Raw genomic sequence first — 115343 nt, 5'->3', positions numbered from 1 at the left:
CGAACAGGTCGGACGACTGCGGGGCGAGCGCCGCGACCAGCACCGGCAGGGCGGCGACCACGACCAGGACGGTGCGCGGCGCCCGACGGGCGGCGAGCAGGGCGGCCGACTGGGCCAGCAGGCCGAGGGCGAGCACGGTCCACGCCAGGGTGAACGGTGCGGGGACCCGCATCGCCAGGGCGGGGCCGTCCGGCTCGAGGGCGTCCAGGGGCGGCAGGCCGAGCAGCAGCCCGAGTGCGACGACGGCCGTGCCGAGGGCGACGACGACGTCGACGCGGCGGGCGCGCTGCTCGGGCTGGGCCGATCGCGCGGGCTGCGCTGCCGGCTCGCGCTGCGCTGCCGGCTCGGCCGGTGCGCGCAGCGCGTCGTCCTCAGCGGGTGCCATCGTTGGATCCTACGAGGCGGGCGCGCGTGGGGACCGGTGCGTCGAGGGGCAGGGCGCGTCGGGCGGGGTCGTAGCCCAGGCGGCCACGGGTCACGGCGAGCAGCACCACGGCGGCGATCGTCGACATGATCGTCAGGCCGATCATCAGCGTGCCGGCGGTCATGCTCGGGTACATCTCGGGGAACAGCGTCGAGATCGTGTTGTTCACGCCGACGTGCAGCAGCAGGGCCAGGGGCAGGCTCTCGCGGGTCTTGTTGAAGACCTGGATCATCACGACGTTGAAGGTGATGGTGAACAGGGCGAACACGACGGGCTCGCTCCAGTGCGCGTTCGGCCAGCCGCCCCAGTCGCTGAAGTACAGCGGCATGTGCCAGAGCGCCCAGATCGGGCCGAGGATCGCGGCGGCGCCGAGGCCTCCGAAGCGGTGCTGCAGGCGCGGCAGGGCGAAGTCGCGCCAGCCGGGCTCCTCGCTCAGGCCGGTCGAGAACAGCTGGATGATCAGTCCGGGCACGAGCATGGCGAACGCCAGGGCCGAGGGGGCCCGCACGTCACCGCCGGCGAAGGGCAGCGCGGACACGACGATCAGGGCCGGCACGACGACGAGCGCCAGCGCGTACCAGTACCAGGCGACCCGCCAGCGGAACAGCCGTCCCACCCAGCGGCGGAGCCCCGCGCGACCGTCGGCGACCGCGGTGACGATGAACGCGCTGCCCAGCGGGCCGAGGAGCGCACCGGGCAGGACGCCCGTGAACTGTCCGCTGCCCAGGACCTCGGGGAAGTGGATGTCCCACACGCCCATGCCGTGCGGCGACAGGACGTACGGCACCCACGCGAGCCAGCTCAGGCCGAGTGCCATGGTGAAGAAGGACACGAGCGGGTGCCGGGCGATGAGGCCGCGGACACCCCCTCGGTCGCGGGCTGCGGTGCCGGCGGTGGGCCGGACTTCGGTGGTGTTCGTCATGCACACGACGCTAGGAAACCGGGCGCTCGGGGACGACCGGCTTCGGGATGCACCTGCGGGAGTTCCATCGAAGGATGCAAGTGCGCTGCGGGAGGGTTCGGCACTCCTGAACACGCCGTCGTCGTGCGCAGACGCCGGCGTCTCGCGGATCCGGTCAGGCAGCGCGCTGTGCGGCCACGTGCGCCAGGACGACGGGGTCCTCGCAGCCGCGGGCGAACCCCCGGATGCGCCGGTCGATGTCCCGCTGCAGCACGAGCACGCCGATGCGCTCGGCGATCGGCGCGAGCCACTTCGGCCTGCAGGTGAAGTTGTAGCGCCAGACCGCGAGTGTGTGCCCGGGGTGCCCCTCAGCCGCCTGGAAGCGCCATCCTCCGCCCATCCGCTCGAAGAACCACGAGCCCTTCGTCATCTTCATCCCCACGTTCGAGGGCGGGTGGTACGAGACGTACTCGCTCTCCATCGCCAGCCCGGACCGCTGCACCGTGTACGTCCGGACGCCCTTCGCCGGCACGGTCGCACCGTCCATCAGGTGCTGGCGGCGGATGAAGGGGTCCCACCGCTTCCGGATCGCTCCCTGTGTCTGCGAGACGGCAAACGCCACGTCGGGCTCGACCGGGATGACGCAGCGGGACTCGACGACGGGCATGAGTCATCCTCGCACGTGGCGGTCGCGCGGGCCTCCCCCACGCGGCGGACGTCAGGCCCGGTGCCGACCGGCACCGGGCCTGACGTCCCGCGATCCCGCGGGCCTGCGGTCAGCGCACGCGCCGTCGACGCCGCAGCGCCACCATCGCGGTACCCGCACCGAGCAGGAGCACCGCCGCGATGAGGCCCGGGAGGAGCGAGGCACCGGTGAACGCGAGGTCTCCGCTGCCCGTCCCGATGCCGCTCGTACCGCTCGTGCCGTCCGGCGTCAGGGCACCGGGAGCCGCTTCGTTGCCCGGGCCTCCGGCTGCGCTGCCGCCGCCCTGCCCGCCATTCCCGCCGTTCGCGGGCGGATCGACCTTTGCCGTGGTGACCACCGCTGCCGACACGTCGGCTGCCAACCCGGCGGGGTCGCTCAGGTGCAGCGCGGTGACGGTCCGGTCCCGCCCGCGGGTCCGCTGCTCGTTGAGCACGACCTTCCCCAGCCCGCCGGGCAGGGCGATCCGGGTGTTCGCCCGGATCGTGCCCGCCGGGATGGTGGTGCCCGCGATCCGCCCACCCGCGGTCGTCACGGTGGCACCGCCGTGGGTCACCCGGACACGGACGTCACGGAGCTCGCCGGCGATGCTCGTGCCCGGGTAGAGGACGACCCGTTCGAGTCGGACCTCGCCGCGGTCACTCGCCGACCGCACCGTGACCCCGTCGACACGCAGCTGTCCGGTGGCGCCGTCCCCGACCTGGTCCGCCCGCTCGGTCACGGTGGTGCCGTCGGCGGCGGGCGCAGCGACGGGTTGCGCCGGGACGTCGCTCGGTCCGGATGCCCGCAGCCCGAAGGCATGCCAGCGTGCGATGGCCGGGTCGTGCGGCTCCGGTGTCGGCGTGGTGCCGCCCCCGCCCGGGGTCGGGTCCGGGGCGGGCTGCGCCGCCGCCAACGTCACCTGGCCGAGCAGCACGTCGGGGTGCGTCCCGGTCAGGTCCTCGTAGCGGAGCGCCGTGAGCGTGACGGTCCCGTCCGGTTTCTCGGTCCGTTCGCCGAGGTGGACGCGGACCCGTTCGGTCCCGTCCGGGGCGAGCCCCGTGTACAGGTCGGTGGCGGTGTTGATCCACACCCCGTTCACGAACACGGCGTTCGACTCGTCGTCGAAGGAGACCGTCATCGTGCCGGCCGCCGTCACCTCGGCGTGCAATCCGTTCACGCGGAGTGCCGGCCAGCGGTAGGCGGCGACGGGGTCGGTGGCCTCGTCCGGGATCTGCTCGAAGTGCCCGACCGAGATGGTCGCGGTGTCGCCGTCGTCCCCGACCGCCGCCGTGACGTCGGTTGCCCGGGCGGGGTAGTCGGCGATCGCGTCGATGCGGGCGGCGGAACGGTGTTCCCCGGCACTGGTGACCCGCGGCTGCGGGGCGACCAGCGCCGTACCGCCCGTCCCCCGGACGTCCACCCCGAAGGCGGCGGTGACCCGAGCGTCCGTCGGGCTGCTCGCCCTCGCCGGGATCGTGACCGCGCCGAGCCGCACGTCTGGGTGCGCCCCCGTCAGGTCGCGGTAGTGCAGCGCGGTCAGGGTCGTGCTGCCGTCCGCGTGCACCGTGCGCTCCCCGAAGGTTACGCTGACCCGCTCCTTGCCGTCAGCGTCGACGCCGGTGTACAGGTCGGTGGCGGTGTTGATCCACACCCCGTTGACGAACACCGCGTTCGACTCGTTCGCGAAGTCCACGGTCATCGTCCCCTCTGGCGTGAGGTGGGCGTCGAGGCCGTACACGCGCAGCGCTGGCCAGCGGTACTCCGCGACCGGGTCCGAGGCGCGGTCGGGGATCTGCTCGAACGAGTCGAGGTGCACGTCCGAAGTACCGTCCGCCGCGGTCGAGACGGTGACCCCACGTGCGGTCGACGGGGAACCGTCGGCAGCGTCGACCCGGTCGGCGGTGCGCTTCGCGACGCCGGTCACCGTGGGCTGCCCGTCGATGAGCACGGTTCCGTCCGGGGCAGTCACCTGCACACCGCTGACGCTCCGGGTGGCCAGGGCGTCGCCGTGGGCCGGGGTCGGCTGCGGCGCGGGATCAGGCGTCGGAGCCGGGGTCGGGGTGGGCGTCGGCGTCGGCGTCGGGGTGGGTGCCGGCCAGCGGTCACCCGCCGCGCAGGAGACCGATCCGGCACGGACGCGCCAGATCTCGGAGGCACCGGCTTCGGCGTCGATGCGGAGCGCGACCGTCGTCGTGGTGCCGTCGGCGGCCGTCGTGGTGCTACCGACGACGACCTTGGTGGCGCCGTAACGGGACTCCGGCAGGTCGCGGCTCCACCCGGGCGTCGCGGTGGCCTCGGTGGTGACGTCGTCGCCGTCGATGATCAGGCGGTCGAACGACACCGCGGGGGTGCCGCCGGGAGTGCACGCGGCGCGGAGTCCGGTGAACACGACGGGGGGACGATCGCGCAGGGTGAACTCCCCGCTCGCGATCGTCGAGGTCGCCCCGTCCGGGCCGGCCTCCGAGCGCAGACCGCTCGTGCGGGTGGTGTTGAGCTTCAGGACGTCCTGCGTCGTGTCGACCCGGGCCACCGTCGGGTCGCCCGAGTCCCAGCGCACGGCCGGGGTCGGTGCGGTGAGCGTGCCACCGTCGATGTCGGTCAGTTCGACGCCCGACGCGGCGGCGAGGGTGGCGCCGTCGGCCGCGGTGTCCGCGCTGGCCGGCAGCGCGAGCATGGGCACCACGAGGCCGATGCCGAGCAGCGCCGAGGCCGCGAGCGCGATGACGGAACTGGTGCGTGGACGATCGGTCATCGGCGGGCCTCCTCGGCGAACGCGGTGAAGAAGGCGCGGCCGGCGGGGACGCCGACCCCGGTCACGTCGTCCCAGCCGGGTGCGGACCGGAGTCCCTGCCGACCGGTGTCCCAGAGGAACAGGGTCTCGGGCCACAGCGCTCCGGCATCGGGCCCGCGCGGCGACCAGGTGGCAGCGGAAGCGGGGCGGACGTCGCGGACGGCGTCGGTCCCGAGCATCTCGTAGAGCATCGGCGTGACGAGCCCGATCCGGACCCCCGTGGCGGCCTTGGCCATGGCGACCATCGAGGCGACCATCGGGGTCGCCAGACTCGTGCCGCCGTGCGTGACGTAGCCGGTCACGCCCTTGTGTGGCCCGTACACGACGAAGCCGGTGTTGGGGTCGCCGATCGACGCGACGTCGGGGACGAGTCGCCCGGTCCCCGGTTCGTCGAGCAGCTGGCGCTGCCACGTCGGTCGGTCGTAGACGTCGGACTGGCCGCCGCCTGCGCCGTACGCGAAGCCCGGCGGGATGAGGGCACCGTTGCGCGCGAAGCGGGTCTCGGTCTCCCAACCAGCCTCGACCGCGACGGAACCGTCACGGGCGAGCCCGGTGCTGGTCGCTCCGACCGCGGTCACGTACGGGCTGGACGCCGGCGACGACACGTCGGGGCCGGAGTCGTGGTCACCGACGGCGCTGTTGTCGCCGTCGTTGCCGGAGGACGCGAACACCGAGATGCCCCGGGCCCCCGCCTCGACGAGCACCCGGTTCAGCAGCGTCCGGTCGTCCGCGGTGTCCAGGTCCTCGGTGGACCCGAACGACAGGCTGATGACGTCCGCACTGCCGTGTTCGACGACGTCGAGGATCCGCGAGAACAACGAGGTGGTGCTGCAGTCGTCGGCACCCCAGTACTCGATGTCGGCGTCGGGGGCCATCGCGTGCACCGCCTGCACGTCGAGGTGCTGCTCCTCTGTCCAGCTCTGCGGCCCGCCGCAGCGGGAGGTGTCCGGCGACGCCGGAGCGTGGTGCTGGTACTGCCCCGAGCGGAACGGCTGGGCGCCCGCCGCCCGGAAGTAGGTGTCCGTGTTCGCTTCGACGTCGGGGTCGTCGTAGGCGGCGACGATCGCGATGGTCGCGCCGCGTCCGGTGTACCCGGCCGGCACGTCGTGGACCTCGCGCAACTGGGCCGGCTGGTACCCGCACAGCGCGTTCGATCGGTGCGTGACCGGCACCGATGCGGGCCAGTCCGTCGTGAGGCGCTCGCCCCACCATGCTGCGCACTGTCCGTCGTCGGCCAGGACCGGCGGTCGCGGGACGGTCTCACCCGGTGCCGGGGTGGGTGCCACCGCTGCTGCAGTGGTCGTCTCGGTCGGTCGGACGGCGTCGGAGTCAACGGCTCCGGACACGCCGACGACGGCGGTCAGCCCGCGTGGCACGGCGAGGGCGCGGACCGGTGCCACGGCGCTCTGTCCGGCGACGCCCCACCGCACGAAGGAGGTGTGGAAGGCGTCCGCGATGCGCGCGGCCGTCCCGCGAACGGGCAGGGATGCGATCGAGCGCTCGACGGGGCCGACGTGGAGCCCGGCACCGCGCAACCAGGTCGCCACGGCCGGGGCGCGGTCGAGGTGCACGGGGTCGAGGAGGACGGTGAGGGACAACTCGTCGACGGTCACCGGGTCGCCGCGCTCCGCGTGTGCGGTCCAGGCGGGGACGGAGTCCGCGAGCGGTCGGTCGGGCGAGGGCGGTGCGGGGCGCACGAGGAGCGCGCCGGGGATGATCACGGCGAGCGCGAGCGCACCGATGAGGAAGCGTGGACGCATGGGTTCCTGATCTGCTGAGAGGCGGGGACGCAGCGCTGCGCGCTGCCACAGCGACCTTACATGCAACTGAGAATCGTTATCACTTGCAGGACACGAGCAGTCCAGACAAACGGGAGGCCCGGTGTCAGCTGACACCGGGCCTCCTGTCCGTCAGGGGGTCAGACCACGGCGCGCATTGCGTCCGCGATGCCCGTCAGGGCCACGTCGACCTCGTCGGCCACGCGCTGGTGCGTCGCCATCGAGCGACGGTAGGGGTCGTCCACGTCGTCGTCGGCCGGGTCGGCGGGCGGCGGGACCGTTCCACGCAGCCGCGCGACGCGCTCCACGAGTTCCTGCGGGGTCGTCACGTCGGCCAGGTCACCGGGCTCGAGGCCGGCGAGCACCCGCGCGAACTGCTTGATCGTGAAGGTCCGCTTGGATGCCCGGGGCGCCAGGGAGACAGCGGCTGCACGGTGCGATCGCTCGGCGGTCAGCACCAGGTCGGCGCGCTCGACGATCTCGGCCGTCAGGTACCGCGACCGGTGGGCCGACGGGTCGCCCCCGAGCCGGACGGACTGTTCCGCCGCGGCGGCGTCCATCGCGGCACCGTCGTCGGCGATGGTGCCGGCCGACTCGACCACGAACGCGGGGGCGTCCGGGCCGAGTCGTGCCGTCAGGACCTGCGCGCCGAGCGGCGACCGGCAGATGTTGCCGCTGCAGACGAACAGGATCCGCATCGTCACGCTGCGTCGGTGCGTTCGCCGGCGCGCTGGTCGGCACGCTCGTCGTCGCCGAGCAGGTCGTGCCGCACGACGATGGCGTCACGGCCGGGGCCGACACCGATCGCCGAGATCCGTGCGCCGGACATCGCCTCGATCGCCAGGACGTAGTCCTGCGCGTTCTTCGGCAGGTCATCGAAGGTGCGGGCTCCGGTGATGTCCTCGGTCCAGCCGGGGAACTCCTGGTACACCGGCTTCGCGTGGTGGAAGTCGGACTGGTTGACCGGGACCTCGTCGACGCGGACGCCGTCGACCTCGTACGCGACGCACACCGGGATCGTCTCGAGCCCGGTCAGGACGTCGAGCTTGGTGAGCACGAAGTCGGTCACACCGTTGATGCGTGCCGTGTAGCGGGCGATCGGGGCGTCGTACCAGCCACAGCGCCGCGGGCGGCCGGTGGTGGTGCCGAACTCGAAGCCGTTGGCACGCAGGAACTCGCCCGACTCGTCGAACAGCTCGGTCGGGAACGGACCGGCACCGACGCGGGTCGTGTACGCCTTGACGATGCCGATGATCCGCTCGAGCTTGCCCGGGCCGATACCCGAACCGGTCGCGGCGCCACCGGCGGTCGCGGACGACGAGGTGACGAACGGGTAGGTGCCGTGGTCGACGTCGAGCATCGTGGCCTGGCCGGCTTCGAACAGGACCGTCTCGCCGCGCTCGAGCGCACGGTGGATCTCGAGGGCGGTGTCGGCGACCATCGGGCGCAGGCGCTCGGCGAAGGACAGCAGCGACTCGACGACTTCTTCCGGGTCGATCGCACGGCGGTTGAAGACCTTGACCAGCAGGTGGTTCTTCTGGTCGAGGGCGGCTTCGACCTTCTGGCGCAGGATGTTCTCGTCGAAGATGTCCTGGATCCGGATCCCGACGCGGTTGATCTTGTCCGCGTAGGTCGGGCCGATACCACGACCGGTGGTGCCGATCTGGCGCTTGCCCAGGAACCGCTCGGTCACCTTGTCGACGGTGCGGTGGTAGTGCGTGATGACGTGCGCGTTGGCCGACACAAGGAGCTTCGAGACGTCGACGCCGCGGGCGCGCAGAGCGTCGAGCTCCTGGAACAGCACCTCGAGGTCGACGACGACGCCGTTGCCGATGATCGGGGTCACGCCGGGCGTCAGGATGCCGGAGGGCAGCAGGTGCAGGGCGTACTTCTCGCCGCCGACGACGACGGTGTGGCCGGCGTTGTTGCCGCCGTTGAACTTCACGACGTAGTCGATGCGGGAGCCGAGGAGGTCGGTGGCCTTCCCCTTGCCCTCGTCGCCCCACTGGGCTCCGATGATGACTGCTGCGGGCATCTGGTTCTCCTCACGTTGGCGGAGGACCGCACACGGCCGTCCGGGCCGGTGGTCCACCCGAGTCTATCGGCTGGTCACCTGCGCGTCACCCGCTGTGACGTCCTGTGGACGGCGGGTCGCTTGTCCACATGGAGCGCACCTGGATGTCCGCCCGGATCGGTCGGAGCACGGTCGGACGCGTCCAGATCCACGACGCGAAAGGAGCACGACATGAGCGGCATCGGAGACAAGGCGAAGGACTTCGCCGACAGTGACAAGGGCGAGCAGGCAACGGACGCCGGCCTCGACAAGGCGGGCGACGCGGCCGACAAGGCGACCGGCGGCGGACACGGCGACCAGATCGGCAAGGCCGAGGACGCGGCCGACGGCAAGATCGGCAAGTGACGTCCGAGACGTCACCGGTAGACGGACGGGCGCGTTCCGCTCAGCGGCGACGCGGAGCGTTGCGCGGGGCGCGCCGACCGAGCCTGCGAGGGAGGGGTGCCAGCTGGCACCGCGCCTCCCGTCTGTCCGCCGGTGCGTCCCGAGCCACCCGGCCGACCTCGGATCAGCTCCGGAAGAAGTCCTGGTACGACGGGTCGCCGACGGGCTGGGAGTGCCCCGGCTCGGCCAGGCGCTGCTCGATCATGGCCTGGATGACGTCCGGCGGGGTGAGTCCACGACGGCGCCACTCGACCGGGTTGGACCGGAGCTGGTTCAGCGTGTTCTGCATGGGATTCACACTGGCACCACTTCACTAGTTTGTCTAACTACCTGTCCCGAACACGCGTTCGCGGGGTGGGATGCCCCGCGCTTCGTGAGCAGAAGAGGTCGGATCCCCACTCGGGACCCGACCTCTTCTGCTCACCAGGTGGCGCGTGAACCGCGCGCGCACCCTGTCCTAGCGGCGCGTGACCTTCGCGGTCGCCCCGGACTTGGCCGTGCCGTCCTCGTACCCGGAGGCGTGAGCCGTCACCTGCACGCTGATGCGGTGCCCGACGTCGGACGAGCCGAGCTTGTACTTGGCACCCGTTGCCGACTTGACGACCTTGCCGTCACGCAGCCACTGGTACTTGTAGGTCGCCTTCGTCGTGCTCCACGTACCGTGCTTCGCGGTGAGGGTCGAGCCGACCTTCGCCGTCCCGCTCACCGTGACCTTGCTCCCCTTCGCGAGCGCGAGCTTCGGCGGGACCACGTTGATCGTCGAGGTGTCGGCCTGCTTGCCCGCCGCGTTGTCGAGGTGGAGCAGCAGCACCGTCGCCTTGGTGACACCCGAAGCACGGGTGACCGTGAGCGAGTCGGCGTCGGCGAACAGCACGCCGGAGGTGCCGTCCTGCGAGAACGACAGCTTCGGCGTCGACGGGTCGAACGTGGCCGTCTTCGTCTCGTCCACGACCGAGGAACCGCTGGTGGCAGCACCCGGGGCGTAGGCCGACTCCGTCAGCACGGTGTAGTCGAACTTCTTCGACGAACCGATGGCCTTCGCAGCGACGGTCAGCACCTTCACCGAGCTGTCGAAGGTGTTCACGTCCTGTCCGGGCGCACCGCCGTTGAGCGGCTGGACGTCGACGACGGGGTCGACGTCCGGGTCGTCCAGGGCGGCCTTCGCCAGGTCGACCGTCGTGGCGAACGTGGCGTCCACGGCAGCCGACTTCGCGTTGTACACCAGGAAGTCGGGCTCGCCGTCACGGTCCGTGTCGATGAGGACCTCGACGTTGGTCACGGCGCCCGGGTTCGCGTCCGGACCAGCGGTCTGCACACCGAACGCCAGGGTTCCCGAGGACTTGTCGTACGACGCACCGTAGGAACGGACGTCGGCCGCCTGCAGCGAGCGCGTCGCCGAACCCTCGGGGAACGCCTCGGCCGGGTCGGTGCCGCCGAGCACGAACGGAGCGACGGCGGCGTGGTAGCCGGTCGTCAGTCCGCCCTGGTCGAGCGTGCGGCCCTTGAGCGTGAGCTCGGCCGACTTGCCCGGTCCCGTGAACGAGACCGTGGTCCGGGCCCGGACCGCGCTGACGGGCTTCGGGGCCACGTAGGCCCCGAGGCGCATCGGGTTGAGCGAGCTGTCGGTCGGCGCGAACGCCACGATGCCGGAAGCGGCGGCCACGAACTCGCGCTGGTAGCCCTGCTGGACGGCTTCCTGGGTCGGGTCGATGACCCGGCGGAGCTTCGTCGCGTCGGCGACCGAGAACGTCAGCGTGACCGATGCGGTGCCGTTGGCGGGCACCGTGACCTGCTTCGAGCTGAGCGCGAAGGTCACACCCGGCTGCGACACCTGCGGCTGGTACGACACGTTGTACGTGTGCGCCGTGCTGTCGGTGTTGTCGATCTGCAGGGTGCGGGTCTCGCTCGTCCCGCTCGCGACCTCGACGACGCCGAACGACGCGGTGACGAGCTGGTCGTTCTCGGCGCTGCGGACCGTGGTGCCGGCGGTGACCGCCTGCAGTGCGTCCACGCGACCGGTGCCCTGGCGGAGCAGGGTGGCCGAACGGTTGCCGTCCTTCACGTCGTGCGTCGCCGTGTTCATCAGGGCCGCCTTGACCTGCGGGGCGGACCATGTGGGGTGCGACTGGAACGTCAGCGCCGCGATGCCCGCGACGTCCGGCGTGGCCATGGAGGTACCGCTCATCGACATGCGGCCGTCACCGGTGCCGTTGGCCGCGGAGATCACGTTGACCCCGGGGCCGGCGATGTCCGGCTTGACGATGTCGTCGAACGATCCGTGCACACCACGGCTGGTGAACGACGCGAGCGTGTTCACGGCGTCCGCCTCGATGGCGACCTCGAAGCCCTTGAGCTCGTCCGCGAAGCGCACGTGCAGGGTCCCCGCCTTGGCGGTGGCCTGGAGGCTCGCCACGCTCTTCGCGGTCAGCTCGGCACCCGGGATGGTCGCGTTGCCACCGATGCCGGATTCGAACGTGTCGAGCGTTCCCGCCAGCAGGACGCCGACACCGCCGGCAGCCTGGACGTTGCCGAAGCGCACGGCGGAACCGCACTCGAGCGCGGCGTCCGTCCACTTCAGCCAGACGACCTTGCCCTTGATCTTCGCGGCGTCGGCGGCGCTGAACGCGGCACAGCCGTCGATGTTCGCGGTCGGGACGACGACGTCGCCCTCGACGGGCAGGGTGCCCTTGAAGTTGGACGAGTACTGCGAGCGGTAGGTCTTCGCGACGTCGGCCGGCGCGGTGACCTGGACGCCGTCATACAGCGACTGGCCGGTGGCGCTCGCGGCGACGGTGAGTGCACCCTCGGCGTTGCCCGGCGACCCACCGATGTCGGTGAAGTCGTCGGCGTTTCCCGAGGCGATCACGGGGAGCACGCCGCGAGCGGTCAGTGCGTCGATCTTGGCGTTGTCGGGGTCGTCCGGTGCGCCGTAGTCGGAGCCGAGCGACAGGTTCAGGACGTTGATGTCCTTGCCCTCGGTGAGCGCCTGGCCCACCCAGTCGAGCGCGGCACCGGTGACGTCGGTCGAGCCACCGTTGTCACCGAAGACCTTCAGGGCGTACAGGCCGGCCTCGGGCGCGGTGCCCGGACCGATCCACATGTCCTGCACCTGCTGCGTGGTGAGCTTGGTGTAGTCGCCGTCGAACTGCTGCTTGTCGGCGGTCAGGCCGTAGCCGGCGATCGAGCCGGACACGTGCGTGCCGTGGTCGCCGCCCTTGCCGTCGATCGGGTTGTCGTCGGGAGCCGGCACCGGGTCGTAGGCGTCCGGGTCCGTCGGGTCGGCGTTGTAGGTCGCACCGGCGAAGTCGTACCCGCCGAGGAACTTCGACGCGTCGTACAGGCTGGGGTCCGGGGCGCCGCCGCTCGCGTTCGCCAGGGCCTGCTGGTACGCCTCGGTGGTGCCGGGGCCGCCGAAGTCGGCCTGCGTGTAGTCGAGACCGGTGTCGAGGACGGCGACGTTGACGTCCTTCCCGGTGTGGCCGGTCTGCTGCCAGGCGTTGAGCGAGCGCGTGTAGACGTCGCTCGCGGCGTTCTTCGGCGCGACGCCGTCGGCACCGGGCTGGACCAGGCTGGGGTCGACGCCCGAGGGAGCGGCGTCGGCGTTCTCGTTGACCGTCGGCTCGACGATCTTCTTCGGCGTGAGCGGGATGATGCTCTCGACGTCGGAGCGCTCGGCGATCTGCCGGAACGCGTCGACGTCGGCGACGACCGCGACGCCAGGGACGGTGTACTCGGTCGAGTAGAGCTCGGTCGCGTCGGCGTCGGCGCGCTTGACAGCCGACCGCACCGCGGCGACGGTCGACTGGATCGCCTCGACGCGGTTCTTGGCCGCGGAGGACTGGGTCCGCGACTTCGTCAGGTCCCCGCCCTTCGCCTTGGCGTCCACTTCGAGGGCACCCTGGCCGGTCGTGCGCACGAACGCGGCGACGGTCTTCGTCGGCTTGGCGTCACGGAGCGGGGCGGAGAGCTTGAGGTCGGCCACCGAGATCCCGGCCGGAGCTGCGGAGGCCGCGCCCCCGACTGCGAGACCGCCACACGCGAGGGCCGCGACGGCGATGCCGGCGGTCAGGACGCGGGTGAAGCGATGGGGGGTTGGGTTCGGGTCGGTGTTCGGTGTTGCACGGTTCAAAGAGGGCACTCCTGGCTCAGTCCGTGGTTCGCATGAGATTCCTGTGAAGCTATGCGTTCGTTCTCAGGGAAGACAGTCCGCACTTTGGGGGACTCCCCTCGTCCGGGGGACGGAACCTGTTAAGTTGCACACCCGTGTGCACGTTATTACGATGGGGTGCGTGACCACCACCGAGCAGCCCTCCCGCGCGCCCCGCCGCGACGCCACGGAGAACCGGGCAGCCCTCCTCGACGCGGCGAAGACCTGTCTGCAGCAGGACCCGGACGCCTCGATCGAGACGATCGCCGCGGCTGCGGGACTCTCGCGCCGTGCGGTGTACGGACACTTCCCCTCCCGCGACGACCTGGTGCGCGAGGTCGTGACCGCCGGTGCCGCCCGGATCGCCGCAGCCATGCCCACCGCATCGGACCTGCAGGAGCTCCCGCCGGCCGCACGCCTCGCCGCCATCGCGGTGACGCTCTGGACCGAGGTGTCGCACGTCCGCTCGATGGCCCGGGTCGCCGTCCGCAGCCCGTTCGCCGAACCCGTGGCCGAGGTGTTCGCGCCGCTGCGCTCACAGGTACGCCAGGCGTGCGCGCTCGGGATCGCCGACGGCGCCATGCGGGACGACGTCGACCCCGAGACCCTCGGCCGTCTGGTCGAGGGTGCGTGCATCGCCGTCCTCGACGAGGCCACCCGTTCCGGCACGAGCGACGAGGACGGACGGCGCATGGTGGTGGTGTCGGCGCTGGGCATGGCCGGCATCGACTGGCGCACGGCACTGCTCTCCGAACCCGCTGCTCCCGCTCCCGCTCCCGCTCCCACTCCTGCCCCGAAGGACCACGCATGACGCTCGAACTCGACCACGTCGGCATCGGCGAGGAGCCCGGCGCACCCCTGCCCGTCGTCTCCGCCGTCGCCGCCCCGGGACGCCCCGGGGTCCTCGCCGTCGAGACCGAGCAGGCGCCCGTGCTCGCGTCACTCGTCGCCGGCGGCCGCATGCAGCCCGACACCGGCCGGCTGCTGCTCGACGGCCACGAGGACCCGGCAGCCGTCCGTCGCTCGTTCGCCCTCGTGGACACCCCCGGGGTCGCCGAGCCCTTCCCCGTCATGACCCTCAAGCAGATCGTGCGCGAGGAGCTCGCGTTCGCCGGGCAGCGCCCGAACCGCGAGCACGTCGACACCGTGCTCGACGAGCTCGGACTGCGGGACTACGTCGACACCGCCGTGCAGCGGGTGCCGACCGTCGTGCGCGTCCGGCTGCTGGTCGAACTCGCCCTGCTGCGCGACGGTGTGACCGGGATCGTGATCACCTCGCCCGAGCGGCACGGCGGCGCCGTCGAGGACTGGTTCCAGGTGGTCCGCGACGTCGCACGACGGGGCGTGACCGTGGTCCTCGTGACCTCGAAGGCCGCCGCCACCACGGTCGAGCACCTGCTCGACACGATCGACACGCACGACGGCGTCGAGACGCACGACGACGTCGCGACGCTCGCGACGCCCCAGACCGAGGACCCCGAGGACGTGGCCCGAACCGACGGAACCGAGCCGGGCCTCCCGGCCGCTCCTTCCGTCACCGAAGCATCCGCAACCGTCCCGACGGAGGCACAGAAGTGACCACCACCTCGCTCGTCCGCGCAGAACTCGCGCGGCTCACCGCGACCCCGCTCGCACGCCTGGCGTTCATCGCGCTGATGATCGTGCCGCTGCTCTACGGCGGCGCCTACCTGTGGGCGAACCGCGACCCGTACGCGAAGCTCGACCAGATCCCCGCCGCGATCGTGAACCTCGACGCCGGTGCGACGCTGGACGGCGACCACGTCGACTACGGCAAGGACGTCACGAAGGAGGCCATCGACGGGGCCGACTTCAAGTGGACGAAGACCAGCGCCGCCGACGCCCGCTCCGGCGTCCGCAACGGCACCTACGACTTCGTCGTCACCATCCCGCACGACTTCTCCGAGCACCTGGTGTCCGCGCAGTCCGACGACCCGACGCAGGCCAAGCTCGTCATGACGACGGCCGACACCAACTCGTACCTGGCCTCGACCATCGCCGAGCAGGCGGGCAAGACCATGCGCACCGCCGTCGCCGAGCGCGTCGGCAAGCAGGCGGCGAAGACCCTGCTCGTCGGGCTCGCCGACGTGCGGGACAGCCTCGGCGACGCCGTCGACGGAGCCGATGAACTCGCGTCCGGAACCGCCAAGGCGGACAGGGGTGCGCACCAGCTCGCCGACGGTACCGGCAAGCTGTCGTCCGGTGCGGCGGAGCTCGCGTCCGGCACGGCCGACCTGCCGTCGCAGACCCAGCAGCTGAACAGCGGCGCGCAGCAGGTCGCGTCGGGGGCGTCGACCCTGGCGTCCGGGCTGGCCAGCGCGCAGCAGCAGACGGCGGCGCTGCCGTCGCAGACGCAGCAGTTGGACAGTGGGGCGCAGCAGGTCGCGGCCGGCAACAAGCAGCTCGCCGACACGGTCGACTCGTACAGCGCCGACGTCGATTCGCTCCGACCCCTCGACGCAGAGACCGTGATCTCGGGCATCACCGACAACCTGCCCGAGGGTGTCGAGCTCACCGAGGAACAGCAGGCTGCCCTGCAGTCGACCGTCACCGACGCCGTCACCCGGGTCAACACCGCCGGCGCCTCGGCGAAGAGCACCTACGAAACGACGAAGTCCTCGGTGGACAAGCTCCGTGACGGCTCCGCACAGGTCGCGGCCGGCACGTCGTCGCTCGCCTCCGCGGCGCCGACGCTCGCGTCCGGCATCTCCTCGGCGGCGAACGGGGCATCCACCCTCGCATCGGGGGCCGCCCAGGTGGCGGACGGGACGTCGACGCTGGCCGCGGCCGCTCCGACGCTCTCATCCGGTGCGTCGCAGCTCGCGACCGGTGCGAAGACCGCCGACCAGGGCGCGTCATCGCTCGCGTCAGGGCTCGACAAGCTCACGACCGGGTCGTCGAAGCTCGCGTCGTCGCTCGACGAGGGCCGCACGAAGATCCCGGCGTCGAACGCCTCGGAGCGTGAATCACAGGCCTCGGTCATCTCCGACCCGGTCAAGGTCGGGGACGACAACGTCGCCGCCGCGTCGAACTACGGCGCCGGCCTCGCGCCGTTCTTCATCTCGCTCGCGGCCTGGATCGGCATGTACGCGCTGTTCCTCATCCTGAAGCCGATCTCGAAGCGTGCGATCACGGCGGTCCGGAAGCCCCTCGCGGTGGTGTTCGGCGGCTGGCTGACCCCGGCGCTCCTCGGCCTGGTGCAGGTGGTGGCGCTGTTCTTCATCGTTCGCTTCGCCCTCGACCTGAACGTGGTGCACGTCGGCGGCACGATCGGGATCATGGTGCTGGCCTCGGCGACCTTCGCGGCGATCATCATGGCGCTCAACGTGCTGCTCGGATCGGTGGGGCAGTTCCTCGGCCTGGTGCTCATGCTCGTGCAGCTCGTCACCGCCGGCGGGACGTTCCCGTGGCAGACACTGCCGGGACCGTTGGCGGCGCTGCACTTCGCGCTGCCGATGACGTACTCGGTCGACGCGATCCGGCAGACGATGTACGGCGGGAACCTCGGCGCCGCGTGGTCCGACGCGGGCGTGCTGCTCTGCTGGCTGCTCGGGGCGCTCCTGGTGTCCTTCGTGGTCACGGCGCGGCAGACCCGCTCCCGCACGCTGCGCGACCTGCGCCCGAGCCTGATCGGGTAGCGGGGCGCCGGGCGGGCGCGGGCGCTCGCGCGGGCGCGCCGGGCGCTCGCGCGCACGCTTCGTGAGCAGAAGAGGTCGGGTGACATCAGGTCACCCGACCTCTTCTGCTCACGAAGTGCGTTCGCCGAGCGGCTGGTGCACCATCCCGCCGCCGAGGGTGCTCAGGTCGTCGGTCGGCAGGGCTGCTCGAGCGTCCGCATCGAGCACGGCGGACGCGTCGTCGAGGGGGTGGAACCCGATGCGCTCCCCGGCGGACAGGTCAGCCGGCGACCCGGTGTTCCGCGACAGGGCCCAGACCACGTGGTGCCCGGGGTCGCGGAGTGCCACGGTCGCGAGGACCAGGCGCGTCAGGTCGTCGGGCGAGGTCCAAATGAGCAGCCCCCGGGTCGTCGGCGGCAGCGCACCGAACGCGCCGATCCGCGCCGACACGATCGACATCTCGTACCGGTCGGCGAACAGGCTGCCGAGCAGTTCCATCGCGGCCTTCGTCACGCCGTAGTACGTGTCCGGACGGGGCAGCCGGTCGCCGGGCACGCTCCCCGGCTGGTCGAGGGGTTCGGGCACCAGCCCCACCGCGTGGATCGAGCTGGCCTGCACGACCCGGAGCACCCCGGCGGCGGCCGCCCGTTCGAGCACGTTCTTCGTGCCGGTCAGGTTCGCCGCGATCAGGTCGTCCCAGGCGGCCTCGGTCGGGATGCCCGCCAGGTGCACCACGGTGTCGACCCCGGCGAGCGCATCATCCACCGCCGCCGCGTCGTTCACCGAACCGGGCACGAACCGTTCCCCGGCGACGATCGGATCGTGGGGTCGCTGTTCGTCGAGCAGCACGAGGTCGTGTCCCGCGGACCGCAGTCGAGGACGCAGGGCGCTCCCGATCCGGCCCGCGGCTCCGGTGATGAGCAGCGTCGCCATGCCGCGGACGCTACCCCCGACGAGCGAGCAGCGACCTCAGCTGTCCGACCGCGCCGAACGCCGGGTGGTCCAGGTCGGACTTCGTCCACCGGACCACCGCCCAGCCGAGTCGGTCCATCTCGCGGTAGCGGCGGAGGTCACGGCCCCACTGCTCGGCGTCGTCCGGTGGTGGTCGCCCTCGTACTCGATGACGATGCGGTGCTCCGGGTAGGCCAGGTCGACGCGGCCGACGAACCGACCGGCTTCGTCCAGCACGTCGACCTGCAGTTCGGGCTCGGGCAGCCCCGCGCGGACGATCGCCAGCCGTGCTCGGGTCTCCTGCGGCGACCCGGCCCCCACCCGCACGAGCTCGAGCGCCACGCGCAGTCGTCGGACACCCGATCGCGCTCCGGCCAGGGCGACGGCGGCAGCGAGGTCGTCGATCGTCGTCTCGCACCGCCGTTCCGTGACGATGGCGTCCCCGAGCACGACGAGCTGGTCGACCGAGAGCATCGCACCGCAGTCCACCCACAGCGCCGCGGGTGTGCTCGTCGGCATCCCCCACCGCTCCGTCACCCGGGCACGGTCCGGTGTGATGCGGTGCCCGACGACCCCGTGGCGTCGTGGTTGTGCGATCGGCAGGGGACTCGTGACGTGCACCGGTCCGTCGTCGGCGGCAGGGACCGGCAGCTGCCAGAGGACCGCCGCCGAGACGTGACTGATGAACTGCCCGGGCACCAGGACCGGCCGGATCGCCCGGATCCGGTGGACCGGGTCGGGCGGACGGTCACGTGCCCATCGGACCGACCGGGTCGGCCGGATCAGGTCACGCCGCCGGAGTCGTTGTCGGGAGACGCCCGCGCGGTCGGCGGCACCGACGTCGAACGCGCGCCCACGCAGCGGTGTCGGAAGTGGTCGTGCTCGCATGACCACCACGTTCGCGCCCCGCGCCCACCGCCCGCGCACCGAACGCGACTTCTGTGCACAACGCACCCCGGGCCTCCCGTGTGGAGGACCAGCCACGCGCGGATCGTGAGCAGAAAAGGTCGGGTCGCCGCCCCGCACCCGACCATTTCTGCTCACGAAGCGAAACCGCAACTCCGACACGACCCCGCCGGCCCATGTCACGTCAACCGCTACGATCGACGCACGAGCCAACGGAGGTCGAAGCGCATCATGGGAGACGGCAAGCCCGCGACCATCTACGACGTCGCCGCACGCGCCGGGGTCTCGAAGTCCCTCGTCTCCCTCGTGCTGCAGCGCTCCCCCCGGGTCAGCGACCAGCGCCGGGCCGCCGTGCTCAAGGCCATCCAGGAACTCGACTACCGCCCCTCCACCGCGGCCGTCTCCCTCGCCGGCACGCGCAGCCGCACCATCGGCGTGGTGCTCGACGACTTCCGCAACCAGTGGTTCGTGGACCTGCTCACCGGTCTGCGCGAGAGCCTGCAGGACCAGGGGCACCGGCTCGTGGTCGCCGACCGGTTCCTCAACACGGGGCTCGATGCGTCTCCGGTGGAGGGCTTCCTCTCCATGCGCGTCGAGGGCATCGTGATCGCCGGCGAGCCCACCACCGACCTCGCGATCCCCGCCTCGATGCCGCTCGTCATCGCCGGTGGCCGCGTCGCGATCCCCCGCGCGGACACCGTGGCGAACGACGACCACGCCGGCGGGGGCATCGCAGCGCAGCACCTGCTCGACCTCGGCCACACCCGACTCGGGTTCGTCGGGGCGAGCTCGGCGGCCTCGGCCGAACGCCAGTCCGGTTTCGAGCAGGCCGCAGCAGCACGCGCCTCCGTCGTCGCGACGGTCCTGCCCGGCGAACCCACCGAGGAGGCCGGTTCCCGCGCCCTCGGCATGCTCCTCGACGAGCACCCGGACGTCACCGCCGTCTTCGCCGCGAACGACGTGATGGCCCTCGGCGCGCTGTCCGAACTCGCCGAACGCGGGTTGCGCGTCCCCGAGGACGTCTCCGTCATCGGCTACGACGACACCCCGGTGGCCGCGATGCGGTACGTCGGCCTGACGAGCATCGACGACCGCAGCGTCGAGATCGGCCGCGGCGCCGGCGAGCGCCTGCTGGCCCGCATCGCCAATCCGCGGATCGCCGCCACGGAACTCCTCGTCGAACCCCGCCTGGTCGCGCGCCGCACCACCGCCGCGCGCTGACGCGTCAGCACGGACCCCGGCCGGGAGGCCCGCCCCGCCTCCGCCCCGCCCGCTTCGTGAGCAGAAATGGTCGGGTCCAGGGCCCGTACCCGACCATTTCTGCTCACGAAGTTGCGCCGGGCAACTCCGCGTGTTGGACGACCCACGAGTGCATGACGATCGCGGCCGCCGCCGAGGCGTTGATGCTCCGCGTCGACCCGAACTGCGTGATCTCCAGGTGCCCGGACGCCCCGGCCACCGCTTCGTCGGTGAGCCCGGGGCCCTCCTGCCCGAACAGGAACACGCAGCGCTCCGGGATCGTCGCGGTCTCGATGCGCTCGGCCCCGGGGGTGTTGTCGATGGCGACGACGGGTCGCTGTTCCTCCGCCATCGCGGTGAGGAAGGCCTCGACGTCGGGGTGGTAGCGGACGTGCTGGTACCGGTCGGTGACCATCGCTCCGCGCTTGTTCCACCGGCGTCGTCCGATGATGTGCACGGTGCCGGCCAGGAAGGCGTTGGCGCTCCGCACGATCGACCCGATGTTCAGGTCGTGCTGCCAGTTCTCGATCGCGACGTCGAACGCGTGCCGTCGGGTGTCGAGCTCGGCGACGATCGCGTCCATCGACCAGTACCGGTAGCGGTCGAGCACGTTCCGGGAGTCCCCGGCGGCCAGCAGCTCCGGGTCGAGCCTCGGGTCGTCGGGCCAGGGTTCCGGGTGCGGCCCCACCCCGTTGGTCGTCAGCTCGTGCGACGGTTCGGGCGCAGTGGTCACCCGACCAGCGTACGGCGCACACGGCACCGGCCCGACGGCGGCAGCGCCCGGCGGCGCCGCGGGCTCAAGCGGTGCCGGACCCGTGGGCGATGCGCGACTCGATGCCGGCGATCAGGATGTCGAGGCCGAGCGCGAACCGGTCGTCGTAGGAGTGCTCGCCGAGGATCTCGCCCACCAGCCGGTGCCGCTCGGGGCGGCCGGCCTCGGAATCCCCGCGCCCGACCTGCACCCCGGCGTGCCCGACCACGAAGTCGTAGACGACGAAGAAGGTGTACATCGCCTCGGCCGGCGGCAGCCCGGCGTCCTGCAGGGCACCGACGACCTTCGCCACGACGGCGTCGGACTCGGTCGAGGCGAGCGGGGCGCGCTGGCTGTGCGACTCGAGCACGAGCGGGTGGGTGCGCATCAGGTCACGGAACGTCGTGGCGAAGGTGCGGACGACGGCGTGCCACTCGTCCGGCCAGACGAAGGTGGCGGTGAACTCGTCAACGGTGCGGCGGACGAGTTCCGCGTGCAGGTCGTCCAGCCCGCCGATGGTCCGGTGCACGGTCATCGGGGCGACCCCGAGCCGCACGCCCAGGGCTCGGAAGGACAGCCGGTCGAGGCCGTCCTCGTTCGCGATGGTCGTGGCGGCGTCGATCACCTGCTCGCGGGAGAGCACGTTCGGGCGGCCTCGGCGTCGTCGCGGCGTCACCTCGAGCTCCGTCTCCGACACCGGGGTGGGTCGGGGCGCGGCGGACGGGGTTCCGGGTTCGACGAGCACGAGGGGCCTCCTTGATTCGGTACGTGTCCCGAAAAGCGTAGGGCAAAAGCCGACCGCGGTTCGGTGTCTCGACCTTCTCGGGTCTCGGAGCAGCGCGCAAGAGCCGCCCCGGGCCTCCCGGCCCTTTCCGAGCCGGCCACGAGCCGGGCCTGAACCCCTGCGCAGTAGGGTGAGGGCCATGGCGACCCGAGACGACGTCGAGTGCTGGCTGACCGACATGGACGGCGTGCTCGTCCACGAGAACCAGGCGCTCCCGGGCGCGCCGGAACTCATCCAGCAGTGGCTCGACGACGGCACCGAGTTCCTCGTGCTGACGAACAACTCGATCTTCACGCCGCGCGACCTCAGCGCCCGACTGCGGGGCTCGGGCCTGCACGTGCCCGAGGAGCGGATCTGGACGAGTGCGCTCGCGACCGCTGACTTCTGCAAGTCGCAGATGCCCGGTGGCTCGGCGTTCGTGATCGGTGAGGCCGGCATGACCACCGCCCTGCACGAGGCCGGGTTCATCATGACCGAGACCGCGCCCGACTACGTCGTCGTCGGCGAGACCCGCAACTACTCGTTCGAGGCGATCACCAAGGCCGTCCGGCTCATCCGCGCCGGTGCCCGCTTCATCGTGACGAACCCCGACGCCACCGGCCCGAGCGCCGAGGGGGTCCTGCCGGCCACCGGCGCCATCGCGGCGATGATCGAGAAGGCCACCGGCAAGCAGCCCTACGTGGTCGGCAAGCCGAACCCGATGATGTTCCGCTCCGCGATGAACCGGATCGGCGCGCACTCCGAGAACACCGGCATGATCGGCGACCGCATGGACACCGACGTGCAGGCCGGCATCGAGGCGGGGCTGCACACCGTGCTCGTGATGACGGGCATCAGCGACCAGGCCGAGATCGACCGGTACCCGTTCCGCCCGAGCGAGGTCATCTCCGGCGTGCACGAGCTCGTGCGCACCGAGCCGTTCGAGGTCGAGCTCTAGCCGGTCGCACGCGACCGCGCGCGTCGGCGCGGCCGCTACCGCGCGTCGACCCCCGCACCGGACGCGACCGCGGCACCCGCCGCAGCCGGTTCGTGGGACGCGCCACGGACCTCCAGAGCGAAGGCCGCCATGGGCGGTACCGTCCGCCACCGCTTCGCGAGCCGACGGGGTCGGTCGTCGTACCAGGCGATGACCCCGCCGGCCACGATGCCGAACGCGAGCACCCCGAACGAGAACAGCCCGATCAGGCCGAGCAGCGTCAACTTGCCGAAGTCGCCCGTGTCCGCGGTCGCCGAGAACCCGATCGACCCGAAGTCCCAGAAGCCGTGCAGCAGCACCGGGGCGAGCAGCGACCCGGTCAGCCGACGCGCGACGTACAGCGTCGAACCGAACGACGCCGCGAACACCACCTGGATGAGCGTCGGCCCGATCCCGGCACCGGCGAGCGCGTTGAGCAGGTGCAGCAGCCCGAACAGTGCGCACGACACGGCCCACACCCCCATCTCCGGCAGGCGCCGCCGCAGCCCGACGAGCAGGGTGCCGCGGGCCATCAGCTCCTCGAAGACCCCGACGAACAGCACCCCGACGGCGAGCAGCAGGAAGTAGTGCGCCGGCAGCGCCGTCCAGTCGATCAGGGGCAGCCGGACGACGCACACCACGAGCACGAGGATCGGCGCGAGCATCGTCCACCGCAGCCGCGTCCGGACCGGGTCGACCGTCGCGATCCGCCACCAACCGAGCGCCGTGACGAACAGGGCGAGTGCCACGACGGCGATGCCCTCGGGGATGACCAGGGCGTGCACGACGCTGTCGACCGTCTGCGCAAGGGTCGCGTAGTCGTCGCTCGGTCGTGACCGCCAGGCGCTGATCGCCGCGAAGACCACGATCGGCGCGAGCCCGAGCAGTAGCGACGGGGGCACCGGCCAGCGACGGCGGCGGGCTCGGACGGGGGCGGTGGTGGCCATCTGCTGGTTGTACCAGGCGGGACGTACGATTGACGGTATGCGCCTGCCCTCCCTGTCCACCATGGCAGAGGACTACGTCAAGCTCATCTGGAAGGCCAGCGAGCGCGGCGGGCCCGGCCTGGCGACGCGGGACATCGCGGCGTCGCTGAAGGTGTCGGCGTCGACGGTTTCGGGCAACCTCAAGAAGCTCGACCGCGACGGCCTGATCGAGCACACCCCGTACTACGGCGTCGTGCTCACCCCGCTCGGGCAGCAGGTCGCGGTGGCGATGGTCCGGCGGCACCGGCTGATCGAGACGTTCCTGGTGGAGCGGCTCGGCTACTCGTGGGACGAGGTCCACACCGAGGCCGAGGCCCTGGAGCACGCCGTGTCCGAGCAGTTCCTCGACCGGGTCGACGCCGACCTCGGCCACCCGACGCACGACCCCCACGGCGACCCGATCCCCGGGGCGGACGGCATCGTGCCGGACTCCCCCGGCACCCTGCTCGGCGCGATCGAGCCGGGAGCGTGCGGCACCGTCGACCGGGTCTCGGACGACGACCCCTCGCTGCTGCGGTACTTCGACGAGCTCGGGGTGGGGCTGGGCACGCACCTGCGGGTCGAGCGGGTGCGGGACTACGCCGGCGTCATCGCGGTGTCGCGGCGGGCGATCGACGGCTCGGAGTCCCTCGTCGACCTACCGGCTGCCGCCGCGTCCTCCATCTGGCTCGCACCCGACGGCGACTGACCGCGCGGCGCGCGCGGGCGGGATGGTCGGCTGGCCGGGCGGTCACAACACCCCGCTCACGTCCGCCGAGCGGTCAGGAACCGTCGCCCGGCAGCCCCGCAACCGACGGTTCGCGACCACTCGGCGCCCCGCCCACGGGGTGACGTGACCGCACCACGGCCCGCGAACGCGCGTGACAACGGACGGGAGGCCCGGCGCCCCGCCGCCACGCGCCTCCCGTCCGACGCCCCCACCGGCCACGACACCCCGCTCACCTCCACCGAGCGGTCACGCTCTGTCGCCCGGCAGCCCCGCAACCGACAGTTCGCGACCACTCGGCACCCCACCCACGGGGTGTCGTGACCGCGCGACGCGCCCGCCCCACCGCCGCGACGGCGACGGTTCGCGACCACCCGGCGCTCCCGGCCGGGCGCGCCCGCCGGCCCTAGCCCTTGACGGAGCGCGTCCGGCCGAGGGCGACCTCGCGCCGGGCCCGTTCGAGGGCGAGCGCGGATGCCGCATCCGGGTCGTGCAGCAGCCGTTCGGTCTCGTGCACGTGCTCCCGGACGGCGTCGGTCCCCCGGTCGGCGGCCGCGACGAGGACCGGTCCGACGGTGTCTTCGCCGAGTCCCACCAGAGCACGCGACAGGCTGAGCCGACGCTCGCGGTCTCCGATGCCGAGATGCACGGCGAGGGTCCGCGCGAGCGACGCCCGCTCGTCGTCCGGCACCAGTGCGACGGCCGTGCGCCAGGCTGCGCGGAGCACCTCGTCGTCGCGGTCCTCGAGCAGCGGACGCACTGCGGGCCACGTGTCCGGGTCACCGATCTTCGACAGGGTGTGGAGCGCCTGGCTGCGGGCCTGTGGCTCCGGGCGCTCGAGCTCGGGCAGGACGCGGGCGACGACGACGTCGGCGGGATGCCTGGTGAGTGCCCACGTCAGCATGTCGCGGACGAAGAAGTCCGGCTCGACGGCGCACTGCGCGACCAGCACCTCGAGGTCCGCCGGGTCCGGGGTGCTTCCGGCAGCCATCACGGCCTGCAGCCGGGCAGAGGAGTGCGGGTCGGCGAGGGCATCGGTGAGCACGGTCATCTCCCCATCGAAGCCCCTCGCGCCGGGGCCGTGTCAAGCATCGGGGCATAGCGTCGGGAGACGTGCGGTTCGCTCCCACCGCACCTCCGACCACGAAAGGACCTCCGCATGCCCCGCATCGGTACCAGTGACCTGCACGTGTTCCCCCTCGCCCTCGGCGGCAACGTCTTCGGGTGGACGGCGGACGAGTCGACCTCGCACCAGGTCCTCGACGCCTACACCGCGGCCGGTGGCGACTTCATCGACACCGCGGACGTCTACTCGGCCTGGGCGCCGGGCAACTCGGGCGGCGAGTCCGAGCGGGTCATCGGTTCGTGGCTGCGCGCCTCGGGCAAGCGGGACGACGTCGTCATCGCGACGAAGGGCTCGCAGCACCCGGAGTTCCAGGGCCTCGCCGCGGGCACCGTCGCCGCCGCTGCCCGCGCGAGCCTCGAGCGCCTCGGCACCGACCGGATCGACCTGTACTACGCGCACTTCGACGACCAGTCGACCCCGCTCGAGGAGACCGTCCGCGCCTTCGACCAGCTCGTGCAGGACGGTCTGGTCCGCTACACCGCGATCTCGAACTACTCGAAGGACCGCGCCGCGGAGTGGATCCGCATCGCGACGGAGAACGGCCTCGCCCAGCCCGTCGCCATCCAGCCGCACTACAACCTGGTCACCCGCCAGCCGTACGAGGCCGAGATCGCACCGCTCGCGCACGAGCACGGACTCGGCGTCGTGCCGTACTTCTCGCTCGCCGCGGGGTTCCTGACCGGCAAGTACCGCTCGAAGGACGACTTCGCGGGCAAGGACCGCGAGGGCCAGGTGTCCGGGTACTTCACCGACGAGGGGCTCGCCGTCGTGGACGCGCTGTCCTCGATCGCCGACGCACACGGCTCCGAGATCGCCACCGTCGCACTCGCCTGGCTGCAGGCGCAGCCCGACGTCGTCGCACCGATCGCGAGCGCCCGGAACACCGAGCAGCTGCCGGCGCTGCTGGCCTCGGCGGAGCTCGAGCTCAGCGCCGACGAGCTGCAGACGCTGTCCGACGTGTCAGCGAAGGTGCCCGCGAGCGCCTGACGCCGGCGCATCTCAGCCGATGCGCGTACATGTTCCGACATCCCACTCGTCGTTCGACGGGTGGGATGTCGTTCGTTGCGCATGCAGTCGCTGCGTGTGCATGTTCCGACAGACCACCAGTCGATCACGGGGTGGATCGTCGCAGAACGCGTGCGACCCGGCCGCCGGCCGCGCCTACGCCCCCGGCGCCAACGTCCCGGTCAGCGGCTGCCCCGACGACCGCGTCACGAAGCACGCGATGAACCGGTCACCCTGGTCCCACGTCGCCTGGTCCGGCGCGTAGGAACCCTGCACCTGCACGTCCCCCACGGCAGCGGCGGCCGAGGCGTTCAGCGCCGCGTCGGACTGGCACTGGTCGGCCGCCTGGGTCGCCAGGGCCTCGGCACCGGGGTAGGTGTCACCCTCGACCGCGAGGCGTGCGGTCAGCTGCCCGATGTGCGGCGTCGCGCAGTCCACCACCGTGAAGGTCTGCGACCACGCGTTCGTGAACGGCGACAGGCACTCCCCGCCGGCCAGGTCGGTCCACGGGTGCTCGCCGGGCAGGGCCGGGGTCGTGGCGAACTGCAACGTGGCGGCCGGCGCTGCGGCGTCTCCCGGCTGCGAGGCCGACGCCGACGGCGCAGCGCTCGGGGTCGCCGGCGCCGACGAGGCAGCCACCGGCGACTTCGTCGGCACGGCCTGGTCGGCGATGTTGTTGCCGAGGATCCACTTCGACAGCAGGAACACCAGCACGATGAGCACGAGGATCAGCGCGATCGACCCGTAGATCAGCAGCTGCTTGCCGCGCTTGCCCTCGTTCCGCAGCCGCGCGAAGCCCTCGTTGATGAAGTTGTCGCGATCGCCGGGCTGCCGGTCCGGACCGCCGGCCGGCCGTCCAGCAGCAGCGGGCGCGGGGACAGCAGCAGGAGCGGCAGCAGCCGCTGGCACGGCAGCCGCCGGCATCATCCGCGTCCCAGTGTCCTCCGGGTCGTAGCCGGTCCCGCCGAGCTGCCCGACGGCCTCGGTGCCGAACAGGTCCTTGATGGCACTCGTGTCACTGGTCTCGCGGCCGTCCCACTCGGACTGGTCCAGGTCGTCCGGCGCCGCAGCGGGAAGGGACTCCGGCTGCGGACCGGTGTCGTTCCCACGCAGGCCGAGCACGGCGTCGAGGTCCTGCCCCACCGACGGCGGCAGGTGCGCCGGGTACTCCTGGGCACCCGCAGCCGGCTCGACGAGGGGCGGTGCCGCGGTCGGCGGCACGGTCGCGTCGGGCTCGGACCACCAGGGTGTCCCGGCCGCCGGCATCGCGGTGGTCGGGGCATCGGCCTGGAGGCCCTCGGTCGCGTCCGGCACGTCGTCTCCGGCGGGCTCGCGGGGCACGTCCACGGCCTCGGTCGCCTCCGTCGCAGCACCAGCAGCATCAGCGGCGGGAACGGCAGCCGGAGCAGCCGTGTCCGACACGGGCGCAGCCGGGACCGCCGGGGGCACCACCGGCGGCACGGGGACCGCCGGTGGCACCGGGTAGGTCCGCGGTGCCTGCGGCAGCCCGGAGGCCGGGGTGTCGACCTCGCCGGCGACGACCTCGTCCTCGTCGTCCAACTCGTCGGCGAGCGACCAGGACCCGGCGGACAGCGCGGTGGTGTCGAACGAGTCGGTGGTCAGCGTCGCCGGGACCTCGCCGGGCTCGTCGTCACCGATGGCCCAGTCGAACGGCCGGTCGTGCCCGCCCGTCTGCGTGGGGACCGGCCCGGTGCTGGTGATGCGCAGCAGGTCGGTGAAGGTCGGCGGTTCCTCGGTCGGCGGCAGCACGTTCTCGACGCCGAGGGGCTGCGGCGCAGCGGGAGCAGCAGCAGCGGGCGCCACGGACTCCGGGTGGTTGCCGGTCGCGCGGCCGAGCCAGTCGACGTCGGCGCGGCCCTCGCCGAACGGGTCGACGCGGCGACGCTCGTCCTCGATGGCCTTCGACGCGGCAGCTCGTTCGTCGCGGTGGGTCTGCGCCGTCGGCAGCACGATCGACGACGGGTGCGGTGCAGTGGAGTCCGGCGCGACGTCGGCGGCGGCCGGGATCCGGTCGTGCAGTGTGGCGCGCTCGTGCTCGACGACGGCGTCGGGGTTCTCGGAGGGTGCGAGCAGCTCGGGCGGCATCGAGATGGCCTGGGTCGCGCCGTCTTCGAGCGCCGGAGCCGAAGCGGCCGGCGCAGACGCGGCAGGAGCCGGCGCAGCAGGAGCAGGAGCAGGAGCCGGCGCAGCAGGAGCAGGAGCAGCAGGCTCGGCGCCCTCCGCCTCCCCCTCGGCCACGAACGGCTCCGGCAGCGGCGCGCCCGTCTCGCGGGCGGTTCGCTCGGCCTCGCGGCGCTCCCGCCGCGACGGCCAGTCCTCCTCGCCGCGCGGAGCCCCGAAGATGTCCGCAGCGCTGCGGAGACCGTGGAACGGAGCGTCCGATCCGGACGCACGCCGAGCCTCCAGGCCGTCGTCCCCGTCTGCCGGGCCGGCGGTGCCGTCGGGTTCGCGTGCGTCGTCCGGACGCTCCTCGGTCACGCGGTCAGCCCCAGATCAGCCAACCCGATGGCCGCGAAGTACGGGTAGCCGGCCGCCTCGATCGTCTCCTTGGCACCGGTGTCCCGGTCGACGACGACCGCGACGGCGGCGATGATCGCGCCCTCGCGCTCGAGCGCCTCGGCCGCCTTGAGCGGCGAGCCGCCGGTGGTGGAGGTGTCCTCGAGCACGACGACGCGCTTGCCCTTGAGGTCCGGTCCCTCGACCTGCTTGCCGCGGCCGTGGTCCTTCGGCTCCTTGCGGACGACGAAGGCGTCGTAGGTCAGGCCCTGGGCGGCGGCCTGGTGCAGGACGGCGCTGGCGATCGGGTCGGCGCCCATGGTCAGGCCACCGACGGCGGAGACGTCCGGCACCTGCTGCACGAGCTCGGTCATGACCTGCCCGATCAGCGGCGCGACGCGGTGGTCCAGGCTGACCTTCCGCAGGTCGATGTAGTACGTCGCCTTCTTCCCGCTGGTCAGGGTGAAGTCGCCGTGGAACACCGCTTCGGAGGAGATGTACTGGATCAACTGTTCGCGCGCGTCGGTCACAGCGCACAAGGGTAGTCGGTCGGGCCCGCAACGCGCTCCCCCAGCCTGTGGGTCTGTGCGTACCGGCACCGAGGCGGCCTCGGTACGCTCCGGGGCATGTCCCGAGCACCGCGTCGCCCCGCCGTGGAGCCGGCTCCGTCCGGCGGCCGCCGGACCGGTGGGGTGGCCGTCACGATCGGACGGGAGGCCCTGGGCGGCCTGGTCGCGCTGGCCCTGGCCGTCATCGCCCTGCGCCACGTCGTCGCGACGGAACGGGTGGCGTTGCTCTGGTACGACGGCGACTCGGTGCTGCTGCCGCTCGTCGAGCGCTCGCTGCAGGCCGGCCAGCCGTTCGAGTGGGCGATGTCGCCCGCGCTGTTCTTCTTCCCCGAGCTGCCCGTGTACCTGTTCTGCTCGCTGGTGACCGGGACCCCGCAGCAGGCCCTGGCGCTGAACGGGGTGCTCGTGCTCCTCGCCGTCTACGCGCTGGTGCGGGCCGCCGCGAACGAGCTGATGCCGTCCGCCGGGCGCCCCGCGCGGATCGCGGTGTCGGCGGGGGCACTCGGCCTGGTCACGCTGCTGGTGCTGACCGAGTCGTCGGCGACGGCGACCTCGCTCGAGCTGGCGTCCCTGCTGCTCACGACGACCTACTACTACGGCGCCGTGCTGGCGGTGCTCGGCACCGCGGTGCTGGTGCTGCGGGCGGTGCGCCTCGGCCGGGCGTCGGTGCCCCTGCTCGTGGTGCTCGGACTCGTCGCCGCGTGCACGACCGCGTCGAACCCGCTGTACGTGCCCTGGTCCGCCGCTCCCGTCGTCGTCACCCTCGGGCTCCTGGTGCTGGCACGGCGGGTGCCGTGGCGCCCCGCTGCGCTGCTCGCCGCTGCCGTCACGGTCGGATCGGTCGTCGGGTACCTGGTGCGGATCCCGCTCCGGCCGTTCGTCTCCCTCGACCCGGCGACGTACGTGCAGCCGTCGCGGGCCGGGGAGACCCTGCGGTTCTTCGCGGCGCTGACCGACGACCGGGCGGGCACGGCACCGGGCGACCTCGGGCTCCTGCTGCTGTTCGCCGGGGTGCTCGTCACGGTCGGCGGCACGGTCTGGGCCTGGCGGGTCCGCACCGCACGCACCGTGCTGGTCGCGACGGTGCTGCCGCTCGTGACCGTCGTCGCCGTGTCCGTCGGGGTCGTCGTCGCCGGGTCCGAGACCCCGCGCTACCTGCAGCCGATCGTGACGGCACCGCTGCTCGCGCTCGTCGCCGTGGCCGAGCTCACCCGCACCGCGGTCCGCCGCACCCGCGTGCACCGCCCGCACCGCGGGGTCCGGGCGGGGGTGGCGGTCGCGATGGCCGCCGTCCTCGCGACCGGGATCGCCGTGGCCCCCGGCACCGCCCACGCCGTGTCGACCGCGCGGTACCCGGCGGCCGCGTGCCTGGACCGCTGGGCCGACGGGCGCCAGGTCACCGGCGTCGGGCAGTTCTGGACGGTCCGGCCCCTCGCCACCTACGCGGCGACGAACGTCGGGCTGCTGCAGGTCCGCGACACCTTCGAGACGTACCCGTGGCTCGTCGACCTCGGGGCCTACCGCGACGCCGACCCGAGCTTCGTGGTGGTCGGGTCGCACGACCTCTGGACCACCGCGGTCGAGGACTCCCTCGGCCCCCCGGCGACGATCACCCACTGCACCGGATTCGACGTCTACGACTACGCCGGCACCGCCGGGCAGGCGATCCTGCGGCGCGACGTCGTCGGGAGCGCCGACGTCATCCGGCGTGACCGCGGCTTCTGATCCACTGCTGAAGTTGTCCACAGCGGCGCGTTGCCGTCCGATGCTCGCTGTACGGATGTATAGGCTCGTGCTCGATGTCTCGTCCCACCAGCCCCCGCGCCCACCGTGTCCCCGTGCGCCTGCGCCTCGCCGTCACCGGCCTGGCACTCGCGGGCCTCGTCGGCACGGTCATCGCCGACGCTCCGGCCGCCCAGGCGGTGACCTACCCCACGTGGGACGAAGTGAAGTCCGCCCGCGGCAAGGAATCCGCGAAGCAGGGGCAGATCACCGAGATCCGGGGCATCATCAGCGAGCTCGACGCCAAGGTCGAGGCTGCCGAGGCGAAGGCGCAGAAGCTCGGCGACGTGTTCTACAAGGCACAGCGCAAGGCCCAGACGGCGGCCGAGAAGGAACAGCAGCTCCGCGCCGACGCGAAGGACCACGCGAAGGTCGCCGACCAGAGCGCCGCGCAGGCCGGGCAGTTCGCCGCGCAGATGTCCCGCTCCGGTGGCGCCGACGTCACCACCTCGGTGATCACCCAGGGCGAAGACGCCAGTGATCTGCTGTACAACCTCGGTGCGCTGAGCAAGCTCTCCGAGCAGGCCGAGCGTGTGCAGGCCGCCGCGAGCGCCGACGCCGCCGTCGCCAGCTCGCTCGAGGCACAGGCCGACCGCGCCGCCGAAGCGCTGGGCGACCTCGCTGCCGAAGCCGAAGACCGCATGCAGGAAGCCCAGGCGGCGTCCGACGCCGTGCAGGCCGCCTACGACGAGCAGCAGTCGAACAAGGCCCGACTCGACGCCCAGCTCGCGACCCTGACCTCCGGCCGCGTCCGGACCGAAGCCGAGTTCGCCAAGGGTGAGCGCGTCCGCAAGGCGGCGGAGGAGAAGGCCGCACGCGAAGCCGCAGAGCGCGCAGCCGCCGCGCAGCGAGCAGCCGCCGCACAGGCCGCCGCGAACTCCGGCGGGGGCGCTCCGTCAGGCGGCGGCTCGACCGGCAGCAGCGGCTCGGGTGGCGGCGGTTCCGTCGGCGCGGGCTCCGGGACCGGCTGGGTCCGCCCGGCCAGCGGCTACGTCATCAGCCCCTACGGGTACCGCGTGCACCCGATCACCGGCGTCGTCACCATGCACGAGGGCACCGACCTGGCGAGCGGCTGCTACACGCCCATCGTCGCGGCTTCGGCCGGCACCGTCGACTACGTCGGGTGGTACGGCGGCTACGGCAACTACGTCCGCATCAACCACGGCGGCGGCGTGCAGACCGCGTACGGTCACATCGTCGACGGTGGCTTCCGGGTCGCCACCGGACAGCAGGTCTCCGCGGGGCAGCTCATCGCCCTCGTCGGCTCCACCGGGGCGTCGACCGGCTGCCACAGCCACGTCGAGGTGCACATCAACGGCGCCACCACCGACCCGGTGCCGTTCATGTCCGCGCGCGGAGTCGCCTTCTAACCGACCGGCCCCGACTCTGGGTCGTCGATCTCGTCGTCGCCGGTGTTCCACAGCGCCCGGTACCACGCGGTGCGCTCCGGGTCGTCCGGCAGCCCGTACGCCCGGTGGAACAACGGCTCCCACCCGGGTCCGTAGTTCCAGCCGAGGGCCATCGTCGCCACCGCGATGTCGGCCCAGCGGTCCGCGACCCCCATCGCGTCCAGGTCGACGTGCCCGCTCCACCGCCGGTCCGCGCCGATGAGCGTGTTCGGCGTGCACGGGTCACCGTGGCAGACGACGATCCGGTCGGTCGGCGGCTCCGGACCGAGACCGCCCGGGCCGCGGACGGCGTCGGCGTCGGCGCTCGCCTCACGCGCGCGACGGAGCCGGTCCGCGGTCGCCCACGTGAACGGGCAGTCGTCGACGGGCAACGTGTCGTGCAGCGCGCGCAGGCCCTCGCCCACCGCGACCACCGCGGTCCGGGGTTCGTCGTGCCAGCGCGGGTCGACTGCGCTCCAGCCGGGCAGCGCGCGGGTGTGCAGCCAGACGCCGTCGTCGTCGGCGCCGTGGTCGAGCACCTCCGGCACTCGGGCGTACCGGGATGCCCACGTCAGCCGCGCGGCCTCTCCGCTGATCCACGAACCGTAGGCGCGCGGCAGCACCTTCACGAACTCGTCGGCGTGCGCGTCCGGTCCGATCCGGAACGTCGTCCCGCCGATCTGGTTGTGCCAGACGAGCGCGACCTCACGCCCTCGCGCGACGTCGGTGACCACGCGCGGCACCGGGACGGTCTCGCCCGGCCGGGGCGGTCCACCGATCGAGCGCACCACGGCGACGCTCAGTGCACGCGGTCCGGGCGGGACGACCCCGACCCACCACGGGCGATCTCGAGCAGCACCGGCAGGCGTTCGCCGAGCAGGGCGTCCAGGTCGGCGACCACGGCCTCGACCCGTTCGGTGATCTCGCGCGGCGCGGCACCCCGGCGCGGACGGACCCGCACCCGGATCGCCCGACCACCACGGACCCGGTAGACGTCGACGGCGAGCGAGCCGACCTGGGGCATGTCGCCGATGGCCGAGGAGAGCGCGTGCTGCACGGCCGTGGACTCGATGCGCACGGAGCCGGCGACGCCGTCGGCAGAACCGTCGCTGTCCACGACGGTGCTCTCGCGGCCACCGCCGAGCGTCGTCAGCACGACGAGTGCGAGCACGCCGAGCACGACGCCACCGCCGAGCACGCAGGTCCACGCGAACACCGAGTCGTCACGCGACGCCCCGGTGCCGAGTGCGGCGAGGGCATCGCCGACCGTGCGCCACCACGATGCGACGAGGGGCAGGCCCTGCGCGGTCTGCACCAGGATCGCGGCGACCCCGGCGACGAGCAGCACGAGCCCGAGCACGACGAGCGCCGTCCGGCCGAGCGCGCGGTTCGTGGCGTTCATCCGTCCACCCGTCCGGTCGGCTGCACCCGCACCCGCGCGGCCAGCGTCGGCTGCGCGTCGATCGCGGCGAACTCCCGCTCGACGGCCTCGGTCGCGGCGACCGCGGGGACGTCCACTCCGGCTGCGGGCCGGAGCACGACGTCGACCGTGCGGCGACCGACGGTGCCCACGGCGGCGTCGGCGCCCAGACGGGTCGCGGAACGGGCGGCTCGGGCCGCGGCGGAGGCCAGGACCTCGTCGTCGACGACCACTGCGAGCCGGTCGGACGACATCACGTGCCGCGGACGGCGCTGGGGCAGGATCCCCTGCAGCAGGAGCACGAGGCCGATCAGGGCCACGACGGCGCCGATGCCGATCACGATGGTGGTGTCGAGGCCGTCCGGAGCGGCGAGCGCGGCGTCGACCACGGCACGGGGGTCGACGCCCAGGACGTTCTGGTCGAGCAGGACGAGCGCACCGGCGAAGACCGCCGCGGCGGCGAGCACCAGGGCGATGAGCATCGCGACGACGACGGCGGCCGAGCGGGAGACGTGGGTCTCGCGGCGCAGCACGCGGCGGTAGGTGGCAGCGTGGTCGGCGGCGGGCGCGCCGACGAGGGGTGGGGCGGTCACCGGACCCTCCGCGGGGTGTCCACCACCGACGAGGCGAAGGTCACGGTCACGCGGGCGACCTGTCGGCCGGTGATGGTCCGGAAGCGCTCGGCGATCGTGCCGCGAGCCCGGTGCGCCGTGGCGACGACCGGTTCGTCGGGGAGTGCGTGCGAGCCCAGCACCGGCAGGGCGAGCGGGGCGGTGATCTCGACCGCCAGCGCGCCGCGGCCGTCGTCCGCGACCCGGGCACGGACCTCCCGGAAGGCAACGCGCAGCGCTTCGGCGGCGACCGCCTGGGCGGTGTGCACCAGCGCGGACGTACCGATGCGGTCGGAGCCGCGGAGCCGGACGCCGCTGTCGCCGGCCGTGGCGACGGCGGCGTCGCTCACGACGAGCTCCGGCGTCCGCGCAGCACGTCGAGCAGGCGGCGGAAGTCGACGTCACCCGTGACGATGCGGGCGACCAGTGCACCGACCGCCATGCAGACGGCGACGACGACGAACGCCCAGAACCCGAGCGTCACGGCGACGATCGCGAGCAGGGCGCCGGTGCCCATCCCGACGACGGTGGCGTTCACCGGACTCGACCGTCCCGGGTGTCGAGCTCGTCCGCGACGCCGTTGAGCGCCGGGATGTTCACGTCGTTGATGGCGATGTTGACCTCGGTGACCTCGAGGCCGACGAGTTCGGTGACGGCGTTCGTGACGGCGGCACGCACAGCGGAGGCGACCTCCATCATCGGCGTCGGGTAGTCGACGACGATGGTCAGGTCGACGGCGACCTGGGTCTCACCGACCTCGACGCGGACGCCCTGGCCGAGCGCGCTCGAGCCGATGGCGTCGCGGATGGCACCGAACGCCCGCGAGGCGTTGCCGCCGAGTGCGAAGACGCCGGGGACGTCGCGGGCGGCGATGCCCGCGACCTTCGCGACGACCGTGTCGTCGATGATGGTCCTGCCCTTGGCGGTGACCTGCGTCGTGGTGGTGCCGGCGGGCTGGGCGCTCCCGGCCCCGGTGCCGAGCGTGGCTCCGGTCGTGATCCCGTCGACGCGGTTCGTCGTCGATGCCATTGCTGCCTCCGTGCGATCGATTGCTGGCCTCCAGCGAACACCATCGTGCCGTACGCCGCACAGACGGCGCACGTGCCGACCTCGTCGTCAGTCGGCACCGGTAGGTTCTTGTTCCATGCGCGTGGCGACCTGGAACGTGAACTCCGTCCGCACCCGAGTGGGTCGGATCGTCGACTGGCTGGTGCGTGAGGACGTCGACGTCCTCGGCATGCAGGAGATCAAGTGCAAGCCGGAGCAGTTCCCGGTCGAGCAGTTCGAGGCCGCGGGGTACCACGTCGAGGCGCACGGCCTGAACCAGTGGAACGGCGTCGCGTTCGCCAGCCGGCTGCCGATGGAGGACGTCACCCGCGACTTCCCCGGCCAGCCCGGGTTCCTGAAGGGCCACGAGGGGCCGGACCTGCCGGTCGAGGCCCGCGCGATCGGCGTCACGGTCGACGGCGTGCGGCTCTGGAGCCTCTACGTCCCGAACGGCCGCGAGCTCGGCGACCCGCACTACACGTACAAGCTCGACTGGCTCGCCCAGCTGGCCGACCGCACCTCGGAGTGGATCGAGGCGTCGCCGGAGACCCCGCTCGCGCTGATGGGCGACTGGAACGTCGCACCGCTCGACCAGGACGTCTGGGACATGCGGGTCTTCGAGGGGTCCACCCACGTCAGCGAACCCGAGCGGGCAGCGTTCCGCGAGTTCGAGGCGCGGGGCCTGCAGGACGTCGTGCGCCCGATCGTGCCCGACGGCTACACCTACTGGGACTACAAGCAGCTGCGGTTCCCGCGCAACGAGGGCATGCGCATCGACTTCGTCCTCGGCTCGCAGGCCTTCGCCGACATCGTCACCGACGCCTCGATCCACCGGAACGAGCGCAAGGGCGACGCCCCGAGCGACCACGTCCCCGTGGTGGTCGACCTCGACCTGGACACGTCGCTCGACGACGACCGCCCGATGATCTTCTGATCGGAGTCGGCTCACCGGCTTGGCCCGGCCCGGCCCGGGATCGGCGTCCGTCCGGCTCTGTTACGCCCGACGTCCGCCGTGATTGAGCCGTCCGTCACGCCGACGTAGGTTTCCTGCACCGAACCCCTTCGAGAGCAGGTGAAGCCATGTCCCGCACGACGATCCTTCCCATCCAGCGCCTCATGGCGACCGCGGCCCCCGGTGCGTGGCGCGACGGCATCGTCGTCGAGACCCGCGCAGCTGACGCCGTGGTGCTGTTCCTCGACGGGAGCATCACCCAGCTGCGGGTGGCGGACGCCGACGGCGTCCTGTCGGTCGGCGAGCCGGTCGCCCACCACCCGGTCGCAGAGATCCTCAGCGCCGGCGGTCGGCAGACCACCGCACGCGTCGCGTAGCGCGCACGCGTCGCGGAGCGCGCACGGAGCGGGTCAGGCCGCCATCGAGTCGAGCATCGCCCGGCACTTCGACACCATCTCGTCGCAGGCCATGGCGCAGTAGCGGCACGACTCGTCCATGTCCTGGTGCTGGCGGCACTCGGCGGCACACGCGGTGCCCATCGCGACGACGGCCGTGAGCATCGCCTGCATCGCGGCGGTGTCCATCCCCATCGGACGCATCATCATCCGCATGCCGGTGTCGGCGAGCATCGCGGTGTTCGAGCACATCGCGGCGCAGGTGGCCATCTCGCCGCCCATCCGCATGTCGGCCGCCGAGCACATCGTCGCGGCCATCGACGCGGCGTTCATCGCCATCATCGTGTCCTGCATCATGTCCATGTCCATCTCCATGGGCATGTCCGTCATCGACATGTTCTTCATCATCGCCATCGTGTCCATCGCCGGTCTCCTCGTCGTGGTCATCGGTCACGGGGCGGTCCGCCCCGCGTGCCCGTCAGGGTACGCGCGTGCCGTCCGCGCTTCGTGAGCAGGAATGGTCGGGTCCGCGACCGCCACCCGACCTTTTCTGCTCACCATCCGCGGTGGTCGCCACCACAGCCGGACGGGAGGCATGGTGCATCCCCGCCACGGGCCTCCCGTCCGCCCCGCGGCGCGTCCAGGGTGCGGAAGACGCCGGCGTGCGCGCACGACGCCCGCAAGTGCGCGAGACGCCGCCGAATCCGGCGGCGTCTCGGCGACATCGAGGCGTCTCCGCAACACGACGGCGTCTTCCGGACGCACCACACGCCGGCGTCTCGACAACACGACGGCGTCTTCCGGACGCACCACACGCCGGCGTCTCGGCGCACGCTACGGGTGCAGCAGGGCGGCGATCGCGACGAGCACGGGCACCGAGCCGAGCGTCGAGATGAGCACGACGTCGCGCGCCACCGGGACCGCTGCCCCGTACCGCTGCGCGTAGTTGAAGACGTTCTGCGCCGCCGGCAGGGCGCCGAGGGTGGTGAGCACGAAGACCTCCTGTTCGCCGAGCCCGAACACGAACCGGGCGAAAACGAACGCCACGGCCGGCATCACCACGAGCTTGATCGACGACGCCACGATGACGTCGGTGCGGATGGCCGGGTCCCGCAGCGGGGTCGCACCGTGCAGGCTCATCCCGAACGACAGCAGCACGACGGGCACCGCGGCCGCGCCGACGAGCGAGAACGGCTCGAGCACCGGGTCGGGCAGCGTGATCCCCGTCGCCGAGCACACGAGCCCGACGAGCGAGGCGATGATGATCGGGTTCCGGAACGGCCCCGCGATCCGTCGTCCCCACCCGCCGCCACCCGCGGTCGCAGCGTCGAGGATCGTCAGCGCGATCGGGGCCATCACGACGAGCTGCAGCAGGATCACGGGCACGACCGCGGTCGCCTGGCCGAGGACGTACACGGCCACCGGCAGCCCGATGTTGTTCGCGTTCACGTAGCTCGACGCCAGGGCCCCGACGGTGGTCGTGGTGACGGGGCGGCGCAGCACGAAGCGGAACACGGCGGCGGCACCGAGGGCGACCACGGCGGCGCTCAGCAACGAGACCCAGAGCATCGAGGACAGCAGCGACGCGATGTCGGCGGTCGCGATGGTGTGGAACAGCAGGCACGGCATCAGCACGAAGAAGGCGAGCCGGCTCATCACGAACTGCGCGTGCGGGCCCAGCAGGCCGATGCGTCCGACGACGTACCCACCGGCGATGATCGCGCCGATGATCGCGAAGCCGGTCAACACGCCACCCATCCCGTCCATCCTGGCACCTGCCGGCGGTGATGTGACGTCACTCAGGTCGGAAATGCGTACGCATCGAATACCGTTGAGCGCATCATGACCTCGACGAACGCCGACACCCTCACCCGGTCCACCGACTCCAGCCAGCCGCTCGTGCCGCTGCTCGAGGAGCGCTGGAGCCCCCGCTCCTACGACGAGACCGCGACGATCTCGGACGACCAGCTGGACGCCGTCCTCGAGGCCGCTCGCTGGGCACCCTCGGCCATGAACTTCCAGCCCCGCCGCTTCATCGCCGGCCGCCGCGGCACCGAGACGTTCCGGAAGATCAACGAGAACCTGCTCGGCTTCAACGCCGCCTGGGCCTTCCGCGCCAGCGCCCTCGTCGTCGGCGTGCTCGAGACCGTGACCGCCGACGGCGAGGAGCGTCCCTTCGCGCAGTACGACCTCGGCCAGTCGCTCGCCGCCCTGACCGTGCAGGCGCACGCCGAGGGCCTGCACGTGCACCAGATGGCGGGCATCGACGCCGCCGGGCTCCGTGCCGCGTTCGACCTGCCCGAGCGCTTCCTGCCGTACACGGTCACGGCCGTCGGCACCGTCGCGCACCCGTCGCAGCTCGACGTCAAGGCCGCCGAGCGCGAGGTCGCCCCGCGCACCCGCATCCCCCTCGACGAGGTCGTCCTCGTCAAGGAGTGAGCACCGGCGGCACCGCCGCCCGCGATCGCCACGACGGCCGCGTCCCTGCGGGGGCGCGGCTGTCGGCGTATCATGACGTGACATGGATCAGCACCAGGACGACGCCCCGCCGGAGATGAACTTCTACACCCGGAAGTGGGTGCGACCGGAAGACCTCAACGCCAACGGCACCCTGTTCGGCGGCAGCCTGCTCCGATGGATCGACGAGGAGGCCGCGGTCTACGCGATCATCCAGCTCGGCAACGGCAAGGTCGTCACGAAGTACATGTCGGAGATCAACTTCCTGTCCTCGGCGAAGGAGGGCGACATCGTCGAGATCGGCCTCGTCGCCACCCGGTTCGGCCGCACGTCGCTGACCATGCGGGCCGAGGCGCGCAACCTCTTCACGCACCGCAGCATCCTGACGATCGACGAGGTCGTGTTCGTGAACCTCGACGAGGACGGCAACCCGGCCCCGCACGGCTACACGGACATCACCTACGCGCGCGACCGGGTCCCCGCCACGCACCGCGCGTGACCCCGCAGACTTCGCGCAGCACCCGGCGGCTCGGAGCACCGCACGCGGCACCTGATCGGCGGCCTCTGGCAGGATCAGGGACATGACCACCCCCCGCCTCGTCGCCTTCGACCTGGACGACACGCTCGCCCCGTCGAAGTCCTCCCTCGACCCCCGCATGCTCGAGACCTTCGCGTCCCTGCTCGAGGTCGTGCCGGTCGCGGTCATCTCGGGCGGCAACTTCACCCAGTTCGAACAGCAGCTGGTCACCCCCCTCCGACAGCGCGACGGCCTGACGCTCGACGCCCTGCACCTCCTGCCGACCTGTGGCACCCGGTACTACCGCTGGGAGGACCAGGACTGGGCACTGCAGTACGCCGAGGACCTCACCGAGGAGCAGAAGGACCGCGCCCTCGCCGCGGTCGAGGCCCGTGCGAAGGAAGCCGGGTACTGGGAGTCCGAGACCTGGGGCGCCATCCTCGAGGACCGCGGGTCGCAGATCACGTTCTCCGCACTCGGCCAGTCCGCCCCGGTGGACGTCAAGAAGCAGTGGGACCCGACCGGCGAGAAGAAGGACCACCTGCGCCGTCTGGTGCAGCAGGACCTGCCCGACCTCGAGGTCCGCTCGGGCGGCTCCACCAGCATCGACATCACCCGCAAGGGCATCGACAAGGCCTACGGCATGCAGCGTCTGGCCGAGATCACCGGCATCGCGCTCGACGACATGCTCTTCGTGGGCGACCGGCTCGACCCCGAGGGCAACGACTACCCGGTGAAGGCGCTCGGGGTCCCCTGCCACGCGGTGCAGGGCTGGGAGGACACGGACGCGTTCCTGACGGAGCTCATCCCCACCCTGCGCTGACCGCGCGGCGGACGGGAGGCCCGTGGCGGGCCCGCACCGCGCCTCCTGTCCGTCCCCGGTCGCGTCCAGAGCCGCGAACGCGACCGACGCGGCCGGGCGCTCAGCCCAGGCTGCGGACGGCCTCGACGAAGGCGCGGATCTTGGCGGGGTCCTTGACGCCACGCTCGGACTCGACACCGCTCGACACGTCGACGCCGTCGGGGTCGAGCGCCTCGACCGCGGCGACCACGTTGGCCGGGGTCAGCCCGCCGGCGAGGATCCAGGCCTCGTCCACGCCGTCGATCGTGGCCGGGTCGATCAGGCGACCGCTGCCGGGCACGGCGGCGTCGAGCAGCAGCAGGTCGTGGTCGAACCCGGCGCGCTGTTCGGGCGTCTCGCGCAGATAGTCCTCGGCCGCGATGGCCCGGATGGTGAAGAAGCCGGCGTCGCGCGCGCGGGCGAAGTCGGACGCCGACTCGCCACCGTGCAGCTGCAGGGTGGTGAGCCCGACCTCGGACGCGATGCCCACGATCTCGTCGATCTTCTGGTCGCGGAAGACCCCGACGGCGTCGATGCCGTCCGGCACCCGCTCGACCAGTTCCTTCGCCAGGTCGGCGGTGACGGTCCGGGGGCTGCCCGCCGCGAAGACGAACCCGACGGCATCGGCTCCCGCGTCGATGGCGGCGTCCACGGTGTCGGGAGTCGACAGGCCGCAGATCTTGATCCAGCGCTGGTCGGTCATGCTGTCCATCCTGCCAGGGCGCTCCGGTGCCCGGGGCACGGAGCCACCGGACGGGTCAGTGCAGGGCGCCCGTGACGTAGGCGGCCATGCAGGCCGCGCTCACGCCGAAGGCCGCGAACGTGCCGACCAGGACGTTCCGGCGACGCCAGCGACGGACCGCCGAGAACGTGCCGCGCTTGGCGTGCCGGTGGGCGGCACGGTGCATGCGGTGGTCGCGCTGGTGCTTCACGCGTTCCGGGCCGAGCGGCACCGGGCCGGTGATCTGGGTGGACCCGCCGCGCAGCGCGTTGGCGATGGCCACCGCCGTGGGCCGGCGCTCCGGGTCGCGGGCCGTCATCCGGCTGAGCAGCTCACGCCACTCGTCGGCGACGTCGTCCGGGATCTCGGGGTCGCGACGGAGCCGGGCGAGTGCGGCCTCGATCAGGGTGCCCGAGTACTCCTGCTTGCCGGTCAGCGCCTCGAGCAGGACGAGCCCGAGCGAGTACACGTCGGTGGCGAAGCTGATCGGTTCGCCGGCGACCTGCTCCGGGCTGAGGTAGGCGGCGGTGCCGATGACCGTGCCGTCGTTCGTCAGGCGGGAGCCGTCGACGAAGTGGGCGACGCCGAAGTCGGTGAGCTTGACGGTGCGGGCGAACCCGGACGAGCCCTCGTCGCTGATCAGGATGTTGGCGGGCTTCACGTCGCGGTGCACGATGCCGCGCGAGTGCACGTAGGCCAGGGCATCGGCGAGCTGCGCACCGAGGTCGGCGACCTCGTAGTTGTGCAGGGCGCCCTCGGACAGACGCCGGAGCAGCGTCGTGTCGGCGATGAGCTCCATCACGATGAACCGGTGCGGGCCGTCCTCGAACTCGTGGGTGCCGGCGTCGTACAGCGGGATGAGACCGGGGTGGGAGAGCATGCTGAGCAGCCGGATCTCGCGCTCCTGACGGACGCGGTCGGCGGTGGTCATCTTGTCCGGGGTCGCGAAGAGCTTCACGGCCACGGCCCGGTACGTGTGCTCGTCGCGGGCTTCGTAGACGGATCCCATGCCGCCGGTGCCGATGAGCTTCACGAGCCGGTACCGCGCAGAGAGGACGGTGTCCGCCCGCGCGCTGTCCAGCAGGGTCATGGTGTCCGTCGTCCCGTCCGGAGCCCGTGGTTCCGCGGCCGCTGCCGGCGTGTGGGCTCATGGGAAACGGTACGCGTCCGACTCTCGATCCGCATGGCCGTTACGACATCGTGATCGCCCTGCTTCCCTGATTTTCCGGGGATCGACGGGGTACAGTCCGACCTCCAGCAGGACGAAGAATCGCGCAAGGAGGACAGCATGGCGTTGTCGAAGGGTGACGAGGTGCACTGGAACACCTCGCAGGGCAGGACGACCGGCACGCTCGTGCGGAAGCGGACGAGCGACTTCGAGTTCAACGGGCAGCACTTCACGCCCACCGACGACGACCCGTACTGGATCGTGGAGTCGGAGAAGAGCGGCAAGCAGGCGGCCCACAAGGAGTCGGCGCTGACGAAGGCCTGAGGGTCAGTCGCGGGCGGGCTCGGCGCGACGACGGCCCCGGGCACCGCTCGGGGCGGGGCTGCCGACGCCGTCATCGTCGTGGCCGTCGGGGCCGCCCGCGCGCCGCTCGGCCCGCACCCGGCGGATCCGACGCACGACGAAGGTCACGACGACCACCGCGATCGCGACGTAGAGCACGCGGTCGATCCACTCGGTGTACGCCTCGACCTGGTCGTACTGCGACCCGAACGCGGCACCGAGCAGCACGAGTGCGCTGTTCCAGATGCCGCTCGCGATGATCGTGAACACCGAGAACGTGCCGAGGTGCATGCGATCGGCGCCGGCCGGCAGCGAGATGAGACTGCGGACGATCGGGACGAACCGGCCGAAGAACACCGCACTCTTGCCGTGCCGGTGGAACCAGCCGGCCGCCTTGCGGAAGTCGTCCTCGTCGACCAGGGGCAGCTTGCCGAACCACCGCGTGGTGCGTTCGAACCCGATCTTCGCGCCGAGCCAGTACAGCACGAGCGCCCCGAGGTACGAACCGATCGTCGCCAGCACCAGGACCAGGACCAGGTTCATCTGGCCGGCACCCGCGAGGAACCCGGCCAGCGGCAGGATGACCTCGGACGGGATGGGCGGGAACACCGTCTCGACGAAGAGCATCAGCCCGACGCCCCACTCCCCCAGCGCGTCGATCAGCTGCAGCACCAGGCCGGAGAGCCCGCCGAGGTCCGACGGAGCGGTGGAGTCGCCACTGGCGACGGTCATGGCACGGGCGGTCACGGCAGTCGTCATGCCCCCAGCATCCCTGAACGCCCTGTCAGGACCCGGCACGCTCCCTGGGTGTCAGCCGAGTCCCATGTGAGCCGACCGGACGTGCGCGAGTGACCGGGCGAGCGCGCCCCGGGCGACGGCGTCGCGACCGACGGTCGACGGGGCGAACACCACCGGGTGCCGGAGCTGTGGCGTGACGATCTCGTCGAGCGCGGCGCAGAACACCTCGGCAGCCGGCAGGACCTCGCCACCGACGACGACGACCTCGGGGTCGATCGTCGCCACGAGCTGCACGACGCCGGGTGCCACGTCGGCCGCGAACGCACGGACGGTCTCGACGGCTGGCACCGAGCCCTGGGCGGCCGCGGCGAAGACGGACTCGAGGTCCGTGTCGGACGGGATCCGGGCCTCCAGGCGGGCGGGTGCGGCGGGCCAGCCGGTCGAGGCGATGCCGCCCATCTCACCGGCGGCACCGCGCGCACCGCGCGCCAACGAGCCGTCGACCACCAGGGCGGCACCGATCTGCCGACCCATGACCAGGTACAGACCGTCCCGGACGCCGTGGAACCGCCCCCACCGGGCCTCGGCCGTGGCGGCCAGCTTGGCGTCGTTGTCGAAGAAGGTGGCGACCCCGGGGAAGAGGTCCTGGATCCGGCCGGGCACCCGTCGCTCGACCCACTCCGGCACCGCGACCGTGTAGTCGATCGCGCCGTCGCGGTCGACGACCGCCGGGACGCCGAACGTGGCACCGAGCACCGGCGCACCACCGGCCGGGCCGCCGCCAGCGCCACCGACGGGCGCCGTCAGCCGACGGACGACGTCCTGCACGCTCGACCAGGCCTGTTCGGCGTCGGCGAGGTCGGTGTAGCGCTCCTCGACGCGTGCGAGCGTGACGCCGCGCAGGTCCGCGCGCACGCCGACGATCCCGTGCAGGCCGAGGTCCACGCCGAGCACGGAGCCGGCCGACGCGTCGGCCGCGAAGCGCTTGGCCCGACGACCGGCCTTGTTCGGGGTCGCGATCGCCTCGGCCTCGGTCGCCCAGCCCTCGTCGACCAGGTCGGCGAGCGCCGCCTCGACCGTGGGGCGGGAGAGTCCGACCGTGCGCCCGAGCTCGGTGACCGTGCGGGAGACGTCATCACGCAGGAGCTCGTCGAGGATCGCCCGCGAGTTCATCTGTCGCAGGACCCCCGGGGTCGTCCCGACGGCGCCCGGGGTCGTTGACACGGTCTGCTGCACGGCCATAGCCTCCATATTACGAAAGATCATTGAGGAATGGTGGCTCCGACATGCTCGTCCCACGACCGCGCCGCACCGCTCCCGGTGTCGGGGCCTTCGAGATCACCCCGTCGACCCGGATCGCCGCCGACCCGGCGAGCGAGTCCGTCCGACTGTACCTGCAGCAGACCCTGCGGGGATCGACCGGGCTGCCGGTGCGGGACGCCCTCGACGACACAGCGCCGGGGGCCGGCACGATCGCGCTGCGCGTCGCCGACGACCCGTCCCTGCCCGCTGGCCCGACGACGCCGGAGGGCGACCGGGCGGAGTCGTTCCGCCTCACGGTGACGCCGGACGGCGTCGACGTCGTCGGCGGTTCGCCCGCCGGGGTCTTCTACGGTGTGCAGGCCCTGCTGCAGCTGCTGCCCCCGGACGTGTACCGCCGCGGCCGGGTCGCGACCGGCCCGTGGTCCGTGCCCGCCGTGGTCGTCGAGGACGCCCCTGCCTTCGCCTGGCGCGGCGTGATGCTCGACGTCGCCCGGCACTTCCGCACGAAGCACGAGGTCATGCGGGTGGTCGACCAGCTCGCCGCGCACCGGATCAACCGCCTGCACTTCCACCTCACCGAGGACCAGGGGTGGCGCATCGAGATCCGGAAGTACCCGCGCCTGACCGAGGTCGGGTCCTGGCGTCGGGAGTCCCAGGTCGGCGCGCACGTCGCCGGGCCGGACGGCACACTCGTCGTCGCCGGGTTCGACGGACGCCCGCACGGCGGGTACTACACGCAGGACGACGTCCGCGAGATCGTGGCGTACGCGGCCGACCGGTTCGTCACCGTCGTCCCCGAGATCGAGACACCCGGGCACGTCCGTGCGGCGCTGGCGGCGTACCCGTCGCTCGGCGTCACGGGCGAGCCGGTGGATGTGTGGACGGAGTGGGGCATCGCCGACGACGTCCTGAACGCCGAGGACGCCACGATCGACTTCTTCAAGGACGTCCTGGACGAGGTCATCGCGCTCTTCCCCTCCGGCTACATCGGCATCGGCGGCGACGAGTGCCCGAAGGTGCAGTGGGAGACCGACCCGCGCACGCAGGAGCGCATCCGCGAGCTCGGGCTGCAGGACGAGGAACAGCTGCAGGCCTGGATCATCGGGCAGCTTGCCGCACACGTCGAGTCGCACGGCCGGCGGGCGTTCGGGTGGGACGAGATCCTCGAGGGCGGCACCCTCGACCCCTCGGCGACCGTGGTCTCCTGGCGCGGTCTGACCGGCGCACGCACCGCCGCCCGCCGCGGGCACGACGTCATCTCGTCGCCGGACGACCAGGTGTACCTCGACTACCGCCAGAGCGACCTGCCGACCGAGCCGATCCCGGTGTCGATCGTGCTCACCGTCGACGACGTCTTCGCCTTCGACCCGGTGCCGTCGGGGCTCACCGACGACGAGCGCGCCCACGTCATCGGCGGCCAGGGCAACATGTGGACGGAGCACGTCGACTCCGCCCGTCGGCTCGACTACCAGCTCTTCCCCCGCGTCGCTGCCCTTGCCGAGGCACTGTGGTCGGCCGACGTCACCGGGCCGCGCGACCTCGCCGAGTTCCGCGGACGCCTGGCCGAGCACACCGCCCGGCTCGAGGCGATGGGCATCGAGTACCGGCACGAGGCCGGTCCGTTCCCGTGGGAGCAGCGACCGGGCGTGCCGGGGCGACCGCACTCGCGCGAGGAGCGTGCGGCGTACATCGACGCGGTGACTGCCAACATCGCCGACTGACCTGTTGACATTTCACATGTGAGAGGTTCACACTGGGGAGGACTTCACGGAGGAGACCCCCATGCCCCAGCGCAGCATCCCCGGCCTCGACGGGCTCGACATCGACGCACTGATCGGGGATCGACAGCCCGAGGCCGAGCTCGAGATCACCGTCGACTTCGTCCGAGGCCGGTCGGTGCTGATCACGGGCGCCGGCGGGTCGATCGGCAGTGAGCTCTGCCGGCAACTCGTCCGGTTCGAGCCGGCGGAGATCATCATGCTCGACCGCGACGAGACCGCCCTGCAGCAGGTGCAGGTCTCCGTGGACGGTCACGGGTTGCTCGACACGAAGAACGTCGTCCTCGCCGACATCCGCGACGCCGACGCCATCCGCGACATCATGCTGAGCCGCCAGCCCGACGTCGTCTTCCACGCCGCGGCACTGAAGCACCTGCCGATGCTCGAGCAGTACCCGGACGAAGGCTGGAAGACGAACGTCCTCGGCACCCTGAACGTCCTCCGTGCCGCTGCTGCCGCGGGCGTGGGGACGCTCGTGAACATCTCGACCGACAAGGCGGCGAACCCGACGAGCGTGCTCGGGTCGACCAAGCGCATCGCCGAACGGTTGACCGCCTGGACCGCCGCCGACACGGGCCACGACTACGTGTCGGTCCGGTTCGGCAACGTCCTCGGCAGCCGCGGCTCGATGCTCCCGCTCTTCGCGGAGCTGATCCGTGCCGGACGCCCCCTCACCGTCACCCACCCCGACGCCACCCGCTACTTCATGTCCATCCCCGAGGCCTGCCACCTCGTGATCCAGTCCGCGGCGATCGCGCACCCCGGCGAGGTCCTCGTGCTCGACATGGGTGCACCGGTCCGGATCCTCGACATCGCACGGCGCATGCTCCAGGCCACCGGCAGCCCGTCCGACATCGTGTTCACGGGCCTGCGGGCGGGCGAGAAGCTCCACGAGGACCTCATCGGACGCGGCGAGACCGAACGCCGCCCGGTGCACCCGAAGATCACCCACACCTCGGTCGCACCGATCGCGCCGTGCGACGTCGACGAGTGCGTCCCCGGCCAGGTCGACCCGTCAGCGCTCGCGATGGCCGCCTGACCGACGCACGTCCGGTCCTCGACGCGACCGCACGACGGACAGGAGGCCCGGTGCCAGCTGGCACCGGGCCTCCCGTCCGTCGTGTGCTGCGGTCGACTACGCGGCGACCGGTGCGCGCTGGCCCACCGTCTCGCCGGCCACGGCGGCCTCGCTGCCCGCAGCGGCCTCGTCGACGGGGCGACGACGGACCCACTTCTTCAGGGCGACGAGCACCAGCGCCGACACCACGGTCCCGGCCAGGATCGCGACGACGAACATCAGCACGTCACCGATCGCGAAGAAGACGAAGATCCCGCCGTGCGGTGCTCGCGAGGTCACACCGGCAGCCATCGAGATCGCACCCGTGATCGCAGCCCCGACCATCGACGCCGGGATGACGCGCAGCGGGTCGGCTGCGGCGAACGGGATCGCACCCTCGGAGATGAAGGACGCACCGAGGAGCCACGCGGCCTTGCCGTTCTCACGCTCCGGCTTGGTGAAGCCCTTGCGGTAGAGCACGGTCGAGGCGAGCGCGAGGGCGAGCGGCGGCACCATGCCGGCGGCCATGACGGCAGCCATGATCTCGAACGGCACCACGTTCGTGGCGGTCCCGGCACCGAGCCCGGCGACGGCGAACGCGTACGCCACCTTGTTGACCGGACCACCGAGGTCGAAGGCCATCATCAGGCCGAGGATGATCCCGAGCAGGACGGCGGAGGCACCGGAGAGCGAGTTGAGCCAAGCGGTCAGCTCGGTCATGACCCAGGCGATCGGGCCGCCGAGCACCAGGAGCATGAGACCCGAGGCGATGATCGACGCGAACAGCGGGATGATCACGACCGGCATCAGGCCACGCAGCCAGCGCCAGGTCGGGATGCGCCCGATCCAGTACGCGGCGGCACCGGCGATCAGGCCGCCGACCAGACCACCGAGGAACCCGGCGTTCATGAACACGGCGATCGATCCGGCCACGAAGCCCGGTGCGATGCCCGGACGGTCGGCGATGGCGTAGGCGATGTACCCGGCGAGTGCGGCGACCAGGAACCCGAGCGACACCTGTCCGATCTGGAACGCAGCGGCGCCGAGGTAGTACCCGAGGCCCTCCGGCGGCAGGTTCAGCAGCGTGGAGTTCGTGAGCGTGTAGGCGGCGTTGCTCATCCCCGAGTCACCGTGGTTCAGCGCGATGCCGTACCCGGAGAGCAGGAAGCCGAGCGCGATGAGCAGCCCGCCGCCGGCGACGAACGGGATCATGTAGCTGACGCCGGTGAGGAGCCAGCGCTTGAGCGACTGGCCGAAGTGCTCGTTCTTGGCGGTGGACTCGCCCTCGACGGCGGCGCCACCCTGCACGCGTGCGGCATGCGGGTCCTCGGAGGCGCGGATGGCCTCGGCGATCATCTTGTCCGGCTCGTCGACACCGCGCTTGACGGGTCCGGACACCAGCGGCTTGCCGGCGAACCGACCGCGGTCGCGGACGTCGACGTCGACCGCGAACACGACGGCGTCGGCACGGGCGATGAGCGCCGGGTCGAGGGGCTCGACCTGCGAGGACCCCTGCGTCTCGATGTGCATCTCGGCACCGGCACGCTGGGCTGCGGCGACGAGGGCGTCGGCCGCCATGTAGGTGTGCGCGATGCCGGTCGGGCAGGCGGTGACGCCGACGAAGACCTTGCGGCCCGCCTCCGGTGCGGTGGCCGGTTCGGAGGCGCTGCTCGCCTTCCCGATGCCGGCCTCGGCCACTTCGCCGCTCACCTCGTCGTCGACGAGCCGGACGATCTCGTCGGGGGTGGTCGCGGCGCGGAGTGCGGCCGTGAAGTCCTCACGGATGAGCGCGCGGGCCAGGGTCGAGAGGACCGTCAGGTGGTCCTTGTCCGCCCCCTCGGGCACGGCGATCATGAAGACGATGTCGGCGTCGCCGTCCGGGGCGCCGAACGGCACCTTCCGGGCCAGGCGCGAGAACGCCAGCGTCGGCTCGGACACCGATGCCGACCGGGCGTGCGGGATGGCGATGCCGCCGGGGACGCCCGTTCCGACGCTCGCCTCGCGCTTGATGGCGTCGTCGGCGAGCGTGGCGCCGTCGGCGGCGCGGCCGGTCGCGGCGACGCGGTCGGCGAGCACCCGGATGACGTCGGTCGACGTGGCGCCGAGGTCCTCGTCGAGGCCGACGAGCTGTGCGCTGATGAGGCGCGGACTCGAGTCTGCGGACATGTGCTTGCTCCTTCGCAATGGCGCTGATCGCGCGGTGGTGCAGGTGTTCGGGGGTGGGGAGGGGATCAGGCGGGTTCGGGGGCCGGGTGCGTTTCGAGCACCTGGACGGAGACCGCCGTCGGGTCGGTGTGGTCGAGTGCCGGCACATCGCTACCGGGCAGGGCTGCGGCAGCGGCACCCGTGGCGACGGCCTGTGCGAGACGCTGCTCGGGCGAGGCTCCGGCCACCTCGGCGAGCAGGTACCCGGCGAGCGAGGAGTCCCCCGCGCCGACGGTCGACCGGGCGACGATCTTCGGTGCAGCGGCGGCGAACGCGCCCTCGTCGGAGACCAGCACGGCGCCGGCGCTGCCCAGGGTGAGCAGGACCGTGCCGACGTTCTTCCGCCGCAGCCGCTGGGCTCCGGCCACCGCGGCGTCGAGGTCGCGCTCGTACTCCTCGGGGTCGCCGCCGACGACCTCGGCGAGTTCCTCGGCGTTCGGCTTCACCAGGTCGATCCGTTCGCCCGACTGCAGCAGCGCCGTGAACGGCACCCCGGACGAGTCGACGGCGATCCGGACGTCGGCACCGTGGCGGGCACGGACGGCACGGACGAGCACGGCGAGTGCGTCGTCGGGCAGACCGGGCGGCAGCGACCCGGCGACCACGACCCAGCGGGCGGCGGGGCCGGTGGCGGTCGCAGCGGCGGTGTCGGCGACCAGTGCGGCGAGGTCGTCGAGGCGGCCGGCGAGCGAGGGGCCGGGTTCGTTGAGCTTCGTCGTGGTGCCGGTCGGCTCGGTCACGGTGACGTTCGAGCGGAGGGGCGCCCCGATCGGCAGCGCGGCCGTCGGGATGCCGCGGGTGGCCAGGCCGAGCAGGACCGGGTCGAGCTCGTCGCCGGGCAGGACGGCGACGGTGTCCCCACCGCTCGCGACGACCACGCGGGAGACGTTGACGCCCTTGCCACCGGGCTCCGCGGTGGACCGGGTCGCGCGCTGGACAGCGCCGCGCTGCAGTTCACCGGCGAGCTCGATCGTGCGGTCGAGCGAGGGGTTCGGAGTGACCGTGACGATGCGGACGTTCATGCGACGACCACCTCGACGTCGGCGTCGGCGAGCGCACCGGCGAGGTCGGCCGGGGGCTGCTCGTCCGTGACGATCGTGTCGATCTCGTCCAGGCGCGCGAACCGCATCAGGGCCTCGACCCCGTGCTTCGCGGCGTCGGCGAGCACCACGGCTCGTCGGGCGGCGAGCACGTAGGCGCCCTTCACGCCGGCCTCGTACTCGTCGGGGGTGCTCAGGCCGAAGCCGGCGGACAGGCCGTTCGTGCCGATGAAGGCGACGTCGGGCCGGAGCGCGCCGATCTGCTCGACGGTGGCCGTGCCGACCGCGGCGCTCGTGACGCCGCGTACGCGGCCGCCGAGCAGGTGCAGTTCGAGGTGCTCGCTGTGCTGCAGGGTTGCGGCGATCGGCACCGAGTTCGTGATGACGGTGATGGTCGAGCCGGCGACCTCGGGCTCCCAGCGGGCGAGCTCGGAGGCGACGGCGGCGCAGGTGGTGCCGGCGTCGAGGGCGATCGAGCCGGTGAAGGTCGGCGGTACCAGGCGCATCGCGGCGCGGGCGATGGCGGACTTCGCGGTGCCGTGCTGTCCCTCGCGCTCGGCGACGCTGAGTTCGACGACACTCGAGCGGCCGACGGGGACCGCTCCTCCGTGCACCCGGCGCAGGACCCCGGCGGACTCGAGGGCGTCGAGGTCACGGCGAACGGTCTCGGTGGTGACGTCGAAGTGCTCGGCCAGATCGGCGACCGACACGCGACCGGCGGACTGCAGCTCGGCGGCGATGGCGGTGTGCCGCTCGGTTGCGTACATGCCCGAACTCCTTCGTTCCGTTGGGTTTCGAGCACTGTACGTCTGAAACCCACAAGAACGCAACCGTTCCGTCACACAACCAACACGTCCACAGGTGCCGGTGGTGTCCTGCCGCGGTCACGACACGTCGCGAGCCGGAGCCCGTGGGGTCATGAAGTGTCGGGTGCGAGGGCGCCAACCGACGCTCCGTGACCGTTCGCGGGCGAGCACGCGGGGTGTTCTGACCACGCGACAGCGCCCCGGTCCGCTCGAAGTGGACCGGGGCGCAGCACCACACAGGTGCCGGCCGTCCGAGCGCTACCCCTTCACGGCACCCGCCGTCATCCCGCTGACCAGCCGGCGCTGCACGATGAGGAAGAACACCACGACCGGGATCGAGAACAGCACGCTCGCCGCCATCAGCCCACCGAAGTCCGTGCCCTTGTTCGTCGAGAACCCGGCGAGCCAGACCGGCAGCGTGTACATCCCCTGGTCCTTGAGCATCACGTACGCGATCAGGTAGTCGTTCCACGCCGCGATGAACGCGAACACGCTCGTGGCGATGACCCCGGGCATGACGAGCGGGAACAGCACGCTCCACAGGATCCGGAAGGTGCCGGCGCCGTCGACCTTCGCGGCCTCTTCGATCTCGACGGGGACGGCCACGAAGAAGCCGCGCATCACCCAGATCGAGAACGGCAGCACGCTCGCCACGTACGCCAGGATCAGCCCGACGTAGCTGTTCAGCAGCCCGAGGGTCTGGAACGACAGGAACAGCGGGATGAGCAGTGCTCCCGAGGGGATCATCTGCACGAACAGGATCGCGACCAGGATCGCCCGACGCCCGCGGAACCGGAACCGCGACAGCGCCGCCGACGCCAGGAACCCGACGACGATCGACAGCACGACGGCCGCCACCACGACGATGGTCGAGTTCCGCAGGTAGACCAGGAAGCCCTCCTGCGTGAGCGCCCGCGTGAAGTTGTCGAGCGTCGGGTGCAGCGGCGCCCAGATCGGGGTCATCGTGGTGACCTCGTCGGCGGGTTTGAAGGCGGTGTTCACCATCCAGTAGATCGGGAACACCCAGACCAGGCAGAACACCACGGCGATGGTGTTCGCGACGACGCGCGGCTTGCGCTTTCGGACACGGACCGTCACAGGTCCTCCTCCCCGCTCCGGACGAGCCGGCGGATGTAGTAGCTGGTGAGCACCCCGAGGATCAGGGTCGAGATCACGGCGATCGCCGCGCCCTGCCCGTAGGCATTGGACACGAACGACTGCACGAAGGTCCAGATGCCGAGCGTCAACGTGGCCTCCTCCGGTCCGCCGCGGGTGAGCAGCCAGATCTGGTTGAAGACGTTGAAGTCCCAGATCACCGACAGGATCGACACGAGCAGCAGCGTCGGCGCGAGGGCCGGGAGCGTGATCGCGCGGTACATCGTCCACACCGAGGCCCCGTCGAGCGCACCCGCCTCGTAGTACTCCGGCGCGATCTGGGACTGCGCGGCGTAGAGCGTCAGCGCCACGAACGGCACGGCCTGCCAGATGACGAGCGTCAGCACGATCGTGTACGCCTGCCCCGGGTGCGACGCCCAGTTGTCCTGCGTGTGGTCGCCGAACACCCGCAGCTGCGTGATGAGCCAGTTGAGCACGCCGTAGAACGGCTGGAAGAGCCACTGCCAGACCAAGCTCGAGGCCACGTTCGGCATCGCCCAGGCCAGCACGAGCACGACGCTGACGACCGTGCGCATCGCGACCCCGAGACGGGTGAGCAGCTGCGCCACCCCCATGCCGATGACGATCGTGCCGAGGACCATCGCGCCCGTGACGAGCACGGTGCGCAGGATGACCGGCCAGAACGACGCGTCGGTCAGGACGTCCGTGTAGTTCGTCAGCCCGGTGAAGCCGGCCTGCCCGGTGAAGATCGCCCGCAGTCCGTAGTCCTGGAACGAGATGATGACGAGCCGGACGAGCGGGTAGACGACGAGGGCGAGGAGCAGCAGTGCCGCCGGGGCCAGCAGGACGAGCGGCGCCCGCGACCCGACCGGCGACCGACGACCCGCGCCGCGCCCACCCCGACGGACACCCCGCGACGGCCCCTGCACCGGCCCGTCGACCCGTCGGCCGCCGGTCCCCCGGCCGCCGGTGCCCCGCCCGCCGGTGCCCGGCGCGGACTGCTCCGCGTCGGTCACCGGCTCCGCAGTGGACGTCATCGCCTACGGCTGCGCGTTCAGCGCGGTCGTGAGGTGCTTCGAGAAGCCCTCGGCGGCCTGCTCCGGCGACTTCCGGCCGGTGGCGACGTCGGCGAACATCGACTGGAACGAGGCGTCGCCCTCGATGGTGGCCCAGCCCGGCGTGGCCGGGGTCGGTCGGCTCGTGCCGGCCGCCTCGAAGTACGGCTTGTGCAGCTCGTCGACGTCGCCGGCGACCGCGTCGAGCAGCTCGGTCGAGTTCGGCTCCCAGCCGTCGACCCCGAACACCTGGTCCTGCTGGAACTCCTTCGAGGTCAGGATCTTCAGGTAGTACAGCGCGAGCTCCTGGTTCTTCGCCTTGGCCGGGATCCCCAGGTCGGAGCCGCCGAGGAACACCGGCTGCGTCTTCCCCGCGGTCGAGGACGGCATCGGGAACGTGCCGATGCGATCGGCGAGTTCCGGCTTCGCCGCGGTGATCGAGCCGATCTCCCAGGCGGACCCGAGGAACGCCGAGGTGTTGCCCTGCGCGAAGACGTCGCTCTGCGAGGGCTTGTCGGTGTTGATGTCCTGGGTGGACTTCGCCGAGTACGTGTTCTGGAAGTCCTTCCAGGCGGTCAGCCCCTCGACCGCGTCCGCGGAGTCGAGCGTGCCGGTCCACTTGCCGCCCTTGTCCGTCGCGATCTCGCCGCCGGCGTCCCAGACCCACTGCAGCCCGCCGTACCAGTACTGCCCCGGCATGTAGAAGGCGGAGAAGTCACTGGCCGGGTTGGCGGCCTTGACCTTGTCGAGGTCGGCGGTGAGCTCGTCGTAGGTGGTCGGCACGTCGGTCACGCCAGCGTCCTTCCAGACCTGCTTGTCGTAGACCACGGCCCGGTTGCCGGCGAACAGCGGCGCCCCGTAGAGCTTGCCGTCGACGGTGGCGGGGCCCTCGAGCCCGGTGAGCCAGGTCTGGCCGTCCTTGAGCTCGTCGCGGTACGGCGTCAGGTCGGTCAACCCGCCGGCGGCCGCGTAGACCGGCACCTGCGTGTTGCCGAGGTCGACGACGTCGGGGGCGTCGCTCTGCGCGAGCGCCGTGGTGAGCTTGGTGGTGATCCCGTCCCACTGCTGGGTCTGGATCTTCACCTTCGCCCCGGTGTCGGCGGTGAACTGCTTGCCGGCGGCGTCGAGCACCTTGTCGCTCAGGTCGCCGTTCATCATCCAGACGGTGATGGTCTTGCCCGTGCCATCGGGCGTGCCGATGGACTTCGTGCCGCCGTCGGAAGCGGCGTTGCTCCCGGCGGAGCACCCGGTGAGGGCGAGCGCGCCTGCGAGGGCGAGCGCACCGAGTGCGGCGAAACGCGTTCGTGTCACGATGACTCCCTTGGTCCGACCTTTATGAAAGGACGTTGCGTATTCGCAATAGAAGACCCTGCGGGGCCCCTTGTCAACCGTTGGATCGGTCCCTGTGACCGCTTTCGATCCGCGTGTTTCCGGGGCATCACGGATGTCGAACAGATCGATGCAGGTGCTTGACCAGGTGGTCATGACCAGGCATGATCTGCGACTCGCGTCCGGTGTGGGGAAGCGAGCGCCTGGAGGCCCGGAGCCGGTCCGCCGGACCGGCTCCGGGCCTCCAGGTGCGCGCGTCCACCGCACGCGTCAGACGGCCGCCAGTGCGGACGTCGGCGGGATCCGTGCGGCGCGCGCCGCCGGGTAGAGCCCGGACACCCCGCCGATCACGACGGTGGCGCCGAGGCCCCCGACGACGGCCCACACCGGCAGCGCGACCGGCCAGCCCTGCGCGACGGCGAACACCACCGTCACCCCGACGCCGAGCACGACGCCGGCCACACCACCGAGGAACGACAGCAGCAAGGACTCGACCAGGAACTGGTCGCGGATGCTCCGACGTCGGGCGCCGAGGGCTCGGCGGACACCGACCTCGGCGCGGCGTTCGAGGACGGTGATCACCATCGTGTTCGCCACCCCGATGCCGCCGACCAGCAACGCCACGCCCCCGATCCCGACCAGCAGCCCGGTGAAGGAGTCGTCGGTCGCGTTCTTCGCCGCCAACGCGTCCGACGGTCGCGTCACCCCGACGTCCTGCGCGTCGCCCGGTCGGATCGCGCCGGCGAGCCGGTCCCTCGACCGTTCGACGTGCGCCGGGTCGACGCGCGCGTGGACCGCGGTCGGCACTCCGTCGAACCCCAGCTGCTCGGCGAACCCGCTCGGCACGAACACCTGCGAGTCGAGGTCCTCGGCGAGCGCGACGGGTCCGAGTACCCCGACCACCTGCACCCACTGCCCGCCGATCCAGACCCGGCTGTCCGGGTGCAGGTCCTCGATGCCGAGGGCAGCGGCGGCCCGGGAGCCCAGCACCACCTGCGGCGGCGCTCCGGTCGTGTCGTCGAGCCACCGGCCCGATGCGAGCTCGCCACCGAGGACTCGTGGGACGTCACCCCACGCGGCCAGCACCCCGATGCCCTTCGTCTGCGGCACCGGGACGAACGCGTTGCGGTAGACGCCGGTGTCCGGCACCGTGCCGACCGCAGCAGCCGACTCGACGTCGTCCTGCCGCAGCACGGAACCGAGCGCGGTGGACGGCAGCGGGACCGGTTCGCCGAAGCCCTGCGCCTGCGTGGCCGTCAGCACGTTCGTCCCGAGCGCGTCGAGGACCTGGTCGACCTTCGCCTTGCTCGACGACGAGATCCCGACGACCGCGATCATCGCCGCGATGCCGATCGCGATGCCGAGGGCCGACAGCACCACGCGCCCCGGCCGGGTCCGCAGCCCGAACACCCCGAGTCGGAGCAGGTCGCCCGCACCGACGGTCCGACGCCGGGTCACCGGTCGCCCTCGTGCTCGATCCGGCCGTCCCGCATCCGGATCCGTCGGGGCAGCGACGCGGCGAGGTCCAGGTCGTGCGTGATGACCACGACCGTGGTGCCCGCCGCGTTGAGCTCCCGCAGCAGTCCGACGACCGCCGCGCCGGATGCCGTGTCGAGCGCACCGGTCGGTTCGTCCGCGAGCAGGATCGTCGGGTCGCCGACGACGGCCCGCGCGATGGCGACCCGTTGGCGCTCACCACCGGAGAGCTGGTGCGGTCGGTGGTCCGCCCGGTGGGACAGACCGACCCGGCCCAGGGCTTCGACCGCCAGCCGGTGCCGCTCGCGCCGCGGGACCCCGGCGTAGAGCACCCCGTCGGCGACGTTCTCGGCCGCGGTCGCTCCGGCCTGCAGGTGGAAGTGCTGGAACACGAAGCCGACGTGGTCGGCCCGGAGCTCCGAGAGCGCGTCGTCGGACATCACGGCGACGTCGTTGCCCGCGATCGTCACGGTGCCCGACGTCGGCCGGTCGAGCGTGCCGATGATGTTCAGCATGGTCGACTTGCCGGACCCCGACGGCCCGACGACGGCGACGAGTTCCCCGGCGAGCACCTCCATCGACACCCCGCGCAACGCGTGGACGTCCCCGTGGACCTTCGTCACCTCCCGGAGCGCGAGCACGGTGCTCGCTCCGGCCCCGGCGCTCACGTGGGCACCACCACGCGGTCGCCGGCCGTGACCGCACCGGTGATCGCCACCCGCCCGTCGGCCGTGAACCCGGGGTCGACCCGAACCCGCTTCGTCGTGCCGTCGCGCTGCACCACGTCGACCGCGTACGCCCCGCCGGCCCCGGCGACGAGCGCGGCGACCGGGACGGAGAGCACGTCGCGCTCGGTCGTGCCCTGCGCGTCGACCTGCGCCGAGGCGGCACCGGGCAGCTCGCGCCGACCGGGGTCGAACGACACCGACACGTCGACCTTCGACCCGCCGTCCTCGGTGGTGGTCGGCTGCGCGTCGACGACCTCGCCGGGCATCCGCGCTCCGGCCCCGTTGATCCGGACGTCGACCGTCGAGCCGACGGTGAGCCGTTCGGCATCGCGCTGGGACACCGTCACGATGACGATCCGCTCCGTGCTGGTGACCTGCAGCACGTCGCCGGCGGCGCCACCGCCGGTCCCGCGGGACACGCCGTCACCACCGACCCCACCGGCGCCACCCGTCGACCCGGTGTCAGCACCGAGCCGTCCGTCGACAGCGGCCACCCGCACCGCACCGTCCACGAAGGCGACGTCGTCCGCCGTCAGCACCCCGGTGACCTCGTGCCCCCGGTCGGCCTGCCACTGCCGCACCGCCCGCTCGGACCGTGGACCGAACGCGTCGTCGACCGACACGTCGTACCCAAGCGCCGACAGGTTCTCGTTGAGCTGCCGCACGTCGGTGCCCGTCCGCCCGCGCTCGAGCGAGCGCCACAGCGGCACCGTGCCGTACATGGCCCGGACGCCGCGCTCGTCGACGGCGTAGAGGTACCCGTCGCGCTCGATGACGTCGCCGGGTCGCGGCAACCAGGTGATCGTGCCGGACGCCGCGCCGGGGACACCGACCGCGGCGCCGTACCCGAGCGTCCCTGCGAACACCTTCGAGTCGGTGAGGTCTCCCTCCGTGACGACCGCCGTCGCCCCGGCGCCCGCTCCGCCGGCCTCGGTGCCCGGGGACGTCGACGCCGCCGATCCGCTCGGCAGTCCGGCGAGCGCCCACGTGCCGGTCCCGGCCGCGAGTGCGGCCACGAGACAGACGGCCGCGATCGTCCGGCGGCGCGTGCCGACCATCACCGTGCCACCCCCGCACCGGCGGACTCCGCCGCCTCCGCGTCGCACGCGCGGGCCACCTCGTCGAAGGCCTCCTGGTCGTCCGGCTGGTAGCGGATCTTGCCGTCCTCGTCGTCCGGGTAGTCGGAGAACCCCTGCTCGCGGATGCACTCCGCCGTCCGCAGCGTCCGGTCGTCGTCGCCCGGGATCTGCTCGGCGACCCGGGCGTCGCCGGCTCCCGCGGTGTCGTCGAGGCAGCTCCGGAGGTCCCCCTGGTACTGCTCCTCGTCGACGCCGTCGGGAGCGCTGAGCTGCAGGCCCGAGCCGCTCCCCGGGTCCGGCATGTCGTAGCCCTTGTCCCGCATGCACTCGGCGAGCGAGGACCCCTTCGCTGCGGTGTCAGCCGTCGACGCCGCGTCTCCCCCGGGCGTACTGCCCGAGCAGGCGGCGAGCAGTCCGGGCAGTAGCAGGGTCGCCGCGGCGGCAGCGAGCAGGGATCGGTTCCGACGGGTGGTCGTCCTGGTCGTGTTCATGACCCCAGGACACCCGACCGGCTGTTTCGGCGCGTGTACCGGCCGGGTTACACCGACGAAACGTCGACGCGGACGACGAGCCCGCCCGTCGGCCGCGCCGTGAGCGCCAGGTGCCACCCGTGCGCCTGCACGATCGCGGCGACGATGGACAGGCCGAGCCCGCTGTGCCGGTGCGCACGGGGGCCGGGCGGGCAGCGCCGGAACGGTTCGACCAACCGGACAGCGTCGGACGCGGGCACGACGGGCCCCGAGTTCTCGACGACGATCCCGGCCGCGGACGTCGTGACCCGGACGAACCCGTCGTGTTCGTTGTACTCGACGGCGTTGCCGACGAGGTTGACGAGCAGCTGGTGCAGCAGCGTCGGCTCGCCTGCGACGATCAGGCCGGGAGGCCCGGTGTGGGCTGCGCGGACGAGGGTCACCCCGGCGTCGGCGGCGGTCCCGGACATCGCCACGATCACCGCGTCCGTCACCTCGTCGACGTCGACGGCCTGCGTCGCGCCGGCCAGCCCACGGTCCGCCTCGGCCAGGACGAGGAGCGACTCGACCAGGTGTTCGGTCCGCCGGTTCTGCTCCAGCAGTTCCTCGCGCGTCGCGCGGACCTCGCCGCGGTCGGCCGCGTCGTGCAGCCCGATCTGCACCGCGGCCCGCTGCACCGCCAGCGGCGTCCGCAGTTCGTGCGACGCCTGTGCCACGAAACGGCGCTGGCTCTCGAACGCCGTCTCGAGCCGATCGAGCAGGTCGTCCACGGTGCGGGACAACCGCCGCAGCTCGTCGTCCGGACCGTCGAGGGCGATGCGCTCGTGCAGGTTCGACGCCGTGATCCGGTTCGCGGTCGCCGTGATCCGGTCGATCGGCAGGAGCATCCTGCGGCTGACCAGCCACCCGACCCCGCCGGCCACGACCCCCGCGCCGCCGATGCCGATCGCAGACCACTGCCACTGCTGCACCGCGACGAGGCGGACGACCGACACCGCCTCCCTTGTGTCGCCGCGTGCGGAGCCCTCGCCGAGCGGCACCGGCCTGGACGTCGGGACGGACTGCGCTGGTGCAGCCCGTCGGACCGCCGCAGTGTCGAGTCCCGCACCCACGCCCGCCAAGGACATCACGTTGGAGAACACCACGACCCCGGTGGCCAGCGCCATCGCCGCGAGCGCGAACGTCCACGCGGTGCGTGCCCGGATGCTCCACAGCCCGGGCCGTCGTCTCACAGCGCGTACCCCTGACCCGGCACCGTCCGGATCGGGTCCGGGTCCCCGAGCTTCCGGCGGAGCTTCGACATCGTCACGCGGACCGCGGCGGTGAACGGGTCGGTGTTCACGTCCCAGACCTTCTCGAGCAGGTGCTCGGCGGAGACGATCCGACCGTCCGCGCGGAGGAGGGTCTCGAGCACCCCGAGTTCCTTCGAGGTCAGGTCGAGCGGCCGTCCGTCGCGCGTGGCCATCCGCCGGTTCGTGTCGACGACGAACCCCGCACGCTCGAGCACCGGGGCGACGGGTGCGACGCTCCGCCGACCGAGTGCGCGGACCCGGGCGACGAGTTCCGGGTACTCGAACGGCTTGGTCAGGTAGTCGTCGGCACCGAGCTCGAGCCCGTGCACACGGTCGCTCAACGTCGTCGCGGCGGTGAGCAGGAGGATCCGTGTGAGCGCGCCGCGCGCGGTGAGCCGCCGTGCGACCTCGTCGCCGTGCAGCCCGGGGACGTCACGGTCCAGCACGACGACGTCGTAGTCGTGCACCGCCAGCAGCTCGTCGGCGTCGTCGCCGCGGTAGGCGACATCCACCGCCATGTCCTGCCGGGTCAGGCCCGTCGCGACCAGGTCGGCGAGGGCCCGTTCGTCGTCCACCACGAGTACGCGCATCGATACATCACACGTGACGTACCTTTGCCGGACCTGGGAAGCGGATCAGGCGTCGAACGGCACCTCACCGTGGTCACTGACGCCGGCACGCTGCCGGTAGGACAGGTGTCCGCCGAGGTACCCGCCGACACTGACGACGGCGAGACCCGCGAAGCCGAGCAGCTTGCCGGCACCGTGGTTGCCGCGCTTCCGCTGCAGCCACGACAGGCCGTACAGCGACAGGCCGGTCCAGTTCACGGCCTGGTGCACCCATCCGGTGCGGAGCTGCTCGCGGTTCAGTTCGGACCAGTCGACGTAGCCGGCGACCGACGCGCTGCTCGCCGAGACGACCCCGACACCGACCAGGGTCTTGGCGGCCTTCGCGTTGCCCTTCCCGCCGACCAGGTCGAGCACCGCGGCGGAGATCCAGGCACCGAGGGGCACCTGCACCATGAGCGGGTGGATCGGGTGGCCGAACGGCACACCGTGCAACAGCTGGCGCAGCGCCTTCGGCTTGGCGAGGGCGTTCACGACGGCACGGTCGATGTCGACGGCCTTGTCGAGCACGCTCGCGTGCTCGACGGCGTCGGTGAGGCGACGGATCGCGCGGATCTCAGGCATGCCGTGGACGGTAGACGAACGGCCCGTCACCGGTCCCAGGAACCGGTGACGGGCCTCCTGTCCGTCGTGGTGGGCTACTCCTCGACGATCTCGGCCAGCTCGAAGGGCTCGACGGTCAGGCCGTCGCCGTCCGCGGCGACGTCCACCCGGACGGTGTCGCCGTCACGGACGTCACCCGACAGGATGGCGCGTGCCAACCGGTCGTCGATCTGCCGCTGCATCAGGCGACGCAGGGGCCGCGCGCCGTACAGCGGGTCGTACCCGCGCTCCGCGAGCCAGCCGCGCGCCTCCGGGGTGACGGCGAGCTCGAGTCGGCGGTCGGTCAGGCGACGAGCCAGCCGGTCGACGTAGAGCGACACGATCTGCCCGAGGTCGTCGGCCGTCAGGGCCTGGAACACCACGATGTCGTCGAGCCGGTTGATGAACTCCGGCCGGAACGCCTGCTGCACGAGTTCACGGACCGCCTCTTCCCGCTGCGCGTCGCTCAGGGACAGGTCCGTCATGAACTGCGACCCCAGGTTCGACGTCAGCACGAGGATCGTGTTCCGGAAGTCGACGGTGCGCCCCTGGCCGTCGGTCAGTCGCCCGTCGTCGAGCACCTGCAGCAGCACGTCGAACACCTCGGGGTGGGCCTTCTCGATCTCGTCGAGAAGGATCACCGAGTACGGACGGCGGCGGACCGCCTCGGTGAGCTGTCCACCGGCCTCGTACCCGACGTACCCGGGCGGAGCACCGATCAGGCGGGCGACGGAGTGCTTCTCGCCATACTCGCTCATGTCGATGCGGACGAGGGCCTTCTCGTCGTCGAACAGGAACTCGGCGAGCGCCTTGGCCAGCTCGGTCTTGCCGACGCCCGTTGGTCCGAGGAACAGGAACGAACCGGTCGGGCGGTCCGGGTCGGAGATGCCGGCGCGGGTGCGACGGACGGCCTCGGACACGGTGGTCACGGCGGTGCGCTGCCCGATGATCCGGCGGCCGAGCTCGCTCTCGAGGTGCAGGAGCTTCTCGGTCTCGCCCTGGAGCAGCCGGCCGAGCGGGATGCCCGTCCACTGCGCGATGACGGCGGCGATGTCCTCGTCGGTGACGCTGTCGTTCACCATCCGGTCGGCGCTCTCGGCCTGTTCGGCGGCGGCGAGCTCGGCCTCGATTCGGGGCTTCTCGCCGTACTCCAGCCGAGAGACGAGTTCGTAGTCGGCCTCGCGCTGGGCGCGCTGCGACCGCATGTTCAGGTCGTCGAGCTGCTGCTTGAGCTCACCGATGCGGTTCAGGCTCGCGCGCTCGGCCTGCCAGCGCTGCTCGAGCTCGGCCAGCCGTTCCTCGCGCGTGTGCAGCTCGTTGCGCAGGGTCTCGAGGCGCGCCTTGGAGGCGTCGTCCTTCTCCTGCTTGAGCGCGAACTCCTCGACACGCAGACGATCAACGTTCCGCTTCAGCTCGTCGATCTCGACGGGGCTGGAGTCGATCTCCATGCGAAGCCGGCTCGCGGCCTCGTCGATCAGGTCGATGGCCTTGTCGGGCAGCTGCCGGCCGGAGATGTACCGGTTCGACAGGCTCGCGGCCGCGACCAGCGCGGAGTCGTTGATCGTCACCTTGTGGTGCGCCTCGTAGCGCTCCTTGAGCCCGCGGAGGATCGCCACGGCGTCCTCGACGCTCGGCTCACCGACGTAGACCTGCTGGAAGCGACGCTCGAGCGCGGCGTCCTTCTCGATGTACTCGCGGTACTCGTCGAGGGTCGTCGCGCCGATGAGCCGGAGCTCACCGCGGGCGAGCATCGGCTTGAGCATGTTCGACGCCGCGACGGACCCCTCGCCGCCACCGGCACCCATCAGGGTGTGCAGCTCGTCGATGAACGTGATGACCTGCCCGTCGGAGTCGTTGATCTCCTTGAGCACGGCCTTGAGTCGCTCCTCGAACTCGCCGCGGTACTTGGCGCCGGCGATGAGGGCGGAGATGTCGAGCGAGATGAGTCGCTTGTCCTTGAGGGAGTCGGCGACGTCCCCGGCGACGATGCGCTGCGCGAGCCCCTCGACGACGGCGGTCTTGCCGACGCCGGGCTCGCCGATGAGTACGGGGTTGTTCTTGGTGCGGCGCGTGAGCACCTGGGAGACGCGCCGGATCTCGGAGTCGCGGCCGATCACGGGGTCGAGCTTGCCGCTGCGGGCGATCGCCGTGAGGTCGATGCCGTACTGCTCGAGGGCGGTCTTCTGTCGTTCTTGTGAGTCAGGAGCGCCCTGGAGGTTCGCCATGCGTTCCGTCCTTTCGTTGCGGTGGTCCTGGAGTTGAGTCTACTCCACTCAACTTACGTGCGCTCCGGGACATTCCGGATCCCGACGGCGCAGACGACAGCACCGGCCGCCAGCAGGAGCGCCATCACCACCATGGCCCGGTGCAGCCCGACGACGCTCACCTCACCGCCGAGCACCACGCCGGCCAGTGCCACCGTCACGAGTCCGGCGATCCGCGCGACCGCGTTGTTCACGGCCGAACCGGACCCGGCCTCGGACTGCGGCACCGATCCGAGCACCGCACTGGTCAGGGGCGTGACCATCAGGGCGATGCCCACGCCGATCAACACCAGTCCGGGGAACACCGACCACCAGTAGCCGTTCGGGTCGTCGCCGGCGAGCAGCAGCAGGAGCGCCCCGACCGCGCCCACCGCCGGCCCGGCGGCCATGAACCACCGCGGACCGTACCGACCGGCGAAGGACCCGACGGCGGTGGACAGCGCGAGCAGCATGATCGTCGGCGGCAGCGTCGCGAGGCCGGCGAGCCAGGCCGGGAACCGCCAGACCTCCTGCAGGAACAGGGTGACGACGAAGAACACCATGCCGAGCGCCCCGTAGATGGACAGCGTCGCGAGGTTGCCGACCGTGAAGTTCCGCGCCCGGAACAGCTCGAGCGGCACGAGCGGCGAACCCGTGGCCCGCGTCACCCGGAGCTCCCACGGCACGAACGCCACGAGTGCGGCGGCGCCGAGCACGAGCGCGCCGACCACCACGGGCGCACCCCACCCCAACCGCTCCTGCTCGATGAGGCCGAGCACGACACCGCCGACACCGACCACGGCGAGCACGGCCCCGACGACGTCGATGCGCGGGCGGACGGCGGGGTGCACGTCACCGGTGATGCGCAGGACCAGCGGGATCGTCACGGCGATCGGCACCGCGGTGAGCACGAAGACCCACCGCCACCCGATGCCGTCCACCACGAGCCCGCCGACCACGGGGCCGAGGATCGTGGCCGCGCTCGACCACGCCGTCCACGTGCCGATGGCCTTCGCCTGCGCCGCTCCACGGAACGCCGCGACGATGAGGGCGAGCGCGCTCGGCATGACGAGCGCCCCGCCGACGCCCTGCAGCGCCCGGGCGACGATGAGCACCTCGCCGGTCGGGGCGATCGCGCACACCACGGACGCGATGCCGAAGACCACGAGCCCCCACGTGATGATCCGGACGCGGCCGAACAGGTCGGACAGGCTGCCGGCGACCAGGATGAGCGAGCCGAGGGTGACCAGGTACGCGTCGACGACCCACTGCTGCACGACGAGTCCGCCGCCGAGCTCCTGCCGGATCGCCGGGAGCGCCACGTTCACGACGCTCGAGTCGAGTCCGACGACGAACGACGCCAGGACCGCCACCACCAGCACAATCCGCCGGTCGTCCCGGAGCGGGGCGACACCGCGGGGCACGGGGGCCGGAACGGGAACGGGAGCGGTCATGTGCTCATCCTGCGGCACACGGTGCCCGGCGGTCGATCCCGCACGACGAAGCCCCCGCGACCGATGTGGTCGCGGGGGCTGCCGACGGGACGGGGCTGGGTGTCCTAGCGCCGGGAGTCGGTGTTCGGCTGCGCGGTCGGCCCCGGGTTCAGGACCGGACCGGCGGCGGGCTCGGCGGGGACGTTCTGGACGGTGCTGTTCTGCACGGTGCCGTCCGGAGCCGTGCCGTTGGCCTGGGCCTGCGCCTTCTTCTCGTCATCGGACATCTCCTTCTTGAAGATGTTGATCGACTGGCCGAGGCCCTTTGCGAGGGCCGGGAGCTTGGTCGCGCCGAACAGCAGGATGACGATCCCGAGGATGATCAGCAGGTGAAGGCCGGTCAGGTTTCCGAGCATCATGACTCCTTGGTCTGGAACTGGTCGCCGTCCGCTGATCGTCGTCGATCACCGCGGCGGAAGTCCGTGTCCCCCCATCGTAACTCCCCCACCCCCGGATGCCCAGGCCGGTCCTCGGAACGGACACCGTTCGTCCAGGGAAGCGCTCCGGTCACCGCAGGACGCCGTCGATGCTCCACAGCACGGGCGCCTCGCGGAGCGCCGGGATGTCGGCCTCGGTCACACCGCCGAGCCGGAACACCACCCGCTCGCCGGGCAGCAGCGTCATGAACCCGCGGTCGACCGTGCCGTCGGCCGCGACCCGGTCCGGCTGCACCAGCAGGTCGCGGACGAGCGAGTCGGCCTCGACGGTCAGGTCCAGGCCGCCGTCGACCACCGCGAACGAGGTCCGGTAGCGCGCGGGCTCCCACCGCATCGCGGCGTCGGGACCGGGGGTCCAGACCGCGCGGCGCCAGTCCATGTCCGCGATGATGAGCTCGTTGGCCGGGTCGTCGACGACACCGACCGCCTCGGGCAGGGCGACGACCGCGACGCCGGCCGACGACAGCCGGACCGGCAGCGATGCCTCGGCCAGGATCGTGCCGGCCGTGGTGATCCGGCGCACCCGCACCACGCTGTCGTGCCCACCGCGCGTCGACCGCACGGCGACCTCGACGGGCGAGGAACCGAACGCGCCGGGCGAGACACCCAGCGAGAGCGTGTCAGCGAGCACACCCAGCTCGGCCGTCTCGCCGACCGCAGCCGACCCACCCGGGCGATCCGGGCCTCCAGTCGGCTCCGCAGCCGCCGCAGGCGACGTACCGACGGAACCGGGCGCACTCGACGTATCGACGGAACCGGCCGCACCGGCCGGACCGGGCGTCACCGACACCGACGACACCGGGCGGATCGTCAGCAGCACGTCGTCGTACAGCCGGCGCAGCTCGTGCGCCAGCGGCTTCAGCCGCCCAGCCGAGTCGATCGCCGACCACGACGACACCGGCCACAGGTCGTTCAGCTGCCACACCACGACACCCGTGTTGCGCGGCCAGTGCGTGCGCCAGTGCTCGATGCCGGTCGCGATCGCCCGGGCCTGCTGCAGCTGCGTCAGGTAGTGCCACGCGTCGAACGCGGCCGGGTCGACCGCGCCGAAACGCGGCTCGAGCCCGCGGGCCAGCTTGGCCATCCCGTCCGCCGCCTTCTGGTGGTGGACCACACCGGGCGAGTCGACCCGCAGCGGCGCGTCCGTGACCGCGTCACGCAGTGTGCGCCAAGCCGGCGGCGCCTGCCAGCCGAACTCGGACACGAACCGCGGCACCGACTCGCGGTAGGCGGTGTCGGGCAGCCGGTTCCAGACGTCCCACGAGTGGTGCGTCTCGTGGTCGACCTCGTTCGCGGGCAGCGACTCGGAGCCGGACCACGGCGACGCGACCGTGTAGAAGCGCGACGGGTCGACCGCGTCGACGATGGTCGGCAGCAGGTCGAGGTAGTAGTCCAGTCCCCAGCCCCGATCGCCCAGCTCCGCACCCCAGCCGTCGGCGTCGTGCAACCAGATGTTCTCGTTGTTGCCGTTCCACACCACCAGCGAGGGGTGGCGGGCGAGCCGGGCGACGTTGTCCCGCGCCTCGGCGATGACCTCACTGCGGATCGGCTCCACCTCGGGGTATGCCGAGCACGCGAACGGGAAGTCCTGCCAGACGAGCAGACCGAGTTCGTCGCAGACCTCGTAGAAGTCGCGCGATTCGTACACTCCGCCGCCCCAGACGCGCACCAGGTTCGTGCCGAGCGAGGCCGCGGCCGCCAGCCGGGACTCGAGCCGGGCACGGTCCACGCGCGAGATGATGACGTCGTCGGGGATCCAGTTGACGCCGCGGACGTCGACGAGCGTGCCGTTGACGTGCACGGCGAAGGGGCGGCCGATGCCGTCGACCTGGGTCTCGATGCGGGTGGACCGGAACCCGGTGCGGAACGTGTCGCGGTCGAGCACCTCGCCGTCGACGGTCTGCAGCTCGACCACGACGTCGTACTGCGGCTGCGAGCCGTAGCCGCGCGGCCACCAGCGCCGCGCCTCGGGGACGCGCACGGTGACGACGGTCTCGTCGTCCTTCGGGGTCAGCTGCGCGCGCGACCGCTGGCGCGTGGTGCCGCCGTCCTCGGTCTCGCCGCTCACGGTGACGACGAGCACGAGGTCGTCGTCCTCGCCGTCCTGGTCCAGATCGTTCATGCCCGAGCGCTCGACGGTGATGTGCGCGTCGAGCACGCCCTCGCCGGCCTCGACGTCGACGAGCGGGCGGACCTCGCGCAGGCGCGCGGTCGACCAGCGCTCGATCGCGACCGGCCGCCAGGGGCCGCTCGTGACCGCCGTCAGCCCCCAGTCCCACCCGAAGTTCGACGCCATCTTGCGGATGTACGGGAACGGCTCGTCGTAGGGACCGGGCATGCTGCCGGCCTTCGCGGCGACCCGGCCGGCCTCGCGGTAGGGCGACTCGAACAGGATCTCGAGGTCCTTCGTGGTGCCGCCCGACCCCGTCTGCACCCGTGCGTCGAACCGGTACCGGCGGTGCATGTTGCGGGTCGTGCCCACGACGACGCCGTCCAGGCTGAGCTCCGCGACCGTGTCCAGGCCGTCGCAGACCAGGTCGACGCGCTCGTGGCCCCGCGGGTCGACGTCGACCGTGCGGCGGTAGGCCCAGTCGGCGCGTCCGACCCACTTCGCAACCTGCTCGTTCAGGTGGAACGTCGGGTCCGGCAGCAGGCCCTCCCGCTCCAGGTCGGTGTGGACCTGGCCGGGCACCGTCGCCGGGATGGTGCGGCCCGCGACGCCGTCCGGCGCACCGGTTCCTCCGGCCATCGTCACGGTCCAGTCGTCGCGGAGTTCCTCGCGTTCGAGGGTCATGCGGGTCCTTCTCTTCGGCGGCAGGGTGTCCGTCAGCCTCGGTCGGGGACGTCGACCGGCGGTCCGACCCGCGGCCGGTTCCCACGGCCTGGAGGCTCGGCACCGGTTGCCCGGGCGTCGTCACGTCGCGCGCACGAACGGGTTGCGCTCGCGCGAGGGGTGCTCGGCGATGCTAGTACGGGATGCTTTCGGCAACCTAGGTGGTGACAGGGGCGGGTCGCGCGGGCAAGGTGGGAACGTGATCACCGTCGAACTCGCCAGGTCCCTCCGTGACGCCGGCCTCCGCTGGCACCCCGAGACCGGGGACCGGTTCGTGATCGACAAGCCCGGCATCGACGACGACGTCTACACGGTGTCCGAGATGACCGTCGAGCGGCACGACTCCCCCACCGGCACGATCCTCGGCTTCAACGGCACCACCGAGTGGGCGCTCGACTCCGTCACCGCCACGGAGTCGCTCTGGCTGCCCCGCGAGGACCAGCTGCGCGAACTGCTCGGGCCGTCGTTCATCGGGCTCACCCGGGTGCGGGTCGGCGGTCGCGTGGTCTTCACGGTGACGGCAACGATCGACGGTGCCGATCGCAGCTTCGCGTCCGAGGTACCCGCGATCGCGTACGGCCAGGCGCTGCTGGCGTACATCACGGCTGCGCTCGCCTGAGCTGCGCAGCCTGAGCGGCGTGCCCCGGGTCGGCGTTCCTGGGTGTTGGCGGAGCGGGCGCTGAGGGGCGTTTGGTTGCATGGACCCATGACCGTTCCGAACATCACCCTGAACGACGGCAAGACCATCCCGCAGCTCGGCTTCGGTGTCTTCCAGATCGACCCCTCCGAGACGAAGGCCGCCACGCTGGCCGCGCTCGAGGTCGGCTACCGCCACATCGACACCGCCGAGATGTACGGCAACGAGAAGGAGGTCGGTGAGGCGATCGCGTCCTCCGGCATCCCGCGCGAGGAGATCTTCGTCACCTCGAAGCTCAACAACGGCTTCCACGACCCGGAAGCCGCGCTGGAGAACGGCAAGAAGTCGGCCGACCTGCTCGGCGGCTACACCGACCTGTTCCTCATCCACTGGCCGCTGCCCACCGTCTCGGACTTCGTCCCGACGTGGAAGGCCCTCGAGGAGCTCTACCACGCCGGCACCGCCCGATCGATCGGTGTCTCGAACTTCCAGGCGCACCACCTGCACCGCCTGCGCGCCGAGACCGACGTCCCGCCGTCGGTCAACCAGATCGAGGTGCACCCGTACCTCGTGCAGGACGACCTCCGTGCCGTGAACCGCGAGCTCGGCATCGCGACCGAGGCCTGGTCCCCGATCGCGCAGGGCCTCGTCCTCGATGACGAGACCATCACCCGCGTCGCCACGTCGGTCGGCAAGTCCCCGGCCCAGGTCGTCCTCCGCTGGCACATCCAGCGCGGCGACATCGTGTTCCCGAAGTCGGTCACGCGTGCCCGCGTCGAGGAGAACTTCGCGATCTTCGACTTCGAGCTCTCGGACGAGGACATGACGGACATCACCGCCCTCGACAAGGGCCACCGCACGGGCCCCGACCCCGACACGTTCGACTACGTGCCGGCCTGATCGGTCCCCCACCGCACCACGTCGCGAGAGCCGTCCGGGTCAGCCCGGGCGGCTCTCGCCGTCCGTGGCCGGTCAGCGGTTGGTCGCGACCGAGGCCGTCACGGTGAACTTCGGGGTCCGGACGACCTCACGGGTCGGACCGACCAGGCGCGACAGCACCGGTCGGTAGCGCAGGTGCGTGTTCCAGACGCACCACAGTTCACCGCCGGCCTGGAGGATCGTGGCCGCGTTCCGGAACATCGCCTCGGCCGTGTCCGTGGTCACCGTGGTGTCCGCGTGGAACGGCGGGTTGCAGAGCACGAGCTGCGCAGACCCCTCGGCGAGTTCGTCGCCCGCGTCGGTCCGCAGCACCGTCACCCGGTCGGCCACGCCGTTGGCCTCCGCCGTCGCGCGCGTCGACTCGACCGCGATGCGGGACACGTCGGTGGCGATCACCCGCACCGACGGTCGCCGACGAGCGACCGCAGCCGCGATGACGCCGTTGCCGCTCCCCAGGTCCACGATCGTGCGCGCGGTCGGGACCGCCTGGTCCATCGCGTCGAGCAGCACCCGCGTGCCCTGGTCGAGCGACGTCCCGGCGAACACACCGCCGTGGGCGACCAGGGTCATGCCGAGGTCATCGACGTGCACCGACCGGGGCCAGGGGTTCGTCGTGGCGGCGCGGTTCGCCTGTGCGCGGAGCGGGTCCTGCGCGATGAGCAACCGGGACTTGCCGCGCCCCCGGGAAGCCGTGACCTCGCCGAACGAGCGCCGGAGCACGTCGTTCTGCGTCACGTGCATGTACTTGACGTTGCCGCCGCAGAGCAGCACCACGTCGGGTGCCGCGAACCGTGCGACCGCCCGGGCGATCTCGTCGAGCCGGTCGTGCGACTTCGACAGCCGCAGCACCACGAGCCGGACGTCGCGGAACGCGTCCTCGAGCGAGTCGGGGTGGTGGAAACCGCGCAGTCCGAACGTGCCCGCGTTGGCCTCGAGCGCGCGCTCCCCCACCAGGGAGTCCTGCACGACGCGGATGTCGCTCGCGCCGTACTGCGTGATGAGGCCGAGTGTCAGCACCCCATACCGGTCGTCGACGACCGCCACCTCTCCGGGCTGCCGGAGCGCGTCGCCGTGCACGTGCGGGGCTTCGTCGAGCAGGAACCGGTCGGTGCCGTCGATCGCGATGAGGTCCGGCGCGTCGTCGTCGCGTCGGCGGAAGAGGTCGGCGAAGTCTGGCACCGCGTCAGCGTACCCGGCGTCGTCGTCGTCGTCGCGTTGCGGTCACACCTCCACGTCACCCGGTCGTGACCGTCGCCCCGCCGTGCGCGATCCGGACCCGTGCCGTCCCCCAGGCGTTGCCGCGGACCACGAACCGGTTGTCGGCGTCGCCGAACCGGACGGCGACCGCGAGTGCTCGGTGTGCCGACTCGAAGTGGTTCCCCGAGATCGAGCCGTGGTTCGCCCCGGCGCGCACGTTCACCCCGATCCCGGCACCACTGACGCCGACGATGCGGTTCGCCCGGACCGCGACGGCTGCGTTCGAGTGCGCCAGGCACACGGCGTTCTCCACGCTCGCCTCGATCCGGTTGCCGGTGACGGTCATCCCCCGTGTCAGCTTCAGCAGGATGCCGGCCTCGCCGGAGGACCCACCGCCGCCCGTCACGACGTTGCCCGAGACCACCCCCGTCGCGCGTGGCCGAGCGGATCCGACGGTGGTCCCGGCGCCGCTCACGACGATCGCAGATCCCGGCGCGAGCCCGGGCGGCCGGGTCACGGTGTTGTCCGCGATGACCAGGCCGATCGGCGCCTCGCTCGTCTGCTCCCGATCAGCGGGGTCCTTCGACGGCACGGCGGCGATGCCGACCCGGCACCCCGTCACGACGTTGCCGCGGATCTCGATGTCCGCTCCGGCGTGCGTGTCGATGCCCTCCCACGCGGGGACACCCGCGATCCGGTTGCCCGTCACACGGACCCGAGCCGAACGCCGGGCCTCTGACAAGCCCCACCGTGCGTCACGGGTGAGCGTGATGCCGTAGGAGTTGACCCGGCCAGCGGGCTGCCGGACGTCGCGCACCGTGTTGCCGTCGATCGACCCGTCGACCACCCCGACGCCGACGATGCCCGCGTACCCGAGCCGTTCCGCCGTCGTCCCGGTGATCCGGAAGCGGTCGCAGTACTCCAGGTGCACGCCGTCGTGCGGGACGTCCCGGACGTGGCCACGTCGCACCGTGGTCCCGTGCAGGGGAGCCCCTCGGAGTCCCATCACCGCGATGCCGTGGCCGGTGCCGCCACTGTCGGCACCGATGCCCGTGATCACGGCGTCCACGATCTCGACGTCCGACGCCAGCACCAGGAGCGCGGTCGAGTCCGTCGTCATCCGGAGCGCCCCGTCCCCGGTGAACCGCAGCCGGAGCGGCGTTCGGACGACGAGGCTCCGCGAACGGGTCCAGGGCCGGTCGATCACGATCTCCCCGCCGGAGGGTACGGCGTCCAGTGCAGCCTGCAGCGCGTCGCGGTCAACGTCGTCCGCCGCCTCGGTGGGCACGGGGCGACGCCCGAGGACGACCGCCCCGGCCAGCGTGATCCCACTCACCGCCGCCGTGAGCACGACGCGACGCGGGACCCGCCTCGTCAGTCGTCCCTGGTCATCCATCCGCGCCCCCTCGACGAACCGCTCGGACGGCCCCGCAGGCGCGACTGTACGGCCCTCCTCGGCACGCTGTCCAGGTGGTGGTATTCCACAATACTCAGCGCATTCCGTATCTCGCGTTGCCGGATAGTCGATGGGTTTTCATGTCTGATATGTTGCGTGCAATCCGGGCCCTCCGGACGTGGATGGCACGGTCCATCCGCCCTCAGAGACGAGAGAGACACATCGATGACGAGACACCCCCGCAGGAGCGTGGCCTTCGCCGCCACCGGCCTGACCGCCCTGACGCTCGCCGCGACCGCCGGGCTCGCCCCGGCCACCGCGGCCGAGGTCGACGAGTCGGAGCTGACGCTGGTCGGCCCGCTCATCACCGAGACCTCGGCCTTCGCCGGCGATCCGTCCACCCCGACGTTCAGCGCCCCCTCGGCCTCGGCCGCCGGGGAAGAGGTCCCGGCGAACCGGGCGACCACCCTCGCGGCCGCCCGTGCCGCCGCCGTGCGGTGGTCGATCCCGGCCACCGGAGCCGTCACGACCGTCCGACCGCTCTCCGATCCCGATCTGTGCCTCACCGCGGCGACCGCGTCGATCACGAGTTACTCGCCCGTCACCCTCGAGACGTGTGTCGACGGTGACGCCCGGCAACGGTTCCGGACCGCGGCGAACACCGGCTCGAACAACCCGATTGGCACCGGCCTGCAGTCGACCTACAACCGCGGCTTCCTCGGCCTGTTCAACACCGACCGCGTCATGCGACTCCAGTCCCAGAACGTCGCCGACCGGCTGCCGAACACCGAGGACTTCACGCCGTCCTTCACCGCCCGCATCGACTCCACCGACGTCACGACGCGGAGCGCGCAGATCTCCGGCACGGGCACACCGGGCGCGACGGTCCTCATCGGTGGCCGGAACCCGCAGGTCGTCGGTCCGGACGGTCGCTGGACGGCCCGCGTCACGAACCTCCCCCTCGGGACGAGCACCATCGAGGTCGAACAGTACGAGGGTGCCCAGCGCACCGGGACGACCGACCTCGAGGTCACGCTGACCGCGGCGGCCCTCACGTTCGAAGCAGCCTTCGCCGCCGGTGACCTCACCGCTCCGGTGACGGCGAGCGGGACCGCGCAGGCCGAGGCCGAGGTCCGCCTGTACGACGTCGCGGGGGCCCAGCTCGGCGAGGCGGTGACGGTCGGTCCGGACGGCGCGTGGGAGACCACGATCCCCGCACCGGACGCGGGCGGAACACTCCGCGTCACGGCCGCGCAGTTCATCGACGGCGTCCGCGACACCGCGAACGAGATCACCCGCGACGTCGACTACGGCGCCGCGGTCAGCATCACCACCCCGACGGACGGCTCCGCGCACGGCGGCGGATCGATCGCCATGACCGGTACCGGTGAGCCGGGTTCGACCGTCGAGGTGGTCGAGGTGACCGCCGACGGTGAACGTCGGGTCGGTCGCAGCGCCGAGGGCGTCCTCCCCAGCGGCCGCTGGTTCGTCGACACCGACGACCTCGACCGCGCCGAGCACGTCCTGCGGGTCGTCCAGGGTTCGAAGGGTGCGAACACCACCACGGCAGAGGTCACGGTCAACCCCGGTGAGACCGGCCGCCTCACCCCCGTCCGGCTGTCCGGCCCGGAGACGGTCACCCCCGGGGTGTCGAACCGGCTCTCGGGGACCGGCGAACCCGGCGCCACGTACCGGGTCCTGAACGTCTCGGGCACGGAGATCGTCCCCGGGGTCCGCCAGGTCGACGACGATGGCAACTGGTCGTTCGACCGTGTCGTCACGAGCGGTGCCGCGAACCTGCGGTTCGTCATCGAGCAGACCAAGGGCGACCAGGGGCCGGAGCGGTCCGAGGTCTTCACCATCGCCGCCAACCAGGGCTTCGATCCCATCGCGGTGAGCACGCGCGCGGTCGACCCCGGTGCCGCGAACACCTTCGAGGGGACCGGCCCGGCCGGGGCCACCCTCGTGGTGCTGAACGCGTCCGGCACCCAGATCGTGCCCGAGACCGTCACGGTCGACGCCGAGGGCAACTGGAGCTTCGAGCGGGTCGTCTCCCGCGGCGCCACGAAGATCGACTTCAAGTTCGAGGTGTCGGTCTCGGGCTCCGAGTACACGACGCCGCTCTTCACCGTGCACGCGAACACCCGGTGAGCTCCGGCTGACCGACGCGACGATGCCCCGGACCGTCAGGTCCGGGGCATCGTCCGTGCAGGTGGGTCAGCGCGGCCCGCGGTACAGCACGATCTGCGTGTTCCGCTGTGGCCTCGACCCAGCCTTGAGCGAGATCGCCGCCCCACTCGCGGTGGCGGCGAAGACCCGTGCGCCGGGCCGGTTGATGAGCTGGTCGGCCAGCGCCGACTCGAGCTCCCGCACCCGGTCACGCAGTGCCTTGTTCTCGTTCTCCAGGTCGAGCACCCGCCGGATGCCCTCCAGCGACACCCCCTCGGAGCCGAGGCGCGCGATCTCGCGAAGCTGCACCACATCGCGCATCGAGTAGCGCCGCGAGCCACCCCGGGTGCGACCCGGCACGACCAGGCCGAGCCGGTCGTACTGCCGCAGCGTCTGCGGGTGCATCTCAGCGAGCTCCGCAGCGACCGCGATCGCGAAGACGGGCGAGTTCTCGTCCATGTCGGTCATGGCGCGTTCCTTTCCGTCGTTCGCGTGGTGTGGAAACCAGCCTGGAGGCGCGGGGCGGCTTCCTGACGGAGCCGCGCCGAGCCTCCAGGCCTGGTCTACTGCTGTGGCTGCACGCGCTAGTCGCGCGCCTTGGCGAGGAGGTCCTCGCGGGGGTTCTCGTCGGGCAGCGCAGCCGCGAGTGCCTCGACGGCCTCGCGCTGCTTCTCCGACAGGTGGGACGGCACCGCGACCTGGACGGTCGCGAGCAGGTCGCCCGTGCCGTTCTTCGTCGTGACGCCGCGGCCCTTGACGCGCAGGACGCGACCCGACGGCGTGCCGGGGGCGACCTTGAGCTTCACGGGCGAGCCGCCGAGCGTCGGGACCTCGATCGTCGCGCCGAGCGCCGCCTCGGTGAACGTCACGGGCACGTCCACGCGCAGGTTCAGTCCGTCGCGCTCGAAGACCGGGTGCTTGCGCACCGACACGGCGACCACCAGGTCACCCGCCTCACCGCCGTCGGGCGACGGTTCGCCGCGGCCGCGCAGCCGGATCTTCTGGCCGTCGGCCACGCCCGCGGGGATGCGGACGTTCACCGGCCGACCGTTGCCCTGCGACAGCTTGACGGTGTCGCCGGCGATCGCCGTGGTGAAGTCGAGCGTCGTCGACGCCGTGACGTCCCGGCCCTTCGTCGGCCCACCGAATCCGCGGTAGCCGCCGGAGGTCTGGCCGAAGCCTCCCCCACCGCCGAACATCCCGCCGAGGATGTCCTCGAAACCGCCGGCACCGCCGGGGCCGCCCTGGCCGAAGCGGACACGCTGTCCGCCACCGCCCTGCTGCCCGAACATCCCGCCGAAGACGTCCTCGAAACCGCCCTGGCCCCCGCCGCCCGCCGTGAAGCGGGCGCCGGAGCCCATGGCGCGGACCTGGTCGTACTCCTGGCGCTGCTCCTTGTCGGAGAGCACCGAGTACGCCTCGCTGATCTCCTTGAAGCGGTTCTCGGCGGCGGCGTCACCCGGGTTGGAGTCCGGGTGGAACTGCCGCGCGAGCTTCCGGTACGTCTTCTTGAGCTCCGCGTCGGAGGCGTCCTTGGACACGCCGAGGACCTTGTAGAAGTCCTTGTCGAACCAATCCTGACTGGCCATGGATCACCTGCCTTCTTCTGTCGTCGCCACGGGGTTCCGGCTCAGGCCGGGACCGCCACCGCGACCTTGGCCGCGCGGAGCACGCGCTCGCCGAGCTTGTAGCCCGGCTCGACGACGTCCGCGACGGTCTGTCCGGTGGCGCCCGGGGTGGGCAGCTGGACGATCGCCTCGTGGATGTTCGGGTCGAACGCCTCGCCCTTCTCGCCGATCTGCACCAGCTTGAACTTCTCGAAGCCCCCGCGGATCTTCTGGCCGATGACCTGCATGGGGCCCTCGGCGAGGTCACCGTGGGCCTCGGCCCGGGTGAGGTCGTCGAGCGCCGGCAGCAGGGCCCGCACCACTTCGGCGATGGCGACCTCGCGGTTGGCCTCGCGGTCACGCTCGACGCGCTTCCGGAAGTTCACCAGCTCGGCCTGCGCACGGAGCATGTCCGCGCGCATCTCGGCGACCAGGTCACGCTCGTCCGTGGTCAGCTTGTCCTCGGCCATGCCGCGGGCGGCGTCGGCGAGCAGTGCCTCGTCCTCCGGAGAGAGGTCGTTCGCCGCTTCCGCTGCCGGCCCCCCGGCGGCGGGGCCGTCCGTCGGTACTTCGACGTCGGGCCCCTCCGCCTCGATGAGGTCCTCGGGCTCGGCCGCGTTCGTGGCGTCGCCCTCGACCTGGGGTTCTTCCTCGTTGGGCACGTTGTCCTTGGGATCCGTCATCGTTACTTCTTGTCCTTGTCGTCCTCGTCGTCCACGACCTCGGCGTCGACGATGTCCTCGTCGTCGGCCGGCTGGTCACCCGCGGGCTGCTCGCCACCGGCGGCACCGGCGGTTGCGTCCTGCTGGCTGTAGATGGCCTGCCCGAGCTTGCCCTGCGACTCGTTGAGCTTGTCGAAGGCGGTCTTCACCGCGTCGTCGTCCTCGCCCGCGAGAGCGGACTTGAGCGCGTCGACGTCGGCCTGCACCTCGGACTTGACGTCCGCGGGGAGCTTCTCGTCGTTCTCCTTGATGAGCTTCTCGATCGAGTAGACGAGCTGCTCGGCCTGGTTGCGACGCTCGTTGGCCTCACGGCGGGCCTTGTCCTCGGCGGCGTGCTCCTCGGCCTCGCGGACCATGCGCTCGATGTCCTCCTTCGGCAGCGACGAGCCGCCGGAGATGACCATCGACTGCTCCTTGCCGGTGCCCTTGTCCTTCGCGGACACGTGCACGATGCCGTTGGCGTCGATGTCGAAGGTGACTTCGACCTGCGGGACGCCACGGGGAGCCGGCGCGATGCCGGTGAGCTCGAAGGTGCCGAGCGGCTTGTTGTCGCGGGTGAACTCGCGCTCGCCCTGGAAGACCTGGATCGCGACCGACGGCTGGTTGTCGTCAGCGGTCGTGAAGGTCTCGCTCCGCTTGGTCGGGATCGCGGTGTTGCGGTCGATGAGCTTCGTCATCAGGCCGCCCTTGGTCTCGATGCCGAGCGACAGCGGCGTGACGTCGATGAGCAGGACGTCCTTGCGCTCGCCCTTCAGCACGCCGGCCTGCAGCGCAGCACCGACGGCGACGACCTCGTCCGGGTTGACGCCCTGGTTCGGGGACTTGCCACCGGTGAGCGACTTGACGACCTCGGCCACGGCCGGCATGCGGGTCGAGCCACCGACGAGCACGACGTGCGCGATGTCGTTGACCGAGACACCGGCTTCCTTGATGACGTCGTTGAAGGGCTTCTTGGTGCGGTCGAGCAGGTCGGAGGTCATCTGCTCGAACTGTGCGCGCGAGATCGTCTCGTCGAGGTTCAGCGGACCCTCGGCGGTGAGCGTCAGGTACGGGAGCTGGATGTTCGCCGACATCTGCGACGACAGTTCCTTCTTCGCCTGCTCAGCCGCTTCCTTCAGACGCTGCTTGGCGATCTTGTCCGTGGACAGGTCGACGCCGTGCTCGTCCTTGAACTTCTTGATCAGGTAGTCGACGATGCGCTGGTCCCAGTCGTCGCCACCGAGGCGGTTGTCACCGGAGGTCGCGCGGACCTGGATCGTCGAGAAGTCGTCGTCCTTGCCCACCTCGAGCAGGGAGACGTCGAACGTGCCGCCACCGAGGTCGAAGACCAGGATGAGCTCGTCTTCCTTGCCCTTGTCGAGGCCGTAGGCCAGAGCGGCCGCAGTCGGCTCGTTGATGATGCGGAGGACGTTGAGGCCGGCGATCTCACCGGCGTCCTTCGTGGCCTGGCGCTCGGCGTCGTTGAAGTACGCCGGGACCGTGATGACGGCGTCGGTGACGTCTTCCCCGAGGTACTGCTCGGCGTCGCGCTTGAGCTTGCCGAGGGTGCGGGCCGAGATCTCCTGCGGCGTGTACTTCTTGCCGTCGATCTCGGTCGTCCAGTCGGTGCCCACGTGACGCTTGACCGACGCGATGGTGCGGTCGACGTTCGTCACGGCCTGGCGCTTGGCGGTCTCACCGACCAGGACCTCGCCGTCCTTCGTGAACGCCACGATCGACGGCGTGGTGCGCATGCCCTCGGCGTTGGCGATGACGGTGGGCTCGCCACCTTCGAGAACGCTGACGACCGAGTTGGTGGTTCCGAGGTCGATGCCTACTGCACGTCCCATGTGTTGCTCCTCTTGCTCTGGGGGGAAAGTCGTTGGACTTGCGTCCGATGGACTCAACTCTACTCCTGAGTCACCTGGAGTCAACTCCAGTCAGGGGAAACCTGCGCCGATCTCACTCAACTCTCAGGCCGGGGATCTCGATCGGCGCGCGCGTATGTTGGTATTTCACGTGATATTCTGTATGTACATGCGCCGTCGGAATCTGTCGACGGGCGTGCCCCTTCCCGCACGGCCGCTGTCTGCGGCCCGTCCTGAAAGATGCACATGTCTCACAAGAAGAGGGCTTCCTTCGCCCTCAAGTCCATGGGTGCGGCCGGACTGGCCGCAGCCACCATCGTCTCGGGGTTGTCGTTCGGCGCCCCTGCCGCTTCCGCGGCTGCCGCTCCCGAGAACGACATCCGGCCGCAAGCCGAAACGGCGAAGATCATCTTCAAGGACGGTGGGACCTACAAGTGGCCCATTGTCGGCGGCCAGGCGGTGAAGTACGGGTCGGCTTCGAGCCTCTCAGCCGCGCGAGCAGATCCGCGGTCGAGTTACGGAGTGGCCTGGCTGAGCGATGGGTCGTTCGCCCTGACGAACGATCCGATGTACGGAGGGTGCCTCGGCGTCAACGGCGGGATGCTCGTCGGGCTGAACGGCACCCCGTGCGCGAGTTTCTGGTTCGCGGACGGCAAGCTCACCGCCAACAATGCTTCCATCGGGCCGGTCGTGAAGGCGGACTACTGGGGCGGAGGGTCCTACTGGGGGCTCGGAGTCGGCAACGGCGAGCTCCAGTTCGTCGGCGACGCCGGTCCGATCACCCGGACCGTCGCCCTCGAGGCGAAGGTCGACAGCGTCAAGAACCTCGCCGCCAGCGCGGTCGTGTCAGGAACGGCCTCGCCAGGCGCAAAGGTGTCGATCGGCAGCCAGGAGGTCGAGGCTGACAAGACCTCTGGCGCGTGGTCGATGACCGTCCAGGGCCTGCAGGCGGGCAAGAACGATCTCGTCGTGGTCCAGACGCTGAACGGCTCCGAAGTCGACCGGAAGACCGTATCCGCGACGATCGTCGAGGGCGGCGGCCTCTTCGCCGTCGACCAGGGCCCGATCGAACTCGAGCGAGGCACGACCACAAAGGTCCCGTTCGTCGTCGAGAACCGCGTCTCACGCACGGACACCAAGGGCACCGTAGTGCTGACCGCTCCGGACGGCACGACCTTCTCGGAGCAGGACGGCGTCCAGGGCTCGTGGCGGCGCGTCGGCAACACCGCGTGGAACGCATCCACGTCCATTCCGCTCTCGAACGGTCGCCTGTCGAACGACAACACGACCCTCACGTTCGACGCGGACTGGGCCAGCGAGCGCCCCGCCGATCAGCAGTACCGCTTCATGATCGACGTCGCTGCTGACGCAGACACGCCCGAGACCCCGAGCGCGATGGAGTTCGACTTCAGCGGGACGAGCAGCACGAACGACTTCCGCGCGCAGGGCTCGACCTCCACCACGGTCGGCACCTCGATCGTGGACCTGACCGCCGAGGTCGAGTCGGTCGACAACGAGGGCCGATCGGCCGTCGTGACCGGGACCGCGACCCCCGGTGCCGACATCTCCATCGGTGACGAGTCGACCAAGGCCGACGCCACCGGCGCCTGGTCCATCACGGTCGGCGACCTCGAGGTCGGGGACAACGACCTCGTGGTGATCCAGAAGGTCAACGGCCGCGAGGTCGACCGCAAGACCGTCACCGCGACGGTCGAGGGTCGCACGGAGCTGGCCCCGATCACGCTGTCCGGGCCGGCCTCGGTCACCCCGGGTCGCTCGAACACGTTCACCGGGACCGCCGAGCCCGGCGCGACCTTCCGCGTGCTCAACGTCTCCGGCACCCAGATCGTCCCCGGCACCTTCCAGGTCGGCGCCGACGGCCGCTGGACGTTCGACCGCGTCGTCTCCAACGGTGCGACGAACTTCCGCTTCGTGATCGAGCAGACCAAGAACGGCCAGACCGTCAAGTCCGAGCTCTTCACGATCAACGCCGCCGCGCTCACCCCGGTGACCGTCACCACGCCGGAACGGGTCACCCCGGGTCGCTCGAACACGTTCACCGGTACCGCCGAGCCCGGCGCGACCTTCCGCGTGCTCAACGTCTCCGGCACCCAGATCGTGCCCGGCACCTTCCAGGTCGGAGCCGACGGCCGCTGGACGTTCAACCGCGTCGTCTCCAACGGTGCGGCGAACTTCCGGTTCGTGATCGAACAGACCAAGAACGGCCAGACCGAGAAGTCGTCCCTGTTCACGATCGAGGCCGCGGGCTTCGCTCCCGTGACCGTCGCCAACCGTTCCGTCACCCCCGGTGTCGTGAACACCTTCACCGGCACCGGTGAGCCCGGCGCGAGCTACCGCGTGCTGAACATCACCGGCACCCAGATCGTCCCCGGCACGTTCGAGGTCGACGCGCGGGGCAACTGGACCTTCGACCGCGCGGTCTCCCGTGGCGCGACCGAGTTCCGCTTCGCCCTCGAGCAGACCAAGAACGGCAAGACGGAGCTCAGCGAGCTCTTCACCCTGCCGGCCGACACCAAGTAGCGCACCGGCCCCTTCCGTCGACGTGACGGGAGGGGCCTCCCCTTCCCCACGGCGCCATCGCCGAACGATCTCCTCGGAGAGGAACCCGATGAACACCACGATCCGCCGCGGTCTCGCCGCCGCTTCCATCGCCCTCGTCGCCGCGCTCAGTGTCACGGCGTGCAGCTCCACCGACGCGAAGGACCCCGCCCCGACCGCCTCGAGCACCACGAAGGCGGCGCAGACCACCTACAACGAGTGCATCGACGGGGCCGTGCAGCTCTGGGACGAGGACGAGGACTCGGATGAGACGATCGCGACCGACGACTGCGCAGCGGCGAACCTCATCAGCTCGGACCGCACCTACGACCTCGGCACGATCGGCACCATCACGGTCGAGGCGAGCAACGCCACGATCTCGGTCTCCTCGACGAAGAAGGTCTTCTTCAGCGGATCGAACAACACCCTGACCTACGAGGGCGAGGCCCCCAAGGTCGACGACCAGGGCAAGGGGAACACCATCACGGCAGCCGGCTGAGGCCACCGCGGACGACCGCGCCAGAAGGGGACGGGAGCAGTTCTTCCCGTCCCCTTCTGCATGCGTATTGTTCTTTCAGATGTGATGTTTTAGACTGGTCATGCAACCCGACCGGAGGCTCCACTTGAACTACCTCGCCGTCATCCGCGCCCTCATCTCGGGCTGGTGGATCATCGCCGGTGCAACGCTCCTCGGAGCCGGCGCATCCCTCGTCGTCACGAACGTCACCCCGCCCACCTACGAGGCTTCGACCTCGTACTACGTCTCGGTCGCCGGCGACACCTCGGCGACTGCGGGCGAGATCGCACAGGGGTCGAACGCCGCACAGCAGAAGATCAAGTCGTACATGCAACTCGCGACCTCTCCCCGTGTCCTGCAGGGCGTGGTGGACGAGCTCGAGCTCGACACGACTCCGGCGGCGCTGGCGTCCAGGATCACGACCTCCGTCGACGCCGGCACCGTGATCATCAAGATCGCCGTGCAGGACGGATCTCCGAAGGTCGCCGCCACGATCGCAGAACAGGTCGGCAAGAGGCTCGCAGGCGTGGTCCAGCAGATCGAACCCCGCGGCGCCGACCAGGCACCATCGGTGCGACTCGAAGAGGTCACGCCAGCGAGCGAGCCCACCAGCCCGATCTCCCCGCGGAAAGCAGCGGACCTCACGCTCGGCCTGGTCGGTGGCCTCGCCGCCGGTGCCGCCCTCGCCCTGCTCCGGGCTGCGGTCGACACCCGCGTCCGCTCGGACGAGGACCTGGACGGCGACGTCCCCGTCGTCGGCGACATCGCGTTCGACGCCGACGCAGCCCGGCACCCGCTGATCATCCGCGACGAGGTGAACTCGGCGCGGTCCGAGGCCTTCCGCAGCCTCCGCACGAACATCCAGTTCCTCCGGACCAGCGGCGCACCGACCATCGCCGTGACCAGCGCCAGGCCGTCCGAGGGCAAGACCACCACCACCGCAAACCTGGGTATCGCGTTGAGCAAGAGCGGCATGCGCACGGTGATCATCGACGCCGACCTCCGTCGACCGAACGTGGCCTCCGTGATGAGCATCGAGGGCGCCGTCGGGCTCACCGACCTGCTCGTCGGCCGCGTCGAACTCGACGACGTCCTGCAGGACTGGGGCCTCGACGGCCTCTCGGTCCTGCCCGCCGGCACGATCCCCCCGAACCCCAGCGAGCTGATCGGGTCCGAGGCGATGGCACGGGTCCTCGCCGAGCTGGCCGCCAACTACGACGTCGTCCTGGTGGACACACCACCGGTCCTCGCGGTCACCGACTCGGCGCTCGTCAGCACGCTCGTGTCGACGACCCTGCTGGTCACCGCCGCCAACCAGACGAAGCGTTCCGACGTCCGACTCGCGATCGAGGCACTGGCGCGCGTCGGCCAGCAGGTCGCCGGCATCGTCCTGACCAAGACCAAGCACAAGGCCTCCCGGAGCGCGTACTACCGCTCTGAGTACAAGAGCGCTCGCCCTTCTGACCGATGACAAGGACACGACCCATGCAGTCCCCCCGCCGCACGCGCACGCTCCGCGCCAAGCGCTGCTCCGACATCGTCGGCGCCTCCCTCGCGCTCGTCGCACTCGCTCCGGTGCTCGCCGTCGTCGCCGTCCTGGTCGCGGCTCGGCTCGGTCGTCCCGTGCTGTTCCGGCAGCCCCGCCCCGGGCTCCACGGCAAGACGTTCACCATCCTGAAGTTCCGCACGATGCTCGAGCCGGACCCCGCGGCCGGACTCGTCAGCGACAGCGACCGCCTCACGCCGTTCGGTTCGTTCCTGCGGTCGACGAGCCTGGACGAGCTCCCCAGCCTCTGGAACATCCTGCGGGGTGACATGAGCTTCGTCGGCCCCCGCCCGACCCTCTGCCGGTACCTCGACCTCTACACCGCCGAGGAGTCCCGCCGACACGACGTCCTGCCCGGCCTGACCGGTCTCGCCCAGGTCCGTGGCCGCAACGCGCTCCCCTGGCCCGAGCGGCTCCGGTCGGACGTCGAGTACGTCGACACCGTGACCCTCGGCCTCGACCTCCGGATCCTGCTCCGCACGGTCGTCGTCGTGCTCCGACGCGAGGGCATCGCGGCGCCCGGTCACGTCAGTTCCGACGCCTTCGAGGGCACCGCCGCGATGTCGGGTGGATCACGGTGAGGACCGTCTGGATCGTCAACCACTACGCACACCACCGCGAGCGGGACGGCCGCGCGACCCGGCACCAGCACCTCGCCGCGGGTCTGACCGAGCACGGGTGGCGCACGGTGGTCATCGCGGCCGGCACGGACCACCCCTCCGGCCGCTCCCACCTGCACGGGACGACGCTGCGCGAGCGCTGGACCGGCGACGGGTACGAGTTCTGCTGGCTCCGCGGAGTCGACCACCGTGGTGCCGGACCCCGCCGGGCGATCCGGCGCATCGCCGACATCGGCTTGTTCACCGCACTGCTGCTCCGACCGGGTTCGCTCCGAGGGCTCCCCCGACCGGACGTCGTGATCGGTGGATCCTTCCATCCCCTGGCCGCGTGGGGTGCCTCGGTACTCGCTCGACGACTGGGCGTACCGTTCGTCTTCGAACCGAGCGATCTCTGGCCGGAGTCAGCCCTCGGGCTGGCGGGCATGACCGAACGGCACCCGGTGGTCAGGGCGCTCCGACGGATGGAACGCACCATCGTCCGTCGCGCAGCGCACATCGTCTCCCCGCTCGAGGGCGTCGGCCGGTACTACGCCGACCGCGGTCAGCCCACGCCCTTCACCTGGATCCCGAACGGTGTCGCACTCGACGAGCAAGCCGACGCACCAGACGGGGACGCGAACGAGCCCGACGACGACCAGTTCACGGTCACCTACATCGGCTCGATGGGGCCGGCGAACGCGCTCGAAGCCGTCCTCGACGGCTTCGAGCTCGCCGCCCGCCGGGCCGCCACGAACGGTGGCCCGCGTCTGGTGCTCCGCATGGTCGGGGACGGATCGGACGTCAGCGCGCTCCGGGAACGCGCGTCGCGCCTCCAGGCCGGAGCCGACGTGATCTGGGACGGACGGGTGCCGCAGGACGACGCCCGCCGCATCGGGCGCCGAGCGGACTGCCTGGTCGTCAACATGCACGACCTGCCCCTGTACCGACACGGCGTCTCGATGAACAAGCAGTACGAGTACATGCTGCTCGGCCGCCCGTTGCTCGTCGGAGCACCCGTCCCCCTCGAACCCGTGGTCGCTTCAGCCAGCGGCCTGCACGTCCGGCCGGACGACCCCGAGGCGATCGCCGAGGGCATCCTCACGCTCGCGGCGATGTCCGCCGCCGAACGCGAGGCCATGGGTGCCCGCGGCCGCGACCATGTCGTGCGCGAGCACGACTACCGAGTCCTGGCCGGCGTCCTGGCGGGTGCCCTCGACGACACCGTCGCCGCCTGACCCTTCCCTGTCCCGTCCCGTCCTGTCCGTCCCGTCCGAGGAAACCCGAGCATGCTCCCCGACATCGTCCACGTCTCCAGCGCCCACCCCTGGGTCGACAACCGCGTCCACCTGCGGGAAGCCGCGGCAGCCGCCGACGCCGGCTACCGCGTCCGACTCATCGCGGTCGAGTCCGAGCTCGGCGCCCCGCCCACGGCCGTCGAGGTGGTGCGGATCCCACGGCGTGCGCGCGTCCGGCGCATGGTCGTGTCGACGACGCAGGCACTCGCCCTCGCGCTGCGGTCGCGCGCCCGGGTGGTGCACCTGCACGATCCCGAGCTCATCTGGACCATCCCGGTGCTCCGGCTGGCCGGTCGCACCGTCGTCTACGACGCACACGAGGACCTGCCTGACCAGGTCTGGGGCAAGGACTACCTGACCCACCGGCAGCGTGCCGTGTTCGCGTGGCTCTCGCATGCGCTGCTCCGCGTGGCCGGGACCGCGAACCGGGTGGTCACCGCCACCGAGTGGACCGGACGCCGGTTCCCGGCGCCGCGCCGGATCGCGATCCACAACTTCCCCTTCGCGCGTCCGGAAGACGACGCCCAGGTCGGCCTGGAGGCGCGGCCCGCCCTGGTCGCGCACGTCGGGGTCCTGAGTCACGACCGTGGCATCGACGTGCTCGCGTCCGTCGTCGAGGAACCGTCGTTCCCGACGGGATGGCGGGTCGAGATGGTCGGCTCGATCGATCGGGCGACGTCGACGGAGCGCTTGCGTGCGGCCGAGGCCACCGGCCGGGCTGTGCACGGCGGCGTCGTCGGCCCGATGGAAGCGCGCGACCTGCTCCTCCGGGCTCGGATCGGCGTGGTCCCGTTCCGCCGGACACCCGTCACCGACCAGATCTTCCCGACGAAGCTGTTCGAGTACCTCGCGGCCGGACTCGCCGTCATCGCCACCGACATCCCCCTGTGGCGGCACCTGTTGCGCGGGGTCGAGTGCGTGACCTTCGTCCCCGCTGACGACCCCGCGGCCATCGCCGAGGCGATCCGCCGGTACGCGGACGACCCCGCGCTCCTCGAGCGGCACGGCGCCGAGGCCCGACGGGCTGCCGCGCGGTTCACCTGGGCGCCGGAGGCCGAGCGGCTGGTCGAGATGTACGACGAACTCCTGCCCGGCGTCCGCGCAGCACGACCGACGCCGACGGCCGCCCGGTGACGCGGGCGACGATCGACCGCGCCGAGCTCGCGCGTCCGGTGGGACGGGTGACTGGCGTGTTCGTCGCGGTCGGGCTCCTCGGCCTCACGATGAACTGGATCTCGGCGAACCTCGTCGCACCGATCTTCTCGTACCTGGGGTACGGCTACGTCCCCGCACCCTGGCAGGCACTGCTCGTCGTCGTCGTGCTGACGACCGCGGTGGCGCTGACGCTCCCCCGGGTGCTCGTCCGGCCGTCGCACGTCGTGCTCTGGACGATCTTCGTCGTGTGCGTCAGCCCGACGATGATCATGAGCATCTCGACCGGGTACGTGTCCACCGCCACGGCGATCGCGCTGAGTGCCGCGGTCGGGACGGCGTTCGCACTGGTCAGCCTGGCCACGCCGAGCAGCGCGACTGCTCCGGCAGCCCGGGTCGAGGCGGCGGACGACGTGCTGGTCATCGGCGCGCGGCGGATCGACCGTGGCACGCTCACGTGGCTGGTGTGCGGCCTCTACTCCCTCGTCACGTACGGCCTGATGGCGGCGACGGTCGGCATCCACATTCGTTTCCTGGCGCTCGACGACATCTACGAGGTGCGCGCCGACTACTCGGCAGACGTCGGGACCGGCGGTGCCCTCGGGTACCTGCTGACCGGTCAGGCGTACGTGATCAACCCGCTGGTCCTCGCGCGCGGTATCTTCCGTCGGCGCCCGTCCCTGGTGGTCCTCGCCCTCGCCGGACAGTTCCTGCTGTACTCGAGCACCGGGTTCAAGGCGGTCCTGTTCTCGTTCATCGCCGTCCTCGGCATGGCGGTGCTGTTCCGGGGCGCGAAACCGGCGCGGTCGCTCGCCTTCCTCACTGCGCCCCTCGCGATCATGATCGTCTCCGCGGTCGCCGACGAGGTGCAGGGCGGCATCACCTGGACGTCGGTGTTCACCCGTCGCTTCATGCTGACGCCGGGGCTGCTGTCCTCGGTGTACGTCGACTACTTCTCCGACAACCCCGTCGCACGCTACGGGTACTCGTTCCTCAGCCCCTGGATCGAGTACCCGTACGATCTGCCGCCGCCGAAACGGATCTCCGACTACCTGGTGCCCGGGTCGGTGGGCTACGCGAACGCCAATCTGTTCGCCGACGGGTTCGCGAACCTGGGGTGGATCGGGATCTTCGTCGCGGCGGCTGCGCTGTTCGTCTGGCTTCGGTTCCTGGACGGTGCGAGCCGGGGGCTCCCGATGCGGGTCGCGGCGATGGCGGTGGTGATGCCGAGCATCATGCTGTCCAACACGTCCATCTTCACGGCGATGCTCTCGCACGGGCTGCTGATGGGCACGCTGATCCTGCTGATCGCCCCGCGCAGTGGATGGGAGCGGGCCTCGCCCGGACGGCGGCCCACCGTCCCGGACGACGACCGGCTGCGAGCACGATCCCGGGCCGGCCGCCGCTCGGCGATCGTGGGCGAAGCACCCGCACCCGCGCTGTCACAGGGGCCGGCCCCGATGCTGCTCCGCGCGCTGCCGGGGCAGGGCGCTGGACGCCGCGATGCTGCAGCACGTGCGCGGACCGCCGGCCCGACCGACCGGCGGAAGGCGCCCGGGCGTCGGGCAGCTCAGCCCTCGCGGACCCGGAGCACCGCGCCGGCACCCGCCACGACCGCGGTCGTCGTCGCGGCCCAGTCGTTGTCCACGAGCACCAGGTCGTTGGCCGTCTGGCGGCACAGCACCCCGTAGACGGCACCGCTCTCGACGCTGCCCTCGTACCGGTTGCCCACCAGGTGCCCGCGGTTCTCGGTGGCGCGGACGTCGATCGCGACCGATGTCGCCGTGCCCTGTCGCCGCAACCCCGCGATCCGGTTGCCGACGAGCGTGATGCCGTCGTTCGAGTGGTACAGGGAGAGCCCGCGACGGACTCCACCCGGGCAGTGGTTGTGCGCGACGATCAGGTGCCGCGTCAGGTAGACGAGGACGGCCCCGTCGCGGTCACCGTCCCCGTACCCCGTCACCGTGTTGCGGAGGACGATGCCGTTCGCCCGTTCGGCGGGGTCGCCGACGGTCTCGCCCGCGCCGCGGATGACGATGCCGGACCCCGGGCCGGACGTCGTGCGGCGGACGACGTTGTCGATGACCGAGCAGTCGAGGGGCGCGTACTTCGTGGCGCCGGCGTTCGACTCGTCCTTCGAGGGGACGACGGCGATCCCCACCCGGCAGTTCTCGACGAGGTTGCGGAGGATCGCGATGGACTGCCCGCCGTGGGTGTCGATGCCTTCCCACGCGGGGACGTCGGAGACGTGGTTGTCCGCGATGACGATCCGGGCCGAACGTGGTGCGCCGAGGAGTCCGGTGGTGGTCGCGCGGACGGCCTCGATGCCGTACGAGTTCAGGTACGGCGCAGGCTGGGTCACCCGGGCGATGCGGTTGCCGCGCACCGTGCCGTCGATGCAGGAGAACATGAGCACCCCGGCGTAGCCGACGTCGGCGATGACGCAGTCGGCGACGGTGAACGCCGCGCAGTGGTCGAGCAGGACTCCGTCGTGGGAGAAGTCGCGGATGTCCGCGCCGAGGATCCGGACGTCGCGGAACGGCCGGGTGACGGTGCCGGCGACGTGGACACCCCGACCGAGCCCGGAGTGGTCCGACCCGGAGCCCCGGAGGACCGCGTCGATGATGGTGACGTCCGACGCCGCGACGACCACCAGGTCGATGTCGCGCGTGGTGGAGAGCGATCCGCCGACGAACCGGATCGTCATCGCGCGGTCGATCCGCAGCGGCTCGGACAGCGCCCAGTGCCGGGTCACGACGAGCACGGCACCCGCGTCGGTGGCCGCGACGGCGTCCTGCAACCGGGCGACCCCGGTGTCGGTCACCGTCCGGGCCGTGTCCGCCGGCGCGGGAGTCGAGCGCCCGGGCGCGGCGGCCGCCCGGGTCTCGGTGGCGAGCAGCGCTGCGGGGATCGCTCCGGCCGCGCCGAACAGCGCACCCCGTCGGCTCACGACCGACCGGGGTGTCCGGAGCGGCGTCACCGCCCGACGGCTTCCGGCATCGGCGAGGCGCCGGACAGCGAGCGGTACAGGTCGAGCAGGACGTGCTCTTCGTGGTCCCACCGGAAGCGTTCGAGCACCAGGGCGCGGCCGGCTTCGGCGTGCCGTCGCAGCAGCTCAGGATCGCCGTCGTACCGGCGGAGTGCGGCCACGACGGCTTCCGGGTCACCCGGTGGCACCCACGTCGCGCAGTCGGCGCCGTCGAGCAGCTCGCGCCAGAGCGGGACGTCGGTGGCGACGACCGCCAGTCCGGCCGCCAGGTACTCGAAGAGCTTCGTGGGGATCGACGCCGCGTAGGCCGGCGTCGGCAGGAGTGGGAGGAGCCCGACGCGGGCGGTCACCAACAGGTCGCGGGCCGCGTGCGGTGCCAGGACGCCCCGGTGGTCGATGCGCCCGGTGTCGACCAGTGCGTCGAACGCACCGCGGTCGACCGCCGAGTCGATCGGACCGGCGGTGACCACACGCCAGCCGTCCGGGAGACCGGGTGAGGCCGCGACGCCGGTCAGGACATCGATCCCCCGGTCGCGGCTCATCGACCCGAGGTAGACGGCGACCTGACCACGAGCAGCGGCCGGCGGGGCATCGGTGTCCTCGGCACGGAGCCGTGGGACGTTCCGGACCAGAACGGTCCGGTCGGCTCGGAAGCGGCGCGCGATGGTCGGCGTCGCGGCCACCACGGTGCGTGACCGGCGTGCCAGGGCCACTGCCGCGTGCGCCGCCACCGTGCTCCCACGGCGGGCGACGGGGCCGAGGTACTCCTTGCCCCGCACCTGCTCCGGCAGGTCTTCGTGGGCGTCGTACACCACCGTCCGGTGCAGCACACGCAGGAGCGGGAGCGCCCACAACAGTTCGGGGTCGTGCAGGTGCACGATCGGCGCCCGTGACGAGAGTGCCGCCCCGATGACCTGGACCGAGGACACCAGGACCCGTCGCCCGCGACGCCGAGCCGGGATGCGTCGGACGTACACCCCCGTCTCGGGATCGGGCAGGTGCCAGTCCGGATCAGCGCCGACGCCTGCGGCAGCGACGGCGACCAACGCCGTGCGGTACCCGGCACGCGCCGCGCTCGCCGCAGCACGGAGGTGCACTCGGTTGTCGGTCCACGGGTGGGCGCTCGAGACGTGGACGATGTCGAACGGGCGGGGTCGAGGGGCCATGCAGCGAAACTATGGGGCGGCGCGGCCCCCGCGCGAGTTATCTACATGTTGCATTCCAGCAGACTGGTCCGCTTACGGCACCACACCGAGTCCCTCATCGTCGTGGCGGCGGGTCGCTCGCACCACGAGCAGCAGGACCGCCGCGTAGGAGACGGTCATCGCCGAGGCGAGCGCGACGAGCACGACCGGCATCGGAGCCCCGAGCACGGACGGCACGAGCACCGCGGCGGCGCACACCACGAGACGCGATGCGTCCCACGTCAGCTGCGCCCCCTGCCGCTGCAGCATCGACAGCACCTGCGTGACGGGCGACGCGGCGACCTGGACCGCGAAGGCCGGGACGAGGACCTGGGCGTAGGTGCCGGAGACCGCCCACTCCGCACCGAACACGGTCGAGAACACGGCGGGTCCGAGCAGCACGACGACGAGTACCGCGACCGCCCCCGCGGTGGCGAGACGCACGACGAGCCGCAGGACGAGCCGGCGCACGGGATCACCCGATCGGATGCGGAGCCCGAACGCCCCGGCGGCGTACTGCGCGGTCGCGTCGGCCACCATGCCGACGGGCGCACCGAGCACCCGCATCGTGAGGGCGACGAAGCCTGCGGCGACGCTGCCGTGCAGCGCCGCGATGAGCAGGCCCGGCGCCTGCTGCCCGATGACGTTCAGCATCGAGGACCACGGCGTGACGACGAGGAACCGCCGGTGGTGACGGGCGGCGGCCGAGAGGGACCGAGGGGTGGTCCGCTCGCTGTCGCCCCGCCGGAACCGGACCATCCCGAGCACGGCCACGATCCGCCCGGCCGCCAGGCCGCCCACCAGCCCGACCGGACCGGCCGCGGCCATCGTCAGGTTCCAGACGGACTGGCCGATGCCCTGGCAGGCGTTGCGCACGGCGATGGACCGGTGCTGCTGCCGCCGCGCGAGCACGGCGGAGGCGATCCGTTGCACCCCCACCGCGACGACCGTCACGGGGACGGCCCACCACAGGTCTTCGAGGGCCGGTGCGGTGAACCACCGTGCCGCGTGGCCGCGGAGGACCCAGGCGACCCCGCCGGTGCCGACGCCGACGACCAGCGTCGAGAGCAGACCGAGTGCGACCAGCGCGCTGGTCGTCGCCCGGTCGTGTGCGACGACCAGCGCACGGTCGGTGCCGAGCGTCGCACCGGCTCCGAGGATGCTCGCGACCGCCGTGACGACCGCGAGCGTGCCGAAGTCCGCCGGGGTGTAGAGCCGGGTCAGCAGCGGTGAGATCGCCACGACCAGGCCCTGTCCGAGGACCGTGCCGACGAGGATCGTCGCGATCGCCGGGAGGCGCCGTCGGGGCGAGGACCGCACGGTGTCAGGCCACGGGGACCACGGGCGGAGCACCGATCGCGGTCACCGTGGTGGACGCCCACCGTTCGACGTCGAGGACCCGTCGGCCGTCGACGACCGTGCGGACGCCGGGGAGCCGGGACTCGTCCCACGTCGCGTACTCGGCGTGGTCGGCCTGCACGACCGCCGCGTCCACCGGTTCGCCGTCGACGTGGGGCTCGAAGCCGAGACTGCGGAGTTCGACGTCCGAGTACAGGGGGTCGGACACGGTCACCACTGCGCCGTGGACCCGGAGCGCGTCGACGGTGCCGAAGACCCCGGAGAACGCGGTCTCCTTCACGCCGCCACGGTAAGCGGCACCGAGGACCACGACCCGCTGGCCCCGCAGGTCCCCGTGCAGGCGCTCGAGGAGGTCGACCGCGTGGGCCGGCATCGCGGCGTTCCTGGCACGTGCGGCACGGACGACCGTGGCCTCCGGGTCGTTCCAGAGGTACAGCCGCGGGTACACCGGGATGCAGTGACCGCCGACCGCGATCCCGGGCCGGTGGATGTGGCTGTACGGCTGGGAGTTGCAGGCGTCGATGACCGCGGCGATGTCGATGGACTGCCGTTCGGCGAACCGGGCGAACTCGTTCGCCAGCGCGATGTTGACGTCGCGGTAGGTGGTCTCGGCGAGCTTCGCGAGCTCGGCGGCCTCGGCGGTGCGGAGGTCCCAGACGCCGTTCGGCCGACCGAGGTCGTCGCGCTCGTCGAACTGCAGCACCGCTTCGTAGAAGGCCCGGCCGCGCGCCGAGCCCTGGTCGGAGAGACCACCGACGAGCTTCGGGTAGCGCCGGAGGTCGGCGAGCACCCGGCCGGTCAGGACCCGCTCCGGCGAGAAGACGACGTGGAAGTCCTGCCCCTCGACGAGTCCGGAGCGGGCCTCGAGCCGGGGCGCCCAGCGGCCACGGGTCGTCCCGACCGGCAGCGTCGTCTCGTACGCGACCAGGGTGCCGGGTCGCAGGTGGTCGCCGATCGTGTCGGTGGCGGCGTCCATCCAGCCGAAGTCGGGGATGCCGTCGGCATCGACGAAGAGCGGCACGACGACCACGACGACGTCGGCGTCGGGGATCGCTGCCGCGGCGTCCGTGGTCGCGCGGAGCAGCCCCGCGGGGACGACCTCACGCAGGCCGTCGGCGAGCCCGTGCTCGCCGGGGAACGGCTCGGTCGCAGCGTTCACGGCGTCGACCACCCCGCTCGCGACGTCGAGGCCGGTGACGTGTGCGCCGGATCGTGCGTACTGGACGGCGAGCGGGAGCCCGATCTTGCCGAGACCGACGACGACGACGTTCATGCTGCTGCTCCTTCGGCGTCCGTGCCGAGCTGCACGGTCTGCTGGATCCGCGAGGACTCGAGGACGGCCTCGGCGACGAGCACCGTCCGGAGGCCGTCGCGGAGGGTGACGATGTCCGACGGCCGCCCGAGCACGGCGTCGCGGAACGCCTCGTGCTCGACCAGGAGCGGCTCGCGCTTGGTGATGGCGAACCGGGTGCTGGCCCCCTCGGACACACCCCGGAACGCGGCGACCTGGTCCCACTCGGTCTGGACGGTGCCGTTCTCGTGGAAGGTCAGGTCGGCGGTGAGGGTGTCGGCGACGAACGTGCCGCGGTCACCGGTGACGATCAACAGACGTTCCTTGTACGGGGTGAGCCAGTTCACGAGGTGCGAGGTCAGGGTGCCGTCGGCCAGGCGTCCGGTGACGGTGACGAGGTCCTCATGGGGACGCCCGCTCTTGGTGCCCGCGAGCGCTCCGACGTGGACGAACGGTGACCGGGCGATCCACGACGTCGAGTCGATGTCGTGCGTGGCGAGGTCCTTCACGACGCCGACGTCCGCGATCCGTGCGGGGAAGGGCCCCTGGCGACGCGTGACGATCTGGTAGACGTCGCCCAGCTCACCGGCGTCGAGCCGCTGTCGCAGCGCCTGGAGCGCCGGGTTGTAGCGCTCGATGTGGCCCACGGCGCCGACGAGTCCGGCGCGGTCGAAGGCGGCCACGAGGCGCGCGGCAGCGGGACCGTCGACCGCGACGGGCTTCTCGATCAGGGCGTGCACCCCCGCCGCGGCGAGTTCCAGACCGACCGCTTCGTGCAGCGCCGTGGGCACCGCGACGACGGCCGTGTCGAGGCCGAGCGCGATGAGCTCCCCGACCGACCGGACGATCGGCACGCCCTGGGCGACGTCGTGCTGGTCACCGAGGGCATCGGCGACGCCGACGAGTTCGACCCCCTCGAGCGACCGCAGGACCCGGGCGTGGTGCCGGCCCATCATCCCGAGGCCGATGACACCGGCCCGCAGTGCGCGACTCATCGTCCGGCCCCGGCGAGGGTGTTGACGGCCTCGACGACGCGGTCGAGCTGGGAGAGCGTCAGGGTCGGGTACACCGGCAGCGCGAGGACCTCGGACGCCGCACGCTCCGTCTCGGGCAGGTCGAGGTCGTGTCCGAACGACGGGAGTCGGTGCACGGGAGTGGGGTAGTAGACGCCGGAACCGATCCCGAACTCGGAGCGGAGGGCGGCCGCGAAGCCGTCGCGGTCCGAGGGCACCCGCACGACGTACTGGTGGAAGACGTGCTCTGCCCGCGGATCGGTCGTCGGCGTCACCACGCCGTCGAGCTCGCGGCTGAAGTAGGCGGCATTCGCCTGCCGCTGCGCGGTCCACCCCAGGACCTTGCGGAGCTGCACGCGCCCGATCGCGGCGTGGATGTCGGTCATCCGCGCGTTGAAGCCGATGACCTCGTTCGCGTAGCGCTGCTCCATGCCCTGGTTGCGCAGCAGCCGGAGCATCCGGTCGACCGCGGCGTCGCGGGTCGAGATCATGCCCCCTTCGCCCGCGGTCATGTTCTTGGTGGGGTAGAGGCTGAACGCCGCGGCGTCGGATGAACTGCCGACGCGCGTGCCCGCCCACCGGGCGCCGTGCGCCTGCGCCGCGTCCTCGACGACGAGCAGCTCGTGCTCCTCGGCGATCCGGGCGATCGCGGTCATGTCGGCCGGGTGCCCGTAGAGGTGCACCGGCAGGATCGCCCGCGTGGCCGGGGTGACCGCGGCGCGGACGGCGGACGGGTGGACGCAGTAGGTCAGGGGATCGATGTCGACGAACACCGGCTCGGCGCCGACGAGTCGGACCGCGTTCGCCGTGGCCGCGAAGGTGAACGAGGGGACGATGACCTCGTCACCCGGACCGATGCCGAGCGCGACGAGCGCCAGGTGCAGGGCAGCGGTGCCGCTGTTGACCGCGGTGACCGAGGCTCCGGCGACGAGGACGTCGCCGAACTCGCGCTCGAAGGCGGCGACCTCGGGGCCCTGCGCGAGACCACCCCCCTCGAGGACGGCATCGACGGCGCGGCGTTCTTCGAGGCCGATGAGGGGCTTCGCCGCGGGGATGAGTTCGAGTGTGGTGGTCAACGGATCGCCTCGATCGTGTCGGTGGTCTCGGAGTGGAGGAAGCGGTCGCCGGTCTCGGTGCAGACCAGCGTTCGGTCGTCGACCTGCGCCAGCCGTCGGCCGGTCCGGCTCACCCAGCCGATGCGGCGGGCGGGGACCCCGGCGACGAGCGCGTGGTCCGGGACGTCGTGGACGACGACGGCGCCGGCCGCGACCATCGCCCACCGGCCGATGCGGATGGGGGCGACGCAGAGCGCCCCGGCGCCGATCGACGCGCCGTGCTCGACGACGACGGCCGTGGGCCGCCAGTCGTCGGCGTCCTGCACGGAACCGTCCGGGTTGATCGCCCGCGGCGTGTTGTCGTTGGTGAGGACGGCACCGGGGCCGATGAAGACACCGTCGCCGACGACCGCCGGTCCGTAGACGAGGGCACCGTTCTGGACCTTGCAGCGCGCTCCGATGCGAACGCCGGCGCCGATCGTGACGCCACGACCGACGAGGGTCTCGCTGCCGACGGACGCGTGCGCCTCGACGTGGGAGTCGTCCCAGATGCGGACCCCGGGAGCGACGGCCGCCGAGGGCGACACGACGGCTGCCGGGGCGATGAACGCGGTCGGGAGGGTGGGACTGGGGGTCATGGGTGCGCTTCCGGATCAGGCGCGGCGGGACCTCCGCTGCCGGACCACCATACGATATACCGGTACGACATATCAAGTGTGATGATCGCGAGTGCGATGAGTTCGCATCGCAGCCCCGCCGCCGGACGCCGGTAGTGTCGTCCCGTGCGATGGAGTCGAGTGAACTGGCCCTCCGTTGGCTACGTCTCCCTCGAGGACTTCGACGGCCAGCGCGAACACGTGACCCGGTTGCTCGAGGACGCCCCGCCCACGGTCGCCGCGCTCCTGACCGTCAAGTGGACCGACTCACGGATCGAACGCTGGGTCGTGGAGTCCGCGGACGCCGTCGTCGACCCGGACGCCGACGAGGACGACGTGACGACCCCCGTCGACCTGCCGGGCCACGGTGTGCCCGACCCGGTCGTCGTGCACGCCGACATCGTGGTGCGCAACGACGAGGTCCTCGACACCCCGAGCGGCCTGTGGCGCCGCTGGAACCACGCCAGGGTGTCGCTCCGGCTCCGGGACGCCGTCATCGACCCGCCGGGTGTCGACGCCGCAGAACTGCTCGCCGGTGACGCCCACGTCGCCCGGGGCGAGCTCGAGTACCTGAACGAGCACGACGCCTGGGAGCTCCGCCTGCTGATCTCCCCCGTCGGCGAGGTCGCGATCCGGTTCCGGGGCGTCCGGGTGGCGATCCGGAGCGTCGCCGAGAGCGTGTACGCCGACCTCGAGGCGCGCCCGGCACGCGGCTGGCACGGCCCGGTGCCGGACGGCTGGGTCGAGTGGACGACCGAGGTGGTGCGGGCAGCGGCCTACGGTGACCTCGGCGGACTGCACCTGGCCGACGACGCGAGCGACGTCGACGACGTCGATCCCCGCTGGGGCTTCGCCCCACTGCACGCCGCCGCGTGGTTCGACCACCCCGAGATGCTCGAGGAACTCCTGCGCCGCGGCGCGACCCTGCAGCTGGAGGACACCGAGGGGCGGACGCCGCTGACGCTGGCGATCGACCGCGACGCACGACGGGCGGTCGACGTGCTGGTCGCAGCGGGCGCCGACCTGGAGGCCCGTGACGGCGACGGCAACACCCCGATCGTCCGCGCTGCGTGGGGCGGGCACGCCGCGATCGTGCGTGCGCTCGCCACCGCGGGTGCGGACACCAGGGCACGCGGGTCACGGGGCGCGACGCTGCTGATCGCGGCCGTCGACTCCGGCGACCTCGACACCGTCCGGGTCGTGCTGTCGCTCGACGTCGACCGGGACGCCGTCGACGACGAGGGCTCGAGCGCCGCGGACCGGGCGGAGCTGCTCCGCGAGACGGCCGTCGCCGACCTGCTCGCCGCCGCCTGAGCGCTGTCCGCACCACGGCCCGTGCCCTCGGCCACGTGCCGGGGCGCGGAAGCGCGGCGGACGGGAGCAGGGCCTCCCGTCCGCCGCGCGCCTGCGGGGTCGACCGTCCTAGACGGTGACCTGCTCGATGGCGTTCGCCTGCGCGACCCGCCCGTACCAGCGGGCGGAGTCCTTCGGCGTGCGCTCGAAGGTCTCGCGGTCCCACGCGACCAACCCGAACGTCGGGCGGAAGCCGGAGGCCCACTCGTAGTTGTCCAGGAGCGACCAGTGCTGGTAGCCCAGGACCTCGATGCCGTCCTCGATGCAGCGGTGGATGCCCTCGAGGGCGCCCTGCGTGTAGGCCTGCCGGCGGGAGTCGTCGGCGGTGGCAATGCCGTTCTCGGTGATCATCAGCGGGACGCCGCCGGAGAGCTCCCACGCGCTGCGGAGCCCGTCGGCCGAGGCTTCGGGGTAGAACTCCCAGCCGGTGAGGGTCGTCTCGACGTCGTCGGACACGGGCAGGGGCCCGTCCGGACCGATGAACGTGCGGGTGTAGGCCTGCACACCCAGGAAGTCGTCGCCGGCAGCCTGCTCGAGGTACCAGTCGTCGCGCGGGTACCCGTACTCGCGGAGCATGGCGTCCGCCCCGGGCTCGCCGGACGACTTGAAGGCCTGCGTCGCGATGGTCCACCCCGACTGGAGGCCCGACACCTGTGACAGGACCTCGCGCGACAGCTTGTGGCTGGCCAGCAGGGCGTCGGCGACCCCCAGGTCCGGGTTCGGCAGGCCGAACGCCACCAGGTTGGCGGCGTCCTCGCCGCCGGCGAGCATCCCAGCGATGTTCGGCTCGTTGATCGTGCAGACGTAGCGGACGCCGTCCTGCACCACGGGGAGCGCGGCCTCGGTGTAGCGGGCGAACAGGTCGGCGGCGTCCGGTGCCCGCCAGAAGCCGTCGCGTTCGAACCAGCGCGGCACGGTGAAGTGCATGAGGGTGACGATCGGCTCGATGCCGAACTCGTGGCAGGCATCGACCATGCGGCGGTAGTGGTCGACCTCGGCACGGCTGACGAACCCGCGCTCGGGCTCGATGCGGGCCCACTCGATGCTGAACCGGTAGGAGTTCAGCCCGAGCTCGGCCGCGATGCGGATGTCCTCGCGGTACCGGTGGTAGCTGTCCGCCGCGTCACCCGAGGGCTCGACGATGGTGGTGTCCGGCTCGTGCTCGTGCACCCACCAGTTACTGTTGACGTTGTTGCCCTCGATCTGGTGGGCGGCGGTGGCGGCACCCCAGAGGAAGCCGTCGGGGAACTGCAGCGTGGAGATGATGGTGCCTTTCAGTGCTTGTTCGAGTCAGTGCTTGCTCAGGAAGGCGTCGAAGACGGCGACCGTCCCGAGCGGGTTCTCGACCTGGGGGCCGTGGTAGCTCGCGGGGATGACGACGTACTCGGCGCCGGTCTGCTCGGCCATCGCCCGCTGCCACGGGATCGGCCAGGCGTTGTCCCACTCGCCGTGGGCGACGAGTACCGGCAGGCCCGTGGCGCGCAGGGCGTCGGAGGCGTCGGTGTGGTCCTCGAGGATGTGGCCACCGGCGACGACGCTGAGCGGGCTCGTCGCGTCGAAGCGGTCGCGCACCATCCGGACGTCGTCGGGCAGTTCCTCGTCGGGCCGGTACGCCCAGAGCGGGTTCGTCGAGTCGAACAGCTGCCGGAGGTTCCCGCCGGTGTCGTGCAGGATCGTCAGCTCGGCGACCTTGCGGTACGGCCACCCGTGCGGCCCGGAGCAGAACTGCACGACGTCGCGGAACGCCGACGGGTCCTGGAGCGCGGCAGCCCGGACGATCACACCGCCGAGCGAGTGCCCGATCAGGTGCACGGGGGTGCCGTCGTCGAGCAGGCGCGCGACCCGGACGACGTCGGCGGCTTCTTCGTCGAGGGAGTAGTCCCGCGGCTCGGTCGGCGCTGCCGAGTCGGCCTGACCACGCCGGCTGATCGCGACCGCGGTCCAGCCGGCGTCGCGGAGGACGGGCAGGAAGGTCCGCCAGTCCTCCTTCGAGCCGGTGTACCCGGGGACGATGAGCACGGTGCCCTTCGACACCCCCTCGGGCACGATCCGGTAGGCCGTGAGCCGCCCGACCGGGACGTCGATCCCGACGACGTCGACGCCGTCCGGGGTGGGCAGGTGCCCGAACGGCGGGACCGTCGGGAAGTCGTGCAGGTTCGTCATGCGCGCAGGGTCCTCCGCGGGTTGGGAACGGCGTCGAGGAGGGCGATCGTGTACGGGTCCTGCGGGTCCTGCAGCACCTGGGCCGTGTGACCCCGCTCAACGACGGCGCCCTCGTGGAGCACCATGATGTCGTCCGTGATGAGCCGCGCACTCAGCAGGTCGTGCGTGATGTAGAGGAGCGAGACGCCCCACTGCTCGCGGAGGTCCTCGAGCAGTGCGAGCACACCGGCACGCAGCGTCACGTCGAGCATGGACACCGGCTCGTCGGCGATGATCACCTGCGGGTCGCTCGCGAGCGCCCGGGCGATCACCACACGCTGCCGCTGCCCGCCGGAGAGCTGGTGCGGGAGCTTCTGCGCGAACTGCTCGACGGGGGTGAGCCCGACCGTCTCGAGCAGCTCGAGCACCCGGCGTCGGGCATCGCGCCCGGTCAGCCCCGTGTAGTTCGCGATCGGCCGGGACAGCGTGTACTCGACCGTGTGCAGCGGGTTGAGCGCCGAGTACGGGTCCTGGAACACCATCTGGACCTCGGAGCGCAAGTCCCGCAGGCCGCGCTTGCCGAGGCGGGCGACGTCGAGGTCCCCGAACCGGACCGTGCCGGTGGTCGGCTTCTCGACGCCGGTCAGCAGCTTCGCGATGGTCGACTTGCCCGAACCGGACTGGCCGACCAGGGCGAGCGACTGCCCGGGCTCGAGGGTGAACGACACGTCGCGCACGGCCTGCACCGGCTGCTCACCGCGGCGGGGTGCCGGGTAGGTCTTCACGATGTGGTCGACGACGATCGGGTTGCGGGCGGCACTGCGCTCGCGGGACCCGACGGTGCTGAACGACGAGGTCGTCGCCTGCCGCTTCTCGCCGGCCTCGGCACGGAGCGAGCGGTCCGGGAAGCCCGGCAGCGACACCACCTCGGCGCGGGGGTCGGCGTAGTGCGACAGGAGCATCTGCGTGTACTCGTCCTGCGGGTCGCGGAGGATCTCGCGGGAGCCGCCGTCCTCGACGATCCGGCCCTCGTGCATCACGAGGACGCGCTCGGTGGCCTCGAGGACGATGCCGAGGTCGTGGCTGATCAGGATCGCCGTGAAGCCCTCGGTGCGCTGCAGCTCGATGATCGTGTCCATCACGGCGTGCTGCACGAGGACGTCGAGCGCCGTCGTCGGCTCGTCGAACACCATGAGCTGCGGCTCGAGCGAGAGTGCCAGGGCGATGGAGACGCGCTGCCGCATGCCGCCGGAGAGCTCTCCGGGGAACCGGGCGAGCATCGACGTCGGCAGCTTCACCTTCTCGATGAGCTCCTTCATCCGGGCGTCCCAGCGGTCGCGCGACACGTGGCCGTGCGCCTTGAAGACGTCGATGAAGTGGTTCCGGATGGTGCGCACCGGGTTGAGCGCGTTCATGCCGGACTGCAGCACCATCGCGAAGCCGCCCTGCCGCTGCTGGCGCAGGGCTTCGTCGTCGAGGTCGCGGATGTCCTTGCCCGCGAAGACGATGCTGCCGCCGTTCGTGCGCGCCGGCGGCTTCTGCAGCCGGGTCAGCGCGTAGCCGAGCGTCGACTTGCCGGAACCGGACTCGCCGACCAGGCCGATGAACTCGCCCTTCTTCAGCTGGAACGACACGTGGTCGACGGCTTGGACGGCCGTCTGGCCGGCCGATTCGTAGACGACCGACAGGTCGCGGACGTCGAGCAGGACGGAGGCGTCGCCCTGGTCGTGACGGGCGTCGGACTGGAGGCTCGTGGCGGCGCCGGTGGACGCCTCCAGGCCGTCTGCCGGGTGCGTTTCTGGCAAGCCGCTCATGCGCGCTTCTCCTTACGGGGCCGTGCGCCGTCGCGCAGCCGCGGGTTGGACACGGCGTCGACGCCGAAGTTGATCAGGGTGAGGCTCATCGCGAGCAGCGCGATGCAGAGACCCGGCGCGAAGAGCAGGATCCACTGCCCGGTGAGGAGCGCGTTGGAGTTCTGCGCCCAGTACAGGATCGTGCCCCAGCTGACGATCGACGAGTCGCCGAGTCCGAGGAACTCGAGGCCCGCCTCGGCGAGGATGGCGCTGGTGGCGGCCCCGAAGAAGCTGCCGACGATGAGGCTCGTCATGTTCGGCAGGATCTCGCGGAACACGATGCGGGTCGCGCCCTCACCGGAGAACTGGGCGGCGGTGACGAAGTCCCGGCCGCGCAGCGACTGCGTCTGCGAGCGGAGCACGCGAGCGCCCCACGCCCAACCGGTCACGACGATGACCGCGATGATCACCGCGATGCCGCCGTTCTGCAGGTAGGCGGCGATGACGATCATCAGGGGCAGACCCGGGATGACGAGGAACAGGTTGACGATGAACCCGATGACCTCGGCGATCCAGCCGCGGACGTAACCCCAGCTGAGGCCGATCGCGACGGCGACGAGCGTGGACAGGATGCCCGCGACCGCGCCGACCATGACCGAGATGCGGGCGCCGTAGATGATCTGGGACAGGACGTCCTCGCCGGCGGCGGTGGTGCCCATCCAGTGGTCGGGCGTCGCGTCGGCGGACCGGGCGAAGCCGTTCTGGCTGGCGCCGTACGGGGCCAGGAGCGGGGCGAAGATCGCCACGAACACGAAGACACCGAGGATGATGATGCCGATCCGGGCCTTCTTGTTCGACCAGACGACGCCGAACTGGCGGGCGGCGGCGCGCCACTTGGACGGCGCCTGGGCTGCTTCTTCTTGCGTGCGGACTGCGACTGTGGCGTCCGGGGTGGTGGTGTTGGTCATCGACGCGTCCTCGGGTCCAGGACGCCGTACATGACGTCCACGATGAAGTTGGCGATGAGCACCGACACGGTGATCATCAGGAAGAGGGCCTGCATGAGCGGGTAGTCCTGCCCGATGACGGCGTTGAACAGCAGGTAGCCGATGCCCGGGTAGCCGAAGACCTGCTCGACCAGGACGGAACCGCCGACCACGCCACCGAGCGCCAGCCCGAAGCCGGTCAGGTTCGGCAGGATCGCGTTGCGGGCCGCGTAGCGGATGGCGACGGTGCGTCCGCGGAGGCCGTTGGCCTCGGCGAAGGTCACGTAGTCGTCACCGAGGGTGTTGATCATCGCGTTGCGCATGCCGATGATCCAGCCGCCGAGGCTCGTCACCAGGATCGTGACCGCCGGCAGCACCGCGTGCTGCAGTGCGTCGCCGAAGAAGGCACCGTTCAGGCCGGGCGTCGTCGTCGCCGAGTAGGCGCCCGTGGTCGGGAACCAGTGCAGCACGTAGCCGAGGAAGAACAGCAGCAGCAGGGCGGTCCAGAAGTACGGGAACGTCGACATGAAGCTGCCCGACAGGGTGGGCAGTGAGTCGAGCCAGGTCCCGCGCTTCCACGCCGCCGCGACACCGATCAGGGTGCCGAGGACGAACGCCAGGATCGTGACGACCCCGACGAGGATCAGCGTGTAGGGCAGGGCCTTCGACACGAGGTCACCGACGGGCTGCGGGTAGAACGTGTAGCTCGTGCCGAAGTCGAGGGTGATGACCTGGTGCAGGTAGCTGACGTACTGGTCCCAGAGGTTGCCGGTCGGCACCCCGAGCTGGGCCTCGATGGCCTTCTTGGTGGCGTCGGTGACCGGACCGTTCTGGCTGAGCTTCGCGAGTGCGGCGTCGGCCGGGCTGCCGGGCATCAGGCGCGGGAGCACGAAGTTCAGCGTGACCGCGGCCCAGAGGGTCAGGACGAAGAGGACGAGTTTCTGGAGGATGTACTTCACTTCTGGTCCTCCTGCTGCGCGGCGTCCTGCTCCTGCAGGATCTGCTTGCCGGCGGCGCTGTCGCGCAGACGGAGCTTCGTGAAGATGAGCAGCGGTGCCGAGTCGTAGTTCTGCGGTGCCATGTAGGGGTCCTTCGCGCTCGGCCAGCCGACGAACTTGCCGGTGTTGAACAGGCCCCAGAGCCCGCCGTAGTACATGCCGATGACGGGGAGCTCGTCGTAGACGGTCTGCTGCAGCTGGTCGAGGATCTCCTGCTGCTTCGCGGTGTCCGTCGTCGCCTTGTACTCGTCGAGGAGCTTCTGGGTTTCGGCGTCCTTGTACCGCTCGTAGTTGTTCACGGTCGACTTGCCGACGGGCTGGTAGAACTCGCTGCTGAGCAGGGAGTTGAACGCCTGGTAGACGTCGCCGTTGCCCATGCCGCCCATCGCCATGTCGAACGTGCCGTTGTTGATGTTCTGCTGGTACCCGGCGGGCTGCGGCGCCTGGATCGTCACCTTGATGCCGATGGCCGTCAGCTCGCGGCGGACTTCCTGCGCGGCGCGGAGCCAGTCGGAGTAGCCGTTCGCGGTCATGATCGTGATGGCGAGCTGCTTGCCGTCCTTGACGACCTTGCCGCCCTGCACGGTGTAGCCGGACTTCTCGAGGCTGGCGAGCGCCGCCTTCGTGTCCTGCGTGATCATGCCCTTGTCGGGGATGTCCGGGTTGAGGTAGCGCTCCTGGTTCGGCAGGATCAGGCCGGTCTGGCCCGCCGCCGACAGGTTGCCCTCGGACGCGGTCTCGGCGATGGCGTCACGGTCCAGCGCGAGCGAGATGCCCCGGCGGACGTTGACGTCGTTGTACGGCGCCTTCGTGAGGTTCGGGATGAGGCCGATCACACCGCCGGCCGGGAACCACCACTCGTTCGTCTTCGACGCGGCGCCCCAGGTGCCCTTGACGTCGGAGATGAACGAGTACGCCCAGTCGTAGCCGCGGGTGACGGTGTCGAGCTGCGTGTTCGTCGCCGGCAGGATGAGGTGCTTGATGGCGATCTTGTCGGCCTGCCAGTACTTCGGGTTCTTGTTCATCGAGTACTGCTGGTCGGTGTAGTTGCCGAGGACGAACGGCCCGGTGCCGACCGGGTTCGGGTCGCGCCAGGTGGTCGGGTCCTTCACGCCGCCCCAGTGGTCCTCGCCGAGGATGTACGTCTGCCCGATGATCGTCAGGCTCGGGACGTCCTCGCTCTTGAGGTGGAAGACGACGTGGTCACCGTCCTGCTCGATGCTCTTGATGTGCTGCCAGGCGCCCTTGACGTCCATGGCGGGGAACTTCTTGAGCAGGTCGAAGGTGAAGACGACGTCCTTCGCGCTGAACGGCGAACCGTCGGACCACTCGACGCCCGAGCGGATCGTCATGTCGATGGTCTTCGCGTCGGGCTGGCTCCACGCGCTGGCGAGCCACGGGTTGCGCTTGCCGTCGAGGGGGTTCACCTCGATGAGGGGCTCGTACATCCACTTGGAGGCCGTGCGGGCGTTCGCGATGTACGGGTTGAAGTTGCGGTCGAACAGCGGGTTGCCGCGGTCCGCGTTGATGAGCATCGTGTCCTTGCCGATGGTGGGATCGGGTTCGGATCGGACCTGGATGCTGCAGCCGGTGGCCACGAGGGCCACTGCGGCGAGGCCTGCGATGGCCGCGACGAGGCGGCCTCGGCGGCGGGGGCCTGGGTCACGCGTGCCGCGCGTGCGCTGTGGGGGAAGCGTCATTGCTCGGTCGACCTCCATGTCGATTCGGTACGTGCTCAATGTATGCGCTTACATCGCGGCGTGCAACTGCGGGTGTTGTTTCGCGGGGCGGCACGGTGCGAGGTGCGCCGACTGGTGCGAGGTTGCGGTCCTGATGGAGGGCGGCGCACGGTGCGAGGTGCGCCGACTGGTGCGAGGTTGCCCGCTCTGTGCACTGCTACGGACTCGCACGGGGCGCGGAAGGTCGCACGGGATGCGGAAGGTCGCACGGTGCGGCCTCGCGACGGCACGCACGCCTACAGCGCGGGCGGGCAACTCTCGCGCAGCAGCACCTCGACGGGCAGGCGCACGGCGCGCGGCGGGCCCTCGCGGCGCTCCAGCCGGTCCACGATCGCCAGGACGGCAGCACGGCCGAGCGCCCCCATCGGCTGGTGCACGGTCGTCAGGCGCGGCGACGAGAACCGACCGGCGTCGATGCCGTCGAACCCGGTCACGACGAGGTCCTCGGGCACGCGGAGCCCCCGGGCAGCGGCGGCGTCGAGCACCCCGAGCGCGGACTGGTCGTTCGAGCAGACCACGGCGCGCGGGACGTCGTCGGCCAGCAGCGAGACCGCGAGCTCCCGCGCCCGGGCCCGCCCGAAGTCGCCGTGCACGGTGCGCACCGTCGAGGCCGGCACCCCGTGGTCGGCCAGCGCCGCGCGGAACCCCGCCGAGCGCTCCATGTCGTCGGGCGAGTCGATCGGCCCCGCCACGTACGCGAGGGACCGGATCCCCAGGCGCCCGATCACGTGCGACGCCAGGGTACGCATGCCCGCGGCGTTGTCCACGCTCACCGAGTCGAACCCGTGCGAGCGCCGGTCGTCGGCGAGCACCACGACGGGGATGCGGCGGGCGACGTGCTCGAGCAGGTCGTCGGGCACGGTCTGTGCCAGCACGGCGAGCCCGTCGACCCGGCCGGCGACGTCGTTCACGATCACGTCGCGCGACGAGCCCCGCCCGGCGGCGACCATGAGCGCGAGCCCCCGCTGCCAGGCCTCGGTCTCGGCACCGCGCAGGACCTCGTCGAAGTACAGGTTGGACGAGAACGGCTGCGTCACGTGGCGCCGGTCGTCGACCACGCGGACGCCGCCGTCGGTGACCAGGTCCGGCCGCTCGTCGGGCACCACGTCGAAACCGGGCAGCAGCAGTCCGACGACGCCGGTGCGCTTGCCGGCGAGGGCACGGGCGTTGCCGGACGGGACGTAGCCGAGGCTCCGGATCGCCGCCTGCACGCGGTCCCGGGTGCCCTCGCGGACGGCGTCGGGCGTGCGGAGCACGCGCGAGACGGTGGCGATGGAGACGCCGGCCGCAGAGGCGACGTCGTAGACCGTGGGAGGTGCGGTGCGCTGGTCGGCCAACCCGTGCCTCCCCTTCGACGTCCGCTGGTGCCGCGCCTCGCGCTGTGCGGCCGGACCATCCTAGGCATGCCGTGTGCCGGGAGTTCTCCACACGGTGCCGGAAACGCTTGCGGGACAGCGGGGGTCGCGCGACACTGTTCCGACCTCAGTACGTCCCGTGAGGAAGCGCACCAGCGGGCCGCGTGCCCGCACCGATCAGGTTGCCCACACACAGGGGAAGGACACGACATGTCACAGTCGACACGTTCCGGGAGCAAGCTCGCACTCCGCGCGAGCCACGACGAGGCCGAGGTGCGCGACGCGCTGCTCGAACGCACGGATTCGATCCGCACGTTCGACGACCTCGACGCACCGCAGGAGACGACGGACCTGCGCTAGCGGCTCGCGCCCGGCCTCCCCCCGGACACGGCCAGGAGGCCCGGGCAGGCGCCCGCAGACCGCTCACGTCCGCGGGCACTCAGCGCTCGGTCGCGCCCACGATCGTCATGCCTGCCCCGCGCAGGCGTCGGCGCTCCTGCGCGATCCAGCTGAGGAGCCGGTCGTTCGTGCCGGCGACGTGCGCGGCGACGAGGTCCGCTGCGCGGTCCGCGTCACCGTCGCGCACGGCGTCGATGATGGCGCTGTGCTCGTCCCAGGCGGCGTCGCGCGCCTCGGGCGTGCGGACCTCGATCCAGCGCGTGCGCTCGAGCCGCGTCAGGGCGTCGGCGATGGCGTCGGTGACGAACCGGTTGCCACCGAGCGCGGCGAGGTCGAGGTGGAACGTCGACCCCATGCGGATGCCGGCCTGCTGGTCGGGGGTGGGCTGGAGCGCGTCGAGGTGCCCGCGGACCTCGGCCAGCTGCTCGGGGGTGGCACGCTGGACGGCCAACCGGACGGCAGCGGGCTCGAGGATGCCGCGGAGTTCGGCGAGCGAGGCGATCTCGTCGAGGTCGATCGGGGTGACCGTCCACGAGCGGCCCTCGTGCAGGATGAGTCCCTCGCGCTCGAGCCGCGACAGTGCGGCGCGGACCGGCGTGCGCGAGGCGTGGAACCGTGCCTCGAGCCCCCGCTCCGAGATGCGCTCCCCCGGTGCGATGTCGAGGGTCAGGATGGCCGCGCGCAGGTTGCCGTAGAGCTGGGCCGTCTGCGACACGGGCGCGGCGTCGGTCGTGTCGGTCACGGCGGACAAGCCTAGCGGCGTGACGGCGGGAATGGTATACCGTTCTGGTATACCAATCCGTTCCGCGATGGAACGACGACGAACGGCCGAGACGCATGCCCACGACCGACGCCCCGCAGCGATCCACCACGACGCCGCCGGTCTCCGCCCGCGCCTGGACGATGCTCGCCCTCGGGGTTGCGGCCCAGGCGGCGGGGACGCTCGTCGTGTCCGCGCCGGCGCTCCTCATCCCCCACCTGCTCAGCCGCGGCACGTCCCTGCCGGCCGCCGGGCTGCTCGCGGCCGCCCCGACCTTCGGCATGGTGCTGACGCTCATCGCCTGGGGCGCGATCACCGACCGGTTCGGCGAGCGCGTCGTCATCGCCGGCGGTCTCGTGCTCACCACGCTGGCCGTGGTGGGCGCCTGGCTCGCTGCGGGCGACCCGGTGCTGCTCGGGTTGGCGTTCCTGGCCGGTGGGATGACGAGTGCCTCGACGAACGCCGCGAGCGGTCGGGTCGTGGTGGGGTGGTTCCCGAAGGAGCGCCGGGGTCTCGCGATGGGCATCCGGCAGATGTCGCAGCCGCTCGGCGTGACGCTCGCGGCGGTCACGGTGCCGCAGCTCGCCGAGGGCTCCGGGATCCGCGCGGCCCTGGTCCTGCCGATCGTGCTGTGCGCGGTGCTCGCCGTCTGCTGCGCGATCGGGATCACCGACCCGCCACGCCCTGCCCGGGCCACGGTGGCGACGACGGCGACCGCGAACCCCTACCGATCGAGCGGCTTCCTGTGGCGGGTGCACGCGGTGTCGGTCCTGCTCGTGGTGCCGCAGTTCACCCTGTCGACGTACGGGCTCGTCTGGCTCGTCGGCCTCGGCTGGTCGACACCGGCGGCCGGGCTGCTCGTCGGCGCCGCGCAGTTCGTCGGGGCGATCGGCCGGATCCTGGTCGGTGGCTGGAGCGACCGTGCCGGATCGCGCGTCGGCCCCCTGCGCATCGTGGCGGTGAGCGCCGCGGTGGTGATGGCGGTGCTCGCGGTCGTCGACGCGACGCACCTGGCCGGGGCCGCGGTGTTCCTGGTGCTCGCGACGAGCGTGACGGTCGCCGACAACGGGCTGGCGTACACGTCGGTCGCCGAGGCGGCGGGGCCGTTCTGGTCCGGCCGGGTGCTCGGGGCGCAGAACACCGGGCAGTTCATCGCGGCGAGCGCCGTCGGTCCGGGCATCGGCGCGCTGGTCGGTGCGCTCGGGTTCGCGGCGTCGTTCGGCATCGTGGCGGTGCTCCCGCTGCTCGCGGTCCCGATGGTGCCCCGACGCGACCGCTCGCACGACTGACCGTCCGCAGGACTGACTGCGAACGGCCCCGTCGGTCGGCTCCGCCCGTCGCGCCCGTCACCCCTGTTCGTGGTCCGCACGCTCGGGGTCGTCCTGGGAGTCCCGGCGGCGGTCCTGCATGAGCTCCTTCGTCCGGAGCAGGCGCAAGGCCGTCACGAGCACCAGCCCGCCGAGGACGTTGAACAGCAGCGTGTAGCCGAACCAGCCGAGCCACTGCCCGTAGGTGATGTCCGCGCCCGACTGGATCGCACCGAAGACGAGCAGCGAGTCGAGGATCGAGTGGAAGAGCTGCAGCCCGGCGAGCAGGAAGCCTCCGGCGACGGCGGCGACGAGCTTCGCGGGGTCCGAGTCGGTGCCCTGCTGCATCCGCGTCATCAGGGTGATGGTGCTGCCGCCCAGGACCGCCAGCACGATGCTCTGCAGTCCGAACGGCGCGTCGACGTAGTGGTGCGCCGACTCCGAGAGCGTGGCGTGCCACTGCGGGAACGCCTGGACGACGAGCCACATGAACACCCATCCCCCGGCCAGGTTCGCCACGAGGGTGCCGCCCCACAGTCGCACGAGCTGCAGCACGGTCCCCTCTCGCGCGACCACGGCCGCGACCGGCATCAGGAAGTTCTCGGTGAAGAGTTCGCTGTGCGCCAGGTGCAGCGCGATGAACCCGATGCCGAAGGCCAGCCCGGCGAGCAGGTGGCTGTCGGTCTCGGTGAGCACGGCGAGGTACGCCATCACCCCGAGACCGACCTCGAGGCCGCCGAAGAACCCCGTGACGAGGACGGCCCGGGTCGTCCGCTGCAGCCGCTCCGCGCCCTCCTCGACGGTCGCGTCGAAGGACTCCGCGAGTTCGTCCTCCACGGGTGCGTCGCTGGTGCCGAGCTCGCGTCGGCGGTCGTCGGTCATGGCCGGGACGCTATACGCGGGCCGTCGTGCCGGCCCGCAGGATCGCACCGAGACGGACGGGAGGCCCGGTACCAGCCGGCACCGGGCCTCCCGTCCGTCGATGGGTCGCCGCTCAGGCGGTCGGCACCGCCGGACCCACCGGCCAGCGCAGCAACGCCGCCGCCGGTGCCCCGTTCGGCAGGGACGCGGCGTTGACGAGCAGCAGTTCCGCGTCGGTGAGGGCGACCGCGCGGACGAGCGCGCACACGGCCGGGACCGGTCCGATCACCGGTGCGCCCGCCGCCTGCTCGGGTGCCGTGGCGATCCACGGCACCGCGGCGAGCGCGAGCAGCGTGCGATCGCCGATCGCAGCCGCGTCGATCGCCACGACCGATGCCTGCGCCTGCTGCAGCGCCTCGACGACGGATCCGATGCCGGCGACCGTCTGGTTGTCCCCACGGCCGACGTGGGTCCGGAGCAGGTCCTCGAAGTCGTGCCGCCGGGTCGCGATGACCCGGGCAAGCGCGATGTCGACGTGCTCGACGAGTGCGGTCTCCGACGCGTCCGACGCCCGGGTGTCGACCGGGACCTCGGAGACGACGGCGCGGGCCTCGGTGGACAGCTGGTCGAGCAGGAGCCCGCGCGCACGGATGTCCCCCGCGACGACGATGAGCTTCGGCTGCAGCCGACGGAAGACCTCCTCGATGGCCGCGGCGACCTCGTTCTGGTTGTCGCGCCAGATCTCCTCGGTGTGGTGCTGCCACCGCAGGTGCGCCCAGCCGCCGCCCTGGAACTTGTGGAGCGTGTCGGTGCGGCCCTGCACGCGCTGTTCGTCACGCTGGTCCGGCACGTCGGCGTGGCCGAGACGGTAGGCACGGTAGCCACCGCCCTCCCGGCCGACCTCGACGACCAGGAACGGCAGGTCGAGCGGACGGTGCGCCAGGAGCGGCAGCAGGTCGGGGACGGGATCGTGGCCGACCGAGGTCGGTGCGTGCATCTCGCCGGGCAGGACCTCGCTGAGCACCAGCTCGCCGTCGTGGACCAGCACGAACCGGCTGACCGGGGCGGGCACTCCGGGGGTCTCCTCGAGCTCCGCCATCACGGTGTCGATGACCTCGGCCCCGGCCCCGGCCGCGCGGAGTTCGTCCTCGGCCTTCCGGCGCTGCAGGGCGGCGAGGTGCTGCGGGTCCTCGCGGTCGCCCGAGGCGTCGACGTACGCCCAGGTCCAGGTGCCGCCGCGCTTCAGGCGTTCGGCGATCCCGGACTGCAGGTGCGGGGCCTCATTCTGCGTCAGTGCCATCGGTGCTGCCCTCCCCGGTCTCGGTGCGGTACACGGTCGCGTCGGCGCCGTCGCCCTCGCCGGAGGGCAGGGGGTCCGCCAGGTCGGCGTCGTCCTCGGGGACGACGCTGGTCGCGTCGTCCTGCAGCTCGCCCTCGATCTCGCCGTCGTAGCCGGACGCGACGACCGTCTCCGGGTCGTCCGTGTCGTCGGGGACCGGTTCGGACTGCCGGAACTCCTCGACGTGCGCGTTGCTGCCGTGCCCCTGGACGATGCTCTGCGCCTCGTGCGCGAGCTGCTCGTCGAGTTCGGGCCGATGGGTGGTGTTCCCACGTTCAGCCATCGCTTCTCCTCCCGTTCGTGCCACCGGCGGCCTTCGCCGTCCGGGGCGTCGGTGTCTGCTCTGTGACCCCACGGTCCGCGCCCGGGCCTGGGGCCGTTCCAAGGTGCGCCGGGAACGCGCAGTGTCGGTACGGTCACGAAACCACAACGGCGTTCGGTTCTGTGATTGGGTGTCGACAACCCCGATCAACGACGAACGGAGTGCGGCAATGGCGCCACGACCACGACCCATCACGAGACGACACCTGTTGGGCTTCGGCCTCGGCACCGCGGCGGCGGGACTCCTCGCCGGCTGTGCGGTCCCGGGCTCGACCAACGTCAACAAGGCGGCCCTCGTGCCCGCCGCGGCCTCGGGTGAGACCGTCCAGCTCACCTACTGGGCGTGGCTCAAGGACCTCCAGAAGGTGTGCGACGTCTGGAACGAGACGCACCCCGAGATCCAGGTGACCGCGAACTGGATCCCCGGCGGCAACAGCGGCGGGTACCAGAAGATGTACTCCGCGCTCGCGGCCGGCGGCGGCCCGGACATCGGGCAGGTCGAGCTCCGGCAGATCCCCGAGTTCATGCTCGCGAACGGCCTGGTCGACCTGGCCCGGTACGGCGCGAAGGACTTCCAGTCGAAGTACGACGAGGCCGCCTGGGCGCAGGTGTCGTTCGTCGACGGCATCTACGGCATCCCGCAGGACACCGGCCCGATGGGGTTCTACTACCAGACCGCGATCCTGGAGCAGGCCGGCGGCGAACCCCCGACGACGTGGGACGAGTGGCGCGACCTGGCCGACAAGGTCCGGAGCACCGGCAAGCAGAACTACCTCGAGGTGTTCCCGGTCGCCGACGCCTCACCGTTCGCCGCGTACGCACAGCAGGCCGGCGCGCGCTGGTTCAAGGTCGACGGCGACGAGTGGGTCGTCGACATGACCGACGACAAGACCCTGATGGTCGCGGACTTCTTCGACGGCGTGATCGACGACGAGCTCGTCGACACGAGTGCCGGCGCGTACTCCCCCGGGTGGTACGCGGCGGCCGCGAGCGGCAAGATCGCCGCGGTCACGAGCGCGAGCTGGGGTGACGCCCTGATCGAGTCGGTGCAGGGCGGCGAGGGCAAGTGGAAGGTCGCCCCGATGCAGAAGTGGGGCGCCGACGGCTTCGGATCGAGTGCCATCGGCGGTTCGACGGCCGCGGTGCTGGCGAACGCGAAGCACCCGAAGGAGGCGCTCGAGTTCATCACGTGGATGACCACCTCGAAGGAGGGCATCGACGCGATGATCAAGCACTGCGGCATCGGCTGGTCGCCCGCCGTCGACTACATCGGTGCGCAGCGCGAGAAACCGTCGAAGTGGTTCTCCGGTCAGAACTACAACGAGGACGTCTTCGTGCCGGCCTCCAAGGAACAGAACATCGACTGGTCGTGGTCCCCGGTGACCCAGTCGGCCTTCACCAGCCTGCAGAACCAGTTCCGCCGCAAGCTCACCTCGGGCCTGAAGCTCAGTGACGCCGTGGAGCTCGCACAGCGGGAGATCGTCCAGTCCTTCACGGACAAGGGCCTCAGCGTCAGGACGGCACGATGACCCAGCAGACCACCACCAGGCAGTCCACCCGCCGACCGGCCGGCGGCACGCCCGCGTTCCGCACGAGCACGAAGGCCACGAGCGCGCAGAAGCGTGCCCCGTGGATCCTGCTCGCCCCGTTCCTGGCCCTGTTCCTGCTGACGTTCGTCATCCCGATCATCAGCGCCCTGTTCCAGTCGTTCACCACCGTCGACCGCGAGGGCCTGTTCGGTGAGGACGGTGTGGTCGGCCGGTTCGCCGGGTTCGACAACTACGCGATCGCCCTGCAGGACAGCGGGTTCGTCGCCTCGATCGGCCGCATGCTGCTGTTCGGCATCGTCCAGGTCCCGGTGATGATCATCGCCTGCACGATCCTCGCGCTGTTGCTCGAGTCGGCGAGCGCCCGCTGGCCGGGCTTCTTCCGGGCGATCTACTTCATGCCCTACGGCGTCCCCGGCGTCATCGCCACGATCCTGTGGTCGTTCCTGTACGTGCCGGGCCTGTCACCGATCGTGTCGCTGCTCCAGTCGATGGGGCTGCAGCCGGACTTCCTCGGCGCGAACAGCGTGCTGTGGTCGATTGCGAACATCGTCACGTGGACGTACACCGGCTACAACATGCTCATCATCGTGGCGCAGCTGAAGTCCATCCCCGGCGAGGTCTACGAGGCCGCCAAGGTCGACGGCGCGAACGCGTTCCAGGTCGCGTGGCGGATCCAGATCCCGCTCATCGCACCGGCCCTGGTGCTCACGACGGTGTTCTCGATCATCGGCACCCTGCAGCTCTTCGCGGAGCCGCAGATCCTGTCGACCGTGGCCCCCGCGATCGACACCGAGTACACGCCGAACTACGCCGCCTACACGAACGCGTTCGCGTTCAACGAGTACGGCGTCGCGAGTGCGCAGGCGGTCATCATCGCGCTGGCCGCGTTCATCCTGTCGTTCACGTTCCTCGCGCTGACAAACCGACCGCCCAAGGACGAACGCGACCGACGCAAGCGCGCACGGCGCGACGGCCGGGAGGCCCGCACCGCGCTCCAGACGCGCGCTGCGGCGGGCAGCACGGTCACCACCCAAGCCGACCCGGGGGTCCAGGCCGGCCGCGTCGCGACCACCGAAGGGACTGACCGATGACCAGCGAAGCCATCGAAGCGCCGGCCACGGCGAAGTCCGCCGTCCCCGTGGACACCACGTCGATCTCGGCGCACCAGCGCCGCAAGCTCGACCGGTCCCCCAGGTCGCAGATCGTCGTGACGGGGATCCTCGTCATCGTCGCGCTGTACTTCATCGTCCCGCTGTACTGGGTCGTCATCGCCGCGACGAAGACCACGGGCGCGCTGTTCTCGACCAACGGGTTCTGGTTCGGCGGCGAGTTCGCGCTCTGGAGCAACCTGCAGCAGGTGTTCACCTACGACGGCGGCATCTTCGTCCGGTGGATCGCGAACAGCATCCTGTACTCCGGCGTCGGTGCCGTCCTGGCGACCTACTTCGCCGCGGCCGGCGGGTACGCGCTGGCGAAGTACGACTTCCGGGGGCGCCAGTTCGTGTTCGGCACGATCCTCGGCGGCGTGCTCGTGCCGGGGACCGCGACGGCGCTGCCGCTGTTCCTGCTGTTCTCGTCGATGGGCCTGACCGACACGTACTGGAGCGTGCTCATCCCGAGCCTGGTGTCACCGTTCGGGCTGTTCCTGTGCCGGGTCTACGCCGCCGCGTCGGTGGACACCACCCTGCTCGAACAGGCACGCATCGACGGTGCCGGTGAGCTGCGGATCTTCCACACCGTGGTGCTCCGGCAGATGACCCCGGCGCTCGTCACCGTGTTCCTGTTCCAGGTGGTCGGGATCTGGAACAACTTCTTCCTGCCGCTCATCATGCTGGCAGACCAGAAGCTGTACCCGATAACACTGGGTCTGAACAACTGGCGCTCGCAGGTCGACCGCCTGCCGGAGTTCTACCAGCTCACCACCGGCGGGGTGCTCGTCTCGGTCATCCCGCTCGTCATCGCCATCATCGTCCTCCAGCGCTTCTGGCGTGGAGGCCTCACGGAAGGATCGGTCAAGGGTTGACCCACTCCGCACTCTCGTCCACCGCACCCGGCTCCGACTCGCGGCTGGCACCCCGTGCCTGGCTGCACACCGACGCCCCGTCCCTGT

The 115343-nt window shown here is 71.5% G+C and carries 104 protein-coding genes and 1 pseudogene (2 of these 105 only partly in view); 35 read left to right on the top strand and 70 right to left on the bottom strand.

Going from position 1 to position 115343, the window contains the following annotated elements:
- From DEJ29_RS03030 to DEJ29_RS03000, 7 genes are all read right to left on the bottom strand, one after another.
- Positions 1-385: the beginning of a sensor histidine kinase gene (locus DEJ29_RS03030; RefSeq protein WP_111094997.1), read on the bottom strand. It extends 986 nt beyond the left edge of the window; the window shows 385 of its 1371 coding nt (coding positions 1-385); it begins with the start codon at positions 383-385; its stop codon lies off the left edge, out of view.
- Positions 372-1346 carry a CPBP family intramembrane glutamic endopeptidase gene (locus DEJ29_RS03025; RefSeq protein ID WP_111094998.1) on the bottom strand — a complete coding sequence of 325 codons (975 nt, stop codon included), beginning with the start codon at positions 1344-1346 and terminating at the stop codon, positions 372-374. The genes DEJ29_RS03030 and DEJ29_RS03025 overlap by 14 nt, the downstream gene beginning before the upstream one ends.
- Before the next feature lie 154 nt (positions 1347-1500).
- Positions 1501-1992 carry an SRPBCC family protein gene (locus DEJ29_RS03020; protein ID WP_111094999.1) on the bottom strand — a complete coding sequence of 164 codons (492 nt, stop codon included), beginning with the start codon at positions 1990-1992 and terminating at the stop codon, positions 1501-1503.
- A gap of 109 nt (positions 1993-2101) precedes the next feature.
- Positions 2102-4762: a hypothetical protein gene (locus tag DEJ29_RS03015; RefSeq protein WP_181438188.1), complete on the bottom strand. Its 2661-nt coding sequence runs from the start codon at positions 4760-4762 to the stop codon at positions 2102-2104.
- Complete coding sequence (locus tag DEJ29_RS03010; protein ID WP_111095001.1) at positions 4759-6561, bottom strand: S53 family peptidase; 1803 nt, start codon at positions 6559-6561, stop codon at positions 4759-4761. Before DEJ29_RS03010 ends, DEJ29_RS03015 begins: the two co-directional genes overlap by 4 nt.
- A gap of 158 nt (positions 6562-6719) precedes the next feature.
- On the bottom strand, positions 6720-7277 hold the full coding sequence (locus DEJ29_RS03005; RefSeq protein ID WP_258375946.1) for an arsenate reductase/protein-tyrosine-phosphatase family protein: 558 nt from the start codon (positions 7275-7277) through the stop codon (positions 6720-6722).
- A 2-nt stretch (positions 7278-7279) separates the two neighbouring features.
- The gene (locus tag DEJ29_RS03000; RefSeq protein ID WP_017886319.1) at positions 7280-8614 is read right to left on the bottom strand and encodes an adenylosuccinate synthase; all 1335 of its coding nucleotides are present in this window, start codon (positions 8612-8614) and stop codon (positions 7280-7282) included.
- 210 nt (positions 8615-8824) lie between these two features.
- On the opposite strand from DEJ29_RS03000, the gene DEJ29_RS02995 reads away from it, so the two are divergent.
- Positions 8825-8998 carry an antitoxin gene (locus DEJ29_RS02995; RefSeq protein WP_071404361.1) on the top strand — a complete coding sequence of 58 codons (174 nt, stop codon included), beginning with the start codon at positions 8825-8827 and terminating at the stop codon, positions 8996-8998.
- 163 nt (positions 8999-9161) lie between these two features.
- On the opposite strand, the gene DEJ29_RS02990 is transcribed toward DEJ29_RS02995, so the two are convergent.
- Both DEJ29_RS02990 and DEJ29_RS02985 read right to left on the bottom strand, forming a co-directional pair.
- Positions 9162-9326 (bottom strand): hypothetical protein, encoded by a 165-nt coding sequence (locus tag DEJ29_RS02990; protein WP_155896763.1) that lies wholly within the window; start codon positions 9324-9326, stop codon positions 9162-9164.
- Between the two features lie 168 nt (positions 9327-9494).
- Positions 9495-13166 (bottom strand): S8 family peptidase, encoded by a 3672-nt coding sequence (locus DEJ29_RS02985; protein ID WP_111095003.1) that lies wholly within the window; start codon positions 13164-13166, stop codon positions 9495-9497.
- Positions 13167-13326: 160 nt separating this feature from the next.
- Here DEJ29_RS02985 and DEJ29_RS02980 point away from each other — a divergent pair, with 160 nt between their 5' ends.
- From DEJ29_RS02980 to DEJ29_RS02970, 3 genes are read left to right on the top strand one after another with little or no spacing between them, the layout of a single operon-like run.
- Positions 13327-13995, top strand: coding sequence for a TetR/AcrR family transcriptional regulator (locus DEJ29_RS02980; protein WP_110864383.1), 669 nt, complete (start codon positions 13327-13329; stop codon positions 13993-13995).
- Positions 13992-14762, top strand: coding sequence for a hypothetical protein (locus tag DEJ29_RS02975; RefSeq protein ID WP_110864264.1), 771 nt, complete (start codon positions 13992-13994; stop codon positions 14760-14762). Before DEJ29_RS02980 ends, DEJ29_RS02975 begins: the two co-directional genes overlap by 4 nt.
- Positions 14759-16840, top strand: coding sequence for a YhgE/Pip domain-containing protein (locus DEJ29_RS02970; protein ID WP_111095004.1), 2082 nt, complete (start codon positions 14759-14761; stop codon positions 16838-16840). Before DEJ29_RS02975 ends, DEJ29_RS02970 begins: the two co-directional genes overlap by 4 nt.
- Before the next feature lie 108 nt (positions 16841-16948).
- Here DEJ29_RS02970 and DEJ29_RS02965 read toward each other — a convergent pair whose 3' ends face one another.
- Positions 16949-17752, bottom strand: a complete 804-nt coding sequence (locus DEJ29_RS02965; protein ID WP_111095005.1) for an NAD-dependent epimerase/dehydratase family protein — start codon at positions 17750-17752, stop codon at positions 16949-16951.
- 36 nt (positions 17753-17788) lie between these two features.
- Positions 17789-18658: a putative endonuclease domain-containing protein gene (locus DEJ29_RS02960; RefSeq protein ID WP_111095006.1), complete on the bottom strand. Its 870-nt coding sequence runs from the start codon at positions 18656-18658 to the stop codon at positions 17789-17791.
- Positions 18659-18907: 249 nt separating this feature from the next.
- Here DEJ29_RS02960 and DEJ29_RS02955 point away from each other — a divergent pair, with 249 nt between their 5' ends.
- The gene (locus DEJ29_RS02955) at positions 18908-19897 is read left to right on the top strand and encodes a LacI family DNA-binding transcriptional regulator (protein WP_111095007.1); all 990 of its coding nucleotides are present in this window, start codon (positions 18908-18910) and stop codon (positions 19895-19897) included.
- A gap of 103 nt (positions 19898-20000) precedes the next feature.
- Here DEJ29_RS02955 and DEJ29_RS02950 read toward each other — a convergent pair whose 3' ends face one another.
- Entirely contained in the window at positions 20001-20648 is a 648-nt protein-coding gene (locus DEJ29_RS02950; protein ID WP_110864259.1) for a TrmH family RNA methyltransferase, read from the bottom strand.
- A 64-nt stretch (positions 20649-20712) separates the two neighbouring features.
- Positions 20713-21411 (bottom strand): TetR/AcrR family transcriptional regulator, encoded by a 699-nt coding sequence (locus DEJ29_RS02945; protein WP_071404353.1) that lies wholly within the window; start codon positions 21409-21411, stop codon positions 20713-20715.
- A 178-nt stretch (positions 21412-21589) separates the two neighbouring features.
- Between DEJ29_RS02945 and DEJ29_RS02940 the strand changes: the two genes are divergently transcribed.
- Positions 21590-22387 (top strand): HAD-IIA family hydrolase, encoded by a 798-nt coding sequence (locus DEJ29_RS02940; protein ID WP_027464991.1) that lies wholly within the window; start codon positions 21590-21592, stop codon positions 22385-22387.
- 35 nt (positions 22388-22422) lie between these two features.
- Here DEJ29_RS02940 and DEJ29_RS02935 read toward each other — a convergent pair whose 3' ends face one another.
- Positions 22423-23352, bottom strand: coding sequence for a CPBP family intramembrane glutamic endopeptidase (locus DEJ29_RS02935; protein ID WP_181438189.1), 930 nt, complete (start codon positions 23350-23352; stop codon positions 22423-22425).
- Between the two features lie 37 nt (positions 23353-23389).
- On the opposite strand from DEJ29_RS02935, the gene DEJ29_RS02930 reads away from it, so the two are divergent.
- A complete protein-coding gene (locus DEJ29_RS02930) occupies positions 23390-24079 on the top strand; it encodes a metal-dependent transcriptional regulator (RefSeq protein WP_110864256.1) in 690 nt (229 codons plus the stop codon).
- 424 nt (positions 24080-24503) lie between these two features.
- On the opposite strand, the gene DEJ29_RS02925 is transcribed toward DEJ29_RS02930, so the two are convergent.
- Positions 24504-25148, bottom strand: coding sequence for a HEAT repeat domain-containing protein (locus tag DEJ29_RS02925; protein WP_111095009.1), 645 nt, complete (start codon positions 25146-25148; stop codon positions 24504-24506).
- A 108-nt stretch (positions 25149-25256) separates the two neighbouring features.
- Here DEJ29_RS02925 and DEJ29_RS02920 point away from each other — a divergent pair, with 108 nt between their 5' ends.
- The gene (locus tag DEJ29_RS02920) at positions 25257-26210 is read left to right on the top strand and encodes an aldo/keto reductase (protein ID WP_111095010.1); all 954 of its coding nucleotides are present in this window, start codon (positions 25257-25259) and stop codon (positions 26208-26210) included.
- Positions 26211-26384: 174 nt separating this feature from the next.
- Here the strand turns inward: DEJ29_RS02920 and DEJ29_RS02915 are convergent, their stop codons facing one another.
- Together DEJ29_RS02915 and pyrE are read right to left on the bottom strand one after the other, a co-directional pair.
- Entirely contained in the window at positions 26385-28727 is a 2343-nt protein-coding gene (locus DEJ29_RS02915) for a septum formation family protein (protein WP_111095011.1), read from the bottom strand.
- Positions 28724-29275 (bottom strand): orotate phosphoribosyltransferase, encoded by a 552-nt coding sequence (pyrE, locus tag DEJ29_RS02910; protein WP_071404348.1) that lies wholly within the window; start codon positions 29273-29275, stop codon positions 28724-28726. Before pyrE ends, DEJ29_RS02915 begins: the two co-directional genes overlap by 4 nt.
- Before the next feature lie 96 nt (positions 29276-29371).
- On the opposite strand from pyrE, the gene DEJ29_RS02905 reads away from it, so the two are divergent.
- The gene (locus DEJ29_RS02905; RefSeq protein ID WP_146248337.1) at positions 29372-31039 is read left to right on the top strand and encodes a hypothetical protein; all 1668 of its coding nucleotides are present in this window, start codon (positions 29372-29374) and stop codon (positions 31037-31039) included.
- 74 nt (positions 31040-31113) lie between these two features.
- Positions 31114-32466, top strand: coding sequence for a M23 family metallopeptidase (locus tag DEJ29_RS02900; RefSeq protein WP_111099877.1), 1353 nt, complete (start codon positions 31114-31116; stop codon positions 32464-32466).
- Here the strand turns inward: DEJ29_RS02900 and DEJ29_RS02895 are convergent.
- Genes DEJ29_RS02895 through DEJ29_RS02870 form a run of 6 tightly spaced genes read right to left on the bottom strand, consistent with a single transcriptional unit; the run spans position 32463 to position 35544 of the window.
- Complete coding sequence (locus DEJ29_RS02895; protein ID WP_111095014.1) at positions 32463-33275, bottom strand: aminoglycoside 3'-phosphotransferase; 813 nt, start codon at positions 33273-33275, stop codon at positions 32463-32465. The genes DEJ29_RS02900 and DEJ29_RS02895 overlap by 4 nt on opposite strands.
- Before the next feature lie 8 nt (positions 33276-33283).
- Positions 33284-33886, bottom strand: a complete 603-nt coding sequence (locus tag DEJ29_RS02890; protein ID WP_111095015.1) for a hypothetical protein — start codon at positions 33884-33886, stop codon at positions 33284-33286.
- Positions 33883-34497 (bottom strand): hypothetical protein, encoded by a 615-nt coding sequence (locus DEJ29_RS02885; protein WP_181438190.1) that lies wholly within the window; start codon positions 34495-34497, stop codon positions 33883-33885. Before DEJ29_RS02885 ends, DEJ29_RS02890 begins: the two co-directional genes overlap by 4 nt.
- A complete protein-coding gene (locus tag DEJ29_RS02880) occupies positions 34494-34865 on the bottom strand; it encodes a hypothetical protein (protein WP_111089400.1) in 372 nt (123 codons plus the stop codon). The genes DEJ29_RS02885 and DEJ29_RS02880 overlap by 4 nt, the downstream gene beginning before the upstream one ends.
- Positions 34862-35053, bottom strand: a complete 192-nt coding sequence (locus DEJ29_RS02875; RefSeq protein ID WP_027464859.1) for a DUF2273 domain-containing protein — start codon at positions 35051-35053, stop codon at positions 34862-34864. The genes DEJ29_RS02880 and DEJ29_RS02875 overlap by 4 nt, the downstream gene beginning before the upstream one ends.
- Positions 35050-35544, bottom strand: a complete 495-nt coding sequence (locus DEJ29_RS02870) for an Asp23/Gls24 family envelope stress response protein (protein WP_111095017.1) — start codon at positions 35542-35544, stop codon at positions 35050-35052. The genes DEJ29_RS02875 and DEJ29_RS02870 overlap by 4 nt, the downstream gene beginning before the upstream one ends.
- A 115-nt stretch (positions 35545-35659) precedes the next feature.
- Between DEJ29_RS02870 and DEJ29_RS02865 the strand changes: the two genes are divergently transcribed.
- The gene (locus DEJ29_RS02865; protein WP_111095018.1) at positions 35660-36496 is read left to right on the top strand and encodes an exodeoxyribonuclease III; all 837 of its coding nucleotides are present in this window, start codon (positions 35660-35662) and stop codon (positions 36494-36496) included.
- 146 nt (positions 36497-36642) lie between these two features.
- Complete coding sequence (locus DEJ29_RS02860; protein ID WP_027464862.1) at positions 36643-36891, top strand: hypothetical protein; 249 nt, start codon at positions 36643-36645, stop codon at positions 36889-36891.
- 33 nt (positions 36892-36924) lie between these two features.
- Here DEJ29_RS02860 and DEJ29_RS02855 read toward each other — a convergent pair whose 3' ends face one another.
- A complete protein-coding gene (locus tag DEJ29_RS02855) occupies positions 36925-37272 on the bottom strand; it encodes a four-helix bundle copper-binding protein (RefSeq protein ID WP_284174035.1) in 348 nt (115 codons plus the stop codon).
- On the opposite strand from DEJ29_RS02855, the gene DEJ29_RS02850 reads away from it, so the two are divergent.
- The gene (locus tag DEJ29_RS02850; protein ID WP_181438193.1) at positions 37271-37420 is read left to right on the top strand and encodes a hypothetical protein; all 150 of its coding nucleotides are present in this window, start codon (positions 37271-37273) and stop codon (positions 37418-37420) included. The genes DEJ29_RS02855 and DEJ29_RS02850 overlap by 2 nt on opposite strands.
- 323 nt (positions 37421-37743) lie before the next feature.
- On the opposite strand, the gene DEJ29_RS02845 is transcribed toward DEJ29_RS02850, so the two are convergent.
- Entirely contained in the window at positions 37744-38667 is a 924-nt protein-coding gene (locus tag DEJ29_RS02845; RefSeq protein WP_111095020.1) for an AEC family transporter, read from the bottom strand.
- 84 nt (positions 38668-38751) lie between these two features.
- On the opposite strand from DEJ29_RS02845, the gene DEJ29_RS02840 reads away from it, so the two are divergent.
- The 3 genes from DEJ29_RS02840 to DEJ29_RS02830 all read left to right on the top strand — a co-directional run bounded on the left by DEJ29_RS02840 (position 38752) and on the right by DEJ29_RS02830 (position 40706).
- A complete protein-coding gene (locus DEJ29_RS02840) occupies positions 38752-39348 on the top strand; it encodes a nitroreductase family protein (protein ID WP_111095021.1) in 597 nt (198 codons plus the stop codon).
- A gap of 82 nt (positions 39349-39430) precedes the next feature.
- Positions 39431-39865, top strand: a complete 435-nt coding sequence (locus DEJ29_RS02835) for an acyl-CoA thioesterase (protein ID WP_017886352.1) — start codon at positions 39431-39433, stop codon at positions 39863-39865.
- 82 nt (positions 39866-39947) lie between these two features.
- Entirely contained in the window at positions 39948-40706 is a 759-nt protein-coding gene (locus tag DEJ29_RS02830; protein ID WP_111095022.1) for an HAD-IIB family hydrolase, read from the top strand.
- Between the two features lie 100 nt (positions 40707-40806).
- Here the strand turns inward: DEJ29_RS02830 and DEJ29_RS02825 are convergent, their stop codons facing one another.
- Positions 40807-41427 carry a phosphoribosylanthranilate isomerase gene (locus DEJ29_RS02825; RefSeq protein ID WP_111095023.1) on the bottom strand — a complete coding sequence of 207 codons (621 nt, stop codon included), beginning with the start codon at positions 41425-41427 and terminating at the stop codon, positions 40807-40809.
- A gap of 55 nt (positions 41428-41482) precedes the next feature.
- Positions 41483-42535: a serine/threonine-protein kinase gene (locus DEJ29_RS02820; RefSeq protein ID WP_111095024.1), complete on the bottom strand. Its 1053-nt coding sequence runs from the start codon at positions 42533-42535 to the stop codon at positions 41483-41485.
- A 198-nt stretch (positions 42536-42733) separates the two neighbouring features.
- On the opposite strand from DEJ29_RS02820, the gene DEJ29_RS02815 reads away from it, so the two are divergent.
- Positions 42734-42937: a hypervirulence associated TUDOR domain-containing protein gene (locus tag DEJ29_RS02815; RefSeq protein ID WP_111095025.1), complete on the top strand. Its 204-nt coding sequence runs from the start codon at positions 42734-42736 to the stop codon at positions 42935-42937.
- Positions 42938-42940: 3 nt separating this feature from the next.
- Here DEJ29_RS02815 and DEJ29_RS02810 read toward each other — a convergent pair whose 3' ends face one another.
- Together DEJ29_RS02810 and DEJ29_RS02805 are read right to left on the bottom strand one after the other, a co-directional pair.
- Positions 42941-43714 carry a DedA family protein gene (locus tag DEJ29_RS02810; protein ID WP_258375945.1) on the bottom strand — a complete coding sequence of 258 codons (774 nt, stop codon included), beginning with the start codon at positions 43712-43714 and terminating at the stop codon, positions 42941-42943.
- Between the two features lie 51 nt (positions 43715-43765).
- Positions 43766-44929 carry an ROK family transcriptional regulator gene (locus DEJ29_RS02805; RefSeq protein ID WP_181438191.1) on the bottom strand — a complete coding sequence of 388 codons (1164 nt, stop codon included), beginning with the start codon at positions 44927-44929 and terminating at the stop codon, positions 43766-43768.
- Positions 44930-44979: 50 nt separating this feature from the next.
- Here DEJ29_RS02805 and DEJ29_RS02800 point away from each other — a divergent pair, with 50 nt between their 5' ends.
- Both DEJ29_RS02800 and DEJ29_RS02795 read left to right on the top strand, forming a co-directional pair.
- Positions 44980-46677, top strand: coding sequence for a beta-N-acetylhexosaminidase (locus DEJ29_RS02800; protein ID WP_111095027.1), 1698 nt, complete (start codon positions 44980-44982; stop codon positions 46675-46677).
- 61 nt (positions 46678-46738) lie between these two features.
- Positions 46739-47773: a UDP-N-acetylglucosamine 4,6-dehydratase family protein gene (locus tag DEJ29_RS02795; protein WP_111095028.1), complete on the top strand. Its 1035-nt coding sequence runs from the start codon at positions 46739-46741 to the stop codon at positions 47771-47773.
- A gap of 96 nt (positions 47774-47869) precedes the next feature.
- On the opposite strand, the gene DEJ29_RS02790 is transcribed toward DEJ29_RS02795, so the two are convergent.
- The 17 genes from DEJ29_RS02790 to DEJ29_RS02710 form a co-directional block, all read right to left on the bottom strand.
- Positions 47870-49957 carry a PTS fructose transporter subunit IIABC gene (locus tag DEJ29_RS02790; RefSeq protein ID WP_111095029.1) on the bottom strand — a complete coding sequence of 696 codons (2088 nt, stop codon included), beginning with the start codon at positions 49955-49957 and terminating at the stop codon, positions 47870-47872.
- 65 nt (positions 49958-50022) lie between these two features.
- On the bottom strand, positions 50023-51018 hold the full coding sequence (locus DEJ29_RS02785; RefSeq protein ID WP_111094855.1) for a 1-phosphofructokinase family hexose kinase: 996 nt from the start codon (positions 51016-51018) through the stop codon (positions 50023-50025).
- A complete protein-coding gene (locus DEJ29_RS02780) occupies positions 51015-51803 on the bottom strand; it encodes a DeoR/GlpR family DNA-binding transcription regulator (RefSeq protein ID WP_111094856.1) in 789 nt (262 codons plus the stop codon). The genes DEJ29_RS02785 and DEJ29_RS02780 overlap by 4 nt, the downstream gene beginning before the upstream one ends.
- 297 nt (positions 51804-52100) lie before the next feature.
- A complete protein-coding gene (locus tag DEJ29_RS02775) occupies positions 52101-52940 on the bottom strand; it encodes a carbohydrate ABC transporter permease (protein ID WP_258375932.1) in 840 nt (279 codons plus the stop codon).
- A complete protein-coding gene (locus DEJ29_RS02770) occupies positions 52937-53995 on the bottom strand; it encodes a carbohydrate ABC transporter permease (protein ID WP_111094857.1) in 1059 nt (352 codons plus the stop codon). Before DEJ29_RS02770 ends, DEJ29_RS02775 begins: the two co-directional genes overlap by 4 nt.
- A gap of 3 nt (positions 53996-53998) precedes the next feature.
- Positions 53999-55324, bottom strand: coding sequence for a sugar ABC transporter substrate-binding protein (locus DEJ29_RS02765; RefSeq protein ID WP_220037330.1), 1326 nt, complete (start codon positions 55322-55324; stop codon positions 53999-54001).
- A gap of 288 nt (positions 55325-55612) precedes the next feature.
- Positions 55613-56800, bottom strand: coding sequence for an ABC transporter permease (locus DEJ29_RS02760; RefSeq protein ID WP_111094859.1), 1188 nt, complete (start codon positions 56798-56800; stop codon positions 55613-55615).
- Complete coding sequence (locus DEJ29_RS02755) at positions 56797-57486, bottom strand: ABC transporter ATP-binding protein (protein WP_220034157.1); 690 nt, start codon at positions 57484-57486, stop codon at positions 56797-56799. Before DEJ29_RS02755 ends, DEJ29_RS02760 begins: the two co-directional genes overlap by 4 nt.
- Positions 57483-58604: a peptidoglycan-binding protein gene (locus tag DEJ29_RS02750; protein ID WP_111094860.1), complete on the bottom strand. Its 1122-nt coding sequence runs from the start codon at positions 58602-58604 to the stop codon at positions 57483-57485. The genes DEJ29_RS02755 and DEJ29_RS02750 overlap by 4 nt, the downstream gene beginning before the upstream one ends.
- Positions 58604-59116: a hypothetical protein gene (locus DEJ29_RS02745; protein ID WP_110865460.1), complete on the bottom strand. Its 513-nt coding sequence runs from the start codon at positions 59114-59116 to the stop codon at positions 58604-58606. Before DEJ29_RS02745 ends, DEJ29_RS02750 begins: the two co-directional genes overlap by 1 nt.
- 47 nt (positions 59117-59163) lie before the next feature.
- Positions 59164-60327 carry a sensor histidine kinase gene (locus DEJ29_RS02740; protein ID WP_111094861.1) on the bottom strand — a complete coding sequence of 388 codons (1164 nt, stop codon included), beginning with the start codon at positions 60325-60327 and terminating at the stop codon, positions 59164-59166.
- Complete coding sequence (locus DEJ29_RS02735; protein ID WP_111029730.1) at positions 60324-60977, bottom strand: response regulator transcription factor; 654 nt, start codon at positions 60975-60977, stop codon at positions 60324-60326. The genes DEJ29_RS02740 and DEJ29_RS02735 overlap by 4 nt, the downstream gene beginning before the upstream one ends.
- A 45-nt stretch (positions 60978-61022) precedes the next feature.
- Positions 61023-61577, bottom strand: a complete 555-nt coding sequence (locus DEJ29_RS02730) for a DUF2231 domain-containing protein (protein WP_071404319.1) — start codon at positions 61575-61577, stop codon at positions 61023-61025.
- 74 nt (positions 61578-61651) lie between these two features.
- Complete coding sequence (locus DEJ29_RS02725; RefSeq protein WP_111039430.1) at positions 61652-63820, bottom strand: ATP-dependent Clp protease ATP-binding subunit; 2169 nt, start codon at positions 63818-63820, stop codon at positions 61652-61654.
- Positions 63821-63873: 53 nt separating this feature from the next.
- Positions 63874-65292 (bottom strand): MFS transporter, encoded by a 1419-nt coding sequence (locus DEJ29_RS02720; protein WP_111094862.1) that lies wholly within the window; start codon positions 65290-65292, stop codon positions 63874-63876.
- 104 nt (positions 65293-65396) lie between these two features.
- Positions 65397-65690, bottom strand: a complete 294-nt coding sequence (gene tatA, locus DEJ29_RS02715; protein ID WP_414437193.1) for a twin-arginine translocase TatA/TatE family subunit — start codon at positions 65688-65690, stop codon at positions 65397-65399.
- Between the two features lie 148 nt (positions 65691-65838).
- Positions 65839-68562, bottom strand: a complete 2724-nt coding sequence (locus tag DEJ29_RS02710; RefSeq protein ID WP_111094863.1) for a glycoside hydrolase family 2 protein — start codon at positions 68560-68562, stop codon at positions 65839-65841.
- 238 nt (positions 68563-68800) lie between these two features.
- Between DEJ29_RS02710 and DEJ29_RS02705 the strand changes: the two genes are divergently transcribed.
- A complete protein-coding gene (locus DEJ29_RS02705; protein WP_111094864.1) occupies positions 68801-69220 on the top strand; it encodes a pilus assembly protein CpaE in 420 nt (139 codons plus the stop codon).
- Positions 69221-69307: 87 nt separating this feature from the next.
- Positions 69308-70138 carry an aldo/keto reductase gene (locus tag DEJ29_RS02700; RefSeq protein WP_111094865.1) on the top strand — a complete coding sequence of 277 codons (831 nt, stop codon included), beginning with the start codon at positions 69308-69310 and terminating at the stop codon, positions 70136-70138.
- A gap of 72 nt (positions 70139-70210) precedes the next feature.
- On the opposite strand, the gene DEJ29_RS02695 is transcribed toward DEJ29_RS02700, so the two are convergent.
- Both DEJ29_RS02695 and DEJ29_RS02690 read right to left on the bottom strand, forming a co-directional pair.
- Positions 70211-71356 carry a class I SAM-dependent methyltransferase gene (locus DEJ29_RS02695; RefSeq protein ID WP_071404391.1) on the bottom strand — a complete coding sequence of 382 codons (1146 nt, stop codon included), beginning with the start codon at positions 71354-71356 and terminating at the stop codon, positions 70211-70213.
- A gap of 55 nt (positions 71357-71411) precedes the next feature.
- The gene (locus tag DEJ29_RS02690; RefSeq protein ID WP_111094866.1) at positions 71412-72770 is read right to left on the bottom strand and encodes a right-handed parallel beta-helix repeat-containing protein; all 1359 of its coding nucleotides are present in this window, start codon (positions 72768-72770) and stop codon (positions 71412-71414) included.
- 225 nt (positions 72771-72995) lie between these two features.
- On the opposite strand from DEJ29_RS02690, the gene DEJ29_RS02685 reads away from it, so the two are divergent.
- Positions 72996-74921, top strand: a complete 1926-nt coding sequence (locus DEJ29_RS02685; RefSeq protein ID WP_146248323.1) for a hypothetical protein — start codon at positions 72996-72998, stop codon at positions 74919-74921.
- A gap of 66 nt (positions 74922-74987) precedes the next feature.
- Here the strand turns inward: DEJ29_RS02685 and DEJ29_RS02680 are convergent, their stop codons facing one another.
- The 4 genes from DEJ29_RS02680 to dnaK all read right to left on the bottom strand — a co-directional run bounded on the left by DEJ29_RS02680 (position 74988) and on the right by dnaK (position 79097).
- Positions 74988-75398: a heat shock protein transcriptional repressor HspR gene (locus DEJ29_RS02680; RefSeq protein WP_027464889.1), complete on the bottom strand. Its 411-nt coding sequence runs from the start codon at positions 75396-75398 to the stop codon at positions 74988-74990.
- A 125-nt stretch (positions 75399-75523) separates the two neighbouring features.
- Positions 75524-76528 carry a DnaJ C-terminal domain-containing protein gene (locus tag DEJ29_RS02675; protein WP_111094868.1) on the bottom strand — a complete coding sequence of 335 codons (1005 nt, stop codon included), beginning with the start codon at positions 76526-76528 and terminating at the stop codon, positions 75524-75526.
- A gap of 41 nt (positions 76529-76569) precedes the next feature.
- Positions 76570-77229, bottom strand: a complete 660-nt coding sequence (locus tag DEJ29_RS02670) for a nucleotide exchange factor GrpE (protein WP_111094869.1) — start codon at positions 77227-77229, stop codon at positions 76570-76572.
- Positions 77230-77231: 2 nt separating this feature from the next.
- A complete protein-coding gene (gene dnaK / locus DEJ29_RS02665; RefSeq protein ID WP_111094870.1) occupies positions 77232-79097 on the bottom strand; it encodes a molecular chaperone DnaK in 1866 nt (621 codons plus the stop codon).
- A gap of 264 nt (positions 79098-79361) precedes the next feature.
- Between dnaK and DEJ29_RS02660 the strand changes: the two genes are divergently transcribed.
- The 6 genes from DEJ29_RS02660 (at position 79362) to DEJ29_RS02635 (ending at position 86765) form a co-directional block, all read left to right on the top strand.
- Positions 79362-81656, top strand: coding sequence for an RHS repeat domain-containing protein (locus DEJ29_RS02660; protein WP_146248324.1), 2295 nt, complete (start codon positions 79362-79364; stop codon positions 81654-81656).
- A gap of 88 nt (positions 81657-81744) precedes the next feature.
- The gene (locus DEJ29_RS02655) at positions 81745-82173 is read left to right on the top strand and encodes a DUF3060 domain-containing protein (protein WP_111094872.1); all 429 of its coding nucleotides are present in this window, start codon (positions 81745-81747) and stop codon (positions 82171-82173) included.
- Between the two features lie 124 nt (positions 82174-82297).
- Positions 82298-83662: a tyrosine-protein kinase domain-containing protein gene (locus DEJ29_RS02650; protein ID WP_181438177.1), complete on the top strand. Its 1365-nt coding sequence runs from the start codon at positions 82298-82300 to the stop codon at positions 83660-83662.
- Between the two features lie 14 nt (positions 83663-83676).
- Positions 83677-84318 carry a sugar transferase gene (locus DEJ29_RS02645; RefSeq protein ID WP_111094874.1) on the top strand — a complete coding sequence of 214 codons (642 nt, stop codon included), beginning with the start codon at positions 83677-83679 and terminating at the stop codon, positions 84316-84318.
- The gene (locus DEJ29_RS02640) at positions 84315-85571 is read left to right on the top strand and encodes a glycosyltransferase family 4 protein (RefSeq protein ID WP_111094875.1); all 1257 of its coding nucleotides are present in this window, start codon (positions 84315-84317) and stop codon (positions 85569-85571) included. Before DEJ29_RS02645 ends, DEJ29_RS02640 begins: the two co-directional genes overlap by 4 nt.
- 51 nt (positions 85572-85622) lie before the next feature.
- Positions 85623-86765 (top strand): glycosyltransferase, encoded by a 1143-nt coding sequence (locus DEJ29_RS02635; RefSeq protein ID WP_111094876.1) that lies wholly within the window; start codon positions 85623-85625, stop codon positions 86763-86765.
- Positions 86766-88353: 1588 nt separating this feature from the next.
- On the opposite strand, the gene DEJ29_RS02630 is transcribed toward DEJ29_RS02635, so the two are convergent.
- The 7 genes from DEJ29_RS02630 to DEJ29_RS02600 form a co-directional block, all read right to left on the bottom strand.
- Positions 88354-89733, bottom strand: a complete 1380-nt coding sequence (locus DEJ29_RS02630) for a right-handed parallel beta-helix repeat-containing protein (RefSeq protein ID WP_146248325.1) — start codon at positions 89731-89733, stop codon at positions 88354-88356.
- A 26-nt stretch (positions 89734-89759) separates the two neighbouring features.
- Entirely contained in the window at positions 89760-90938 is a 1179-nt protein-coding gene (locus DEJ29_RS02625) for a glycosyltransferase family protein (RefSeq protein ID WP_111094878.1), read from the bottom strand.
- A gap of 72 nt (positions 90939-91010) precedes the next feature.
- Positions 91011-92276, bottom strand: a complete 1266-nt coding sequence (locus tag DEJ29_RS02620) for a lipopolysaccharide biosynthesis protein (protein WP_181438178.1) — start codon at positions 92274-92276, stop codon at positions 91011-91013.
- Positions 92277-92280: 4 nt separating this feature from the next.
- Positions 92281-93588, bottom strand: coding sequence for a nucleotide sugar dehydrogenase (locus DEJ29_RS02615; RefSeq protein ID WP_111094880.1), 1308 nt, complete (start codon positions 93586-93588; stop codon positions 92281-92283).
- On the bottom strand, positions 93585-94601 hold the full coding sequence (locus DEJ29_RS02610) for a Gfo/Idh/MocA family protein (protein ID WP_111094881.1): 1017 nt from the start codon (positions 94599-94601) through the stop codon (positions 93585-93587). The genes DEJ29_RS02615 and DEJ29_RS02610 overlap by 4 nt, the downstream gene beginning before the upstream one ends.
- The gene (locus tag DEJ29_RS02605) at positions 94598-95695 is read right to left on the bottom strand and encodes a DegT/DnrJ/EryC1/StrS family aminotransferase (RefSeq protein ID WP_111094882.1); all 1098 of its coding nucleotides are present in this window, start codon (positions 95693-95695) and stop codon (positions 94598-94600) included. The genes DEJ29_RS02610 and DEJ29_RS02605 overlap by 4 nt, the downstream gene beginning before the upstream one ends.
- Positions 95692-96312, bottom strand: a complete 621-nt coding sequence (locus DEJ29_RS02600) for an acyltransferase (protein WP_111094883.1) — start codon at positions 96310-96312, stop codon at positions 95692-95694. Before DEJ29_RS02600 ends, DEJ29_RS02605 begins: the two co-directional genes overlap by 4 nt.
- Before the next feature lie 144 nt (positions 96313-96456).
- Here DEJ29_RS02600 and DEJ29_RS02595 point away from each other — a divergent pair, with 144 nt between their 5' ends.
- On the top strand, positions 96457-97644 hold the full coding sequence (locus DEJ29_RS02595; protein WP_146248326.1) for an ankyrin repeat domain-containing protein: 1188 nt from the start codon (positions 96457-96459) through the stop codon (positions 97642-97644).
- 108 nt (positions 97645-97752) lie between these two features.
- On the opposite strand, the gene DEJ29_RS02590 is transcribed toward DEJ29_RS02595, so the two are convergent.
- The 7 genes from DEJ29_RS02590 to DEJ29_RS02560 all read right to left on the bottom strand — a co-directional run bounded on the left by DEJ29_RS02590 (position 97753) and on the right by DEJ29_RS02560 (position 106678).
- Positions 97753-98949 carry a family 1 glycosylhydrolase gene (locus DEJ29_RS02590; protein WP_111094885.1) on the bottom strand — a complete coding sequence of 399 codons (1197 nt, stop codon included), beginning with the start codon at positions 98947-98949 and terminating at the stop codon, positions 97753-97755.
- Positions 98950-98973: 24 nt separating this feature from the next.
- The gene (locus DEJ29_RS02585) at positions 98974-99846 is read right to left on the bottom strand and encodes an alpha/beta fold hydrolase (RefSeq protein WP_111094886.1); all 873 of its coding nucleotides are present in this window, start codon (positions 99844-99846) and stop codon (positions 98974-98976) included.
- Positions 99843-101639, bottom strand: coding sequence for an ABC transporter ATP-binding protein (locus tag DEJ29_RS02580; RefSeq protein WP_111094887.1), 1797 nt, complete (start codon positions 101637-101639; stop codon positions 99843-99845). Before DEJ29_RS02580 ends, DEJ29_RS02585 begins: the two co-directional genes overlap by 4 nt.
- Positions 101636-102586 (bottom strand): ABC transporter permease, encoded by a 951-nt coding sequence (locus DEJ29_RS02575; protein WP_111022713.1) that lies wholly within the window; start codon positions 102584-102586, stop codon positions 101636-101638. The genes DEJ29_RS02580 and DEJ29_RS02575 overlap by 4 nt, the downstream gene beginning before the upstream one ends.
- Positions 102583-103563, bottom strand: a complete 981-nt coding sequence (locus DEJ29_RS02570; RefSeq protein WP_017886395.1) for an ABC transporter permease — start codon at positions 103561-103563, stop codon at positions 102583-102585. Before DEJ29_RS02570 ends, DEJ29_RS02575 begins: the two co-directional genes overlap by 4 nt.
- A complete protein-coding gene (locus DEJ29_RS02565; protein WP_111094888.1) occupies positions 103560-105209 on the bottom strand; it encodes an ABC transporter substrate-binding protein in 1650 nt (549 codons plus the stop codon). The genes DEJ29_RS02570 and DEJ29_RS02565 overlap by 4 nt, the downstream gene beginning before the upstream one ends.
- 368 nt (positions 105210-105577) lie before the next feature.
- Positions 105578-106678 carry a LacI family DNA-binding transcriptional regulator gene (locus tag DEJ29_RS02560; RefSeq protein ID WP_071246163.1) on the bottom strand — a complete coding sequence of 367 codons (1101 nt, stop codon included), beginning with the start codon at positions 106676-106678 and terminating at the stop codon, positions 105578-105580.
- 228 nt (positions 106679-106906) lie between these two features.
- Here DEJ29_RS02560 and DEJ29_RS02555 point away from each other — a divergent pair, with 228 nt between their 5' ends.
- Positions 106907-107056: a hypothetical protein gene (locus DEJ29_RS02555; protein ID WP_155896754.1), complete on the top strand. Its 150-nt coding sequence runs from the start codon at positions 106907-106909 to the stop codon at positions 107054-107056.
- A gap of 79 nt (positions 107057-107135) precedes the next feature.
- Here DEJ29_RS02555 and DEJ29_RS02550 read toward each other — a convergent pair whose 3' ends face one another.
- The gene (locus tag DEJ29_RS02550; RefSeq protein ID WP_258375934.1) at positions 107136-107837 is read right to left on the bottom strand and encodes a GntR family transcriptional regulator; all 702 of its coding nucleotides are present in this window, start codon (positions 107835-107837) and stop codon (positions 107136-107138) included.
- Positions 107838-107932: 95 nt separating this feature from the next.
- On the opposite strand from DEJ29_RS02550, the gene DEJ29_RS02545 reads away from it, so the two are divergent.
- Complete coding sequence (locus tag DEJ29_RS02545) at positions 107933-109144, top strand: MFS transporter (protein WP_111094890.1); 1212 nt, start codon at positions 107933-107935, stop codon at positions 109142-109144.
- 57 nt (positions 109145-109201) lie between these two features.
- Here the strand turns inward: DEJ29_RS02545 and DEJ29_RS02540 are convergent, their stop codons facing one another.
- The 3 genes from DEJ29_RS02540 to DEJ29_RS02530 all read right to left on the bottom strand — a co-directional run bounded on the left by DEJ29_RS02540 (position 109202) and on the right by DEJ29_RS02530 (position 111645).
- Complete coding sequence (locus tag DEJ29_RS02540) at positions 109202-110044, bottom strand: formate/nitrite transporter family protein (RefSeq protein WP_111094891.1); 843 nt, start codon at positions 110042-110044, stop codon at positions 109202-109204.
- A 112-nt stretch (positions 110045-110156) separates the two neighbouring features.
- Complete coding sequence (locus DEJ29_RS02535; RefSeq protein WP_111094892.1) at positions 110157-111323, bottom strand: baeRF2 domain-containing protein; 1167 nt, start codon at positions 111321-111323, stop codon at positions 110157-110159.
- Complete coding sequence (locus DEJ29_RS02530; RefSeq protein WP_111094893.1) at positions 111304-111645, bottom strand: hypothetical protein; 342 nt, start codon at positions 111643-111645, stop codon at positions 111304-111306. Before DEJ29_RS02530 ends, DEJ29_RS02535 begins: the two co-directional genes overlap by 20 nt.
- A 208-nt stretch (positions 111646-111853) precedes the next feature.
- On the opposite strand from DEJ29_RS02530, the gene DEJ29_RS02525 reads away from it, so the two are divergent.
- From DEJ29_RS02525 to DEJ29_RS02510, 4 genes and pseudogenes are all read left to right on the top strand, one after another.
- Positions 111854-113212 (top strand): extracellular solute-binding protein, encoded by a 1359-nt coding sequence (locus DEJ29_RS02525; protein WP_111094894.1) that lies wholly within the window; start codon positions 111854-111856, stop codon positions 113210-113212.
- Positions 113209-114159: pseudogene (locus DEJ29_RS02520) on the top strand (carbohydrate ABC transporter permease); the annotation flags it as partial. The gene DEJ29_RS02525 and the pseudogene DEJ29_RS02520, both read left to right, overlap by 4 nt.
- A gap of 161 nt (positions 114160-114320) precedes the next feature.
- Positions 114321-115256, top strand: a complete 936-nt coding sequence (locus DEJ29_RS02515; RefSeq protein WP_111094896.1) for a carbohydrate ABC transporter permease — start codon at positions 114321-114323, stop codon at positions 115254-115256.
- On the top strand, positions 115253-115343 hold the beginning of the coding sequence (locus DEJ29_RS02510; protein ID WP_111094897.1) for a glycoside hydrolase family 2 TIM barrel-domain containing protein. The gene runs 3008 nt beyond the window's last position; the window shows 91 of its 3099 coding nt (coding positions 1-91); the start codon lies at positions 115253-115255; its stop codon lies beyond the right edge, outside the window. The genes DEJ29_RS02515 and DEJ29_RS02510 overlap by 4 nt, the downstream gene beginning before the upstream one ends.

Origin of the sequence: Curtobacterium sp. MCPF17_021 (assembly GCF_003234605.2) — a bacterium.
Lineage (GTDB): Bacteria > Actinomycetota > Actinomycetes > Actinomycetales > Microbacteriaceae > Curtobacterium > Curtobacterium flaccumfaciens.
This window is presented reverse-complemented; position numbering and strand designations above follow the sequence as displayed.

Coding starts and splice junctions, on each gene's coding strand:
- DEJ29_RS03025 (WP_111094998.1), bottom strand. CDS start 1,346: ATGACGAACACCACCGAAGTCCGGCCCACCGCCGGCACCGCAGCCCGC.
- DEJ29_RS03020 (WP_111094999.1), bottom strand. CDS start 1,992: ATGCCCGTCGTCGAGTCCCGCTGCGTCATCCCGGTCGAGCCCGACGTG.
- DEJ29_RS03015 (WP_181438188.1), bottom strand. CDS start 4,762: ATGACCGATCGTCCACGCACCAGTTCCGTCATCGCGCTCGCGGCCTCG.
- DEJ29_RS03010 (WP_111095001.1), bottom strand. CDS start 6,561: ATGCGTCCACGCTTCCTCATCGGTGCGCTCGCGCTCGCCGTGATCATC.
- DEJ29_RS03005 (WP_258375946.1), bottom strand. CDS start 7,277: ATGCGGATCCTGTTCGTCTGCAGCGGCAACATCTGCCGGTCGCCGCTC.
- DEJ29_RS03000 (WP_017886319.1), bottom strand. CDS start 8,614: ATGCCCGCAGCAGTCATCATCGGAGCCCAGTGGGGCGACGAGGGCAAG.
- DEJ29_RS02995 (WP_071404361.1), top strand. CDS start 8,825: ATGAGCGGCATCGGAGACAAGGCGAAGGACTTCGCCGACAGTGACAAG.
- DEJ29_RS02990 (WP_155896763.1), bottom strand. CDS start 9,326: ATGCAGAACACGCTGAACCAGCTCCGGTCCAACCCGGTCGAGTGGCGC.
- DEJ29_RS02975 (WP_110864264.1), top strand. CDS start 13,992: ATGACGCTCGAACTCGACCACGTCGGCATCGGCGAGGAGCCCGGCGCA.
- DEJ29_RS02965 (WP_111095005.1), bottom strand. CDS start 17,752: ATGGCGACGCTGCTCATCACCGGAGCCGCGGGCCGGATCGGGAGCGCC.
- DEJ29_RS02960 (WP_111095006.1), bottom strand. CDS start 18,658: ATGCGAGCACGACCACTTCCGACACCGCTGCGTGGGCGCGCGTTCGAC.
- DEJ29_RS02955 (WP_111095007.1), top strand. CDS start 18,908: ATGGGAGACGGCAAGCCCGCGACCATCTACGACGTCGCCGCACGCGCC.
- DEJ29_RS02940 (WP_027464991.1), top strand. CDS start 21,590: ATGGCGACCCGAGACGACGTCGAGTGCTGGCTGACCGACATGGACGGC.
- DEJ29_RS02935 (WP_181438189.1), bottom strand. CDS start 23,352: ATGGCCACCACCGCCCCCGTCCGAGCCCGCCGCCGTCGCTGGCCGGTG.
- DEJ29_RS02930 (WP_110864256.1), top strand. CDS start 23,390: ATGCGCCTGCCCTCCCTGTCCACCATGGCAGAGGACTACGTCAAGCTC.
- DEJ29_RS02925 (WP_111095009.1), bottom strand. CDS start 25,148: ATGACCGTGCTCACCGATGCCCTCGCCGACCCGCACTCCTCTGCCCGG.
- DEJ29_RS02920 (WP_111095010.1), top strand. CDS start 25,257: ATGCCCCGCATCGGTACCAGTGACCTGCACGTGTTCCCCCTCGCCCTC.
- DEJ29_RS02905 (WP_146248337.1), top strand. CDS start 29,372: ATGTCCCGAGCACCGCGTCGCCCCGCCGTGGAGCCGGCTCCGTCCGGC.
- DEJ29_RS02900 (WP_111099877.1), top strand. CDS start 31,114: ATGTCTCGTCCCACCAGCCCCCGCGCCCACCGTGTCCCCGTGCGCCTG.
- DEJ29_RS02890 (WP_111095015.1), bottom strand. CDS start 33,886: ATGAACGCCACGAACCGCGCGCTCGGCCGGACGGCGCTCGTCGTGCTC.
- DEJ29_RS02870 (WP_111095017.1), bottom strand. CDS start 35,544: ATGGCATCGACGACGAACCGCGTCGACGGGATCACGACCGGAGCCACG.
- DEJ29_RS02865 (WP_111095018.1), top strand. CDS start 35,660: ATGCGCGTGGCGACCTGGAACGTGAACTCCGTCCGCACCCGAGTGGGT.
- DEJ29_RS02860 (WP_027464862.1), top strand. CDS start 36,643: ATGTCCCGCACGACGATCCTTCCCATCCAGCGCCTCATGGCGACCGCG.
- DEJ29_RS02850 (WP_181438193.1), top strand. CDS start 37,271: ATGTCCATCTCCATGGGCATGTCCGTCATCGACATGTTCTTCATCATC.
- DEJ29_RS02855 (WP_284174035.1), bottom strand. CDS start 37,272: ATGGACATGATGCAGGACACGATGATGGCGATGAACGCCGCGTCGATG.
- DEJ29_RS02845 (WP_111095020.1), bottom strand. CDS start 38,667: ATGGGTGGCGTGTTGACCGGCTTCGCGATCATCGGCGCGATCATCGCC.
- DEJ29_RS02840 (WP_111095021.1), top strand. CDS start 38,752: ATGACCTCGACGAACGCCGACACCCTCACCCGGTCCACCGACTCCAGC.
- DEJ29_RS02835 (WP_017886352.1), top strand. CDS start 39,431: ATGGATCAGCACCAGGACGACGCCCCGCCGGAGATGAACTTCTACACC.
- DEJ29_RS02830 (WP_111095022.1), top strand. CDS start 39,948: ATGACCACCCCCCGCCTCGTCGCCTTCGACCTGGACGACACGCTCGCC.
- DEJ29_RS02825 (WP_111095023.1), bottom strand. CDS start 41,427: ATGACCGACCAGCGCTGGATCAAGATCTGCGGCCTGTCGACTCCCGAC.
- DEJ29_RS02820 (WP_111095024.1), bottom strand. CDS start 42,535: ATGACCCTGCTGGACAGCGCGCGGGCGGACACCGTCCTCTCTGCGCGG.
- DEJ29_RS02815 (WP_111095025.1), top strand. CDS start 42,734: ATGGCGTTGTCGAAGGGTGACGAGGTGCACTGGAACACCTCGCAGGGC.
- DEJ29_RS02810 (WP_258375945.1), bottom strand. CDS start 43,714: ATGACGACTGCCGTGACCGCCCGTGCCATGACCGTCGCCAGTGGCGAC.
- DEJ29_RS02800 (WP_111095027.1), top strand. CDS start 44,980: ATGCTCGTCCCACGACCGCGCCGCACCGCTCCCGGTGTCGGGGCCTTC.
- DEJ29_RS02795 (WP_111095028.1), top strand. CDS start 46,739: ATGCCCCAGCGCAGCATCCCCGGCCTCGACGGGCTCGACATCGACGCA.
- DEJ29_RS02790 (WP_111095029.1), bottom strand. CDS start 49,957: ATGTCCGCAGACTCGAGTCCGCGCCTCATCAGCGCACAGCTCGTCGGC.
- DEJ29_RS02785 (WP_111094855.1), bottom strand. CDS start 51,018: ATGAACGTCCGCATCGTCACGGTCACTCCGAACCCCTCGCTCGACCGC.
- DEJ29_RS02780 (WP_111094856.1), bottom strand. CDS start 51,803: ATGTACGCAACCGAGCGGCACACCGCCATCGCCGCCGAGCTGCAGTCC.
- DEJ29_RS02770 (WP_111094857.1), bottom strand. CDS start 53,995: ATGACGTCCACTGCGGAGCCGGTGACCGACGCGGAGCAGTCCGCGCCG.
- DEJ29_RS02750 (WP_111094860.1), bottom strand. CDS start 58,604: ATGGTCGGCACGCGCCGCCGGACGATCGCGGCCGTCTGTCTCGTGGCC.
- DEJ29_RS02745 (WP_110865460.1), bottom strand. CDS start 59,116: ATGAACACGACCAGGACGACCACCCGTCGGAACCGATCCCTGCTCGCT.
- DEJ29_RS02735 (WP_111029730.1), bottom strand. CDS start 60,977: ATGCGCGTACTCGTGGTGGACGACGAACGGGCCCTCGCCGACCTGGTC.
- DEJ29_RS02730 (WP_071404319.1), bottom strand. CDS start 61,577: ATGCCTGAGATCCGCGCGATCCGTCGCCTCACCGACGCCGTCGAGCAC.
- DEJ29_RS02725 (WP_111039430.1), bottom strand. CDS start 63,820: ATGGCGAACCTCCAGGGCGCTCCTGACTCACAAGAACGACAGAAGACC.
- DEJ29_RS02720 (WP_111094862.1), bottom strand. CDS start 65,292: ATGACCGCTCCCGTTCCCGTTCCGGCCCCCGTGCCCCGCGGTGTCGCC.
- tatA (WP_414437193.1), bottom strand. CDS start 65,690: ATGATGCTCGGAAACCTGACCGGCCTTCACCTGCTGATCATCCTCGGG.
- DEJ29_RS02710 (WP_111094863.1), bottom strand. CDS start 68,562: ATGACCCTCGAACGCGAGGAACTCCGCGACGACTGGACCGTGACGATG.
- DEJ29_RS02700 (WP_111094865.1), top strand. CDS start 69,308: ATGACCGTTCCGAACATCACCCTGAACGACGGCAAGACCATCCCGCAG.
- DEJ29_RS02690 (WP_111094866.1), bottom strand. CDS start 72,770: ATGGATGACCAGGGACGACTGACGAGGCGGGTCCCGCGTCGCGTCGTG.
- DEJ29_RS02685 (WP_146248323.1), top strand. CDS start 72,996: ATGACGAGACACCCCCGCAGGAGCGTGGCCTTCGCCGCCACCGGCCTG.
- DEJ29_RS02680 (WP_027464889.1), bottom strand. CDS start 75,398: ATGGACGAGAACTCGCCCGTCTTCGCGATCGCGGTCGCTGCGGAGCTC.
- DEJ29_RS02675 (WP_111094868.1), bottom strand. CDS start 76,528: ATGGCCAGTCAGGATTGGTTCGACAAGGACTTCTACAAGGTCCTCGGC.
- DEJ29_RS02670 (WP_111094869.1), bottom strand. CDS start 77,229: ATGACGGATCCCAAGGACAACGTGCCCAACGAGGAAGAACCCCAGGTC.
- dnaK (WP_111094870.1), bottom strand. CDS start 79,097: ATGGGACGTGCAGTAGGCATCGACCTCGGAACCACCAACTCGGTCGTC.
- DEJ29_RS02660 (WP_146248324.1), top strand. CDS start 79,362: ATGTCTCACAAGAAGAGGGCTTCCTTCGCCCTCAAGTCCATGGGTGCG.
- DEJ29_RS02655 (WP_111094872.1), top strand. CDS start 81,745: ATGAACACCACGATCCGCCGCGGTCTCGCCGCCGCTTCCATCGCCCTC.
- DEJ29_RS02645 (WP_111094874.1), top strand. CDS start 83,677: ATGCAGTCCCCCCGCCGCACGCGCACGCTCCGCGCCAAGCGCTGCTCC.
- DEJ29_RS02635 (WP_111094876.1), top strand. CDS start 85,623: ATGCTCCCCGACATCGTCCACGTCTCCAGCGCCCACCCCTGGGTCGAC.
- DEJ29_RS02625 (WP_111094878.1), bottom strand. CDS start 90,938: ATGGCCCCTCGACCCCGCCCGTTCGACATCGTCCACGTCTCGAGCGCC.
- DEJ29_RS02615 (WP_111094880.1), bottom strand. CDS start 93,588: ATGAACGTCGTCGTCGTCGGTCTCGGCAAGATCGGGCTCCCGCTCGCC.
- DEJ29_RS02610 (WP_111094881.1), bottom strand. CDS start 94,601: ATGAGTCGCGCACTGCGGGCCGGTGTCATCGGCCTCGGGATGATGGGC.
- DEJ29_RS02600 (WP_111094883.1), bottom strand. CDS start 96,312: ATGACCCCCAGTCCCACCCTCCCGACCGCGTTCATCGCCCCGGCAGCC.
- DEJ29_RS02585 (WP_111094886.1), bottom strand. CDS start 99,846: ATGACGAACCTGCACGACTTCCCGACGGTCCCGCCGTTCGGGCACCTG.
- DEJ29_RS02580 (WP_111094887.1), bottom strand. CDS start 101,639: ATGAGCGGCTTGCCAGAAACGCACCCGGCAGACGGCCTGGAGGCGTCC.
- DEJ29_RS02575 (WP_111022713.1), bottom strand. CDS start 102,586: ATGACCAACACCACCACCCCGGACGCCACAGTCGCAGTCCGCACGCAA.
- DEJ29_RS02555 (WP_155896754.1), top strand. CDS start 106,907: ATGTCACAGTCGACACGTTCCGGGAGCAAGCTCGCACTCCGCGCGAGC.
- DEJ29_RS02545 (WP_111094890.1), top strand. CDS start 107,933: ATGCCCACGACCGACGCCCCGCAGCGATCCACCACGACGCCGCCGGTC.
- DEJ29_RS02540 (WP_111094891.1), bottom strand. CDS start 110,044: ATGACCGACGACCGCCGACGCGAGCTCGGCACCAGCGACGCACCCGTG.
- DEJ29_RS02535 (WP_111094892.1), bottom strand. CDS start 111,323: ATGGCACTGACGCAGAATGAGGCCCCGCACCTGCAGTCCGGGATCGCC.
- DEJ29_RS02530 (WP_111094893.1), bottom strand. CDS start 111,645: ATGGCTGAACGTGGGAACACCACCCATCGGCCCGAACTCGACGAGCAG.
- DEJ29_RS02525 (WP_111094894.1), top strand. CDS start 111,854: ATGGCGCCACGACCACGACCCATCACGAGACGACACCTGTTGGGCTTC.
- DEJ29_RS02515 (WP_111094896.1), top strand. CDS start 114,321: ATGACCAGCGAAGCCATCGAAGCGCCGGCCACGGCGAAGTCCGCCGTC.